92 protein-coding genes, 1 pseudogene and 1 riboswitch (1 of these 94 only partly in view) are annotated in these 115,343 nt (G+C 40.0%); of the genes and pseudogenes, 47 read left to right on the forward strand and 46 right to left on the reverse strand.

All coding sequences use genetic code 11. The features are described from left to right. Positions 1 to 367 precede the first annotated feature (367 nt). Both MTF66_RS26325 and MTF66_RS26330 read left to right on the forward strand, forming a co-directional pair. Positions 368 to 1,258: a TIGR01777 family oxidoreductase gene (locus tag MTF66_RS26325; protein ID WP_248529091.1), complete on the forward strand. Its 891-nt coding sequence runs from the start codon at positions 368 to 370 to the stop codon at positions 1,256 to 1,258. A 135-nt stretch (positions 1,259 to 1,393) separates the two neighbouring features. After that, positions 1,394 to 2,572: a GGDEF domain-containing protein gene (locus tag MTF66_RS26330; protein WP_248529093.1), complete on the forward strand. Its 1,179-nt coding sequence runs from the start codon at positions 1,394 to 1,396 to the stop codon at positions 2,570 to 2,572. A gap of 61 nt (positions 2,573 to 2,633) precedes the next feature. On the opposite strand, the gene MTF66_RS26335 is transcribed toward MTF66_RS26330, so the two are convergent. Next, positions 2,634 to 3,293 carry a DUF2987 domain-containing protein gene (locus tag MTF66_RS26335; RefSeq protein ID WP_010390261.1) on the reverse strand — a complete coding sequence of 220 codons (660 nt, stop codon included), beginning with the start codon at positions 3,291 to 3,293 and terminating at the stop codon, positions 2,634 to 2,636. Further along, entirely contained in the window at positions 3,286 to 4,095 is an 810-nt protein-coding gene (locus MTF66_RS26340) for a glucosaminidase domain-containing protein (protein WP_138595052.1), read from the reverse strand. Before MTF66_RS26340 ends, MTF66_RS26335 begins: the two co-directional genes overlap by 8 nt. A gap of 181 nt (positions 4,096 to 4,276) precedes the next feature. Between MTF66_RS26340 and MTF66_RS26345 the strand changes: the two genes are divergently transcribed. After that, positions 4,277 to 5,569 (forward strand): anti-phage deoxyguanosine triphosphatase, encoded by a 1,293-nt coding sequence (locus MTF66_RS26345; RefSeq protein WP_010390265.1) that lies wholly within the window; start codon positions 4,277 to 4,279, stop codon positions 5,567 to 5,569. A gap of 86 nt (positions 5,570 to 5,655) precedes the next feature. Here MTF66_RS26345 and MTF66_RS26350 read toward each other — a convergent pair whose 3' ends face one another. Further along, positions 5,656 to 7,812 (reverse strand): prolyl oligopeptidase family protein, encoded by a 2,157-nt coding sequence (locus MTF66_RS26350; protein WP_248529095.1) that lies wholly within the window; start codon positions 7,810 to 7,812, stop codon positions 5,656 to 5,658. Positions 7,813 to 7,964: 152 nt separating this feature from the next. Between MTF66_RS26350 and MTF66_RS26355 the strand changes: the two genes are divergently transcribed. Together MTF66_RS26355 and MTF66_RS26360 are read left to right on the forward strand one after the other, a co-directional pair. Next, complete coding sequence (locus tag MTF66_RS26355; protein WP_054201058.1) at positions 7,965 to 8,276, forward strand: DUF962 domain-containing protein; 312 nt, start codon at positions 7,965 to 7,967, stop codon at positions 8,274 to 8,276. Between the two features lie 191 nt (positions 8,277 to 8,467). Next, positions 8,468 to 11,023, forward strand: coding sequence for a TonB-dependent siderophore receptor (locus MTF66_RS26360; RefSeq protein ID WP_248529097.1), 2,556 nt, complete (start codon positions 8,468 to 8,470; stop codon positions 11,021 to 11,023). 62 nt (positions 11,024 to 11,085) lie between these two features. Here the strand turns inward: MTF66_RS26360 and MTF66_RS26365 are convergent, their stop codons facing one another. The 3 genes from MTF66_RS26365 to MTF66_RS26375 all read right to left on the reverse strand — a co-directional run bounded on the left by MTF66_RS26365 (position 11,086) and on the right by MTF66_RS26375 (position 14,405). Next, positions 11,086 to 12,087, reverse strand: coding sequence for a branched-chain amino acid aminotransferase (locus MTF66_RS26365; protein WP_304644689.1), 1,002 nt, complete (start codon positions 12,085 to 12,087; stop codon positions 11,086 to 11,088). A gap of 225 nt (positions 12,088 to 12,312) precedes the next feature. Further along, positions 12,313 to 13,365 carry an acyl-CoA desaturase gene (locus MTF66_RS26370; protein WP_248529099.1) on the reverse strand — a complete coding sequence of 351 codons (1,053 nt, stop codon included), beginning with the start codon at positions 13,363 to 13,365 and terminating at the stop codon, positions 12,313 to 12,315. After that, positions 13,362 to 14,405: a flavin reductase family protein gene (locus tag MTF66_RS26375; RefSeq protein WP_248529102.1), complete on the reverse strand. Its 1,044-nt coding sequence runs from the start codon at positions 14,403 to 14,405 to the stop codon at positions 13,362 to 13,364. Before MTF66_RS26375 ends, MTF66_RS26370 begins: the two co-directional genes overlap by 4 nt. Positions 14,406 to 14,699: 294 nt before the next feature. Here MTF66_RS26375 and MTF66_RS26380 point away from each other — a divergent pair, with 294 nt between their 5' ends. From MTF66_RS26380 to MTF66_RS26395, 4 genes are all read left to right on the forward strand, one after another. Further along, positions 14,700 to 15,860 (forward strand): PQQ-dependent sugar dehydrogenase, encoded by a 1,161-nt coding sequence (locus MTF66_RS26380; RefSeq protein ID WP_248529104.1) that lies wholly within the window; start codon positions 14,700 to 14,702, stop codon positions 15,858 to 15,860. A gap of 93 nt (positions 15,861 to 15,953) precedes the next feature. Then, a complete protein-coding gene (locus tag MTF66_RS26385; protein WP_248529106.1) occupies positions 15,954 to 16,133 on the forward strand; it encodes a DUF6435 family protein in 180 nt (59 codons plus the stop codon). A gap of 430 nt (positions 16,134 to 16,563) precedes the next feature. Then, positions 16,564 to 16,971, forward strand: a complete 408-nt coding sequence (locus tag MTF66_RS26390; protein ID WP_054201063.1) for a GFA family protein — start codon at positions 16,564 to 16,566, stop codon at positions 16,969 to 16,971. Between the two features lie 41 nt (positions 16,972 to 17,012). Beyond that, positions 17,013 to 17,393 carry a VOC family protein gene (locus tag MTF66_RS26395; protein ID WP_055012597.1) on the forward strand — a complete coding sequence of 127 codons (381 nt, stop codon included), beginning with the start codon at positions 17,013 to 17,015 and terminating at the stop codon, positions 17,391 to 17,393. A 63-nt stretch (positions 17,394 to 17,456) separates the two neighbouring features. On the opposite strand, the gene MTF66_RS26400 is transcribed toward MTF66_RS26395, so the two are convergent. The 4 genes from MTF66_RS26400 to MTF66_RS26415 all read right to left on the reverse strand — a co-directional run bounded on the left by MTF66_RS26400 (position 17,457) and on the right by MTF66_RS26415 (position 21,268). Then, positions 17,457 to 18,248 carry an SDR family oxidoreductase gene (locus MTF66_RS26400; protein WP_248529108.1) on the reverse strand — a complete coding sequence of 264 codons (792 nt, stop codon included), beginning with the start codon at positions 18,246 to 18,248 and terminating at the stop codon, positions 17,457 to 17,459. 25 nt (positions 18,249 to 18,273) lie between these two features. Then, a complete protein-coding gene (locus MTF66_RS26405) occupies positions 18,274 to 18,777 on the reverse strand; it encodes a DUF962 domain-containing protein (protein WP_248529110.1) in 504 nt (167 codons plus the stop codon). 1,028 nt (positions 18,778 to 19,805) lie between these two features. Beyond that, the gene (locus tag MTF66_RS26410; RefSeq protein ID WP_248529112.1) at positions 19,806 to 20,222 is read right to left on the reverse strand and encodes a hypothetical protein; all 417 of its coding nucleotides are present in this window, start codon (positions 20,220 to 20,222) and stop codon (positions 19,806 to 19,808) included. Positions 20,223 to 20,323: 101 nt separating this feature from the next. Further along, positions 20,324 to 21,268 (reverse strand): LysR family transcriptional regulator, encoded by a 945-nt coding sequence (locus tag MTF66_RS26415; RefSeq protein WP_248529114.1) that lies wholly within the window; start codon positions 21,266 to 21,268, stop codon positions 20,324 to 20,326. Between the two features lie 120 nt (positions 21,269 to 21,388). On the opposite strand from MTF66_RS26415, the gene MTF66_RS26420 reads away from it, so the two are divergent. After that, positions 21,389 to 22,336, forward strand: coding sequence for a sodium-dependent bicarbonate transport family permease (locus MTF66_RS26420; RefSeq protein ID WP_248529116.1), 948 nt, complete (start codon positions 21,389 to 21,391; stop codon positions 22,334 to 22,336). A gap of 314 nt (positions 22,337 to 22,650) precedes the next feature. Then, complete coding sequence (locus MTF66_RS26425; protein WP_248529118.1) at positions 22,651 to 23,820, forward strand: MFS transporter; 1,170 nt, start codon at positions 22,651 to 22,653, stop codon at positions 23,818 to 23,820. A gap of 44 nt (positions 23,821 to 23,864) precedes the next feature. On the opposite strand, the gene helD is transcribed toward MTF66_RS26425, so the two are convergent. Beyond that, positions 23,865 to 25,997 (reverse strand): DNA helicase IV, encoded by a 2,133-nt coding sequence (gene helD, locus MTF66_RS26430; RefSeq protein ID WP_248529120.1) that lies wholly within the window; start codon positions 25,995 to 25,997, stop codon positions 23,865 to 23,867. 217 nt (positions 25,998 to 26,214) lie between these two features. On the opposite strand from helD, the gene MTF66_RS26435 reads away from it, so the two are divergent. Continuing rightward, positions 26,215 to 28,257, forward strand: a complete 2,043-nt coding sequence (locus MTF66_RS26435) for a methyl-accepting chemotaxis protein (RefSeq protein WP_248529123.1) — start codon at positions 26,215 to 26,217, stop codon at positions 28,255 to 28,257. 40 nt (positions 28,258 to 28,297) lie between these two features. Here the strand turns inward: MTF66_RS26435 and MTF66_RS26440 are convergent, their stop codons facing one another. From MTF66_RS26440 to MTF66_RS26450, 3 genes are all read right to left on the reverse strand, one after another. After that, positions 28,298 to 29,005 (reverse strand): pirin-like bicupin family protein, encoded by a 708-nt coding sequence (locus MTF66_RS26440; protein ID WP_248529125.1) that lies wholly within the window; start codon positions 29,003 to 29,005, stop codon positions 28,298 to 28,300. Positions 29,006 to 29,035: 30 nt separating this feature from the next. Further along, positions 29,036 to 29,986, reverse strand: a complete 951-nt coding sequence (locus MTF66_RS26445) for a glutathione S-transferase family protein (protein ID WP_248529127.1) — start codon at positions 29,984 to 29,986, stop codon at positions 29,036 to 29,038. A gap of 78 nt (positions 29,987 to 30,064) precedes the next feature. Further along, positions 30,065 to 30,517 carry a DoxX family protein gene (locus tag MTF66_RS26450; RefSeq protein ID WP_010390297.1) on the reverse strand — a complete coding sequence of 151 codons (453 nt, stop codon included), beginning with the start codon at positions 30,515 to 30,517 and terminating at the stop codon, positions 30,065 to 30,067. Between the two features lie 124 nt (positions 30,518 to 30,641). Between MTF66_RS26450 and MTF66_RS26455 the strand changes: the two genes are divergently transcribed. Next, positions 30,642 to 31,532 carry a LysR substrate-binding domain-containing protein gene (locus MTF66_RS26455; RefSeq protein WP_248529129.1) on the forward strand — a complete coding sequence of 297 codons (891 nt, stop codon included), beginning with the start codon at positions 30,642 to 30,644 and terminating at the stop codon, positions 31,530 to 31,532. A 62-nt stretch (positions 31,533 to 31,594) separates the two neighbouring features. On the opposite strand, the gene MTF66_RS26460 is transcribed toward MTF66_RS26455, so the two are convergent. From MTF66_RS26460 to MTF66_RS26495, 8 genes and pseudogenes are all read right to left on the reverse strand, one after another. Further along, positions 31,595 to 32,005 (reverse strand): hypothetical protein, encoded by a 411-nt coding sequence (locus MTF66_RS26460; RefSeq protein ID WP_010390302.1) that lies wholly within the window; start codon positions 32,003 to 32,005, stop codon positions 31,595 to 31,597. A gap of 139 nt (positions 32,006 to 32,144) precedes the next feature. Then, entirely contained in the window at positions 32,145 to 32,987 is an 843-nt protein-coding gene (locus MTF66_RS26465) for an HDOD domain-containing protein (RefSeq protein ID WP_010390303.1), read from the reverse strand. 233 nt (positions 32,988 to 33,220) lie between these two features. After that, positions 33,221 to 33,571 carry a cupin domain-containing protein gene (locus MTF66_RS26470; protein WP_248529131.1) on the reverse strand — a complete coding sequence of 117 codons (351 nt, stop codon included), beginning with the start codon at positions 33,569 to 33,571 and terminating at the stop codon, positions 33,221 to 33,223. Continuing rightward, positions 33,568 to 34,884, reverse strand: a complete 1,317-nt coding sequence (locus MTF66_RS26475) for an FAD-binding oxidoreductase (RefSeq protein ID WP_248529133.1) — start codon at positions 34,882 to 34,884, stop codon at positions 33,568 to 33,570. The genes MTF66_RS26470 and MTF66_RS26475 overlap by 4 nt, the downstream gene beginning before the upstream one ends. A gap of 3 nt (positions 34,885 to 34,887) precedes the next feature. Next, entirely contained in the window at positions 34,888 to 36,144 is a 1,257-nt protein-coding gene (locus MTF66_RS26480; protein ID WP_248529162.1) for an NAD(P)/FAD-dependent oxidoreductase, read from the reverse strand. After that, positions 36,130 to 36,294 (reverse strand): annotated as a pseudogene (locus MTF66_RS26485) (rubredoxin); the annotation flags it as partial. The pseudogene MTF66_RS26485 and the gene MTF66_RS26480, both read right to left, overlap by 15 nt. 101 nt (positions 36,295 to 36,395) lie before the next feature. Next, entirely contained in the window at positions 36,396 to 37,814 is a 1,419-nt protein-coding gene (locus MTF66_RS26490) for an aldehyde dehydrogenase family protein (RefSeq protein WP_248529134.1), read from the reverse strand. A gap of 2 nt (positions 37,815 to 37,816) precedes the next feature. Continuing rightward, positions 37,817 to 39,004, reverse strand: a complete 1,188-nt coding sequence (locus MTF66_RS26495) for an aromatic ring-hydroxylating dioxygenase subunit alpha (protein WP_041708938.1) — start codon at positions 39,002 to 39,004, stop codon at positions 37,817 to 37,819. A gap of 363 nt (positions 39,005 to 39,367) precedes the next feature. Between MTF66_RS26495 and MTF66_RS26500 the strand changes: the two genes are divergently transcribed. Continuing rightward, entirely contained in the window at positions 39,368 to 41,032 is a 1,665-nt protein-coding gene (locus MTF66_RS26500) for a BCCT family transporter (protein WP_248529136.1), read from the forward strand. 68 nt (positions 41,033 to 41,100) lie between these two features. Here MTF66_RS26500 and MTF66_RS26505 read toward each other — a convergent pair whose 3' ends face one another. Together MTF66_RS26505 and MTF66_RS26510 are read right to left on the reverse strand one after the other, a co-directional pair. Next, positions 41,101 to 42,027 (reverse strand): LysR substrate-binding domain-containing protein, encoded by a 927-nt coding sequence (locus tag MTF66_RS26505; RefSeq protein WP_010390313.1) that lies wholly within the window; start codon positions 42,025 to 42,027, stop codon positions 41,101 to 41,103. Between the two features lie 194 nt (positions 42,028 to 42,221). After that, positions 42,222 to 43,520: a porin gene (locus MTF66_RS26510; protein ID WP_248529138.1), complete on the reverse strand. Its 1,299-nt coding sequence runs from the start codon at positions 43,518 to 43,520 to the stop codon at positions 42,222 to 42,224. 347 nt (positions 43,521 to 43,867) lie between these two features. Here MTF66_RS26510 and MTF66_RS26515 point away from each other — a divergent pair, with 347 nt between their 5' ends. Then, positions 43,868 to 44,113 carry a hypothetical protein gene (locus tag MTF66_RS26515; protein WP_054201077.1) on the forward strand — a complete coding sequence of 82 codons (246 nt, stop codon included), beginning with the start codon at positions 43,868 to 43,870 and terminating at the stop codon, positions 44,111 to 44,113. A gap of 76 nt (positions 44,114 to 44,189) precedes the next feature. Here the strand turns inward: MTF66_RS26515 and MTF66_RS26520 are convergent, their stop codons facing one another. Both MTF66_RS26520 and MTF66_RS26525 read right to left on the reverse strand, forming a co-directional pair. Beyond that, the gene (locus MTF66_RS26520) at positions 44,190 to 45,533 is read right to left on the reverse strand and encodes an SPFH domain-containing protein (protein WP_010390318.1); all 1,344 of its coding nucleotides are present in this window, start codon (positions 45,531 to 45,533) and stop codon (positions 44,190 to 44,192) included. Next, the gene (locus MTF66_RS26525) at positions 45,526 to 45,864 is read right to left on the reverse strand and encodes a hypothetical protein (protein WP_010390319.1); all 339 of its coding nucleotides are present in this window, start codon (positions 45,862 to 45,864) and stop codon (positions 45,526 to 45,528) included. Before MTF66_RS26525 ends, MTF66_RS26520 begins: the two co-directional genes overlap by 8 nt. 488 nt (positions 45,865 to 46,352) lie before the next feature. Between MTF66_RS26525 and MTF66_RS26530 the strand changes: the two genes are divergently transcribed. Next, positions 46,353 to 48,485, forward strand: a complete 2,133-nt coding sequence (locus MTF66_RS26530; protein WP_248529140.1) for a pre-peptidase C-terminal domain-containing protein — start codon at positions 46,353 to 46,355, stop codon at positions 48,483 to 48,485. Between the two features lie 171 nt (positions 48,486 to 48,656). Here the strand turns inward: MTF66_RS26530 and MTF66_RS26535 are convergent, their stop codons facing one another. Then, positions 48,657 to 49,469, reverse strand: a complete 813-nt coding sequence (locus tag MTF66_RS26535) for an alpha/beta fold hydrolase (protein ID WP_248529142.1) — start codon at positions 49,467 to 49,469, stop codon at positions 48,657 to 48,659. 249 nt (positions 49,470 to 49,718) lie between these two features. Here MTF66_RS26535 and sbcB point away from each other — a divergent pair, with 249 nt between their 5' ends. Continuing rightward, a complete protein-coding gene (sbcB, locus tag MTF66_RS26540; protein ID WP_076918564.1) occupies positions 49,719 to 51,164 on the forward strand; it encodes an exodeoxyribonuclease I in 1,446 nt (481 codons plus the stop codon). 212 nt (positions 51,165 to 51,376) lie between these two features. On the opposite strand, the gene MTF66_RS26545 is transcribed toward sbcB, so the two are convergent. Beyond that, a complete protein-coding gene (locus MTF66_RS26545) occupies positions 51,377 to 52,258 on the reverse strand; it encodes an NAD(P)-dependent oxidoreductase (RefSeq protein ID WP_248529144.1) in 882 nt (293 codons plus the stop codon). 120 nt (positions 52,259 to 52,378) lie between these two features. On the opposite strand from MTF66_RS26545, the gene MTF66_RS26550 reads away from it, so the two are divergent. Together MTF66_RS26550 and MTF66_RS26555 are read left to right on the forward strand one after the other, a co-directional pair. Further along, positions 52,379 to 52,918 (forward strand): glutathione peroxidase, encoded by a 540-nt coding sequence (locus MTF66_RS26550; protein WP_055012614.1) that lies wholly within the window; start codon positions 52,379 to 52,381, stop codon positions 52,916 to 52,918. A gap of 62 nt (positions 52,919 to 52,980) precedes the next feature. Next, positions 52,981 to 53,961: a 2-hydroxyacid dehydrogenase gene (locus tag MTF66_RS26555; RefSeq protein WP_248529146.1), complete on the forward strand. Its 981-nt coding sequence runs from the start codon at positions 52,981 to 52,983 to the stop codon at positions 53,959 to 53,961. A gap of 84 nt (positions 53,962 to 54,045) precedes the next feature. On the opposite strand, the gene MTF66_RS26560 is transcribed toward MTF66_RS26555, so the two are convergent. Next, complete coding sequence (locus tag MTF66_RS26560) at positions 54,046 to 55,368, reverse strand: sodium-dependent transporter (protein ID WP_248529148.1); 1,323 nt, start codon at positions 55,366 to 55,368, stop codon at positions 54,046 to 54,048. Positions 55,369 to 55,534: 166 nt separating this feature from the next. Here MTF66_RS26560 and MTF66_RS26565 point away from each other — a divergent pair, with 166 nt between their 5' ends. After that, positions 55,535 to 56,293 carry a 4'-phosphopantetheinyl transferase superfamily protein gene (locus MTF66_RS26565; RefSeq protein ID WP_248529149.1) on the forward strand — a complete coding sequence of 253 codons (759 nt, stop codon included), beginning with the start codon at positions 55,535 to 55,537 and terminating at the stop codon, positions 56,291 to 56,293. Here MTF66_RS26565 and lysC read toward each other — a convergent pair. Further along, positions 56,267 to 57,658, reverse strand: a complete 1,392-nt coding sequence (lysC, locus tag MTF66_RS26570) for a lysine-sensitive aspartokinase 3 (protein WP_171043245.1) — start codon at positions 57,656 to 57,658, stop codon at positions 56,267 to 56,269. The genes MTF66_RS26565 and lysC overlap by 27 nt on opposite strands. A 75-nt stretch (positions 57,659 to 57,733) precedes the next feature. Continuing rightward, positions 57,734 to 57,906, reverse strand: a riboswitch (Lysine riboswitch). A gap of 98 nt (positions 57,907 to 58,004) precedes the next feature. Continuing rightward, positions 58,005 to 59,252: a sodium:proton antiporter NhaD gene (gene nhaD / locus MTF66_RS26575; RefSeq protein ID WP_055012618.1), complete on the reverse strand. Its 1,248-nt coding sequence runs from the start codon at positions 59,250 to 59,252 to the stop codon at positions 58,005 to 58,007. A 196-nt stretch (positions 59,253 to 59,448) separates the two neighbouring features. Here nhaD and MTF66_RS26580 point away from each other — a divergent pair, with 196 nt between their 5' ends. From MTF66_RS26580 to MTF66_RS26600, 5 genes are all read left to right on the forward strand, one after another. Continuing rightward, entirely contained in the window at positions 59,449 to 60,720 is a 1,272-nt protein-coding gene (locus tag MTF66_RS26580) for a hypothetical protein (RefSeq protein ID WP_131691174.1), read from the forward strand. Between the two features lie 5 nt (positions 60,721 to 60,725). Beyond that, positions 60,726 to 61,274 carry a hypothetical protein gene (locus MTF66_RS26585; RefSeq protein WP_010388659.1) on the forward strand — a complete coding sequence of 183 codons (549 nt, stop codon included), beginning with the start codon at positions 60,726 to 60,728 and terminating at the stop codon, positions 61,272 to 61,274. Then, positions 61,271 to 64,063 (forward strand): ATPase, encoded by a 2,793-nt coding sequence (locus tag MTF66_RS26590; protein WP_138621249.1) that lies wholly within the window; start codon positions 61,271 to 61,273, stop codon positions 64,061 to 64,063. The genes MTF66_RS26585 and MTF66_RS26590 overlap by 4 nt, the downstream gene beginning before the upstream one ends. Before the next feature lie 105 nt (positions 64,064 to 64,168). After that, positions 64,169 to 64,720 carry a DUF4136 domain-containing protein gene (locus MTF66_RS26595; RefSeq protein WP_138621251.1) on the forward strand — a complete coding sequence of 184 codons (552 nt, stop codon included), beginning with the start codon at positions 64,169 to 64,171 and terminating at the stop codon, positions 64,718 to 64,720. Between the two features lie 200 nt (positions 64,721 to 64,920). Beyond that, a complete protein-coding gene (locus MTF66_RS26600) occupies positions 64,921 to 65,217 on the forward strand; it encodes a hypothetical protein (protein ID WP_248529151.1) in 297 nt (98 codons plus the stop codon). Positions 65,218 to 65,619: 402 nt separating this feature from the next. Here the strand turns inward: MTF66_RS26600 and MTF66_RS26605 are convergent, their stop codons facing one another. Further along, the gene (locus tag MTF66_RS26605; protein ID WP_138595112.1) at positions 65,620 to 66,123 is read right to left on the reverse strand and encodes a peptide-methionine (S)-S-oxide reductase; all 504 of its coding nucleotides are present in this window, start codon (positions 66,121 to 66,123) and stop codon (positions 65,620 to 65,622) included. Between the two features lie 202 nt (positions 66,124 to 66,325). On the opposite strand from MTF66_RS26605, the gene MTF66_RS26610 reads away from it, so the two are divergent. Then, a complete protein-coding gene (locus MTF66_RS26610; protein ID WP_138621255.1) occupies positions 66,326 to 68,179 on the forward strand; it encodes a TonB-dependent siderophore receptor in 1,854 nt (617 codons plus the stop codon). Positions 68,180 to 68,707: 528 nt separating this feature from the next. Here MTF66_RS26610 and MTF66_RS26615 read toward each other — a convergent pair. Continuing rightward, positions 68,708 to 68,971 carry a YkgJ family cysteine cluster protein gene (locus MTF66_RS26615; protein ID WP_041708812.1) on the reverse strand — a complete coding sequence of 88 codons (264 nt, stop codon included), beginning with the start codon at positions 68,969 to 68,971 and terminating at the stop codon, positions 68,708 to 68,710. 171 nt (positions 68,972 to 69,142) lie between these two features. Here MTF66_RS26615 and MTF66_RS26620 point away from each other — a divergent pair, with 171 nt between their 5' ends. The 3 genes from MTF66_RS26620 to MTF66_RS26630 all read left to right on the forward strand — a co-directional run bounded on the left by MTF66_RS26620 (position 69,143) and on the right by MTF66_RS26630 (position 75,125). Next, positions 69,143 to 70,315 carry an efflux RND transporter periplasmic adaptor subunit gene (locus MTF66_RS26620; RefSeq protein WP_138621257.1) on the forward strand — a complete coding sequence of 391 codons (1,173 nt, stop codon included), beginning with the start codon at positions 69,143 to 69,145 and terminating at the stop codon, positions 70,313 to 70,315. Positions 70,316 to 70,318: 3 nt separating this feature from the next. Continuing rightward, positions 70,319 to 73,495: an efflux RND transporter permease subunit gene (locus MTF66_RS26625; protein WP_138621259.1), complete on the forward strand. Its 3,177-nt coding sequence runs from the start codon at positions 70,319 to 70,321 to the stop codon at positions 73,493 to 73,495. Between the two features lie 175 nt (positions 73,496 to 73,670). Beyond that, positions 73,671 to 75,125: a serine hydrolase gene (locus tag MTF66_RS26630; RefSeq protein WP_138621261.1), complete on the forward strand. Its 1,455-nt coding sequence runs from the start codon at positions 73,671 to 73,673 to the stop codon at positions 75,123 to 75,125. A 27-nt stretch (positions 75,126 to 75,152) separates the two neighbouring features. On the opposite strand, the gene MTF66_RS26635 is transcribed toward MTF66_RS26630, so the two are convergent. Next, on the reverse strand, positions 75,153 to 76,088 hold the full coding sequence (locus MTF66_RS26635) for a LysR family transcriptional regulator (protein ID WP_248529164.1): 936 nt from the start codon (positions 76,086 to 76,088) through the stop codon (positions 75,153 to 75,155). 127 nt (positions 76,089 to 76,215) lie between these two features. On the opposite strand from MTF66_RS26635, the gene MTF66_RS26640 reads away from it, so the two are divergent. Next, positions 76,216 to 76,872 carry a nitroreductase family protein gene (locus tag MTF66_RS26640; protein WP_138621263.1) on the forward strand — a complete coding sequence of 219 codons (657 nt, stop codon included), beginning with the start codon at positions 76,216 to 76,218 and terminating at the stop codon, positions 76,870 to 76,872. Between the two features lie 45 nt (positions 76,873 to 76,917). On the opposite strand, the gene MTF66_RS26645 is transcribed toward MTF66_RS26640, so the two are convergent. From MTF66_RS26645 to dapB, 5 genes are all read right to left on the reverse strand, one after another. Continuing rightward, positions 76,918 to 77,976 (reverse strand): S66 peptidase family protein, encoded by a 1,059-nt coding sequence (locus MTF66_RS26645; protein ID WP_055012949.1) that lies wholly within the window; start codon positions 77,974 to 77,976, stop codon positions 76,918 to 76,920. A 169-nt stretch (positions 77,977 to 78,145) separates the two neighbouring features. Beyond that, positions 78,146 to 78,622 (reverse strand): transcription elongation factor GreA, encoded by a 477-nt coding sequence (greA, locus tag MTF66_RS26650; RefSeq protein ID WP_010388635.1) that lies wholly within the window; start codon positions 78,620 to 78,622, stop codon positions 78,146 to 78,148. A 50-nt stretch (positions 78,623 to 78,672) separates the two neighbouring features. Next, complete coding sequence (gene carB / locus MTF66_RS26655; protein WP_076922474.1) at positions 78,673 to 81,891, reverse strand: carbamoyl-phosphate synthase large subunit; 3,219 nt, start codon at positions 81,889 to 81,891, stop codon at positions 78,673 to 78,675. Positions 81,892 to 81,907: 16 nt separating this feature from the next. Beyond that, positions 81,908 to 83,044 (reverse strand): glutamine-hydrolyzing carbamoyl-phosphate synthase small subunit, encoded by a 1,137-nt coding sequence (gene carA, locus MTF66_RS26660; protein WP_008113125.1) that lies wholly within the window; start codon positions 83,042 to 83,044, stop codon positions 81,908 to 81,910. Between the two features lie 362 nt (positions 83,045 to 83,406). Beyond that, a complete protein-coding gene (gene dapB, locus MTF66_RS26665) occupies positions 83,407 to 84,204 on the reverse strand; it encodes a 4-hydroxy-tetrahydrodipicolinate reductase (protein ID WP_109874504.1) in 798 nt (265 codons plus the stop codon). A gap of 307 nt (positions 84,205 to 84,511) precedes the next feature. Here dapB and MTF66_RS26670 point away from each other — a divergent pair, with 307 nt between their 5' ends. Together MTF66_RS26670 and MTF66_RS26675 are read left to right on the forward strand one after the other, a co-directional pair. Next, positions 84,512 to 85,825 carry a Na+/H+ antiporter NhaC family protein gene (locus MTF66_RS26670; RefSeq protein WP_198523808.1) on the forward strand — a complete coding sequence of 438 codons (1,314 nt, stop codon included), beginning with the start codon at positions 84,512 to 84,514 and terminating at the stop codon, positions 85,823 to 85,825. A gap of 118 nt (positions 85,826 to 85,943) precedes the next feature. After that, complete coding sequence (locus tag MTF66_RS26675) at positions 85,944 to 86,732, forward strand: hypothetical protein (RefSeq protein WP_055012946.1); 789 nt, start codon at positions 85,944 to 85,946, stop codon at positions 86,730 to 86,732. A 78-nt stretch (positions 86,733 to 86,810) separates the two neighbouring features. Here the strand turns inward: MTF66_RS26675 and MTF66_RS26680 are convergent, their stop codons facing one another. After that, positions 86,811 to 88,715: a hypothetical protein gene (locus MTF66_RS26680; protein WP_138621268.1), complete on the reverse strand. Its 1,905-nt coding sequence runs from the start codon at positions 88,713 to 88,715 to the stop codon at positions 86,811 to 86,813. 103 nt (positions 88,716 to 88,818) lie between these two features. Beyond that, positions 88,819 to 89,616: a M48 family metallopeptidase gene (locus MTF66_RS26685; protein ID WP_138621270.1), complete on the reverse strand. Its 798-nt coding sequence runs from the start codon at positions 89,614 to 89,616 to the stop codon at positions 88,819 to 88,821. Between the two features lie 170 nt (positions 89,617 to 89,786). Here MTF66_RS26685 and MTF66_RS26690 point away from each other — a divergent pair, with 170 nt between their 5' ends. Next, positions 89,787 to 90,986, forward strand: a complete 1,200-nt coding sequence (locus MTF66_RS26690) for a Bcr/CflA family efflux MFS transporter (protein WP_138621272.1) — start codon at positions 89,787 to 89,789, stop codon at positions 90,984 to 90,986. A 27-nt stretch (positions 90,987 to 91,013) separates the two neighbouring features. Here MTF66_RS26690 and grpE read toward each other — a convergent pair whose 3' ends face one another. Then, positions 91,014 to 91,625: a nucleotide exchange factor GrpE gene (gene grpE, locus MTF66_RS26695; RefSeq protein ID WP_008113139.1), complete on the reverse strand. Its 612-nt coding sequence runs from the start codon at positions 91,623 to 91,625 to the stop codon at positions 91,014 to 91,016. A 58-nt stretch (positions 91,626 to 91,683) separates the two neighbouring features. Next, positions 91,684 to 92,649, reverse strand: a complete 966-nt coding sequence (locus MTF66_RS26700) for an HrcA family transcriptional regulator (RefSeq protein WP_054201107.1) — start codon at positions 92,647 to 92,649, stop codon at positions 91,684 to 91,686. 166 nt (positions 92,650 to 92,815) lie between these two features. Here MTF66_RS26700 and nadK point away from each other — a divergent pair, with 166 nt between their 5' ends. The 4 genes from nadK (at position 92,816) to MTF66_RS26720 (ending at position 96,447) form a co-directional block, all read left to right on the forward strand. After that, positions 92,816 to 93,700 carry an NAD(+) kinase gene (gene nadK, locus MTF66_RS26705; protein WP_008464501.1) on the forward strand — a complete coding sequence of 295 codons (885 nt, stop codon included), beginning with the start codon at positions 92,816 to 92,818 and terminating at the stop codon, positions 93,698 to 93,700. 75 nt (positions 93,701 to 93,775) lie between these two features. Then, positions 93,776 to 94,333, forward strand: coding sequence for a hypothetical protein (locus MTF66_RS26710; protein ID WP_138621274.1), 558 nt, complete (start codon positions 93,776 to 93,778; stop codon positions 94,331 to 94,333). 75 nt (positions 94,334 to 94,408) lie between these two features. Next, positions 94,409 to 96,082: a DNA repair protein RecN gene (recN, locus tag MTF66_RS26715; protein WP_138621276.1), complete on the forward strand. Its 1,674-nt coding sequence runs from the start codon at positions 94,409 to 94,411 to the stop codon at positions 96,080 to 96,082. A 47-nt stretch (positions 96,083 to 96,129) separates the two neighbouring features. Then, positions 96,130 to 96,447: a hypothetical protein gene (locus MTF66_RS26720; RefSeq protein ID WP_138571373.1), complete on the forward strand. Its 318-nt coding sequence runs from the start codon at positions 96,130 to 96,132 to the stop codon at positions 96,445 to 96,447. A 123-nt stretch (positions 96,448 to 96,570) separates the two neighbouring features. On the opposite strand, the gene MTF66_RS26725 is transcribed toward MTF66_RS26720, so the two are convergent. After that, a complete protein-coding gene (locus MTF66_RS26725; protein WP_013465171.1) occupies positions 96,571 to 97,986 on the reverse strand; it encodes an FAD-dependent oxidoreductase in 1,416 nt (471 codons plus the stop codon). A 9-nt stretch (positions 97,987 to 97,995) separates the two neighbouring features. After that, positions 97,996 to 102,453 carry a glutamate synthase large subunit gene (gene gltB, locus MTF66_RS26730; protein WP_138621278.1) on the reverse strand — a complete coding sequence of 1,486 codons (4,458 nt, stop codon included), beginning with the start codon at positions 102,451 to 102,453 and terminating at the stop codon, positions 97,996 to 97,998. A 722-nt stretch (positions 102,454 to 103,175) separates the two neighbouring features. Between gltB and MTF66_RS26735 the strand changes: the two genes are divergently transcribed. The 6 genes from MTF66_RS26735 (at position 103,176) to MTF66_RS26760 (ending at position 110,432) form a co-directional block, all read left to right on the forward strand. After that, positions 103,176 to 104,432 carry an efflux RND transporter periplasmic adaptor subunit gene (locus MTF66_RS26735; RefSeq protein WP_138621280.1) on the forward strand — a complete coding sequence of 419 codons (1,257 nt, stop codon included), beginning with the start codon at positions 103,176 to 103,178 and terminating at the stop codon, positions 104,430 to 104,432. Positions 104,433 to 104,467: 35 nt separating this feature from the next. Then, positions 104,468 to 105,178, forward strand: coding sequence for an ABC transporter ATP-binding protein (locus tag MTF66_RS26740; RefSeq protein WP_013465175.1), 711 nt, complete (start codon positions 104,468 to 104,470; stop codon positions 105,176 to 105,178). Between the two features lie 3 nt (positions 105,179 to 105,181). Further along, complete coding sequence (locus MTF66_RS26745) at positions 105,182 to 106,495, forward strand: ABC transporter permease (RefSeq protein WP_138621282.1); 1,314 nt, start codon at positions 105,182 to 105,184, stop codon at positions 106,493 to 106,495. Positions 106,496 to 106,505: 10 nt separating this feature from the next. After that, positions 106,506 to 107,714 (forward strand): ABC transporter permease, encoded by a 1,209-nt coding sequence (locus tag MTF66_RS26750; RefSeq protein WP_138621284.1) that lies wholly within the window; start codon positions 106,506 to 106,508, stop codon positions 107,712 to 107,714. 85 nt (positions 107,715 to 107,799) lie between these two features. Further along, positions 107,800 to 109,128 (forward strand): sigma-54 dependent transcriptional regulator, encoded by a 1,329-nt coding sequence (locus tag MTF66_RS26755; RefSeq protein WP_138621286.1) that lies wholly within the window; start codon positions 107,800 to 107,802, stop codon positions 109,126 to 109,128. Then, positions 109,128 to 110,432, forward strand: coding sequence for a PAS domain-containing sensor histidine kinase (locus tag MTF66_RS26760; RefSeq protein ID WP_109874498.1), 1,305 nt, complete (start codon positions 109,128 to 109,130; stop codon positions 110,430 to 110,432). The genes MTF66_RS26755 and MTF66_RS26760 overlap by 1 nt, the downstream gene beginning before the upstream one ends. Before the next feature lie 198 nt (positions 110,433 to 110,630). Here MTF66_RS26760 and MTF66_RS26765 read toward each other — a convergent pair whose 3' ends face one another. Then, positions 110,631 to 110,969, reverse strand: coding sequence for a Grx4 family monothiol glutaredoxin (locus MTF66_RS26765; protein ID WP_024602947.1), 339 nt, complete (start codon positions 110,967 to 110,969; stop codon positions 110,631 to 110,633). 264 nt (positions 110,970 to 111,233) lie between these two features. Here MTF66_RS26765 and MTF66_RS26770 point away from each other — a divergent pair, with 264 nt between their 5' ends. From MTF66_RS26770 to MTF66_RS26785, 4 genes are all read left to right on the forward strand, one after another. Beyond that, a complete protein-coding gene (locus tag MTF66_RS26770) occupies positions 111,234 to 111,815 on the forward strand; it encodes a superoxide dismutase (protein ID WP_010388603.1) in 582 nt (193 codons plus the stop codon). 208 nt (positions 111,816 to 112,023) lie between these two features. Then, positions 112,024 to 113,946: a PrkA family serine protein kinase gene (locus MTF66_RS26775; RefSeq protein ID WP_010388602.1), complete on the forward strand. Its 1,923-nt coding sequence runs from the start codon at positions 112,024 to 112,026 to the stop codon at positions 113,944 to 113,946. A gap of 31 nt (positions 113,947 to 113,977) precedes the next feature. Beyond that, positions 113,978 to 115,261 carry a YeaH/YhbH family protein gene (locus MTF66_RS26780; protein ID WP_010388601.1) on the forward strand — a complete coding sequence of 428 codons (1,284 nt, stop codon included), beginning with the start codon at positions 113,978 to 113,980 and terminating at the stop codon, positions 115,259 to 115,261. 18 nt (positions 115,262 to 115,279) lie between these two features. Then, positions 115,280 to 115,343 carry the 5' portion of a SpoVR family protein gene (locus MTF66_RS26785; RefSeq protein ID WP_138621288.1) on the forward strand. The gene runs 1,451 nt beyond the window's last position, so 64 of the gene's 1,515 nt are visible here — the first part of the coding sequence; the start codon lies at positions 115,280 to 115,282; its stop codon lies off the right edge, out of view.

The raw sequence follows: 115,343 nt of genomic DNA on the forward strand, positions 1-115,343 counted from the left end.
AGGGTCTGTTGGCCTTTCAAGATTAGATTTGCAGCCGTCTTTTTGGTATTAAAGCAAGGCAGAGCCTATGTGGTGTGGTTGTTCCCCATAAATAGGCGATAACGCAGCATTAATGCCAAACAGGCGCTGCCCTTCGGGTTCTGCCTAGGGGCAATTAACTCTTTGTTGCTCGGTTTTGACTTAGCCCACTAGGTTACAAACCTCGCGCCGCGATTAAATCGCCCCTAGTTTGAACAAATATTAATCCGCAAAGACCAACAGACCCTAGGTGATCATAAAAATTATTGGTACGTATAAATTTGCAAATCGTTGAGCTGGAGAGTATAAATTTTAAACATCCTGCTTTATTTATAATTTTGGAGTTGCAATGCATATATTTTTTACTGGCGCCACAGGCTTAATTGGTAGGCACCTTTGCCCTTTCTTGTTGCACCACCACGATGTTACTGTACTGAGCAGAAACCCAACCAAAGCAAAAGTATTGTTAGGGCACCAGATAAATGCAGTTGATAGCCTTGAAGATGTTGATTTTAATACCGTTGACGTTGTTATTAACTTAGCCGGTGAGCCTATTGTAAATAAACGTTGGAGCGACAAACAAAAAACAGTCATTCGCGATAGCCGAATCATTGTTACGCAAGCGATTAGTGATGCTATTAAGCAGTGCCATACCCCACCACATACCTTTATATCTGGCAGTGCAATTGGTTATTATGGTCGACAAGGCGACACTCTGGTTGATGAAAACAATACAGAACCTCATGATGAATTTAGCCACCAACTGTGCAAAGATTGGGAGCAAGCAGCTTTAAAGGCTGAGTCTGACGAAACTCGAGTGTGCTTATTACGTACCGGTATTGTATTGGCTAAAAAAGGCGGCGCGCTTGGTAAAATGTTACCAGCATTTAAGCTTTGCGTAGGTGGTCCAATTGGCAATGGTGAGCAAGGTATGTCGTGGATCCATATAGATGACATGGTTCAGCTCATTTTATTTTTAATTCGCAATAAAGAAATATCAGGAGCTGTTAATGCCACAGCTCCTGAGCCCCTAAGCAATAAGCAGTTTAGCCAATCACTCGCAAAAGCATTGTCACGCCCTGCGTTTATGCCTATGCCTGCTGGGGTGCTTAATATATTAATGGGTGAAATGGCCGACTTACTTACTACCGGCCAGTATGTGGTACCAAAAAAAGCATTAGACCATAACTATCGTTTTCACTTTACTAAAATTGACGCTGCATTAGAAAGTTTAGTCTAGCTACTGACCTTAACGGATTAAGTTTGTAGTAGGGGGTAAAAGTTAATACTTTTTACCCTCTTGCTATTTTTGTGTTACTACCTAATACTTATAGCTGTATAAACGCCTTCAATTAGCTAAAAGAGCCCCTTAAACATGCTTCATTTACCTACATTAATTAGCCTCTGTTTTATTCTTAACTTGTTTATTGCTGTGTTCTTTTTTTCTGTTTATAGATACAAAAAACAACCTTGCTATTTATTTTTTGCTACCGCCTGTTGCTCGTTTATTACCGCAATAGCACTAATTGGTTTAAGAGATTTTATTGAGTTTCCATTATTAACCCACTTTTTTGCTTACGTTTTTATTATTTTAAGTCCATTACTCGTTATTTTAGGGTTAATACCACAAAGCCAAGCACCCGCGATAAAATTAACACCTTTATACTATGCTTGTGCCATGTGCTGTACGCTTTTACTTGGAGTGTACCTTATAGATGCAGGGCAAATTATTACCAGCATTATTACTGCTGTATTATTTAGTTACGCTGCGTATTTAATGATTAAAACTCCAAGTGTTGCAGTAGTCCAACAACGCTTACTCGTTGCCTGTTTTACAATCCACAGTGTGGTGATGCTGTTGCAAGTTGTACTCCTTGTTTTGCTCTACTCAAGCCAAATCAGTCAAGCAAGCTTAGCTTTTGGATTACAGCTGTTATTGGTAACGCATTTATTTTTAACTACCGCTACTGCGCTAATTTTACCGTTTATTAAGTTTGCAAATGCTGAGTCTAGACTGATCAATCTAGCGAATCACGACCCGTTAACGCAACTTTTAAACAGGCGTGGATTTTTCCGTTTATGTAAAAAAATAACTAAAACCGCGCCTCTTAACAGCAGAGTGTCGTTGATCATGCTCGATATAGACCTATTTAAACAAGTGAACGACCAATACGGTCATGAAACCGGGGATGAAGCGATAAAGTGGATTGCACAACATATTAACGAATTGTTTTTTGAGCTTGGAGTTACTGCTCGGATTGGTGGAGAAGAGTTTGCTATTTTTCTTAATCAACAGAACTTAGCGCAAGCTAGGCTGTTAGCTCAAAAGCTTTGCAGTAGTATTAATGAATACCCGTTTTATTTTAATGGTAATAGCATTGCACTGTCTGTAAGTGCTGGAATAAGTAGCATGTTAGTGCGCGAGCTAAATATGCAAGCACTGTTGTTACAAGCCGACAAACGCCTTTATCTTGCCAAAGAAACAGGCCGAAATAAAGTGGTCACCCATGATGAAAAAAGCTTATTAACCAAAGCTCCCACTGCCATCATTTAATTTAGCCATAAAAAAACGGCATCATAGTTGATGCCGCTTGATACGTTTACAAATTATATAATTACTTACTTATCCAAGGCGTTACTTTAACAACCTCGTTAATATCAGCTAATACGGTTGTATTTTCTTCCCAGCTATCGGTTACTTCAAAATAACACACTGACTTTTCGCACGTTATGCGCTCATCATCAAATTGCTTAGGAGTTTTAAAGGTAACAACCACGCCTTTTTGTTCAGGTAATAAAAACCACATTAGTTTGCTAACAAAAAAGCCAGATAGGTCTGTTAATAGCTCTTCAAGCTCATTATTAATAACCAATAACGATTGCTTTGATAACGCCAGTCCATCTAGTTCCTTAGCTTCTATTTGTAGCTTTAACTGACAGTCGTGAACCGGGTTTTTTGGCTGAACTACAATCACCGCTTTGTCGGTATCTAGCTGTTTATCGAACGGTAATAACAATTGCGCTTTGTCGGTATAATTAAGCGGGTACTCATTTTTTTCAGTTAAAATAGTACCGTTTTTAATACTACAAACTTCGTTAGTACCAATATCGCTAATATAAAAGTTTACGCGGGCGTACTGAAAGTCCCCTTTGTTTACCACTTTTAAACGGTCGTAAAAACCGTCATACGACATCACAAATTCTTTAGCAACGGCACTACTAGCTGCTACTGCTAAAAAGCTGGCTGTAACTAATTTTAATAACGGCTTATTCATTAAAGTACGCTCGGTTTTGATTAATCATGGTATTAAGCTCTTCAATGTACGCTTCACCACGTTCAGAGTAAGACATTAAACCATACGTTAATTTAGTCGCTAAAATTGGTTTTTGTTGTGCGCGTAAGTCTTCGCGGATAGTACGTAGCTCTTTGTAAGCATTGTGGGTATTAATATTTTTAAAATAAGAGCTTACTGCTGCACGTACCGATTTGAATGCAGCCACTTCATGCTCGGCTTCACTATTACGTCTTCTTGGTACCATGCCACAGCCTTTTTTGTAGCACCATTGGCCAAAAAAGTTTAAGCCGATTCGTGCAAAACGTGAAGTGCCCCATGCAGACTCATTGGCTGCCTGCATTAAGGCCATCTCTTTAGGAATGATGTCTACTCGGCGCAGTGCTTGGCTTAAGGTGATGGTATCTAACGTTTCAGGTAATCCGTACGACTTAAGTATTTTTTTTATGTCGCCCGCTTGTTTTTTACTAAGCGGTTCACTGTGCTCTATCATCATGCGTGCAATTTCAAGGTTTGCACGTTGTTGTAAAATCTTTTTGTTTTCGGCTTCTACATGAGGCTTAATAAAGTTAAAAAACGCATGTTTTTTCTCTTTCACATCAGTGAATTCTGAGAACTTTGGCAACTTAACGTTGTGCAATGGTTTTTCTTTTTTCTTCTCTTTTTTTGTGTCGTTAGAGCTGGTTTGCTCGTCTGATACTAGTTCATCAGCATCAATAAACGGAAGGGTCAACGCCCAAATAACAACGGCGGCTAACAACAACTGAAAAATAGTTTTTAACATGTATTATCTCAATTTAACTCTAAGTTATGTATGGTGTAGTCACATACATACGAAACATCATTATACCTAAGCCACTTTATAAACGCGAATACTGAACAACCGAATAAAATTCATACACCTATTACTTACAATTTATAATATACTAAGTGCTAAAGCCGAAGACGAATTGATAGGTTGAGACATGGATAAACAGTGGCAAAATAGAATAATTGAACAATATAAGCACCGCCCTAACGATAACCGCTCTCCTTGGCAAATCGACCGCTCACGAATCATTCATGCTGCTGCATTTAGGCGCCTTCAAGCTAAAACCCAAATAATGGGTATTGGCTTAAACGACTTTTACCGTACACGCCTTACCCATTCATTAGAAGTCTCGCAAATAGGCACCGGCATATTACGCCATTTAAAGGTCCAACATCCAAGCTTTGAACATTTTCCATCTACTGGATTGCTCGAAACCTTATGTTTAGCCCACGATATAGGCCATCCACCGTTTGGGCATGGTGGCGAAATTGCACTTAACTATATGATGCGTGATCATGGTGGTTTTGAGGGTAACGCACAAACACTGCGCATTGTGGCAAAGCTAGAGCCCTATAGTAACGGCTACGGCATGAACTTAACTAGACGCACCTTGTTAGGATTTATTAAGTATCCAGCTTTTATTGATAACCTTTGGCATAACATCCCACAAGAAAATAAACAGCGTGCGTTTATAAAAGCCGATGACTGGCGACCAGCCAAAGGTATTTACAATGACGATGCCGCGATATTTAATTGGATTATTGAGCCTCTTAGCGCAAGTGATAAAGCGTTATTATCTAGCCAAGAACACGCAGATGCTTATCGCGCTAAAACCCTTTATAAATCACTCGACAGTGCCATTATGGAACTGGCTGATGACATTGCTTATGCCGTTCACGACCTTGAAGATGCCATAGCGACGGATGTGCTCAGTTTAGACGATTGGCTAACCCATGCATTGCCGCATTTACAAGCACTTGACTATGACTGGTTAAACACTTTGCTGGAGTCACTCTCCAAGCGGTTATTTTCAAAGTATGAACATGAGCGAAAAGACGCCATAGGCGAACTGGTGAATACCTTTATTATTCATATTCATTTAGATACCCAAAACGATGAATTTGAGTGCCCTATTTTAAAGCACACCGCAAAATTAGATCAGCAATACGAAAATGTGCTACAGATCCTCAAACACTTTGTATTTCAGCGTTTAATACGCGACCCACAAATGCAGCAAATAGAATTTAAAGGGCAAAACCTACTCATAGAATTATTTACTGCGTTTGCCAGCGATCCGCTGCGCTTATTACCCGAAACCACGCAGGCACTGTACCTTGAAGCTGAAAAACACAATCAAGGTATGCGTATTATTTGTGACTATTTAAGCGGTATGAGCGACGAATACGCTTATAAAACCTATCAACGGTTGTTCTCCCCCATACAATAAGTTAGCTAATCTGAACTCAGGTTAGTCAACATAAAAAAGCCGAGTCACTTACGTAACTCGGCTTTTCGTTAGTTTATAAAATCACACTACAGTGATTTAATGCCCATGTTGTAAAGCGTAAAACCGTACATATCGGCATAAAGGTCAATAATTTTACTGGTTGGTGTACCGGCACCATGGCCTGCATTGGTTTCAATACGAATAAGTGTAGGATTTGTACCCGCTTGATTCGCTTGAAGCTCAGCTGCAAATTTAAATGAATGCGACGGTACAACGCGGTCATCATGATCGCCTGTAGTGATCATAGTCGCCGGATATTCAACCCCTGCTTTTACATTATGAATTGGCGAGTAGCCTTTTAAATAATCAAACATTTCTTTACTTTGGTCGCTAGTACCGTAATCGTATGCCCAACCAGCGCCAGCTGTAAATGTATGATAACGAAGCATATCCAATACGCCTACCGCAGGTAACGCAACTTGAAACAAGTCAGGTCGCTGGGTCATTACAGCACCCACTAATAACCCACCGTTTGAACCACCACGCAGTGCTAAGCGCTTTTTAGAGGTGTATTTTTTATCTTGTAAGTATTCAGCTGCAGCAATAAAGTCGTCAAATACGTTTTGCTTTTGCAATTGTGTACCTGCTTTATGCCACTCTTTACCGTATTCACCACCACCACGAATATTAGCAACTGCGTATACGCCGCCTTGCTCAAGCCAAGCCGCTGTTGTAGAGCTAAAGCGAGGTGTTAAGCTTATATTAAAGCCACCATAGCCATATAAAATAGTTGGGTTGCTGCCATCTAATTTAATATCACTTTTATAAGTGATAATCATCGGTACTTTAGTGCCATCTTTAGAGGTATAAAATACTTGTTCAGAGGTATAGTTATCGCTATTAAAATCTATCCCTGACTTACGGTATACTTTTGACTCACCGCTTTGCACGTCAAAGCTGTAAGTTGTACCTGGCGTTTTGTAGTTAGTAAACGAGTAATAAAGCGTAGTTTGCTCTTTTTTACCGCCAAAGCCACTCGCCGTACCGACGCCTGGTAAACTAATTTCGCGGATCAATTCGCCTTGTTTGTTGTACTGTTTCACTTTTGAAATAGCATCAACCATGTAGTTCGCAAAAAACGTATTACCGCCAAGGGTTACATTAAGTACGTTTTCAGTTTCTGGGATAAAATCTTGCCAGTTTTCAGGCTGTGGATTGCTTGCATCAACCGTCACTACTTTTTTATTTGGTGCATTTAAGTTAGTAACCAAAAATAGCTTGCTGCCTTCGTTGTCAATTACGCTGGTATCAGAGTCGGTATTACCCACTACAGTCACAAATTCGCTATCTGGCTTGGTTAAATCTTTAATAAATAACTTATTACCAGAGGTTGATACGCTGGCACTAATAAACAAGAAACGACCATCTTTGGTTGCTCTAGCGCCCACATAGCGGTGCTTTTGTTCTGCTGTATCGCCAAATACTAAAGTATCTTCGCCTTGATCTTGACCTAACTTATGGTAATACACTTTATGTTGATCAGTTTTTGCAGAAAGCTCACTGCCCTCTGGCTTATCGTAGCTTGAATAGTAAAAACCGTCATTTGCTAGCCAGCTAACGCCACTAAATTTAACATCAACTAGTGCTTGTTCTACCTGCTCTTTGGTTTCAGTGTCTATAACAATGATTTTACGCCAATCACTACCACCTTCTGAAATTTGGTACGCTAACAATGAACCATCTTCTGAAAATGATAAACCCGACATTGAAGTGGTGCCATCTTCACTAAAAGTATTAGGATCTAAGAACACTTCAGCTTCACCGCCGTCTTTGCTGCGGTATAAAACGTACTGGTTTTGCAGGCCATCATTTTTATAAAAATAAGTGTAATCACCTTCAGTAAACGGCGCGCTGATTTTTTCGTAGTTCATGAGTTTTTCAAGGCGCTGTTTGAGTGTGTCTCTGTAAGGCACTTGCTCTAAATACGAAAAGGTAAGCTTGTTTTGAGTTTTAACCCATTGAGCCGTTTCATCACTCATATCATCTTCTAACCAGCGATACGGATCAGCCACGGTTTCACCAAAGTAAGTGTCAACCACAGTGCCTTTTTTAGTTTCAGGGTAATCTATTGAGTTAACTGCTTTCATAGCTGTTTTTACTTCATTTTGAGTAGTGTTTTCTGCAGGTTGTGAACAACCTGCAAGTGCGATTACAACCGCACAGGTCAGTGTTTTTTTAAGCATTGCTTTACCATTATTTTTTTATAGTCAGCCTAAGTTATTAACTTTCTGTTTGTTTGTCTATCAACTTGCGGTAAACGTCATTTATCGCTGTTAACCTGCGCTAAATTGCGCTTAAATAAATGAATAACTTTTAAACACTAACAGGTTGAGTAATGACAGAAACTGAATCTTTTACCAGCTTTAAACGCTTTTACCCTTACTATCTAAAAGAGCATCGTAATAAAACTTGTCGCAGGCTGCATTTTATTGGCAGTAGTTTAGTGTTGCTTTTGACCGGCTATGCGCTTATTAGCTCACAATTCGTATTGTTATGGTTATTACCGGTGATTGGTTATGGCTTTGCATGGGTTGGGCATTTCTTTTTTGAAAAAAACCGCCCCGCCACATTTAAGCACCCGTTATACAGTTTATGGGGTGATTGGGTCATGTTTAAAGATATACTGATTGGCAAAATTAAATGGTAAATGGCTACTTACGCTTCGGTATCACAAACACCTCATCTTACTCGCTGTAAATAAAATGTAGATTGAATGTAATTCAATTGACCTCGATTGTAGAAATGGTCTACCTTGACAACAGTAATTTCAATTAGTTCATTAATTTAAAAAGATTAAATTGAAACCACCTGTAGAGCATCGAATGAGGGAAATTAGTTATGCAACTTACACCGCTATTTACAGCAAAAAAAACCATCACTTTAAGTATCGCCGCTGCACTTGTTGGCTCATGGACGGTTAATGCCGCTGAGCAAGAGACTCAGGCGCAAGAAAACATTGAACAAATTAGTGTTATTGGCTCTCGCCGACTAGGCCGCACAGTTGAAGATAGCCCAGTGCCTATTGATATTATCAGTAATGATGCCTTAAAAAGTTCAGGGCAAACAGAAACCAATGCATTATTAAGTACGTTATTACCAAGTTTTAATTTCCCCCAACCATCAATTACCGATGGCAGCGACCACGTACGCCCAGCTCAACTGCGTGGCTTAGCCCCTGATCACACCTTGGTACTCGTAAATGGTAAACGTCGCCACAGTAACGCGCTACTAAATTTAAACGGCTCAACGGGTCGTGGCTCGTCATCAGTTGATTTAAACGCTATTCCTGCAAACGCGATTGAACGCATTGAAGTATTACGCGACGGTGCCGCAGCTCAATATGGCTCAGACGCTATTGCCGGGGTGATTAATATCGTCCTTAAAAGCAATAGCAGTGGCGGTAGTTTGGGTGCCGTATATGGTGCAAATATTACCGATATGGACGGTGTAGCGCAGTTACAATCGGTCTCTGAGGACGCCAATGGTGATTTAGCTTTTACTGAGGGCAGCGACCGCTCGCTTACCGACGGCCAAACCTTAACCCTGCAAGGTAATATGGGGTTTGAATTGGGCGATAATGGCTTTTTGAGTATTTCTAGTGAATATCGCGATCGCAGCTCAACCAACCGCTCTGATTACGACCAACGCGAAAACTATGCTCGTTTACCTGATGGCTCTCTCGACCCACGCGAATTCACATGGGATCGTTACAACCATAACTTTGGTAACGGCACTGTTGAAGACTTTGCGTTGTTTTACAACGCAGGTTATCAGCTAAATAACGATGCTGAGCTTTATTCTTTTGGCTCATACAGTAAACGTGAAGGTGAAGGCGGTGGCTTTTATCGTCGCGCCCAAGACAGCCGTAACGTTACAGAAATTTACCCTGATGGCTTTTTGCCGGTGATCACCTCAGACATTGATGACTTTTCACTGGCTTTAGGTGTGAAAGGCTTTGCTAATGAATGGAACTACGATGCCTCTGCGGTATATGGCCAAGATGCCTTTAACTTTGGTGTTATTAATAGCTTAAACACTTCATATGGGCCAAGTAGCCAAACTAGTTTTGATGCAGGCACGCTAACTTACGATCAGCTGACTATTAATCTTGATTTTAGCCGTGAGATTGATGCTGACTTTTTAGCCAGCGGAATTAACGTGGCAGTGGGCGCTGAGTATCGCCGCGAAGGCTATGAAATTCAAGCAGGTGAAGAAGCCTCTTATGCGCGTGGTAATTTTGGCCCAGGTGGTGCCGTGACCGATCCGGTTAATGGCCCATTCGGCTCTGCAGGTTCACAAGTGTTCCCGGGGTTCACACCTGAATCTGCGGGTGACAACAGCCGCCACAATGTTAGCCTTTACGTTGACTTAGAAGCCTTTATTACAGATAACTGGAATGTTGCCGTAGCCGCGCGTTACGAAGACTACTCTGATTTTGGCGACACGCTTAATGGTAAAATTGCCACCCGCTATACACTTACAGAAGACTTAGCACTACGCGGCTCTGTATCAACCGGCTTTAGAGCGCCCTCTTTACAACAGCAATACTTTACCTCGGTAGCGACTGTATTTGTAGATGGCGAACCTACACAAACAGGTACCTTTGCGCCAAGCAGCGATGTTGCCGTTGCATTGGGTTCACCAGGTTTAGACGCAGAAGAAGCTACTAACTACGGGGTAGGCTTTACGTGGTCAACCGACTTCAACTTCAGCTTATCGGTGGATTACTACCAAATATTAATTGATGACCGTATTGTGTTATCAAATAACTTATCGGGCGCAGGCGTTGCAAGCTTACTTGAGGGCACCGGCGCTAACCAAGGTCGATTTTTCTTAAACGCGATTGATAGCAAAACCCGTGGCGTTGACGTCGTCGCTTCTTATAATTTAATCACCGACAACTACGGTGATGTAGCTTTTAACTTAGGTTACAACTACGGTAAAAACCAAGTCACCGATATTATTGACCCACCAGCACAATTACAAAATGTTGGGGTTGAGCAAGATAATTTGTTCTCGGGTAACGAGCTACGTCGTTTTGAAGTGAGCACACCGCGCAATAAATACAACCTTAGCGCAACATGGACACTTAACGAATGGCGCACCACACTTCGCAGCACTCGCTACGGTGAAACACAAGACCCATCTGAAAACCCAGAGCGTAACGAAGTGTTAGAACCTAAATGGATCACCGATTTAGATGTGGCGTATGCACTTAATAATAACCTTACTCTGAGCTTAGGCGCTAATAATGTGTTTGATGTATACCCAGATCCAACTCGAGAGCTGGTGAGCGATGTAACCACTTTCTCTCGCTTGTTCTCGTACTCGGGCTTTTCACCATTTGGTTTTAATGGCCGTTATGTATACGGCAAAATTGAAATGAAGTTTTAAGCTGTAGCTTAAACCAAAAAGCCACACTAAATAGTGTGGCTTTTTAATAGATTAGAACCCGATTAGATTTTAGTTAACCAACCGTGTTTATCTTCGCTCTTACCCCATTGAATGTCGTTCAATGCTTGACGTAAGCGTGCCGTTGTTGGCCCTGGTTCACCGTTACCTACTTTGTATTCTTTATCGTTATGGATAAACGTACCTACTGGAGTCAATACTGCCGCAGTGCCTGAAAGTGCTGCCTCAGTACCTGGTTTTGCTGCACGCTCTAAAAGCTCAGTGACAGTAAAGTTGCGCTCGCTAACCGTCATACCTAAATCTTTAGCTATGGTTAAAATGCTATTACGGGTTACACCGTGTAAAAATGTGCTGTCGAGTGCTTTTGTAATGATTTCATTGCCATCAATTAAAATAAAGTTTGCGGCACCGGTTTCTTGTACATCCCCGCCTGGGCAAAATAAAATTTGGTCGGCTTTATATTTAGTGCGTGCTGCTGAAATTGGGCCAAGTGCGCTGGCATAGTTACCACCGCTTTTGATCATACCCATGTGTGGGGCACAGCGCATACCATCTTCTTCAAGTAAAACACGTAACGCAGTTGCACCACCTGAAAAATAATCACCCACTGGCGATAATAACGTGTAAAGCAACGAACTCATTGACGGTGCCGCCGCTTTACCAATGGCAGCTTCTGTACCAATGTGGGTTGGGCGAATATACATAGAACCAGGAGGAAGCGGCGTTTCATCGGCGTATTCACGAACAATATCGATGATCATTGTTTTTAGCATCTCGCCATCAACAGCAGGTAAACTCAACAATTCAGAACTTTGCTGCATGCGGGCAATATTAGCGTCCATTCTAAAAATATTAACCGAGCCATCTTCGTGACGAAAGGCTTTTAACCCTTCAAAACATGTACTTGAATAATGAAGAACGTGCGCACCTGCATGCAACTCAAGCTTATCGCAAGGAACAATTGAGCTTTCGCCCCACTGATTGTCAGAAAACTTAGCTTGAATCATCTGCGGCATAAACACAGTACCAAATGCTGCCATTTTTATTCTCTCTTGTGTGGTCTATTTTTCTCCATTGTATGACAACCAGCTACTATTTAACCATAGCAAAACGAGCTGTTTTTAAATTAATTAGAAGAATTTTTTGCATGTGCTGATGATTATTTAATCAACAAAGCACTTACCAACCTTTTAATGCAATAATCAGCTAACATTTTATAGTTAGCTGATTAATTAATGCGAACATTATGATGGCGGCTATTTTATTAGTCTCTATTTAAACGAATAACGCAATATACGCTTTAATACTGAGGTGTATTGCTGAAAAAATCCGCCAGTATTATAAGCAATGCCCTGCTTTTGTAATGCGGCTTGCACTTTAGGCGCAATTTCTTGATAACGGGACGATGGCATATCAGGAAATAAATGATGCTCTATTTGAAAGCTTAAATGCCCAGTTAAAATATGAAACCAACGCGCCCCTTTAATGTTTGACGAACCCAGCGCTTGGCGATAATACCACTGCCCTTGGCTTTCGTTTTTGCAGTCTTGCTCATAAAAGGTATGGGTTTGCTCGGTAAAATGACCACAAAAAATAATGGTTGAGGTCCATAGGTTACGAATTAAGTTTGCCAAAAAATTACCGCTTAATACCCATAAAAACAGTGGTCCCGCCAAAACTGGAAATAACACATAGTCTTTAATTAGTTGGCGCGCCCCTTTACTAAAAAAGCGCTTTTTTAAAGTGCCATGCGCCACAGCACCTTCACGGTTTGGTTTCTTTTTACCTATAAAGACTCGCTCGCCTGCGAGCTCGTGATACGACACGCCCCACTGAAACAGCACGCTCAGATTTAAATAGGTAATAAACTGCCATGTATTTTTTAGCCGCCATTTAAAGTCATTGCTCAATCTTAATAAGCCATAACCAAAGTCACGATCTTTTCCGATAATGTTGGTGTAAGTATGGTGTTCAAAGTTATGAACGCGGTTCCAGCTTTGGCCGTCGCAGGCTATATCCCACTCGTAAGTTTTAGAGTTTAGCTGTTTGTCGTTCATCCAATCGTATTGACCATGCATTACATTATGGCCAATTTCCATGTTGTCGAGAATTTTAGCCAAACCAAGTAATAAAACACCCGCTACCCACAATAATGGCTGTACAAAACCAAGCATCAATAAAATCCGTCCGCCTATTTCGCAAAACCGCTGCTTACGCACAATAGAACGAATATAGTTTGCATCCTTTTGCCCAACTGTAGCTAATGTCGACATTTTAATTTCATCTAAATCATCAGCTAACTGTTGATAATTTATAGTTGTCATAGCTGTAACTCCAAATCGCTAACGGCTTGGCTCACACACAGTTGAATTAACTGCTCGCCAGTATCTGATAATTGATTAGTTTTTAAATTACGCACCACTCCCGATTTTTTAATGCACTGGCATTGATGGCAAATACCAATGCCGCAACCACGCTGCACAGGGAGTTTTTTTGCTTCAAACTGGTTTAATAGCACCTCATTACTAGTCACTACATGCGTGTCTTTATTTATTATTACTGAAAAATGATTGTCGTCAGTCAATTTAGGCATGGATAGAGCAAACGATTCTTGGTAATAGGTTAAATTAAGTAGACGAGTAAAATCTGCAACTTCTTGCATAAAGCCAGCAGGACCACAGCAATATATATCAGGATTATCGTCCGTATTTATATGAGTAGTTAAATATGGGCTTCGATCCCGTGTAAGCAGTACGTAAGAAAAATGATTATATTGCTGTGTCAGCATTTTTAACTCATTAGTGCATTGATGCTCACCTGCTTTAGCAAAGTAAATTAATTTTATCTGATGCTCAGTATTACCTAGCTGCTGATCAAGCATAGCAAGCATAGGCGTAATTCCCGAACCACCAGCAATAAACGTGCTGGGTTTGTGCCAGCTTTTAAATACAAAGTCGCCACTTGGTGGAGAAATATTACACCATGGCTGCACCGCTAATGTATTTTGCAATTGGCTTGTAAAATGACCTTGCTGATCTGTTTTTACTAATAAACGAAGTAAACCTGTCGCCTTATATTGTGCGGGGCTGCATGCCAAAGTAAACACTCGAGTAAGCAAACGTCCATTAGCTTCCACCGTTAAGCTAATGTGTTGACCAGCAATATGTATAGGCCACTTTTTACTTGGTTTAAGTGAAATACTTAAAAATCGCCCGCTTAGCGCTTGGACATCAACAACCTTGGCTCGAAAAAGGTTAGCGCGCCACGCAGGTTTAAACTTTTGCATTATTGGCTCAATATAAGCTGCAAAGCTTTGATGGTGTAAAAACCATTTTGAAAATTGGTCTAATACCGGAGTTAACATGGTTATAAATTCTCTATTTAAATCGACTACCCATTAGTTTCTGCTGGGTTTTATATTTGAGCATACACGTGTAAGCCCAAGCTTCAGCGCACAAGTGTACGCTCGAATTTTTAAATTTCAACCCCATTAGAGTAATTATTCAATTTTTCTAGAGCGGTATTTAAAGGTTAACAACGCTTAAGTACCCAATGGAGAACGATTAAATTGCGTGCACTTGTACTTATCCCAAATACTTAACACCATGATAAATAGCGTGCTAAGGTAGTTAAAATTTAGTTAATTTTGGAAGCCATTATGAACAAAGTAACAACGCGTAAAAAATTTTCTACACTTGCCAAAATCAGTTGTGCATTTGCACTTTCGGGGCTCACCAGCCTCAGCGCTTATGCAGTTGATTTTAAAGAATTGGATAAATTAGCGCTTAATGTAAAACCGGTAACTGTTGCCCAAGGAATTTCAATTCCGTGGGCTATTGAGGCTCTGCCAAACGGTGACTTATTAATAACCGAGCGCAGCGGCATCCTTTATTTACTTCGTAATAACTCCACCAGCTTAACTAAAATCACTGGGCTACCAAAAATAGATGCCAACGGCCAAGGCGGGCTTCTTGATTTAGAGCTGCACCCTGATTTTGCTAATAATCAATGGCTATATATTACTTATTCAAGCAGTGAAGGCGATGGCGCAGGTAGTAACACCGCACTTATGCGTGCAAAGCTAAGTAACGATCACAGCCAACTACTTGAGTCACAACAATTATACAAAGGTGAGCATAACTCTAAAAAAGGTCAGCATTACGGCAGCCGTATTGTGTTTGATAACCAAAACTATGTGTATTTTTCGATTGGCGACCGCGGCTCGCGAGATATTAATCCACAAGATTTAGGCCGTGATGGCGGTAAAATTTATCGTTTACACGACGATGGTAAAATTCCATCCGACAACCCCTTCGTAAACCAAAAAGGTGCAAAACCAGCGGTTTGGTCTTATGGGCATCGTAACCCACAAGGTATGTGGTTCGATGGTGACAATAGTGTATTTTGGGCACACGAACACGGCCCCCGTGGTGGCGATGAGCTTAATATGATTAAACCTAAAACTAACTACGGCTGGCCCGTGGTGAGTTACGGTATTAACTACAGCGGCACCTCGTTTACCGATTTAACAGAAAAACCGGGCATGCAAGCGCCCATATTACAGTGGACACCGTCTATCGCTCCTTCAGATATGTTGCTAGTAAAAGGTGATAAATACCCTGAACTTAAAGGTAAATTTTTACTCGCTTCAATGAAATACGCCTTTGTTAGCGTATTAGAAATAGCAGATGGCAAGGTCGTTAAACAAAGTAAATTACTTGAAGGTATTGGCCGTATTCGCAGCCTAGCCCAAGGTGATAATGGTACTATTTACCTTGGATTAGATGGCCAGGGCATTGTGCGACTAGATCCTAAGTAGTCATTTAATACATCTAATTACAGTAACAGCAAACTTTTTGCAGCTTAACTGCGTACTGTTACTGTAATTAGCTAATAAACAACGAGGGTGTTGATGTTTTCATTTTTAAAGCCAGATTCAATCAAAAAATTGCGTAAAGAGTACGATGCAAAATTAGAGCAAGGCATGCAAGCACAAAGAAAAGGCGATATTAAAAGCTATGCGATGTTAACTGACGAGGCTGAAAAAATCTGGAATGAAATAGAAGCACTCGAAGCCAAAAAGGCCAAGTAAACATATATCCTACCAATTCAAACCAATCCCGCGTTAAAAACGCGGGGTTTTAATACTTACAAACATCCTTTTTTAAATTCACTTAAGCCCAACCAGATAATTCCCTAGCTTAACTTCCATCGTAACTAGTTTTTAATTGAGCACAGCTGATTATACTCATAGCATTATTGCCTTCTCTTACTTATGCTCATAACCCACCTAAAACCTCGCATAAACAATTATTTACATTAACGTTAATTAGTGGAATTATTAATCTAATCCAAAAGAGTTCATGCATTGTTTGAAGTAGCAGAATCTTAAAGCGCTGATGGTTTTGTGAGTGCGAGGAAAGCATTTTTAGTAAAGTGTGTAATTAAGCCATAAAACATCAAAAATTTACTGGAAAAAATGCAATATAATGAAAGAATTATAATTAAATCAAGGAATACAGATGTACACAGGTAGTTGTTTATGCGGCTCAATCAACTTTTCAATTAATGGTAAAGTTACTGATATTATTCATTGTCATTGTTCGCTTTGTCGTAAGGCCAGTGGCAGTGCTTTTGCTACTAATGGATTTATTAATGCCAGCGATCTGACATTAACTGACTACAACGGCACACTTACTTTTTACCAAAGTAGTGAAGGTAAACGTAAGTACTTTTGTAAAACCTGCGGCGCTCCAATTTATAGTGCTAACGCTCAATCTCCTCAAAGATATCGCCTTCGATTAGGCGCGTTGACCTGCGATATAACAGAACGACCCATATCGCATAATTTCATCACCTCAAAAGCTAATTGGGAAGACTTAGATGCTCAGCTTCCTCGTTATGAGGGACATGAGCCAGGGCGAGAGTAAATCCATATAAATTTATCTATTTTTTTGAAGTGGGAGTTTGAATGAAACTGAATCAAGTAACTTTGCCAGTCAAAGATATGAATGAAGCGGTGAGTTTTTATCGCACACTTGGCTTTACCCAAATCGTTGATACACCTCATTATGCACGTTTTAGTTGCCCTGAAGGTGACTCTACATTTTCATTGTCTTTAGAGAGTGAATTTTTTGAAAATCATTCTGTAATTTATTTTGAGAACGATAACCTTGAGCAATTGTGCCAGCAGTTAATCAAAAAAGGGATCGTATTCGAACAGCAACCCACAGAGCAAAGGTATCTATGGAAGGAAGCGGTTTTAAAAGACCCTTCAGGAAATAAAATTAAGCTCTATAAAGCTGGAGAAAATCGATTAAACCCACCTTGGAAGGTACAAAAACAGCCATAAAGCTGAACACGAACCAGCATTGCGCTAAGCAGCTAAATGCTGGCGTTTAAGTACTGTACTTAGTTATTTATATTCCACCTTAGCGGTTAAGCGATTAAATAACCCTGGGAAAAACCGTTTTATAAACGGTGCCCAACCACTTAACCCTTGGCCTATTACTACTTCATCCTTTTTATTGTAGATTGCAGTGAGCATTTTTGATGCGGCTACATTTACGTTCATACCATTTTCTATTGAAGGCTCAGGTTTGTTTTGCGCTTCCCCTTGTTCGTTCAATGAGTTATGGGCAATCGCCGTTTTAATTGAGCCTGGGCAAATAGTTAAGCAATGTATGTTGTGCTGCGCCACTTCGGCGCGTAAGCAATCCATAAAGCCTACTACAGCGTATTTACTGCCTGAATATCCGGTTCTAAACTTAGACCCTACTTTGCCTGCCACGCTACTAATAGCCACTACTGAACCGCTTTTACGTGCCACCATTGAAGGTAATACCGCTTTAGTGAGTGCAATTAAGCCAAAGTAATTTACTTCCATAAGTTGCCGGTACACTTTAAAGTCGTTTTCTAAAAATAAGCTACGCTGTGATACACCGCCGTTATTAATTAAAATATCAATGGGGCCTAAGCTATCTATTTGCGCTGATACATCGTGCAAAACGGTTTCAGGCATTGATAAATCGAGCGGGATAATACGATGCCCCTCGCCTTTTAACTCGTCTTTTACTTGGTTGAGTTTATCGATATTCCGCGCTGATAAAATAACCTTTGCACCTTGCTCTGCAAATTGTTTTGCAAGTTCTTCACCAATACCTGATGATGCGCCGGTGATCCACACTGTTTTATTATTATAATCCATGGTTTACCTTATATTCTTTGACTGGTTATGCTTTAGTTGGACCCGCTATTTCATTCACTTGCTGTTCTAATTTTTTGTAAAAGCCCATTAAAAATAGTAGCTCAACAGTGACATACAAAGGGCCAATAATTAAGCCTACTAAATCATCAACAAAAGCGGGCTTTTTACCTTCAAAATAATGACCAATAAACTGTAATATCCAGCCAAACACGAACACCCCAACTCCAATTACCAACCAAGGTATTAATGCCATTGCGGCAATTGGCTGGGCAGCTACCAGTAATAAAGTGAAAATAATTCCCATGATTAAACCAAGCGAAAAACTCAACATAAAATAGTAAACCACAGAGGCTAATACAAAAATTTGCGCGCCATCAATGCTAAAATTAGCAATAGGAATTTCAATTCGGGCGAGTAAGCATAAAGCGGCAAACACAATAAGTGGAATACCAAAAAAATGGGTTAATACATTTCGTTTAGAGCGATGGTACAAACCATACTGGCCGAGCTGTTGTTCAAGGGTTTTCATGACGGCGTTCCTATTGTTATTTTTATAAGCAAAGTTCACCTTATAAAAAATGACACATAATAACAACTGATAACGATAGTTAATCTGTAAAAATGGTGAACAGCACCTTATGCGTTATAGCTATAAATTAGGTAAGGTCATCGTTAATAATTAACATGATCAGCACCAGGAGGTTTACATGCTTTTAAAAACACTCGCCGTTGGCCTATTGCTCGCTTTAGCTGAGATAATTAATGGCAATATTAGAGTAAGGGTTTTACGCTCTAAAACGCGCTAAAACACTCAGCTTACTTTTGGGCACTGCGATTATTTATGCCATTACTTGGCTGACCTTGCCATGGGTTAACCCTATTTCGTACTTAGATTGTTTAAATGTGGGTTTTGTTTGGCTAACAATAATGCTTAGTTTAGATATTGTTGTGGGCAGATATTTATTTAAGTATAAGTGGCAGAAAATACTTGATGATTTTAACCTTTTTAGAGGTAACTTACTGAGTGTGGGCATGCTATTACTTTTTATAAGCCCCTGCTTGGTTTTTTGGTTACAGATGAAAGTTATGGTTTAGAGCACTCCTCTAATAGCGAAGCGTCTCTTCGCCCTCTTTGTGCATAATTGACTAAACCCTATTTGAACACAGAGAAGCGAATGAGGAGTAAATGAGAAGCCATAAAAAGTTATCGTGTAGTACACTCCTCTATAAGCGCAGCGTCTCTTCCCCCTCTTTGTGCATAATTCACTAAACCCTATTTGAACACAGAGAAGCGAATGAGGAGTAAATGAGAAGCCACAAAAAGTTATCGTGTAGTACACTCCTCTAAAAGCGCAGCGCCTCTTTGCCCTCTTTGTGCATAATTCACTAAACCCTATTTGAACACAGAGAAGCGAATGAGGAGTAAATGAGAAGCCACAAAAAGTTATGGTGTAGTTCACTTCTCTAAAAGCGCAGCGCCTCTTCACCCTCTTTGTGCGTTAATCACTTAAAACCTATTTAAAGTCAGGAGTCAATAACCTTTCAACATGCCGTTATCTAAGCTAATGCGGTTACTAGCTTGCCTTTTTCATGTGTTGGTTGCATTGCCATTCGCTCCGTGCCTTTTTCGAATTCTTGCTCTAACATTTTTTGTAATTCAGCAATCTGCTCTTTTATGGCATCTACATCAACCCCTTCCTCTCCTAGTTCTTCTGCCAAGGCTTCTATTGCTGCTTTTAACTCAGCTATAGTTTCTTTATCGACACCTAAACGTTGATAAATTAATGCCTCTTGGGCATTTTCTAAAAAGCTTTTGTCTTCTGGTTTAGCGATAAAATTAGGGGTTGCTTGGTTTTCAGCGGTACTGGTTGTTGCCGCAGCGGCAGATGTTGGCAGAACGTCACTCGATTTTGCCACTTTGTTAACGAGAGTATTATAACTACTATATTGATTTTTAAAGGTTATTGAAGTCATTGGCTCAAATCCATTTTTACTTTAATCGTTATATTCTTTAACTGAAATAACTTAAGCAACTTTGATACCAGTTAATATTTGATTGTCTCTAAGGCTTATTTTTATTTCAAATTAAGCCCGCTTAACTCATTTCGCACCCACTTCTCATCTAAATACAGCTCTAAGTGTTGCTCAGCAAACTTTAAAAAGCTGCGTGCAGCGTGTGATATATGTCGGTCTGTACGCACCACAAAATACCAATGGCTAGCTAAAGTGGTGTCGGTAACATTAAGCACTTTAAAACTATTATCACCTTTAGGCAGCACATGCTGAGAAAGCACCGCAATCCCCATACCTGAAGCTACCGCCACTCTAATGGCTTCATTACTGGCCATTTGCACACTGTCACTTAATACCAACCCTCTACTTTGCAGCTCGCTTTCAAATAACATGCGAGTGGCGGAGCCTGTTTCACGCAATAAAAAACGATACGGAACTAAATCAGCCAGTTTAAGTGCGGTTTTATCGGCTAATGGATGATTTAGTGGCACTATAAACACTAAAGGGTTATGTAGAAACCTAGCAGCTTGGGCATGCTCTAAAGATGGCGGGTGACTAAATACATAAATATCGTCTTCTCCGCGTTCAAAGCGTGCTAAAACGGCTGAACGATTACCTATTTCAAGTGGTAGCTCTACATGCGGATGTTCATTACTGTATGGGCCTAACAATTTAGGTAAAATATATTGGGCAGTATTAACCATAGCAATTTTACATCGTCCACGTTCACCCCCTTTTAGCTCCGCTAAGTAATCTTGGTAATCTTCAAAATGACCAAAAACCTGTTGGCAAGTCCTAAATAAGGCCATACCAGCTTCGGTTATTTGCAACTTTTGTTGCTGCATAATTATTAACGGTTCACCTACCGCTTCTTGTAAGCGTTTAATTTGTAAAGAAACCGTAGGCTGAGTCAAATGAAGTCCACGAGCGGTTTCGCTTATAGAGCCGGTTTTTACTACACTCATAAATACTTCAAGAAGTCGGAAGGAAAGTTGTCTTATATTCATACGCACCTCATAAGTTTTTATCTATAGGATGTTAGCATTCATTTTATTATTTACTATATAAAGATTTGCCTATAATAGCGCCGCTTAACAAATTAAATTAGTAATAAAGAGGAGAACAGCGTGCCTGATATTGTAGTAATGTTTTTTATTTTAGGATTAGCAGCGGGTATCCTTCGCTCTGATTTAGCTATCCCCAAAGCGACGTATGACACTCTCAGTTTACTACTCATGCTTACCATAGGTCTAAAAGGTGGCATGGTGCTGCATGGCAATTTAAGTTGGCAATTACTCCCAGAAATGGCCTCGGTTATGTTACTTGGTGGGCTTATTCCGCTCACTTTATACCCTATTTTAAAATACGTTGTTAAGCTAAGCGTAGCGAATAGCGCCAGCATTGCTGCCCACTATGGTTCGGTTAGTGCTGGTACATTTGCGGTAGCATTAGCGTATGCCGAATCGGCTAAATTAAAAGTGGGCGCAGAAGTTACCTTGTACCTAGTTATGCTTGAGTTACCAGCCATTATTGTAGGTTTACTGTTGTATCGTAAGCTCGACAAAGCACACAGCGAAAACACCAACTTATCGTTAAAAGCACTGTGGCACGAAACGCTTACCAATAAGAGTGTGATTTTGCTCGTTGGCGGTGTAATTATCGGTATGATGTATGGCACCCAACAGGGTAGCCAAGTTACGAGTTTACTTACCAGTAGCTTTAAAGTAGTGCTGGCGCTATTTTTACTCGAAATGGGCTTGGTAGCTGCACAAACGCTTCGCCCTTTTCCTTGGCAGCAATGGAAACTGGCTGCCTTCGCCATTATTACGCCGTTATTTTTAGGCACCATTGGCGTTATGGTTGGCACCTTGCTAAATTTAGAATTAGGTTCAGTGGTTATTCTGGGCAGCTTAGTGGCGAGTGCTTCTTACATTGCCGCACCTGCTGCTGTAAAAGCCGCTATTCCCAAAGCAGATATTGGCCTAGCCATGCTTAGCTCGTTAGGTGTCACCTTTCCATTTAATGTTATTGTTGGGATTGGTTTGTATCATCAACTTGCCGTTGTCATAAGTTGAATATAACGCACTAAAAAAGCCCAAAGTGGGCTTTTTTGGTTTTATAAGCAGTATTATTTTATTTAAAACAACGCTTAAAAATACAACAATTTTAAAACAATAAAGCTAACTTACTTATACAAAAAAATAGCATGTAAGCGTTTAATTTACGTAAAAAAACATTTTGAATACTATTTTCATTTAGCAATTAAAAAACTCTTTACTTCGTTGTCAAATCAGCCTAAATTCGCCGCAAAATTAACCTGCTTAAAATAATTGCTTTATCTACCTCCCCTAAAACCAGCAATTATTTAACCTCTTTTCGGAACAATCTAATGGTGGAACTTACCACTGATAGTAAATCAAATAACCCGCTAGCGCCGGTTATTGGCTTATCGTTTTTTGCTATTGCATCAGGCTTTTTAATGAGCTTGATCCCGTTATCGCTCAATGCTTTTAACATCAATCTTGATTTAGCTCCATGGCTTGCCAGTGTCTTTTATTTAGGCTTATTGATTGGTGCTTTATGTATAGAGCGCGTAGTGGTAAAAATCGGTCATAGGTTGGCTTTCATCGGGTTTTTAGCTTTATTAATTATTAGTGTTATCGCCCAGCTGATCAGCCCAACGGCCACTATGTGGTTAATAGCACGCTTTGTGGCTGGTATGGCAGTTGCTGGCGTATTTGTAGTGGTAGAATCATGGTTATTAATGGCTAACACCGCAAAAGCGCGAGCTAAGCGCTTAGGGTTATATATGACTTCCTTATACGGTGGCAGCGCAGTAGGTCAACTTGCCATTAAACCATTAGGAACGACAGATGCTGTGCCCTATTTATTTGTTATTGCTTTATTAGCTGTTGCGATTTTAGCGCCACTCTTAATTACCCGAGGACAACCTGATACGCAAAACTTACAAAAGCTAGCCCTTAAAGAGCTAAAAACCCTCAGCCGCCCTGCTATTTTAGGCTGTTTAGTGTCGGGGTTATTACTAGGCCCTATTTATGGATTATTACCGGTTTATATAGCCGCACAAACTGATCAAGCTCAATATACCGGCTTACTTATGGCGGTGATTATTTTAGGTGGCATGTTAGTTCAGCCTTTAGTGAGCTATTTATCAACCCGCATTATTAAAAGCTTATTAATGGCTATTTTTTGCTTTATTGGTACCGCCAGTGTGGTGGGTATTTTACATGCTAATAACTTTGCGGCCCTAGTAAGTAGTTATTTTATATTAGGTGCATGCAGTTTAGCGCTTTACCCGATTGCCATTACTCTGGCGTGTGACTCATTGCCTATGGCAAAAATAGTCTCAGCTACCGAAATAATGCTATTAAGTTACAGTGTGGGCTCGGTTCTTGGGCCGCTAATGGCTACCTATTTTTCAGATGAAAGCCATGGTGTGCTTATTTACTTAGGTGGCTGCTTAATTACTACCTGTATTTACATGCTTATAAAAAGTATGAAAAAAATCCCCACAGGTAACACCCCCGTTGCCGGCTAGCTAATGCAAAAAGCCGCTTAATGCTGGTTACGGTATTAAGCGGTTTACGCTTGAGTAACCTCTTTAGCAACCGCTTTATTTTTTAACTCAAATACTTCAATTTTATGCTCGTTTATGAGTTCATCAACAAAGCAGCTGCGATTATTATCATCAGTTATTATGTACACTTTATGTTTAGCGCGAGTGAGCGCCACATAAAATAAGCGACGCTCTTCACTGTATGCGTAATTATCTTTTGCGGGTAATAATGCCTCTAAAATTTGAGGCGTTGGCTTAGTGCTTGGAAATCCAAACGCTCCGCCATTCATTGCTAATATAATGACATAATCGGCTTCTTTGCCTTTTGAGCCATGAAACGTATCACACTCAATATGCAATGCTGAAAACTCTTGCTGTAAAGCACTTATATCGGCCTGTGAAGGTAACTGAAATCGAAATCGTGCAAGTAAATATACCGTGGCAGACTTGCCAGAATGTCCCTTAATCCCCTTTAGTAAATGCTTAATTGCGCCATTGTTTAGCTCCGCTATTTTGCTGTTTATAGCTGAGCCACTATTTAGCGTTTTTAGCACGCTAACAGCGGGCTTACTCACCTTTGCAACTGAGTGAATGTCTTTAGGTAACTGCGCTGGGTTTTTCATAATAAAACCTGCGGCAACCACTCCAATTTTATTATTAAAGCGAAAGGTCCTATCTAATAGAGTTTGTGTTGTAAAACCAAAATGTGCGGCAAACTCGGTAGTAAGTCGCATATCTGCACCACTAAAACGGTAAATAGCTTGCCAATCGTCTCCTACTGCAAACAGTGAACTATTAGATTTACTATCGCGCAGTGCTTTTACAAGTGTAGCTCGCAGCGGTGATATATCTTGAAATTCATCCACCATGATATAACGCCAAGGCGATGTAAACTTTTTAGTGTTTACATAATCGAGGGCTTTAATAATCATATCGTCGAAATCTATTTCGCCCTGCGTGAGTAAATAATGGTTATAGTTGACTAACAAAGGCTTTAATAATTTCCAGGCTTGCTGTATCTGCTTTAAATCGCTCTCAAGTGTTATATTTGCGGTTTTATACACGCTGATTAATTGGCTAAATAAGGTAGCTAACTTGGTTAAATGACCGCCAGATTTTATCTCTTTTAAAAGCGCTATATGATTAGGCTTTGCAGGACTAAATTTAAACTCGCCTTTAACGTCATTAAGAGTGTTATTTATATAATTTACCAGCGCTTTAGCATATTGTGGTTTAGCATTGGCAAGCGATTCAAAACATCCTTCAACCCATTTTATTTTAGCTTTTTCGTTTTCAGCGAGTTTAGATATTTTAGGTGGCTTGCCCTCAACCTCGCTAATAATGGTTAAGCCGACGCTGTGAAATGTGGCCGATTTAATGGACTCAGTGCCCAGCTTTTGTTTAATTCTCTCATCCATTTCGCAAGCGGCTTGCTTACCATAGGCGAGTAATAAAATATCGTTGTAATTAGCCTGCCCACTATTAACCAAATAGCCCGCTCTGGCCACCAACACACTGGTTTTTCCTGTACCAGCACCTGCTAGCACTAAATTGTTATCGTCATCTATGATGCAAGCTCGGCGTTGTTGCTCAGTGAGTGGATTTGTTTCAACACAACTAAAAAAATCGTTATAGCGCTTTAATTGTGATTGAGTGTATTTATGTTGAAAAAAACGCGTGAGTGAATCGCTCCACTGGCTGTATTGCTCAAGCAATTTTATTTGTGTGCTGACTGTTGCTAAAACATCGCTACTTTTTATCCAAGGTAGCCAGCGTTTATATTGTTCATCTACTCGTTTTTTTATATCAGCCACATATGATTGGCGCAAAAACTGAGTGTGAGCAAATTGGTTTATTTCACTCAACACCTCATTAAGCACAGCAATATTGCTTTTAACCCATAACATATCAGTATGCGCTTTAAATGCCCTATTGCTGCCATATGCCCTCATCCAAATACGATACTGTTTAGAGTCGGTATTAAAGCGCAGTGTTTGCCCAAGCACACCATACTCATAGCGAATGGGCGACGTTAAATCACACCAACTCAATGTGGTTGTTTGTGTTTTATTGCTGAATACTAAACCTTGTGGGTTTATGTCGACAAAGCGATGCGGGGTAAAGATACGGCCAAATACACTAGCCTGAATAGAATTCATTAACAGCAGAATTCCTTTATAAAAATAAACCAATTAGCGGTATTTTAAGGGAATACGCCTTGCAAGGATAATAAAACCAATAAAAAATAGCAGTTATGTTTGTACGGATTTTATGGCGTATAAAAAACACCCAATTAATTTACCCACCTGCTTGGCATAAACACCACTATGTGACTAATATCTACTCTAGATACAGTAAGATAACAAGGATTGAAACATGCGAATAAATTCAATTAGAACCAAAGTCATTTTGCCAATTGCTTTTTTAGCATTGATCCTTGCAGGCTTGCTAGTTGCCATAGCTTCAATTACTTACATACAAGACAGCGCTATGAAAAGGCAAACCGAAACCTTTTTTGAAGCTGTTACTGTTATTCTCAATGCCGACAGAGACATATATCAAGCACGTATTGCACTTGAAAATTTACTCAGCGCCACTGGTGATAGTGAGACGAATAAAGCAGAGTTTTTAGAAAACGCAGAGCAAGTAAAAGATCGCTTTAAAAAATACTTAATTTATTTAAAAGATGAAGAGGCATTACTAGCAAAGCATGATTCATTTTCCAACTTTATGCCTTTGTATAATGAATGGGTAAATCATAGTAAAACACTCATTGATACCAACCACTCACAAGGTAAAATGCAAAGTGATTTAAATAAATCTGAACCTGAATTTATAAAAATACGCGAAATGATGGATCAGGCAGGTGAAGAGCTTCGCGCTTATACTAATAAACAACAGCAAGATAAAGTGGGGGCTGAGCGTTTAGGGCGTTATGTAGAAGCCATTTCAGAGATACTAAATGCCGATAGAGATATATACCAAGCCCGGCTTGCAAAACAAAAAATAGTAAACCAACACGGTGATTTAGCACAAAATCAAAAAATATTTGAAGAAAACGCAGCCCAAGTTATTCGTCGTTTTCATAGTTACCGTAGTTATTTAATTGATGAGCCGCAGCTAACACAAAAATATGCCAACTTCGATCAGCTTTACCAGCAATGGTATGAGCAAAGCAAAGCCTTGATTTACTCAACTCCTGCAAAGCAAGTCGCTTTAATTGATAATAATTTAGCAAAAGCTGATAAAAGCTTTAACGAATTAAGAAATATACTTGATATTGCAGGAGAAGAAGCACGCACGCATGCCAGAGCTGTAAAACAAGACGTACAACAAAGCATTCAACTTTTTGAAAAAATTGTTTTTATTGTGATTATTATTGCCTTTATTGTCGCTTTAGGTGTGGGCTATTACATTCCGAAAAAGCTAACCGATAATATCAATAATATTACCCTTCGTATTAAAGAAATAGCCGCTGGCGATGGCGATTTAACCCAACGTATTAACACTACATCACACGACGAATTAGCTGATTTAAGTAATGAATTTGATAACTTCTTGAGCCATTTACAAACAATAATAAAAAATATTCAGCAGCAATCAAGCCAACTTGGTGCAGTAACGGGTGATTTAAATGATGTATCTGATACCGCGATGGAAGTAACCCAAAAACTTGCTAATGCCTCTGAGTCAATAGTCAGTGCGGGTCATGAAATGGACATGGCCAATCAACAAATGGCAGAGCTTGCAAAAAATACCGCACAGGAAGCCGATATATCTAGCGAGCAGGTAAAGCAAGGTGTTCAAGCTATTGATGTGTCTAGCAAAGCGATTGAAGATTTAGCTAACGATATTAAGTCTGCATTAGCGAATTCGGTTGAACTAGAAAGTAGCTCTACCGATATAACCTCCGTTCTTGAGGTAATACGTAATATTGCAGAGCAAACAAACTTATTAGCTTTAAATGCAGCGATTGAAGCCGCTAGAGCCGGCGAGCAAGGCCGTGGATTTGCAGTGGTAGCTGATGAGGTAAGAACGCTTGCCACACGAACTCAACAAAGCACAGACGAAATTGATACCATGATCCAACGCTTAAATGACAATGTTAAAGCGTCGTCTGATTCAATCAAAAATAGCCAAAATAATGCCAATACCACCTTAACCAACTTTGACTCAGTAATTACCATTTTTAATAGCCTGACTCACGCTTTTGAAAAAGTGCAGCAAATGTCGGCTGAAACCGCACAAGCTACACAAGAGCAGTCACATGTGGCTAACGAAATAAATCGAAATTTAGTATCATTAAAAGAGCAATCTGCACAAATGAAACAAATTTCATCGCAAACCACGCAACAATCTAAAAATGTATCGGCTTTATATAAGCAAATGAAATCGCAAGTAGAAAGCTTTAAAGTATGAACAAGTAACAATTACAAAGTTAAGCGCACGTAAATTGCGCTTAACTTTTGCTATCGATAATAATCAATTCACACTCAGTGGTTGCCGTTAAAGTGATGGTTTTAGTCTGTGTAACTTCTGCGCCATCACCTTTACTCATTTTAACTGAGGCTGACTCATCGTTAATAATAAACTCCCCTGCCGATGCTAATACATAGGCTTGATGATCAATCGGCTGTGTTATTAACGTGCCTTTTGCCAGCTTGCCACCATAAATACGCGCCTGCTGATTAATAAACAGTGCACTATCGGCATCTTTTGGATAACCCGAAACCAGTAAGCTAAGGCTGCTTGTAGCTTGTGTAGGAAACTTTTTACTTTCCCAGCGCGGCTCAACATTATGTTGATTACTCTGAATCCAAATTTGATAAAACGTTAGTGGTTCATTTGTTAGGTTATACTCTGAGTGGGTAATGCCGGTGCCTGCACTCATTACCTGCACCTCACCTTGCTCGGTGATCCCTTTGTTGCCCATACTATCTTGATGAGTAATGGCACCACTACGGATAAAACTAATAATTTCCATATTTCTATGCGGGTGCGCACCAAACCCCATACCTGGGGCTACCCAGTCATCATTAACTACACGCAAAGTGCCAAATCCCATACGCGCAGGATTATAGTAATTCGCAAAACTAAAATGGTGCTTTGACTTAAGCCAACCATGATCAGCATTGCCTAAGCTATTTTTTGGGTAATGAGTAAGCATATTTTTTCCTATACGTTATCTCTGCGTCATTTAGTATTGACGGTCTCGATCATGGGCAGCATCAAACGTGTGTTTAGCACCTAAAGGCACAATTTGCGTTGGGTTAATGGTTACGTGACTAACGTAGTAATGCACCTTTGTGTATTCTAAATCGACCGTTTCCTTTATCCCAGGTACTTGGTAAAGCTCATTAATGTAGTTACTAAGATGATGAAACTCACTTAACTTTTCTCGATTACACTTAAAGTGCCCGTGATACACAGCATCAAAGCGAATAAGTGTGGTAAATAATCGCCAATCGGCTTCAGTGAGTGTATCGCCCACCAAATAACGCTGTTTAGCTAATCGAGCTTCTAACCAATCTAAGCTATCAAACAAGGCGGTGTAAGCTTCGTTATAAGCCTCTTGAGTTGTAGCAAAACCCGCTTTATACACCCCATTATTAATGGTGTCATATACACGAGCATTCACGTCTTCGATTTCTTCACGTAGCGCATCTGGATAATAATCGTCGGTGTTACCAGTAAGCTCATTAAACGCGCTATTAAACATGCGAATTATTTCTATTGATTCGTTGTTTACAATAGTCTGCGTTTTTTTATCCCATAAAATAGGTACGGTAACACGCCCTTCATAGCTAGGGTCGGCTTTTAAATACAATTGATAAGCGTAATCTAAGTTATAAAGTGGATCGCCCTGCTCGCCAAATTCCCAGCCGTTTTCCATCATCGGAGCTTCAACAATACTCATAGAAATGATGTCTTCGAGCTGCTTTAATTTACGAAATATAATGGTGCGGTGCGCCCAAGGGCAAGCCAACGACACATACAAATGATAACGACCCGCTTCTGGTTTAAATTTACTGTTTTGCGCTGATGAAATCGTATCTCTAAAGCGGCTATCTTGGCGTACAAATTTACCGTCGCTTTTTTCAGTGTCATACCATTTATCGACCCATTCACCGTTAACAAGTAATCCCATGTCCGTCTCCTTAGTTTGTAGAGTGTGCCAACCTTACGCAGATTGGCAGCTGAAAGTTCAATCACTTATGTGATCAGCTTATTGATTTAATTTGTTATGAATTTTTCCATCAAGGGATAGCTTTCCAGCTCCTTGGATCAGTAAAGCTAGGGTAATGGCTAACAGCGATAACGCAAATTCATAACCGTTATTGCTCATAAATAAACCGTTATCTATGTGTGTGGTAAAAATAGCAACTACCATAGTGATAGCCAGTACAAAACTCGCAGGACGCACCAGTAAACCAACGATGAGTAGTAACCCACCAAAAAATTCAGCGCCACCGGCCATTAATGCCATTAAATAGCCCGGTGCTAAGCCAATCGACTCCATCCATTGCCCTGTGCCTTCCAAGCCATAGCCACCAAACCACGCAAACAGTTTTTGTGCCCCATGAGCGCTAAACACTAATCCTGCAATAAGCCTTAATGGTAGTGTTGCAAAAGACTGTTCAGTTTTTGTGATGGCAGCTGTAATATTTTTAATCGTCATAGTTTTAACCTGTATATTTCCAATTGAGTATGCAGCTATTGTATAAGTTGAATTAAAATTAAATAACTCCTATTATTTGCTCTATATGTTCAAATATTTTGAACAGTTAATATTGGGTATCATTATGAATACACCCCCTATAAGCATAGAAGCTTTACTGGTACTGGACGCCATTGAGCATCGTGGCAGTTACGCAGCCGCTGCAGAGCAACTTAATAAAGTACCCTCAGCCTTGTCGTATATTGTTAATAAACTTGAAGAGCAATTAAATGTAACCTTGTTTCAACGCCAAGGTCGACGTGCTGTTTTAACTCCTGCAGGTAAACATTTACTGACCGAGGGGCGTAAAGTACTCAATGCTATAAATAATTTATCGGAGCAAACACAAACCATAGCTAATGGCTGGGAGCCACGGATACGTATTGCCTATGACTCTATTTTTGACATAAGTGACGTATTCAAAAATCTACAGCTATTTTTAAATGAGCATAAAAATATCGAGATAGACATTAAAGAAGAAGTACTTAATGGCACTTGGGAGGCTTTAATTGAGGATGACGTTGACTTAGTGATTGGCGCACCGGCCCCTGTACCTAATCAAAAGGGGATCAGAGCGGTAAAAATAGCTGATATTCAAAATGTTCTGGTGGTTCACCCTAGCCACCCGTTAGCGCTACTAAAAACCCCCATTGAGCCCAGCGAACTCGGTCAATACACCACGGTTATAGTGCATGACTCAGCAAAGCAAGGTATTCCGTGGTCAGCTAACTTAATCGAAGGTAATCAACGTTTTTATGTAAGTTCTGTAAGCCAAAAAATAACCGCTATTTTATCCGATATTGGCATTGGTTATTTACCTGTAAACCTTATTGCTGAGCATATAAAAGCTAACAAACTGCATGTTGTGGAACTTACCGAACCACGCCCAATTCAAGACTTATACCTTGCATGGAAAATAACTAACAAAGGTAAAGGGCTGAAACAGCTGACCCAAATTATTCTAAATAGAGTTTAACCCTAATAAACGCAAAAAGCCCATGCTAAAACAGCATGGGCTTTTTGAATCGGTAATAAATATTACAGCGCGAGATCTTGCTTAGCGCGCGTTAAATTGTGCGACACTAACTCGTTACCTGACATTTGTTGTGCTTCGTAAAAGTCTGATAATGCGGCTGTTTCGTTTTTAGCCATTAAACGTCCTACACCACGGTTACTTAAAGCAAATGAAGTCAGCTCACGTACTTTAAAACGTGGGCCAGTGCTTTGTTGTAATAAAGTAATTGCTTTTGAGCAGATTTCTTCAGCTTGGCTATAATTTTTTGATTTTACATTTAATGCACAATCGTTAAATGCAACTTCGAATTCTTGAGGGGCTGTTTTAGCCTCTTCAATAACCATTAACTTGTAATCACTTTGATCAGCCATTACAGCAGCTGAGCAAGTTAATAAAGAGCCAAGAGCGATGGTTTTGATAAGTGAGCGTTTCATGATTAATTTCCTATTTGGTTAGTCGTGCTTGTTGCCGACAACTAAACTTTAGAGTGTTTACTTAATCTCGACAAACGATTAAAAACAAACCAATAAGTGAAAAAAACTAACCTATAGGTTTTAAACTGCTAAAAAGCGATTAGCAGTTCAAAAAGTCAATCACCTCTTCTTGTAGATCAATATAGTCGTCTTCTGACATATTTAATGTTGCTAAAACGTGTTTTTCTATATCATCCCAATCTTTAGTGGTGTCACCGCGTAAAACACAATTAACCAGATTCTCAGACATTTTTAAAACGCTGTAACACAATTGTTGGTTACTTCCAGTTATGTTACTTAGCATGCTCAAATCGTGATGACGTAAAATAAGCTGACAAATATCTACGGGTAAATGCCAGCTGGTAGCTAAGTAATAACCCACAGTGGCATGATTAGTTCCATATAAACGCTCTTCTATATCTATCAAGCTTTCTTTATGGGTATTATTTGAAGTATGCAAAGCACTCACGTAATTATCAAATTTGATTGCCATTGGCACAATACCACAATCATGAAACAAACCAAGCGTATACAAGTACTCAACGGGGACATTATTTAGACGTTGTCCAATAATCATGTTTACATCAGCAATTTCTGAGGCGGTATCCCAAAAACGTTCAAGGCTAATACAGCACTCATTTTGGGCGAACATTTGCTTTAGCTTTAGGCTAGGAACTAAAGCTTCAATGCCATTCCAACCTAAAAACATAATGGCTTGTTTAATATTTGACACACTACGAACTAAGCCATAAGCGGGTGAATTAACTATCTTTAAAATAGCGGATGCAATAGCAACATCTTTAGCGATGATTTCTGCGGCGTCTGAAAGCGAGGGCTCTTGTGCAGATGCTAATAATTCAAGATCATTTAAGATTTGCGGTCTTGGTGGAATAATAAAGTTTTTATTTACATCTGATAATACCTGCTCATTAACTACAATCATCGATGTCTAGCCTCCAGCTAAGCTATATGGATTATTTATTTTATTCCATTTGAACTTTTATACTAGAAGTTGATTACTCAATATTCAATATTTTACCTATTTTTAAAATTCACTATTTGTGGCTTAAGCTTTTATTTTTCATTACTAGTGCAACCTAAAAAAACGGCCAATAAAAAAGCCCTCAAATGGTTGGTTAGAGGGCTTAGGAACTAATTTGAACACTTAAAAGGCAGTTAGGCTATACCATGTATCTCTTTCCAATTACCTGGATGAACAACATAACCAAACAATGCATGTCCGCCATATACCAGCTCTGTTCCTTCTGGTATCCAGAGCATTTGCCCTGGTTTAACATGATGGGTTTCGCCATTTGCGGTTAACTCGAAGCAGCCTTCTATAACAAATACAACTTCATCATAAAGTACTGTCCATGCTACTTTTGCACCTTCCCATTTCGCAAAACCAACGCCAATATTTGGTGATATTTCAGGGCTAAGTGCACGAGCCACGTAGGCCATCCCAGGCATATCTCCACGTACATTAAAGTCGAGTAATTTACTGTCTACTAATTTAACCTGTTTCATATTTCACTCCTACTTTGCCATTTGGCAAGTTTAATTCGGCTTTTTACTCCTAAACCAAGCAATGGCTCTGGTGGATTTAAACTTGGCATACCCGTTACCTGCTGAATATCATCAAGCGACTGCGATGTTGCCCCCATAACATAATCAGCAAGCAAAGTACCCGACACAGTTCCCCAAGCAACCCCCACACCGTTATCACAGGCGCTGGCAAACACTCCATCATCGAGTTGGCCAAAGAAATTAGTGAAATTTCGCGAAATAGCATAGGTGCCTCCCCACGAATGTGTAAAAGGCACATCGACTAGTTGTGGATAGCGAGCTAAAAATACTTTGCGATGATCGTTTTGAATTTCCTGACGCAACTTATCACTAATGCTGTTGCCATATTTAGCTACATGTTGATAGGTATTACGAATAATAATACGACGATCAGCGGTCATCCTAAGCGTTGTGCCAGCGTGATCAGCGGGTGTAAGTCCCCAATCAAGTAAACCTGAATACTGCTGCATTTCTTTATCGTTTAGCGGTCGGGTCCAACTAGCAAAAGTCATTACAGGAAGTAATCGATTTTTTAAAAAACCAAACTCACGAGTAAAAATACTTGTACCCAGTAATAACTGAGGTGTTTTAATGCTGCCGTGCTCTCCTTGCAACAGCCACCCGCCTTGCTCTTTCTCCAAGCGCACAATAGGCGAATGCTCAAATACATCAATGTTTTTTGGTAAGTTAGCACCTAAACCACAGGCTAGTGCCGCGGGTTGAACCAAGTACCCCCCCGGGGTGTAAATAGCACGGCTGTAGTAATTAGTGCCTAATACTTTTGCCAAATCAGTGCCAGTAACATGCTCAAATGGTTCGCCTAAATCGGTCATAAGATGTTCGAAGTGATCAAGGTAAGCTTCACCCCTAGCGCCTACTGCACCTTGGTATTTACCCGCAGCCGACCACTGGCAATCAATGTTGTATTTAGCAACTAAAGAAGCAAGCTGATCAATCGCGAAACGGTTAAGTGACAATAATCTTTGCTTATGTGCAGGATCTGGGTGCTCAAGAGAGAATTTATGCGGTAAGTCAATCACAAACCCTGAATTACGCCCTGATGCACCTTCGCCTATTCGCTGTGCATCAATTAGGGCAATTCGTGCATTTGGCGCGTGCTCAGCTAAACGGCGTGCCATAGCTAAACCAGCAAAACCAGCGCCTAAAACCACGTAGTCAGCCTTTTGTGCCCCCGTTAAAAGCGCTTGTTTAGGCTGCTTTGGTAAATCGTTATACCAGCCACAGGTATTATCATCATGCGGTAAATGAATCATATTTTACTCCGTTGCTGCTAGGTTATTTAAACTTATTTGCTCTAACCAATAACTGCGGTTAGCCTGTACTTGTTTACCTAACAGAGCAAAACCAAGTACTTGCTCATTAGCATCATTAAATACAGCCACTAACTCTTCACCTTGTTGTTTTATATGCCACTGACCTTGCGCCATAGGTGGTACAGGGAAAATAGTTAACGGCATTATAGGGGTTTTAACAATAACGGGACTCGGCAAAAATTTGGCGTTAGTTACATTGCCCAACAGGCTATTGACTAAAGCAGGTAGAATTTGATTTATGGGTGCAATATATGGCTGCCATCCTTGTGATGTTTGCGCACAGTCACCTAATGCAAATATAGCAGGGCGACTGGTTTGGCCATCGTCATTTACTTTAATACCACGCTCAACTTCTAATCCAGCTTCCTCAGCAAGCGTTACATTTGGCACTAATCCTACCGCAGATAGCACCACGTCAACTTCAATCACTTGACCACTATTTAAGTGTAATAATGAACCAGAGTCGTTGACTTCAATACGGTTGATACTATCTTCTAAATACCATGATACCCCCAAGTCTGCTAACTTTTGCTGTAAGGCTTCGCCGACTACTTGTGGGATCAGTCGATACATTGGCCACTGCCCTAAACCGATGACACTCACTTCATAGCCTTTGGCGCTCAAGTCATTTGCAAATTCACAGCCAATTAACCCATCGCCTAAAATAGCAACTCGCTTTTTACTATCAAGTTTTGCTCTCAATTGTGCATAATCGTGCAAATCATTCACACTTAGTACTTCTGAGGCGTCTCCAGCAATTGGAATTTTAATTGCTGACGCACCTGTCGCTAGTACTAAACGCCCATACTTATAACGCCCTATGCTGGTGATGAGAGAGTGATTATCTGCATCTATTCGTTCAACACGTGTATGCGGATAAACACGAATATTAAGACGCTGCTCCCACTCAAGTGCGGCTTCGTTTTGTAAATCAGCTGCGCTTTTTCCCATTGCAAAAGCATTCGAAAGTGCAGGCTTGCTGTAAAGTGCGCCGTCATCAGCGGTGAATACGGTAATAGCTACGGTTGATGATTGTTTACGTAATGCAGCCGCTACTTGATAACCACTGTGGCCACTACCAATGATAACAATTGGGCCTTGCGGTTCATCAACAATGGTCTCAGAAACACGAGTGTGTTGAACAGCAGCTGGTTCAGTTACTTCATCTTCAGTTACTTCACCTTCACTTATTTCGATCATTTCAAAATCGGCTTTGCCCACTAAACAATCTGGACATACCCAATCCTGTGGTACATCCTCCCAAAGGGTGCCTGGAGGAATACCATCAGCAGGCCAACCTTGGGCCTCATCGTAAATGAGGCCACAAATAATACAGAGCCATTTTTTCATTTCTCTATCCTAATAATTTGGATTTAACCCTGTGGGTTATCTACTGCAGAAAGTACAAATAGATAAACCGTAAGTTTTATAAACTGAGTCGTTGCCACTCGTTATAAACGTATAGCAATATTGCGTGTTTGCATGTAGCTGTAGATGGCTTCTTGACCTTTTTCTCGTCCAAAGCCAGACAATCCAACTCCGCCAAATGGCGTTTCTATGCCACCGGCAAACCATTCATTTATAAAAACTTGTCCACCACGAAGTTGCTGAGCCACTTGTAATGTTTGGTTAAGTGCTTCACCAAATACGCCTGCTACTAAACCAAATTCAGTGCCATTAGCTATTTTTACAGCCTGTTGCTCATCTTCAAATGGCATAATAACCAATACAGGACCAAATACTTCTTGTTGAGATATGGACATATCAGGGGTTGCTTCGATCACAGTTGGAGCAACATAGTAACCTGCCAAATCAGGAGCATAGCCACCACATAAAATAGTTGCCCCCTCTTTTTTAGCTTGTTCAATCATTGCCAATACACTGATTTGTTGCGCTTGAGAAACCACGGGCGTTAAATCAGCCTGCTCTTCACCAGAGCCGATTACTAAATTTTCAGCCATAGTAACCACTGCCGATTTAATCTCTTCGTAACGAGCTTTATCTACCAGTAAACGCGACATTGCAGAGCACACTTGTCCAGCATTAAAGAAAATACCTGTTTGCACACTGCTGATAACTTTCTCAGTAGCCGCATCTTTAAGAACAATAGCTGCAGATTTACCACCCAATTCCATTACAGAAGGTGTTGCACGCTCAGCTGCACCTTTTAGAATACGTTGCCCAGTGGGCACTGAACCGGTAAAAACAATTTGATTAACATCATTATGCTCAACTAGGTAGCTCCCCACTACTGAACCCTTACCACACAACAGGTTAATAGCGCCTCTTGGAAAGCCAACACTTTCGAGTGCTCTGACTAAATACACCATACCAACAGGCGAAATTTCGGGTGACTTAATGACTACTGCATTACCCGCCGCCAGCGCTGGAGCTAAAGAGCGAGCACAGATTGAAACTGGGAAATTCCAAGGTACAATTTGTACTGATACACCCATAGGGATATATTGCGTAAAATCAATATAGTTTTTACCTAAAGGAATCGACGTACCTTCGAGTTTGTCAGCCATGCCGCCATAGTATTCAAAATAACGAGCAGCCTCTAAGAATTCATCTTTTGCATCCGCTAAGGTTTTACCGTTTTCTCTGCACAGAGCTAAAGCACCTTCATCAGCTATCTCTTTGATAGCTTTTGCTGCATCAAGCATCCACGTTGTGCGCACAGCTGGGCGTACATCGCTCAATAGTCCACGGCTTATACATTGTCTGGCGGCTAGCATCGCATTGTTTGCATCATCAACACTGGCACTTGCAATCGTGCTATATTCCTGAGCTGTCGCAGGGTTTATTACCGAAATATGAGTGTGAGAATCACACCACTGGCCATTAATGAAGTTAAGATAATGAGTCATAATTAAGCCTCCGTCACAGATTTCACTTGTTTGGCAAGCCAAATTTGGAAGAAGTGTGTTGGTGTATCCATTTCAGGTGAAAAAGCCCCACCACCAAAACCAGGTGAGTACCGTCCTTGCTGCATTCCTTCAACTGCGCCAATATCTTCACCAAACACCACACGCCATGATTCAAGTGTTGCAGTACGACACGCCGCATACTCATCTTTAGTTGCCTCATCACTAATATAGAAAATACGTAAACGTTCAATAGTTTTATCTGTACTAATTGGGTCGATCATCATTGCAAAAGCGTGATCAGCTTGAATACCAATAAGTACATTTGGAAATAAAGCAACATATTCAGCATGGCGTAGCTTTTCCTCAGGCCAGCTTGGGAATTTTGGTAAATGTGTACCAGCAGTATCAGAAAGGTTATATTTATAGCTACCTTGACCAGAAAAACGCTCATCGAACATGATATTGTAGTGATCTTCTAATTTAGAATAAGTATTTAACGCTGGATGTACCCAAGGTAAATGATAGGCTTCACAGAAGTTTTCTATGGTTAACTTCCAGTTACTTTTTACTTCAATTTCTAAGTGTCCGCCCATATTTGCACGACGTAATAAACTCAAACCATCGTCACCTAAAAACTCTTGCCAACGCTGTGTTAAAGGAGCTATATGTTCATCGAAAGAACTCGCCTCGCCAGATAGATTAATGAATACCATATCCATCCAAATAGCTGAGCGGATTGCTTTTAGCCCATGCTTTTCACATGCAAAACGTTCATCGTTATGCTTACCGATGCCACCTAAATGTGGAGTGCCTTTTAAGCTTCCATTTAAATCATAGGTCCATGAATGATAAGGGCAGCGGATCATGCCTTGCACTTCTCCTGCTTCATGTACTAACTTCATCCCTCGATGGCTACACACATTATGAAATACCTGCACTTCGCCTTGGCGACTCTTCATCATTAATAAAGGTAAGTCCATAAAATCAATTGGCATAACATAACCGTTTTTGATTAAATCTGATGCAAAACCAACGCACACCCATGTGTTACTAAAAACATGATCACGTTCAAAATTAAAGTACTCAGGATTGGTATACGCCTCGTTAGGCATACCTGTCGCTTCATGTATCGGGTTTAGTACACGATCAATTTGCTTAATAGGAATTATTGTTTGTTTTACAGTGCCCATGCTCATTCTCCGAACGGTGTGTGTTTTAAAAAAATTTAAAGAGCAAAGTTCAATAATTAAAACCCATAGTTTTAACATTAACCTCACGCCCCAAACCCGTAACAACATTCTGTTATCAGATGCGTTGATTTTGATTAACAACAAAGCACTAAACAAACGATAATTTAGCATCTCACTCATGAGTTTTTGTAATGATTAAGAGTGCAAGAATATAAATATTGCTTACTGGTTATAAATAAGCGGTAACATCGCATAAGCAAAGCTCATGGATTGATGAGGATTAATCATTTGTAAATTGCCGGTTAATTTTTTAGTTTCTTACCACTTATTTAACAACAACAAAAAAGACAACGGAGCACACACATGAAAAAATCCGTAATTTTGGCTAAGTCTGGTTTTTTAAAGGGATTAAATCCGACGGTGACAATCGCATCGAAGGTAATTCTAATCGCCTTTATTTTATTCATAGTCATACTTGCAAATAAAGCAGGGCAGTATTTTGAAAGCCTTTCGACTTTTTTACTCTACAATATGAAATGGTTTTCTATTGGCTTAGTAACTTTAGTCGTTGGTTTTTTACTTTATTTGATGGTAAGTCGATACGGCCATATTCGACTGAGCGAAAATGACGACGATCAGCCTGAATTTAGTTTTTGGGCATGGATAGCCATGTTATTTTCTGGGGGGATGGGTATTGGACTGGTTTTTTGGTCTGTAGCAGAACCCATGTGGCACTATGCTGCAAACCCATTCACCGAGGGGTTAACCAATGAAGCAGCGTCAATGTCAATGCAGCTTACTTTTTACCATTGGGGACTCCATCCGTGGTCGCTTTTTGTAATTGTTGCCTTAGCCTTGTCTTATTTTTCTTACCGTAAAGGCCTTCCTTTTACCTTTCGCTCTATTTTACACCCACTAGTGGGCGATAGAATTTATGGCCCTATAGGACATGTTGCCGATATTATCACGGTAGCCGTTACAGCCTTCGGCATCGCGCAAACCCTGAGCCTTGGAGTTATTCAAATTAACTCTGGATTACAACAAACATTTGGGATAGAGGTTAGCCTTGTTACTCAAACTGTGCTTATTATTGTGCTATGTACCATTGCTGTAGGCTCGGTTTTATCGGGCGTTGGTAGAGGAATACGGCTACTCTCACAATGGAATATGTTGCTGTCGTTACTATTAGTATTGATAGTACTTGCAGTGGGTCCGACCCGTTATATTTTAAATGTATTTATGGAAACATCAGGGAATTATGTACAAAATTTAATTTCGATGGGGCTATGGACTGATTCGCAAAATGACTCAGGATGGCAAAGCTCTTGGACCGCTTTTTATTGGCCATGGTGGTTAACTTGGGCACCGTTTGTAGGTATGTTTATTGCGCGAATTTCAAAGGGACGTACCATTCGCGAACTTATTGGTGGTGCTTTGGTGGCCCCAACTGTTATTGCCTTTATTTGGCTTTCCGTATTTGGTGGTAGCGCCTTAAAAATGGAGCAAAACGAACGTATTGCTGCACAACAACAAACCGTTGTAACACAAAACAAAGTTACAGAAACAAACGCAGAACCCTTTAGTGGTGGTGTTGTGTTACAAGCAACCAAAGCAGATAGTACACGTGCCCTCTTTACCTTATTTGATAATTTAGACAGTAACTTATTAGGTAAATTACTGAGTGTATTAGCCTGTATCTTACTTGCTACTTATTTTATAACCTCAGCCGACTCGGGCACCTTAATATTGTGTATTTTAGATGCTGCAGGTGATACTGAACCACCAACCTCTATTCGTATTTTATGGGGTATAGTTATTGCACTTATTGCATGGGTACTTATTTATGCAGGAGGCCTGCAAGCAATAAAGTATGCGTCAATCATCATTGGCTTTCCTATTGCTATATTTATTTTAATGATGGGTGTTACCTTGTTTTATAGCATTCGCCGTGAACCAAAACCGTGGGCAATGTTGCCGCAGCACGTACATCCATGTAAAGAAAAACTCGATGGCCCTGTTGAGCACTAAATCAATATAATGAGACTAATAAACAAAAAAACCCTGCTAGTTAGCAGGGTTTTTTATTGCGGCGTAATTTATACTAAACCTGTATCACCTACTTCTTCAGGAAGTTGTGTTAATAACCATTCTCTAAAATACTTTACACTCGCAGGTATGCGGCCACCGTTATCTGGCTCTAGTAAAGAAAACTTAGATTCAGTGGCTAATACATGCTCGGTTGGACGCACTAATGCACCACTTTGTAAATATTCATCAGCCAGAGAACCCCACGCTAAAGCAATGCCTTGGCCATTAATTGAGGCTTGCAACAACATAGGGTAATTATTTATGTTGATACGGCTTTTAGGAGCTATCTGCTCAAGTCCAACTCCTGCAAACCACTCATCCCAATTAACCCACCCCATTTGTGTTTCGTCTAAAAATAAAATTGTTTTATTAAAAATATCTTTCGGATCGTTCGGATTACCAATTTTTTCAAGATAGCCAGGACTACAAACTGGAAACACTTCTTCGCAAAACAAAGTGGTCACCTTCATATTAGCTGGAGGCGTGCGACAAAAAAACAATGCTAAATCGCATTCTAAACGGTTTAAATCAACTACATTATCAGATGCTAATATTCTTAAATCAATGTCATCATATTGATTTTGAAACTCAGCAACTTTTGGCAATAACCACAAGGATGCCATTGCATTAGTTGTCGCTACGGTTACTTTTTTATCCCCTTGCCATTTTTTTACCTCTCCTGTTATATCTGCAATATCTAATAAGGAGCGACTTATAGACTGATAATACTGCAGACCAGCTGAGGTTAAATGAATACTGCGGCTTGCACGAGTAAATAAGGCTTTACCTAAATACTCTTCTAACTGTCGTATTTGACGACTTATCGCACCTTGAGTAACGTTAAGCTCATTTGCTGCAAGAGTAAAACTTAGGTGTCGAGCGGATGCTTCAAATGCGACTAGACTGTTGAGCGGTGGCAATGGACTAATTTTCATATAATTTCCTACTGCGTTTCTATCAAAGAAACTAATAACCAATCCATTGAAGGTAAAAGTAAGTACTGAATATATTTTTAAACATTGAGTTAATCAATTACAAATTTGGTAAGGTTTTAGTGTGGGTAATTAATTAGTTTGTGAAGACATATAAGCACACGCCCAATATGTAGACGTGTGCTTTGAATATTGGTTTAGAAGTAATAGCCAATATTAATGTTAAAGCGACGCTCAGTTTCGCTGCTATCGCCCGCTAATGAACCACCAACAAATGGCATATTTTTACCATGAACTAAGTCAAAGTAAGTAAATAAACCACCAGCAGCTACCGAGAAACCGGTTACGTTCATCCACGTATCTCTGCTGTTGTCTGATTTGTCGTAAATAGCACTATAGTCGTTGTAAAACTGTAAGTTTGTTACCGCGCCCCATTGTACCGGTACGCTGTATGCTACGTTTGCACTCGACATTGTTGCCTCTGCCGCCATGCTGTCGTAAAACGAGTAAGCGCCCACAGCAATACGGTTTACGTTATCAATATCGTAGTTATATTCACCGTGTTGAAGTTGTAAGTTCCAAGGGCCCATATTACTGTTTAAATGTAATGCCCACGCGTTGTAGTCACCTGCGCGGTCAACACCATCATGCAAGCCACCAGCGAGTGCCGACACACCTATTTCAGTTTTACCACCTTCATGTTCTAGGTGGTAGCCGTAACGACCTGAGAACGTATTGTACTCGCCTATAGCATTAGTTGGCTCAGCATAAACACCATCTCCAGCTTCTCTAAAGCCAACAATGTCGTAAGAATAGCGATCGCTGCGGTTATCTACATAACCATCAACACCACCTAATTCATCATTTTTGAAAAAGCCCAAATCAAGCTGCCAGTTATCAGCAATCTTACGCTTAAATAACACCCCTAAATCGTGGTCGTCTTCAAGGCCAACATAATAGTTAGTGCTGAAAAAGTAGTTATGTGAATTGTATGGCCAGTTACCAAAAGGAACCTTGGTAATACCTGCTTGAACTTGCCAATCATCAGCAAAATCGTAAGCTGCATAAGCGTATTTAACAGCGGTCATATAATCAAAAAAGCGAATTTCAGCGTTTAATTTTACATCACCAACGTTGCCTGAGAAATTTAAGCGAAAAATATCAAAGTCAAAATCGCCGCCGCGATTTTTATTATCGTCATCATACGAAGTATGGCTGTAGTTGGTTCGAACAGCACCACCAACCTTAATTCCCTGAGGCTTGTGTTCATGTTTAGCTACTTTAACTTCAGCTGTATCTTCTTTCACTTCAATGGTGCGTTCGATTGATTTTTCACTTTTTTGCTCTGCTTTCGCAAGTTGCTTTTGCAGCATTTCCACTTGTTTTTGTAAGCTGCTTAATTGCTGCTTTACTTTATCAAGATCTGTATCTGCATGTGCCTGATGTGAAAAAACAACCATAGCCACTGCTAGTGCTAAAGGTTTCATAGGTGTCATAATTTGTCCTTGCTTGCCTTGTTGATATTATTAACTCGAACTTGGTCAGCGTGAGCTAAGTACCTGCTTGATTTTACATGTTGTTTTACAATGATAACGTATTTTTACAACTCTTCAATTACACTTTATGATTTTGCGCAACACAACAGCAACACACAAACTACTTTTTAGCAGGGTAAGCATGACAATTAATCATCATTTTAATAAATAAAAGCAGTAGCTTGCAAAATTAAAGCTTGAAATATAGCTGGATGATCATGTACCTGTTTTAATGTGTTATTATTTGAGAAATCATATTTAAAACAGCCAGTTTGCTGCTACATATATAAATTGAGGACGCTCAAAAAATGAAAAATAACGATACATTTAACACGATTGCCACGTTAATTTTTAAACATCTTTATAATAACTTTCCAACTCCAAGTCAGTTAGATCCTGAACAATTAATTAGCGATGCCTCAGATCATCAAGGTGAGCAAATAAAAGGAACAATCGCCTTTCTTCTTCATGAAGAATATATATTTTCGACGCCAAGCGCCGCTTTTTTGCTAACCGAAAAAGGCTTTAGCCACGCTTTGTGCCCTAAATTTTAATCTCACCGTTTAAAAAGCGATACCACAAAAAAAGCCCTAGCAATTAAAGCTAGGGCTTTTTAATGATTTTTAACGTTTATTTTTTCTCTTTTTCTAAACGCTTTTTAAGACTCAAAGCCGCATCTGCGGCCAACAAACGCATAAATTCAGAGCCATTGTTTTGTTCGCCTTGACCCGCACCTATAACAATTTCAGGCACTAAGCGGCTGTTACCTAAGCTATTAAATAAAGCCGTTTGAATTTTAACTTCTGCTTTAAGTGTTTCATCAAACACATATTTAGGATCAAGTGCTGCTGACTTTGCTCGTAAACGTGCTTCAGCTAATACATCCATGCCTAAAGCTTCTAAGCGTTGCTGTTTTAAAATTTCTTCTTGCTCTTTTGCAAGCTCAGCCTTCACTGCAACACGCTGTTGTGCAGAAATAATCGCATTGGCTTTTATTCGCTCTGCATCAATTTGCTCTTTAATTTTTAGCTTTTCAGACTCAGCTCTTTGCTTTGCAATCGCTTGTTCACCTAATGCAACTTCTGTACGTGCTTGTTGCTCTGCCTTTTTAAGGTTTTGTCTTGCAAGCGCTTCATCTGCTGCAGCTTGCTTTTGCGCCTCTAAGCGCGCATTTACCTTATTTTCGTAATCAATATCAATAATACTCGCATCAACCACCGTGATGCCGTAAGAGCCTAAAATAGGTGCATTACGCAGCGGCTTACCTTCAGCATCTTTCTTTATATTAATGGTAACGCGTTGTTGCTTACTTAAATTGCTTAAATCGTCAGACTTGTCACGCTCGCCAGTACTAATAATTTGCTCAGTAACAAAAATGCCATTAGTCAGTTGATCAGAAAAATCTTGGCTTAATTGACCATTACCACCTGAGTAATGTTGCTCAACCGACATCATACGTGCCGACGCTTTTACATTTTCTGTAGTGGCACGCATTAAAAGATTAGATATCAGGGTTTCTTGAGAGCCAAATTCTTCATGAATTTTTAATAATCCACGTAAAGCGCCCGACTCACTTGCCGGTACATTACCTGGTAATCTAAAACGTGATACTCCTCTGGCGCCACCTGTCGTGGTATCTAAGAATCGAATAGGAATGAGTGGTACAATGGCACTCGCTGTTGCACTGCTATCGCCGGTAAAGTTAATTGAAATAACTTTTTTATAGGCCGATGTGGTACCAAATGCTTTTAAGTAAGGGCCCGCTTGATTTATTACCGTTAAATTACCAGTAAAAGCTGACTGATGAACTAACCGTTCATCGGCTTCATTCCATGAAATAACCTGCGAAGTTAATGTTGCAATAACTGCTAACACCACAACAACGGATGTTAGTAAAATCACATTACGACGACCAAAACGCGCCATAAATGAAGTGTTTTTTGCCTCAGCGACTGTTTGTTGCTCGCTATCCATTTTTAGTACTCTCCATGTTTAGTTTCTTTTTAACAAAATACGTAATTTCTTGTTCGCTTAAATGCGCACAAAAACTACCCGATCGATGCAAATCTATAAATGTTGCAAGGATCTCTTGTTTGCCTTTAATTGTTTTTTCCTGGTTTTCTTGGGTTTGGTTTTTCTCGCTAAGTTGAGCAATAAGATCATCAATGATGGTGTCTTTATCAAATAACACATTATATTCTTTTGACTTTCTTACTCGGCTCTTACGTACATTGCTGTAAATCACATAAAGCGCCACACACAAAATAATAACAAGCGTACTTAACCCAATAATATAAAAAATCATAACGTCTGCTTATATTAATTGAATAATTAACCCTAACAACAAATGTAACGGTTAAATCACAAATGTTAAGCCGATAATTTTACAGAATAACGACCCAAATAACAGAATTAATACTTGGCTCTTGTATATTTTTGTAAAAATTAAAATAGAAAAGTTTAATATCTGAAGTCTCAACATCAACAATGTTACTTTTAGTGAGTGTGGGTGACAGCCGCTTAGAGTCAACGGTAAACATCTTCTGTTCAAACTTTCATATTGAATATTAAGCCATTTATCCTTTTTAAAATAAGCTGATTTCAAAGTGAAAAATGCAATAGTTTCCGAGTAAAGTTAAAAATATTTAAATTTTTTCTGGCGAAGATCAAAATGCGGCCTACCCTTAGTATGTAAATTAGGTACTGATTATTTGCTCAAAATTAAATCATATGGGCATGCAGTTGATCATTTACGTTACATCAAACCACTTATTAGTGAAAAAGGATATAAAGATGAAAAAATGTAAATACGCAGCATTGCTCGCTACAGCTATCTATGCACAATACAGTTTTGCTGCAATCGATGAGCTCACTATTTTACAACACACTCAAGAAGCAAAAAAAACCACAATTGCTAAACACGCTAATACCCATGTAAATCTTTCTAGGCAATTTACAATCGAAACAACACAAGGTCCTGTAATTACTCAAACTGTATCGCACCCTAATGCTGATTACATAAAGCTACATTTTAGCCAAGTAGATCTAAATGGTGACGCAAAGTTAGTCGTTAGAAGCGAAGACAACTCAGAGCGATATGAATATAGTAGTAATAATATGGACGCTGCAACAATCGATAGCTTAAACGGAGATGATGGTGTGCATTCATTTTCTTCTATGTCGGTTTCAAATGACAGCGTTATCATTGAATATTATCCTGATCCAAAAAACAGTAAGCAGCAACACCAGTTTGGTGTTATTGATAGCTATTTTTACGGCACTGAAAGTGCCAATATAAATATCAACCAACAAAATAAACCAGCCCCTTTGTCTACCTGCGGTATTAATGAGCGCAAAGACGTGCAGTGTTGGGCTAATTCCAACCCAACAGAGTTTGACCGCAGTCGCCCGGTAGCACGCTTGGTAATAGGTGGGCGCAGCTTATGTACCGGTTGGCGCGTTGGCAGCGATAATAAGTTATTTACCAATAACCACTGTATAGAGACTGCATCTGAGCTTGCCTCTACAGAAGTGTGGTTTAACTACCAAAATAAAAGTTGTAATGGGACAACCAGAGAAACTATTGTAAAAGTAACAGGTAAAGAGTTTTTTAAAACTGATTACACGTTAGATTACACCCTATTTAGTGTTAATGACTTTGCCAATATTGAACAGTTTGGCTACTTAGGGCTTGATGTGCGAAACGCACAGCAAAGTGAACGTATTTATATTCCGCAACATGGTTCAGGTAATCCTAAGGAGCTGTCTATAGAATCGGATCAAGACACCAATGGTTTGTGCCAAGTTAATGCCCCCTCAACGAATGGGCGTGGAAGTAATACTGATATTGGATACTATTGTGACACTATAGGCGGCTCTTCTGGTTCTCCTGTTGTTGCAGCATCAAGTAATCGTGTTATTGCACTTCACCATTTAGGCGGATGCTACAATAAAGGCGCCAAAATAAGTAAGATTTGGCCCCAAGTCGCAACTTACTTTAATAACACAGTGCCTGTTGGCGATAACGACGGTACTACACCACTGCCACCTACCGCACGTTTTGAATACAGCTGTGAGCAATTACAATGTAATTTTGATGCAACAAGCTCCAGCTCAGCAGGTACTATCAATAGCTATAGTTGGAACTTTGGCGATAATCAAACCGATACAGGTGCAACTGTAGTGCATAATTTTGTATCTGAGGGTGATTACGATGTATCTGTTACTGTGCAAGATAGTAACAATAATACAAATACACTAACCCAAACAATTAATGTTTCCAATGGTTCATCAACAGAAATTGAATTAACTAAAGGGCAAGCATTAACAGGCCAAAGTGCAGCATTAAATCAAGAGACTATTTACTATATTGATGTACCTGCAAATAGCACTAACATCTCTATCGACATAACGGGTGGTTCAGGTGATGCAGACCTCTATGTTAAAAAGAGTACAGTGCCAAGCACAAATAATTACGACTGCCGCCCATTTAGAAATGGTAACACTGAAAGCTGTAATATAAGCCAAGGAGAAGGTCGTTTTTACATTATGCTTAAAGCGTATAACAGCTATCAAAACGTAACAATCCTGGCTAATTATGAAAATAGCGCACCACCTACAGATAATGATACTCGCGTATTAACGTCTCGTGCTTATGGATTTCCAGATTTTTGGCAGCGCTATAGTTATGTAGTACCTACAGGCGCAACCACTGTAAACATAAAAACATTGGGTGGCGAGGGAAATACTAACCTCTATGTTCGAGCGGATGCAGCAGTAACAAAAACACAATATGATTGCTTATCGAACAATAAAGACAGCAATGAAAGTTGTATCTTAGAGGTGAGTTCTGGCCAAACATTACAAATCGGACTGTTAGGTGTCACTAATTACGATTGGGTTAAGCTTGTTGCAACTGCTAAATAATTAATATCATTCCCCCAAAAAAAGCACTGCAGTGAGCCTGCAGTGCTTTTTATTTGGGTTTAATTTACTCTTTTAATGCTGGCGTAATAAACATCACAATAAATAAAAAATACCACCTATTACAAAAAGAACTCATAGTTAGCCGTTATTAAAAAACATAATCCGAACTCGCTATTGAGTGCGTGATAATAGCTTCAAAACTTGTTTAACTACCATTTCTGGCTCATCATTTTGTGGATAGTGATAACTTTTACGCGTTAGCTTTATCTCACCTTGAGGAAAATCATTAGCCCAGTTTGAATGCAGTTTCCCCCACATTTCACGCCCTTTTTCAGTAAAAAATAACACCGATGGATTTTCATATTTTTTAACTGAGGCAACAACCGTCACGGGAATATCTGCTATTTGTGGATAATCGGGCAAAGGTCGCTTCGACCAAAAGTCTAAATACTGATTCGACATGCCGTTTTTCATATCATCACGTTTTATAACGGCAATCTCTTTTTCAGCGCGCGGTAAATCAATCTTACGCATAATATCAACATCATGCTCTGAGGCGGGTTCAATTAACATTAATGCTTTAATGTTATCGGGGTAACTTGCTGCAAATACCCTTGCGATATAAGCACCATAAGAATGCGCCACATAAACTACTGGTTCATCAATTTTTAGCGCTTTAAGTAATAGTAAAGCCTCAGTAGCATACTGCTCTGAGCTATAGTTTTTCTTTATTTGCGCTGAGCCGCCATTGCCAATTCGAGAATAGCGAATTACTTTTGCATACTTAGTAAGCGAGTTATAAATGGGATCCCAATCACTCAGCCCTGCTGAGCCACCCGCCTCCAGTAAAACAGTGTGTTTGCCACTACCCACCATTTCATATTCAATATCAAAGCCATTTACTTTAACTTTAGCAAGCTCAGCAAACACAGCGGTAGAGGTGATTAATACCCAAAATAGAATCGTTTTTATTATTAGTTTCATATTGTTGAAAGAATATGGAGTGTTGGCTTAAGTTATAACATTAAGCACTATGTTTATAAATAAATTCTCTATCACAGAACCTCAGAAATAAATAATCACGTCAATCACCCTTAAATCATGTTTTGACTAATAGATTTCCCTATTCAAACCTATAAACCTCTGTGACCCTATGCCATAATCTAAATAATTCATAAATTTAGTAACTTGGCGGTATATAAACCGTTTCAAGCTAACTTATAGGGTTTTTTAATGGCTTATCAAGAGCAAAATCAAGCAACAATCTATTGGCACGACTACGAAACTTGGGGGGCAAGCCCGCAAAAGGATAAGCCGAGTCAGTTTGCCGGTGTACGCACCGATCTTGATTTAAATATTATTGGCGAGCCGCTTATTGAGTACTGTAAGCCACAAGCGGATTATTTACCCCATCCTGAAGCGTGTTTAATTACCGGTATTACCCCACAAGTGGCGATGCAAAAAGGCTTAGTTGAGGCTGAATTTATTGCTAAAATTCATGCAGAATTTAGCGTACCCAATACCTGTGTGGCTGGTTATAACAGTATTCGCTTTGATGATGAAGTAAGCCGATATAGCTTTTATCGTAACTTTTACGACCCGTACGAACGTGAATATAAAAACAATAACAGTCGTTGGGATATTATAGATTTAGTGCGTGCCTGCTATGCACTGCGCCCAGAGGGCATTGAGTGGCCACTAAAAGAAGATGGCAGCCCTAGCTTTAAGCTTGAGCATTTAACTGTTGCTAATGGTATTGAACATGCCGCTGCGCACGACGCACTAAGTGATGTAACGGCCACCATTGCCTTGGCCAAACTAATTAAAGAGAAGCAGCCTAAGCTGTATCAGTTCTTTTTTAGTCTTCGCGGTAAAAAAGCACTCGCTGAAATGGTTGATGTGTTTAATATGACCCCATTAGTGCACACCTCGTCACGCATTCCTGCTACCCAAGGCTGTACTACTTGGGTTGCACCAATGAGTTTTCACCCGGTAAATAAAAACGCAGTTATTTGTTTTGATTTAACCCAAAACCCGCAGGTGTTACTTGATTTAAATGTAGAAGAATTACGCAAGCGTTTATACACCAAACGTATAGATTTAGCGGAGGGTGATTTACCGGTAGGTTTAAAATTAGTGCATTTAAATAAGTGCCCTATTTTAGCACCAGCTAAAACGCTACTGCCTGAAAACGCTGCCCGCTTGGGTATTGACCGTGAACAATGCTTAGCTAATTTAGCCATTTTAAAAGCCAATACCGAGCTACGTGATAAAGTCACTGAGGTATTTAATGAGCAAGGCGATTACAGCGCGACCACGAACGTAGATTACTTATTATATGATGGCTTTACTAGCCATGCTGATAAAGCTAAATTTGCGATTATTCGTGATGCAAAGCCTGAAGACTTAGCAAGCTTAAAACTTGAATTTGAAGATCCTAAATTTAATACTTTGCTGTTTAGATACCGCGCCCGTAACTGGCCACAAACGCTAAACCAGCAAGAGCTTGATCAATGGCGTCAATATTGCCAAAGCAAGTTAATGCATGGAGAAGATCAGCCTTCAATCAGCGCACAAGATTTTATGATCACCCTTGAAAACTTAGCGCATGAACATGATGACAGCGAAAAAAATCTTACAATTTTAAAAGCCTTATATAACTACGCGCAAAGCATGTAATTTACTGTAGTTTATATAATGCATAAAAACGCGACCCTTTAGCAAAAAAGTGTCGCGTTTTTTGTTACTAGGTAAAAAACCAAAAAACTATCTCAACAAGAGAGGTAAATGAGAAAACATAAAACCAACATTCCTTTTTTATGTTTATCACTTCCTCTAAAAGCGCAGCGCTTCTTATCCTCTTTGTGAATAATTTACTTTTACCAATTACATTACTTTTTATGCATTGCTTCGATACGTGCTAATAAGCTTGAAGTATCGTATCGACCGCCGCCCAGAGCTTGTACATCAGCGTAATATTGATCAACCGTGGCGGTCATTGGCAGTGTTGCACCGTTATTTTTAGCTTCATCAAGGGCAATGCCTAAATCTTTGCGCATCCAATCTACAGCAAAACCAAATTCGTACTCACCTGCCCACATTGTTTTGTAGCGGTTTTCCATTTGCCACGAACCAGCAGCGCCTTTAGAAATGGTTTCTATTACTTTTTCGCCATCAAGCCCCGCTTGTTTAGCAAAATGTAAGCCCTCAGCTAACCCTTGCACTACACCAGCAATACAAATTTGGTTGACCATTTTACATAATTGCCCTGAGCCCGCTTCCCCTAATAACTGGCTAAAACGGCTAAATGCCGCCATGATAGGTTGTGCTTTAGCAAATACCGCTTCGTTACCACCCGCCATTACGGTTAACACCCCATTTTCAGCGCCAGCTTGACCGCCCGATACCGGCGCATCAATAAAGTCGATATGCTGTAAAGCCGCTTTTGTCGCAACTTCACGTGCCACTTCTGCTGAGGTAGTTGTGTGGTCGATTAAAATTGTGTTTTCGTGCATGCCTGCTAGCACACCGTCATTACCGTATACTACTGAACGTAAATCGTCGTCATTACCTACACACATAAATACCATATCGGCACCGCTTGCTGCCTCACGCGGAGTAGGTGCAAAGCTGCCGTTAAAATCTTCAACCCATTTTTGTGCTTTAGCTGCTGTGCGGTTATAAACACATACGCTGTGCCCCGCTTTTGCTAGATGCCCTGCCATTGGGTAACCCATTACGCCTAAACCTATAAATGCAATTTTAACTGACATAAAAATGACCTATTTAACTGATAACTTAGAAACATAAGCTCGATTATGTCAATCGGCCGCTAAAAAAGCGAATGAAAGTCTTTTAAAATTTCCCGCATAAGGAAATTAGGTAGGTAATCTATGGATAGCATTTATCAATTTAACGCACCACTTTGTAATAACAGTGATTTTCCTTTGAGCCAGTTAAAAGGAAAAACGGTTCTTATTGTAAATACAGCAAGCAAATGTCATTTTTCGGCGCAATTATGTGCGCTTGAAAAGCTATACCAACAATACAAAAGCGATGGATTTACTATTCTGGCTTTTCCATGTAATCAGTTTGATAAAAACGAACCATTAGAGGGTATGGCAATAAAAGACTACTATCAAAAACACTTTGCAATTAATTTTGAAGTATTTGATAAGGTTATGGTGAATGGCCCCGATACGCACCCCTTGTTTAGTTATTTAAAATCACATACGCGTGGAATTGCACAAAACCGTGCAATAAAGTGGAACTTTACTAAGTTTTTAGTTAATGCCCAAGGACAACTAATTGCACGTTATGCGCCGCGCACTAAACCGGAGTCACTTCATAGTGTAATTAGAAGTAGTTTAGAGGCAACACCGATTATAAAAACAGCAAATAGTCGCTTTAATACCACAGCAATATTAAAGTGATAAGGCATGTATAATAAAAATGGTTTATGGTTGATGTAACTAGATTAGTTGGATTGTAATAAATGAAGATTGCTTTTTTTAGTGCTCAAAAATACGAGCGCCCTTTTTTCGAACAAAGCTTAACTGGCTTTTCTAACATCGCTATTACCTATTTTGAGCAAAGTTTATCGATGCACACTGCGGTTTTAGCTAAAGAATTTGATGCGGTATGCGTATTTGTAAACGATTCGGTAGATAAAGCGGTTATTGAGCAACTGGCTATATTTGGGGTTAACACCATTTTACTGCGCTGTGCGGGTTTTAATAATGTAGATTTAGCCGCTGCTAAACAGCATGGCATGCGTGTTCTGCGCGTTCCGGCTTACAGCCCTGAGGCAGTCGCAGAGCATTGTATTGCACTTATGCTTACGCTTAGCCGTAAAACCCATAAAGCTTATAACCGCGTACGTGAAGACAATTTTGACTTGAACGGCTTACTTGGCTTTAACTTGCATAATAAAACGGTGGGTATTATTGGCTGCGGTAAAATTGGCCAAGCATTGTGTAATATATTAACCGGTTTTGGCGCTCACATTTTAGTATGCGATCCTAATGCACAAGCTGGTAATTATACAATTACCAATTTAAATACCCTGCTTACACAAAGCGATATCATTTCTTTGCATTGCCCGTTAAACGAGCACACCCATCATTTAATAGACGATGACGCATTTGCAGCGATGAAAACAGGAGTTATGCTAATAAACACCTCGCGCGGTGCATTGGTTAATAGTAAAGCTTGTATTAAGGCACTTAAATCACAAAAACTAGGTTATTTAGGGCTTGATGTGTACGAGCAAGAATCAGAGCTGTTTTTTAAAAACCACAGTGACGATATAAACCAAGACGATATTTTCTCTCGCTTGGTGAGCTTTAAAAATGTATTGATCACCGGCCATCAAGGCTTTTTTACTCAAGAAGCACTTACAGAAATTGCCAATATCACCTTACAAAATGCATTTGAGGTTACTCAAGGAAATAGCTTAACAAACGAAGTGCTATAGCGCGGCTAAACAAAAAGCAAAAAAGCGAACAAAATATAGTGTTCGCTTTTTTGTTATCAATAACACATGAGTTGTTGTTGTATTCTAGCCAAACGCAACGTTTGCAAATACTAAGGTCATTAGCACTGGGCAGACAAAACGAATGTACTGAGCAAACCAATAATGTGCACCAGAACTTGCTTGATGAAGCTTATTACCACGCTGCCATAACCAGCCCACTGTAATAAAATAAAACAGTCCCATCAACGGGAGTTGGTATTGGGTAAATACCATAATAACCAAACCAAATAGCCAATCAAAATTAACAATAATAGTACTGGCACAAACAAATACAATGGCGCTAACGGCCCATGTAGCTTTGGTTCTATCAACACTGTGGTTTTCTACTAAAAAAGCCACAGGAATTTCAGTCGATGAAATGGTTGATGTAACTGAAGCTATCGACATCAATACAAAAAATAGTAAGCCAACCAATAAACCAATTTCACCCATGGTGCCAAATAACTCAGGTAATATGGCAAAAATAAGCTGCCCTTCACCAATTAGCTTGCCGTTGCTAAATACTTCAACGCCATTGAACTGCGCCACATATATAGCCGGTATAATTAATAGTCCAGCTAAAAATGCCACGCTGGTGTCGAGTAACGCAACACTTGCAGTCAATTTTGGTAAGTTAGCACCGGGCTTTAAATAAGAGCCATAAATCATCATACAGCCCACACCCAGTGATAATGAGAAAAACGCTTGTCCCATTGCAGCAATAATTAAATCGGGGTCGAGTATTTTACTAAAGTCAGGCACTAAATAGGCCGCAAACCCTTGGCTGGCACCCTCTAAGGTAGCAATGTAAGCAATTAGGCCAACGAGTAAAACAAGTAATAATGGCATTAAACGGCGCGACCAGGTTTCAATTCCTGATTTAACCCCCTTTAAAATAATACTGGCGGTTAAAATAAGCATCAGTGGCGTAAATATAAAATTACGTAGCATAGAGTCGCTATGTAAAAACTCACTTAAGCTCTGCAAGCCTAAAAAGGTGGTTATAGGCTCTATGGCGTAAGAAAGCATCCAACCTGCCACTATTGAATAAAAGCTTAACATGACAATTGCGCCAGCTAAGCCTATATAACCTGCAGCAGCGCCTACTTTAGGCGCATGGTCTTGCCATGCTTGGCCTAAGGCTTTAACCGGATTAGCTTGGGCTTTGTAGCCTAAATACAGCTCGGTGTATAACGCGGGAAGCGCTAGCAAAAAAATAACAATAAAGTACACCAATAAAAATGCGCCGCCACCATGGTTAGCAGCCTGTGTAGGAAAACCCCATATATTGCCTAAACCTACCGCAGCACCGGCTGCTGCCAATACAAAACCAAGTCGACTTTGAAAACCATCACGCACTTGTGTCATACACCTACAAATCTGTTATTATTTTATCGAATGTGAATTAAACCATATTTAAGGGCGACTGAGTAATAAAAATGTACTTAGCGCGCATAACAGCAAACAACCGCTCACAAACTATCCAGCTTATGACGATAACTATGTAATCGGTATTCACTTTTAACGAGCAATAATGAGTTCAGCTTACTTCGAAAATCAGTTATTACAAACACCGCTTGCTGAGAATAATAACCACACCATTTTATTATTTGATGCCAGCCAATTGCAGGTTGATGAGCTAACACTTACACAGTTTTTAAGCCCGTTTGAATTAAGTGTCATCGCGCGTCGTAAAACGCCCCAAGCAAAGCAAGAATATGTAGCAACGCGGCTGTTACTAAAATATTTAGTCAAAAGTGTATTACCTAGCAGCAGTAATATAACGCTTGATAAAATCAGCTCTGAATTTAATCAACAAACCAGTAAGCTTGAGCTAAATATAAATAACAACCAGGTTTATAGTTGCTGTGTGTCACACTCTCATGGTTTGGTAGGCGTGGCCCTAAATATTAATAATTCGCTATTTGGTTTTGATATTGAAAAAATCAGTTTAAAACGACCATTTGAAAAACTCGCAAAGCACTTTTATGATGCTGCAGAAGTGGCACTTATAACTAAGCAACCGTGCACAGCTGCTAAAGCGGCGACATTTTTCAGACTTTGGACATTAAAAGAGGCATTAGCAAAAGCAACCAGCCGCCCTATTGCCCAGCTATTAAGCCCTAATGTATTTTGTGAGCTTGGCAACAGGCAACTAAGTGCAACCAGCACCACATTAACAAATGATGTAAACGAGCAGTTTGATATAAGCGTTGTGGCAAAAAAAAGCACCGACTGGCGGTGCTTATTTATCTCATTGAAAGCGTTAAGCAGCAAGCTCGCCTTCAAGTAGTCGGCTATGAATAGCTTGAACCACAGCATCAGACTCACTTTGCTCAACTAAAAAGCACAGGTTGTGTTTACTCGCACCATGACAAATAAGACGAATGTTAAATTCGCTCAACACCTGCATTAAATTCATTTCGTGCTGACGCAATACAATTTCAGACCCAATAAGTGCTACTAGGGTTAAATTGTTCTCAACCGATACATGGCAAAACTCAGCAAGTTTATCTAAGCACTCTTGATCTAGCTCTGGGCGTGATGCATTAGGCGCATCATCAAGGGTAATAGCTACACTAATTTCAGAGGTAGTAACCAGGTCTACCGAAATATTACATTCACTTAAAATAGTAAAAATACGAGCTAAAAAACCACTCGCTAACAGCATTTCTGGGCTTTTAAGGGTTAATAATATTTGGTTTTTACGTTGCGTGACCGCACGAATACCAGGTAGCTGCGATTTTTCACGTTCAATCCAGGTGCCACCACGCTCTGGCTCTGTGCTTGAGCCAACAAACACATTTATATGGCTACGACTGGCTGGCAAAATTGTAGCCGGATGCAGCACTTTAGCGCCAAAAGTGGCCATTTCTGCCGCTTCATCAAAGCTTAAACGCGCAATAGGTGTGGCTTTAGCACACAAACGAGGATCGGTGCTAAAAATACCCACTACGTCGGTCCAAATATGCACACTCTTAGCGTTAATTGCTTCAGCTAACAAGGCGGCACTGTAATCAGAGCCACCGCGACCTAGTGTGGTGGTTACATTGTTTTCATCGCTGCCAATAAAGCCCTGAGTAACAATTACATTGTTCTCTAGTAAAGGAATTAAATGCTCTTTAGCTGCAAGCGCTGTGGCGGCTACATTAGGCGTGGCTTTACCAAATTGGCTATCGGTTTTAAGCACCTGGCGAACATCAAAACGCTGCGAATTTAAGCCCTTTAAGCGCAATACTTGAGTAAATAAATACGACGATAAACGCTCGCCAAAGCTAAGTAGCTCATCGTGTTGTTGCTCTGTTGTCAGTATTTGATGTGCTAGTGTTTGAAATTCATCGAGAGTGTTATTAAAACCAAGCGCTAAATCATCATCTAGGGTCAGATCAGTTAAAATTGCCTGCTGAATAGCAAGTACACCGTCAACATGCTGTTGACGTTCAGCGGCATCAATATCGGCTTTACAAAGTGCCACCAAGTGATTAGTTACACCGGCGCTGGCGCTCACTGCAACAATTCGAACGCTGTTATCGTTTACAATGATTTCGCTACAACGGCTCATCGCCTCAAAGTTAGCAACGCTAGTGCCGCCAAATTTGGCAACAATGTAATCTGATTTTGTGCACTGTGAACTTTGTGGCACTGATTGGGTAGTCATTTCGTCTCCTTTCGCGGCATCCAAACCGCAATAAAACAAGAAGAACTTGGCAGGAAATAAAGATAAGAAAAATCTACTGCCAGAAGCTCTCCACCTAAATTGGTGACAGTTTTGAGGATTCAGCCCCATAAACCGAAAAACAATGGTAACGACCCATTATTTTCCTCGGCGAGTACTTCCCTCCTTAATGGTCGCAGGCTGTCGTTGCCTCACATTAAGTACCTAAGTATCGCACCTCTTCTGAATGTATTATTAACCTGTGGCTAATAAAACAAAACCGCACTAAGAGTGCGGCTTTGAAAGTTATCGTTTAGACGTGTAGCTGTCAAGTCGTTTTATTATAAAATCAAATAAAACTACCCATAAAGTAAGAGCCAGCATAACCAAAGGTGTAACACACTAACAAATACAACGACAAACGAAGGTAACTTGCAAAAGTAAGTTCTTTAACCTTACTCATAGCAATAATACCAGCCGCCGAACCAATGATCAGCATTGAACCACCCACACCGGTTGCATACGTAAACGACAACCAATGCTGTTGACTCATTACAATGTCGGCTTTTAGTAACGCAGCCGTTAGTGGCACGTTATCAACACCGGCCGATAAAATACCCATTAAGTAGTTAGCGTACTCTGGCGCCATCACTGTATACAGGTTTGTAAATTGGCTTAGCACGCCCACTTCTTTTAATGCGCCAACAAGTAATAACACACCTACGAAAAACAGTAAGGTGTCGTACTCTATGTCACGTATAAAGTCGATCATATCTTTATTGATATCTTTTTTGCGCATTAAAAATTGTGCGACTAAAAACATAATAGACAGGCCGAGTAAAAAGGTAAGTAACGGCGGCACACTATATAAAACACTTAAAGTAAGGGTAGAAATAACGGTAGTGAAGAAAATAACAGCGATAGTAATGTCGGTTTTTTCAATGCGTTTAAATTTAGTCTTTTTAAACTCTAACTGCTTGTTCATACCAATTGATAATAAAGTAGCCAGTAATAATACGCTTAATAATGCAGGCACAATTAACAGTAATAAATTGCTAATTGTTACTTTACCATCAAGGAAAATCATAAGTGTGGTTACATCACCTGTGATAAGTGATACACCCCCTGAGTTCACTGCAAATACAATTAAGGTGGCGTACTTAACTAGTTTTTTGGCTTCAAGCTTTAATGACATTATAACAGCCAAGGAGATCAGTGTAGCTGTTACGTTGTCGGAGATAGATGAAAATACAAATGCAAAACACCCTACCAAAAACATTAGCTTTCGTTCACTAATGCTGGTTGGCATTATCCGGTTCACAACATTTTCGATGAGTCCTTTGGAGTTTAAATAGGCAACAAAGGTCATTGCGGCCATTAAAAACAGCCATAAGGAAGCAATTTCTAAAATATTGTGGTCAAGGAGGGTTTGAATCGTTTCAGGGCTTTGCCCATTAAGAGGAAAAATAAAGGAGATAATCCAACAAAGTGTACCAAAAAATAATGTCGTTTTGGCTTTGTTTACGTGAATCACATCCTCAATAACGATAAGCAAGAATGCAATCGCTATCAGCGTCAGGATAATCGAGGAAACCATGATATTAAACAACCTTCGGGTTTAAGTAAAAATTGAAACCATGTAAAAAATAGAGGTACACACTCTATGTGCCTATATTCGGCGCGGATACTATCACTAAGCGAGTGTAAAAACTATTATTAAATCGTCGCAAAAACGAATACCATATAAGTTCAAGAAATATAAAATAACGAATACTAGGATGTTGTAACGCCTTATGATCCCAGCTAAAAAGCTACTTAATACCCTCACTGAGCATTGGGGTGTATTAGAGCTATTATTTAAACGCTTTAAAATGGCCGACTTTAGTATTAAAGATTTACAAAATGCCATAAAACAAAAGCAACCGACGTGGAATAATGAGCGTATTTATAAAGAAACCAATCGGTTATTAAATCAAGAAATCATTATTCCATTGGCTAAATCGTCACAACTAGAAATTAACCGTGCCATTGCGGACTTTGCTACCTTTTTACTTCAAGAAGAACATTTAGGCTTAGCACAAGAAATTAGTGTATTGGTTGATGATTTAGCTCGCTTAGGTAACCGGCTATCTAATGCCGGTGAAATGGAAGATTTTGATGATTTACGTCGCTTTAGCCGCATTATGGATGATCGGGTTCGTAAAATAATTAAGCTGTTTTTACATAACGAAAACGCCATTTTAAATATTGTTGAGCAAGCCAAATCAAATAACGCGGTGCAATCGCTGCAAAAGCGCTACAAAGCCGTCATAGAAGCGTTTGATGAATATATAGAACCCATGCTAGAAATGGTGGATATTAGAGGCGACTTTCATGCCTGTTTTACTCTAATTGAGCAACAAATTAGCACCCAAATAGAACATATTGAACGCTCAGGCAAGGCGTACAGTGATAAACGTATGCTTGAGCAATTACGTACTCGTATTCTCGAAATGCATCTAGTTGGCCGGACAAGCTTACGTAAAAGTGCCGACATGCTAATGCCACTGCGTGAAGAGTTGCGCCGTAATAACCTTATTACCCGCCAAGCGGCAAAAGTATTAGGGCTAATTCGTAAAAACGGGGTGGATAATATGCTCAGCGCCGTGCAACCCCATTTTGTAAGCGATGCGCAAAAGTATTCATTGGGTCAACAGCGTCATATTGTTGCCTATATGGCAAGCTTAGCTGAGTTTGAACACCACGAATATCAGCTACCAGAACAAAATGATGTGCCCGCGTTTGTCACGCCAAACATTCCTGACTATCACGATGTAAAAGCGCAATTTACCAAACGCTTTAAAAAGCAGCGTAAAAAACCACAGCCTTTGCTGCAATTTTTAGACGAAAGCTACCCTGAACTTGAAGCCGATGAAATGTTGTTTTTGTATCAAAAGTTGGTAAGCGATAACACCCTAGAAATTAGCCAAAGCGATAAAAAAGCTCGCGTTAACATTGCAGGCCAGCACTTTAATTTATATCCCTTTAATTCAGAGCCTCAGGCTGATAAAGCCGAGCACGAGTAATCACCATGACCCATATAAACTTAGATGAGCTTTCTCACTTACAAGCCATTAATAAAAAATTAGTCGCCGGTTACCACATTTGCGAACAAGACACCGTAATGTGGCAAGAGCTTGACCAACAAATAGACGCTTATACTGCCTTATTTACAGCACTAGGCCACGAGTTAAAACACGATAGCCGTGGTTTTTATTATTTTGCCAGCGATGAAAGCACCCCAAACATGGGTAAGATTTCCCGCGCTGTAGCGCTCACTATTTACATTTTAATAGAGCATTTTGCCAATACAGGTAAAGACCCAATGCGCGCATTATTTGACGAGCCAAACGATTTAGAGCTCATGCAAACCTTGGTGCAACTTAATAAACATTTATTTGATCAGCTTGAGATATTCTCGGGTTCTGACTTACGCAAAGATGTGTATTTACGCATGGTACGTTTAGGCCTTGCCCGCGAGGTAGAAGGTGGCTTTATGTTGCAAGCCCCTATTCACCGCTATATTGATGCCTTAATGGAAGTAAACGAAGAGACCTTTATTAGTGAGGACGAGCAATGAAAAATTTATACGGACTGAGTAAACTCGCCCTACTAAATACCGCAGGCTATGCAAAATGTGTGATCCCACTGGATAAAAGTAGCTCGATTTGTGCCCCTAACAACACAGGTAAAAGCTCAGTAATTAATGCACTGCAATTTCCGCTAATTAACGATTTACGCCTAACCGAGTGGGATGGCCACGATTTAGATGAAACCCGTAAGTTTTATTTTTCATCAGATCAATCGTACATTTTATTGCAAGCCGATTTGCCCCATGGCTCAGTCGTCATTGGCGTAGCCGGCTTAGGTAAAATTGCCGGTTATGCACACCAATACTTTTGCTATCAAGGTAAGCTTGATTTAGCCCAGTACACCCAAGGCAATACCATTATTAAGTTTACCAAGCTGTTTAATCACTTAAAGCAGCAAGGTTACAACCCAATAGAGCTTAAAGCACAAGAGTTAAACGCCCTACTGACAGGCGGAGCGACGCAATTTGACGGTGAGATCAATTTAAAAATGATCCCCCTCAACAACGTTCAAGACTCTGCAATATACAAAGAAATATTTCGTCGTATTCTTAATTTACATAAATTAGGCGCAAACGACGTTAAGCGTTTTATGTTGCGTGTGTTTGAACGACATATGTCAAATTCTAAGGTCGACTTTTACGAGGTTTGGCGCCGTTCGTTTGATAAAGTAAACCGCGCAAAACGTGAATTAAAAGCGCTAGAATCAATGCAAGAGCCCATAGCCGCCCTTGAATCTATGCTCGAAAACCAAACCGTTCTTAAAGGTAAACTGGCCGCTTATGCACCAAAAATTGACCAAGCACTGATTGATTTTGATGCTTACCAAGAAGAGCAACTAAGCGAGCTCAACATCGCTCTTGAAGATATTGAGCACGAAAAACACGAGTTTGAACAAAAGCAAGGGCTATACGTGCAACAATCGCGCGATATAGAGCGCAAGCAAACTCAAATTGAACAATGGTTTTTAGATTTCAACGCCCTTAAAAGTGAATTTGAGCTGGTTAATAAAGCCACTCTCAAAACCAATCTAACGCAGTTAAAAAATGACTACGAGTCGTTGTCACACTCTATTACGAGTGCTCAAGGGCAAAGCCTACACACCCTTGATTACCGTATTGGTGAAACACAAAAACAAATTAAGAGCTTAAAGTTACAACTTAAAAACTTAGAATTTAATTTATTCACTCGTATGCGTGAAGACTTATCACTGAAAGAGGTAGAAGAAATATCGCGGCTATTAAACCCCGATCTTCTCTCCTTTGCCACCACCAGTAATGGCGATATAACCATTGATGACGAAGACGCCTTTGGTGAATTTTTAGCACAGCTGAGCGAAAATGTTAAAGGCGGTGTACTCACCCTACCCGGTGCCAGTATTAAACTTAAAAAGCTCTCACCAGTACAAATGCAAAGCGGCGAAAACAAAGAGCAACTGAGCGCTCAGTTAACCGCGCTTGAGCAATCATTAAAAGAGTTTAAACAACAACGCGAAGTGGCCGCCAATGTTGCAGATAAGCAAAAAGAAAAAGACGCGCTATACGATGAGCTTATGAGTGCAGAAAGCGCACTTAAACGCTTAGAGCAATTTGAAGTGATGCAACAGTCGGTTGACGCCCAAGCAATGCTAAAAGAGCAGCTTTTAGCCGAGCGCGAACAAGTTGACGATTACCTACAAGATATTCAAAAAAACAGTGGCTCAATTGCTGATAGACGCTCACTAATTAAATCTAAGCAGGCACAAATTAATCGTCAAACAGAGCGCTTACGCCAAGTTAAAACCGAGCGTATTGACCACACATTAGATTTATACAGTGGTAAAGTAACGCCTTATATGATTGATATAAAAATCGATTTTGATAATTTAAGCGATTTAATTCACCACTTTAATAAGGACTGCCAAGAGCTACGGAACTTCGATATAAATGTACGTAATACTTATATGCATATTTATAATGCCGGTATCACTAAGTTTGATAACGAAAACGATGAGTTTAGTAAATATCAAAAGCTTATTAGCGCGTTTCATAACATTGATAACGAGCGCGATGCAGTTGAGCGACAAGGTCGCGTTGCCCTCACTGAAGTGGCCGCTACAATTAAAGGCCTGCGCGAAGATTTAGACCGCTTACGCCGTGAAATGAATAGCTTTAATAAAGGCATTAGCCAGCACCGCATCTCAAACCTGCAAGCGTTTAAAATTAATATTATCCCGCGCAAAATGTTGGTAGATAGTATTGATACTATTATCAGTACCTCTAACCAATTTGAACAAGGCGATACCCTAGATTTACTCAGCCAAGAACCTTACAGCGAGAGCGCGGTAAACGAGGCAAAAGATCATTTAATTAAACTCGCCTCAGACAAAGCAGGTCTGACCCTCACCGATTTGTTTGATATTCGTTTTGAAGTGGTTAACCGTGCAGGTGAAACCGAGCACTTTGAAAAGATAGACTCGGCTGGCTCAAATGGTACGCGTATCACCATTAAACTATTATGTGGCATGTTGTTTATTCGTTATTTATTAAGCGATCAGGAACAAAACTTATACCGTATACCTATTTATATAGATGAAGCGGCTGATATCGACCCGCAAAACCAAAAGGCAATTATAGAAACTGCCCTGAGCTTTGGCTTTGTGCCAATATTTGCCTCGGTTAAACCGCAAATAAGTTGTGATTATATTGTGCCAATTCGTTCAGTAAAAGACGGTGCACAAAACTGGGTAGATGAAAAAGATTGGATTGAGGTTGAACATAAAGCTCCTCAGCTAGACTAAGAATTAATTGGCTATTCATCTTAGCCAGTTACACTTATTTTAAAGATTTTAAATTAACCTCGCCCATGGTAGTTTAAACAATCGCACTTTATTGGAGCAAACGGAATGAAACACATATTTATTGTCGCAGCACTGGCATTACTAACCGCCTGTACACAAACGCCCGATTGGGATTACGATAAATCAGCAAACTTTAGTAACTACAAAACGTTTGCTTGGGTAGAAAACGCGAGTCTAACCAAAGACACGAATAACTACCAAATCAGTGGGCTTATGGAAAAACGCGTTCGCAATGCGGTAAACAACCAACTAAGCCAACAATTAGGTATGCAATTGGTTGACGTAGCGCAAGCTGATGTACTTGTTAACTACCATGCAAGTGTAGATAAAGAGCTTGAAGTTGATAGCTTTAACGTTGGCTACGGTGCACGTTGGGGTTACTGGGGCACTGGCTTTAACCACGATATAAGCGCACGCGAATATGAAGTAGGCACATTAGTTATCGATATTATTGATCGTGAGTCAAACCAATTAATTTGGCGTGGTGCTAAAGATGGTCGTTTAAAGAAAAAACAAACCCCATCACAACGTGAAGCCGCTATTAAGGAAACGGTTGCCAATATTTTAAGTAACTTTCCGCCTAAAGCGCAGCAATAAACTTTAATTGATATTTAAAAGCCCGCATGTTTGCGGGCTTTTTTATGGCTTAAAGACTGTTTACCTATAAAGTAATAAGTTACACATTAACAAGGTGATAGCTCAATGCTATAGTAATCATGTTACAAGGATAAAGCTTAATCAATAAGACGTTTAGTAAACGTTGTGTTTAAAGTTGTGAGATAAATTAAAGGATTAAAATGAAAGAAACGTGCCCAAATTGTAAAAGTAATTTTGCAGCTAAAGATATAAAAAATATTAACAAAAATAGTATTTTTATTGAAAAACAATGCCCTTCTTGTCAAACATGGTTTTGTTTGAATAAAACACTCACGATTATAAAAATTATTGGCATTTTTTTATTGTTAATAACCAGCCTATTAAATATCTTCAATATTAAGAGTGAATACAGTCTGGTTTTTTCAAGCATTGGCTTGGTAGGTATACTAATGGCAATCATTATTACTTTTTTTGGTCAGCATGAAACGGTCAAATAATCAAAAAACAAAAAAGAAGCAAAAAATAAAACACGCTAATATTAGTAATATTAGAATGCTGTTGAACCAAATCGCATTCTCTTTAGTCTTTTGGGCTTTAGGCCTTTTATCTATTTTATTTGCGATAAAATTTATACACGATGGCTATATTCTGACCCCAACAGATTACCGGGTCGAATCTGACGTTTATTTCTTTTCAGCGTCGCCATTTACTTATCTATTTTACCTTTTTCTTTACTTAGGAACTGGGATCTACTTTTTTAGCTGTGCCCTATCTTTTTAGAGATATGTTCCCGCGAAAAAAGAAAAAGCCTGATAAAAATAAAAAAAAGTACAAACGAGGCAAAAATTAGTTTCATTAGTTACCAGCACTTTTTATTTAAATACGCCCCAATGAAGTTGTTATTTATACTTGTGCAATAAATCAATTGGGATATGGCAATAATCATTAGGGTGATTGGTTAAACGGTCTTGATGGTCGGGATCGCTAGGGACATAATTAGTCAGTGGCGCTACTTGTACCGCTATTTTTTCAGCATCATCACGCTGGCTAATATAGTCTCTGGCGATGTTTAAATGATCACTTTCTTGGCTAAAAATGGCGGTACGGTATTTTTCGCCTACATCGTCACCTTGTTTATTGATACTGTATGGGTCAATAATCTCAAAAAAATAGCCAATTAATTCATTTAATGTTACATCTTGGGCATCAAAGGTTACTTTAACGCATTCGGCATAGCCATCGTATTCACCTTGTGTTGTGTTACTCGTGCCGTTGGCACGCCCCGCCTCAGTAGTCACTACTCCAGGTAAATACCTCATAAACTCTTGCACGCCCCATAAACAACCACCAGCAAAATAAAGTGTGTGCTGATTTAATGAATGACTCGATTGTTGTGTTTGCATAATAAAGTGACCAATGTAAATAATTTATGGGATGCAGAGTTACTATTTTGTAACGCTAGGTTTGATTATCAAATGCAGTTTTTTATCATTAATGTACAATAGCGCCCAAAATCACCCTAGCTTAGTGAGCTTACCTTATCATGTGATAAAAAGTGATAGGTATTTAATTGTTAGCGCCATTGCATAAAATGAGAATAATGATATGAATCGTGCCCCGCACCTTATTATACCGGCTGTACTAGCCAGTATTTCGACTGTTGCTTATGCAGAACAGAGTAAAGAAACAGCAACCATAGAACAAATAACAATTGAGGCGTCACCCACTGCCAATACCTTACCCGTTGGTACATTTGATTCACCTATTTCAAATTTAGAGTACGACCCGCGTGTTGACTTGCAATCACGCAATATGGCTGAAGCACAAGCTGATGTAACGATACGCGGTGGTATTTTTGAAAATACCGGCTTTAGAGTCGGCAGTGCAACTCTACTCGACCCGCAGTCTGGTCACTACTTTGCAGAAATTCCTATTGCACCACAAATGCTAACGGGTGCCAGCGTATTAACCGGAGCCGATAATGCACTTTATGGCATGAATAGCTCCGTAGGTACTGTGTCGTTTGCTTGGAAACCAATAACAACCGGTGGCAGTGTCTCTTTGGGCGCAGGCTCAAATGACTTTAACTTACAAACAATTCATGCAGGTGTCAGTACTCCACTTGAAGCAAACGCTAATTGGCGTATTGGTTTTGAAGGTGAATATTCGCACTCACAAAGTGATGGTTCAATTGATTTTGGCGATCATGACTTTACCCGTACTTCTGGCAGAGTGCAGTTAACTGGGAGCGATTCACAAACTGATTTATTTTACGGCTTACAAGAAAAGTTTTTTGGTTGGCCAAACCTTTATACCCCATTTGGTGTCAATGAAACCGAAGACTTAGAAACTCAATTATGGATGCTTAACCATAAACAAGCCTATGCTACCAACAGTGAATTTGAAGTATCGGCTTATTACCGCAAGCATAACGACCATTATGTTTATTCAAGAGAAAACCCAAGCGCGTTCCAAGCATTTCATGAAACACAAGTAAAATCATTGGCTGTTTCGGGTCGTCATGAGCAAACAAAGTCAGTTGCGGTTAATTACTCGGCGCAATATATAGAAGACAGTATTGACTCCACCACCCTTGAAAATAACTTTACTTCACGTAACTACTTTAAGCTTAGTGTATTGCCTGAATACACAACAACACTAGCAAGCAACCAGCAACTAACCGTGCGTTTAGGGGCTGCGTTTGATAACACTAGTCGTGATGACTCTGAGCTATCATTGATTGGTGATGTTAGTTTCAATACCCAAAATAACGATGGCACTGAGCGTACGCTGTACTTGTCGTATGCCGAAGCAAGCCAAGTAGCAGGCTACACCGCCATTGGTGGCAGTGAGTCAGGTGGTTTGTTTAGAAGTAACGCTAACCTTGAGCGTGAAACCACCAAAAGTTTAGAGCTGGGCTTATTGCTTGAGCAACAAAGCTGGCAACTTAATTCAGCGCTTTTTTATCGTAAAGATAACAACCTAACCGATTGGACATTTAACTTTGATTCAAGCTCAGCACGATTTGCACAGCCGGTTGATATTGATACCACAGGCCTTGAATTTTTAGCCACTAAGCAATTTGATAACGCAGAAATTATTGCCAGCTATGCGTACTTACATAAAACAGAAACCTACGGCGCTGAAAATATTGATGCTAGCTTTTATGCCTTAAACTTTCCTGATCATCGTGTAACACTCGGTGCGATTTGGAACCCGACGAATGTATTAGAATTTCGAGTAGATAATGAATGGCGTAAACAGCATAGAAATGCGCTACGCCGTTCAGGTGACGAGGCGTTATTTACTCAGCTGACGTTAAAAATAACTCCACCAGCTGTGCCTAACTTCTTTATTAGTCTTGCGGCTGATAACTTATGGGATGAGTCGTTTGAAGAAATTCCAGGTACGCCAGGTCGTGGCGAGCAATATACACTAAGTGCCACGTATAGCTGGTAACTTTATCGCTCAGCGAGGGCTTACTCCACGCTGAGCTTGTTTTTTTAATTAAAATAAGAAACAGACTAGTAGAAAGCTGAATCAGAAACCTCATTTCTCAGCCCTCCCTAACTATTCTAAAAGCGCAGAATCCCCTCCTCTGTGTACATGCATAATTGAAATAGTATGAGCAAAGAGAAGTGAATGAGAAGTAAATGAGGTAACACTAGCGACAATGCTTAGTAGATACTTAATTGCACTCTCTCAGTACTACTTTTAGAAACACAAAGTAAGTATCTAACCTGAACTCTGGTTAAGAGATTTACTAACATATTGAATCAAAATGATATTTATGTTTATTTTCTCAAGCTAGAGATTTTTAGTGAAAACAAGGCGAAATTACGCGTCAATAGCTAGCCTATTGCAAGTAAATTCAACGCAGTTAGCGCTGAAAATAGCTGCTTGAGATGGATTTATTATCCGGAGTTCAGGTTATCAACACTTTTCAAGCGTATTAATTGTAAATATATGTGTATTTAATACAATAAATTAGGTTAATTGCTCTAATTCAGTAATTAATGTTAATGCTTGTTCATTAGTCGTCCCGCATACATCTAACGTGGCACTAAAGTCACTGCACACTTTTGGGCGCGACTCATCACCAAATAGCTTACATAAATTTCGTTCATCCAGCTGAATGCAACGTTCTCCGGCCTTTTTACCGTTTGGCATACCTGGAATTGGCGAGCTAATACTCGGCGCAATACAACATGCTCCACAGCCTAAACGGCACGCCATTGATTGTGTTTTCATTCTAACCTCAGTAATAAATTTCAATTTTTTTGTTGCTGCTTTGTACATAAATAGCGTATTTCGTTCTATTTGTAACCGCCTTGTGCAATGACTTGTTACATCTTCAAATACACTGTAAACATTTTATTGCGTATCATTAGTCCATCAGCACAATTTATGAAGGAATGCCCTGTGGCGACTAAAAAACAAATAATACTTCCGATCGCGGTCCTTGTTGGTGGCATTGGCCTCGCAGCAGGCTTTTCTGCAATGAAAAAGCCACCTGAAGAAAAGCCCCCCCAAGACATGCGTCCTTTGGTTGCAGCAAAACCAATTCACCTTGATGCAATTACCCTCGATGTAAAGTCGTACGGTATTGTACAACCAAAAGACCGCACCGAATTGATTGCTCAGGTGAGTGGCCAAGTTATTTCAGTTGCAGGACAATTTGTTGAAGGTGCCTTTGTAAAGCAAGGCGACATTTTAGCACGAATTGATCCAAATGATTACGAAGCTGATTTAATTGAAGCAGAAGCAGGCCTTGCTCAAGCAAGTTCAGCGCTTGAGATTGAACGCGCACAAGCGCATGTTGCTAAAGCCGAATGGGAACGCATTAAGGCAGACTCAAGTGATATCACCGCATCAGCACTGTATTTACGTAAACCGCAATTAGCTGAAAAAATGGCGCGATATCGCTCAGCACAAGCAAGTGTAAAACGTGCTAAACGTAATTTAGAACGCACATATATTAAAGCTCCCTACGATGCGATTATAAACGAGCGCAGCATTAGTTTAGGCTCGGTAGTTAATCCTGGTAATAGCTTTGGCTCTCTTAGTTCAACTGAGGTCGCCGAGGTGCGTTTACCTGTTGCCGATAAAGAGCTGCAATACCTTAATAATAGTGGCATAGGTGCAACAGTTGAATTTAATGCGCAATATGCAGGGAAAGAAACCACATGGCAGGCTAAAGTGGTACGAAGTGAAGGTGTGATTGATCAGAAAAGCCGTATGAGCTATTTGGTTGCTCAGCTTCAAACCCCGTATGAAGGGGTTCAGCCACTTCGTTTTGGCTCATACATTAACGCTACAATTGAAGGCCGCGCCGTTAATGGCGCTATTGTTGTTCCTCATCATCTGGTTAAAAATAATAAAATTGCAGTATTAAACGATGATTTAACTCTATCATTTAAAACACTCAATATTATTCGCGAACAAGATGGCATGGTCATCGCAAATCAAGGCTTAGCAGAGGGAGAGCAACTGATAACTTCTGCTCTAGAATACCCTACCGAAGGAATGGCAGTAAAAATTGAAGACACTGTGACCAAACCAGACGTTACTCAACTTGCATTAAAGGGAGAGTAAACGATGACCACAACTGATGAAAAAGGGTTAATTGCGTGGTTTGCGCGTAACCCCGTTGCAGCTAACCTAATCATGATTTTTGTCTTGATTGGTGGGTTATTAACCGCGCTGACAATTCGTAAGCAAGCATTCCCTCAATTTGAGAGTAACTGGGTAAGTATACAAGCTATTTATCCTGGTGCCGCACCACAAGAAGTGGAAGAAGGCATTACTATAAAAATTGAAGAAAACCTTGAAGGTACCGAAGGTATTAAACGTCTAATCACTTACTCTAATCGAGGCTATGCACAAGCCTGGGTTGAGATTGAAGAAAAATATGACGCCAAAGAAGCGCTAGATGAAATAAAAGCGCAAGTAGATTCAATTAATACGTTTCCTGCAGGTATGGAACGCCCTGTTGTTCAGCGTGAAAAATTTCAACAAGAAGTAATGATACTCGCGCTTTATGGTGATATGAGTTATTACCAGTTAAAAGAACTTGGCAATGATATTAAAGATGAATTGCAAAACCTTCCTCATGTAAACCTAGTTGATTTTTACAGTGGCTTAGACTACGAAATTGGTATTGAAATTAGCCCTGATAAACTTCGCGAATACGGACTCACGTTTAGAGATGTATCTAATGCGGTACAAAGCTTTTCTACTAATATGTCGGCGGGGCAAATTCGCTCTGATACTGGCTACATTTCGATGCGTGTCGAAAAGCAAGCCTATCGTGGCGGTGAATTTGAAAAGTTACCGCTAATTACATTACCAGACGGTGCTCAAATTAAATTAGGCGATGTAGCCACCATTAATGATGGCTTTGAAGAAGGCTTGCTATATTCTAAATACAATGGCAAAAATTCACTGTCGTTTGAAATTGATGCCTCAAAAGATCAAGACATTACCGTTGTTGCTAAAGTCCTTAAAAAGTACCTAGCAGACAAAGCCGATCAACTTCCTGCAGGCGTTAAGTTATCACCCATCGTTGATTTAACCTACTACCTTGAAGGTCGCCTCGACATGATGGTCGACAATATGGTGTGGGGCGGTATTTTAGTTATGCTGGTATTAGCGCTGTTTTTACCACTTAGGTTAGCGTTTTGGGTAATGATGGGCCTCCCAGTGTCTTTCTTAGGGGCATTCTTATTTATGCCTATCGGCTTTTTGGACATTACTATTAATATGGTGTCTTTGTTTGCCTTTATTATTGTTTTGGGGATTGTGGTTGATGATGCCATTGTTGTAGGTGAGTCGGCCAGTGCTGAAATTGAAAAACATGGGCACTCACTTAACAACGTTATTCGTGGTGTAAAACGTGTTGCCATGCCAGCGACCTTTGGTGTACTTACCACTATTGCTGCATTTTTACCTCAAGCAATGGCTTCAGGGCCGAGCGCTGCGTTTTCGAAAGCAATTGGTGTAGTGATTATTTTATGCTTAATTTTTTCACTGATTGAATCAAAACTAATTTTACCTGCACACATCGCAGCAATGAACCCGCGTAAGCCTAATCCTAAAAACCCATTACATAAATTACGTAATGCAGTTGATAGTGGCTTAAAGCATTTTGTTGAACATTATTACACTCCATTTATCGGTCGTTGTATCCATTATCGCTATACCGTGATTATTGGCTTTTTATGTATTTTAATTATCAGTGCAGGACTCTTTGCCGGTGGAATGGTTAAATTTGTACCAAACCCTAAAATTCCGCATGATTTTCCGCGTATATCGCTAGAAATGAACCTTGCCTCTTCTGAGCAAGCCACGCTTGAAACAGCGCGTAAAATAGAAAATGTATTACTGAGCGTCGACAAAGAACTAGAGCAGCAGTATGGCCAATCTATGATCCGTGACTTGTCTGTTAGTCTGCGTGGTCGTACTAATGCGAGTATTATGGCCATTTTAGTAGAGCCTCACTTACGCCCAATCGATACCTTTGAGCTAAGCACTATGTGGCGTGAAAAAATGCCACCGCTACCGGGGCTTAAAACACTCACTATTCAAGATAGTATTTTTGGTGGTGGTCGTGATGATGGCGACGTTAGCTTTAGACTCGAAGGAAAAAATGCCGACGAGTTAAAAGAAGTATCTAGCAAACTAAAAGCTAAGTTACAAAGTATGGAAGGCGTGGGTGATGTAAATGACTCACTGCAAAGTGCCACCGACGAAGTACAACTTGATTTAAAACCACTTGCTTACAGTATGGGCTTAACCCTTGCTGATGTGGCTTCTCAAGTTAGTTTTAGTTATTACGGCCTTGAAGCACAGCGTATTTTACGTGAAGGTGAAGAAATCAAAGTAATGATTCGCTACCCGCAAAGCGAGCGCAACTCTATTAGCAACATTCAAGATACGCGTATTATCACTCCTGCGGGCGCTGAAGTTTCTTTGAGTGAAATAGCTATAGTCAAGCTAGTTGACGGCGTAAGCAGTATCAGACGTGAAAACTCAAATCGTACTGTTAATGTATGGGCTGCGGTCAATAGCGACGAAGTAGAGCCATTTGCCATTGCACAAGAAATTCGTGATGTTTACTTACCTGCACTTCTTAAAAACTACCCTGGTGTAAAAAGTAATGTGGCTGGGCGTATTCAAGAAGAGATGGAAAGTGCGAATGAACAACTACGTGATTTTGCAATCTCATTAATGATTATTTTTGCGCTACTGGCCATCCCGCTTCGCTCATATTCTCAGCCACTGATTATTATGTCGGTGATCCCATTTGGTGTTGTGGGTGCTATGTTCGGTCATATGGCTTTAGGTATGACCATGAGCGGATTATCAATGTTCGGCATTATCGCTGTAGCCGGTATAGTGGTTAATGATTCACTTGTTATGGTGGATTTTGTAAACAAAGCCCGTGCAGAAGGTGTGGCAATAAAAGAAGCGGTAATGCAAGCCGGAGCGCGTCGCTTTAGAGCGATATTACTAACCTCTGTTACTACTTTTATTGGCGTAATGCCCATTATTATGGAAACCAGTTTACAAGCAAAAATTGTAATACCTATGGCCGTATCACTCGCCTTTGGTGTGCTGTTTGCCACAGTAATTACGCTTATTCTTATACCGTGTCAGTACGTTGCGCTTGAAGATTTGAAACGAGTGATACGTAAATTCCGAGGTAAAGAGTCGACTTCGGATACGAAACTGAGTAATACCATAATGGAAGATAAAACCACCCCTTCTCACTAATAAATTTGTTATCCCAACCAACAAGCCCGAGCTATTTACAACTCGGGCTTTTTATTGCAAAAAATAAAAAAATAAACAAGCTGAACACAAAAGTGCAACACGAAATAAGTTTACTTTTCATACTAACCACGCTAAAAATTGATTTTAAAACAAACAATAATAATTAAGGAAAATTATGAGTCACAAGACTAGAGTTTGGCTAACTCAATTATTAGCTATGAGTGTACTTTTTATATCTACAATAAGCTTAGCCGCTAATAAAGCCACAGAAATTGACTCTTTCATACAAGGCTTTCATGAGTTAAAACAATTTAATGGTAACGTGTTAGTTGCCAAACACGGCGAAGTTATTTTTGAAAAAAGCTATGGTTACGCAAACTTTGAATGGGATATTAAAAACACATCACAGACCAAGTTTCGAATAGGCTCTATTACAAAGCAATTTACAGCCCTACTCATTCTACAATTGGTTCAACAAAACAAAATACAGCTCGATGCCCCTTTAAGCACTTACCTACCCGGCTATCGTAAAGATATTGGCGATAAAATTACCATTCGCCAAATCCTTAACCATACTTCAGGCCTAAGTAATTATACTCATGCAAAAGCATTTAGAGATGATTACAGCCGCAACCCTTACAGCGTTGATGAGTTTATAACGCTGTTATGTAGTGATGATTTATTATTTGAGCCCGGTACACAATTTCGCTACAGCAATTCAGGCTACTTTATTTTAGGTGCCGTGATTGAAAAGGTCACTCAACAAACATACCAAGACGTACTGCAGCAGAACATTTTTACCCCGCTGAATATGCACAACAGCGGTTATGACTCTCATGAAAAGCTGCTCAAGCAACGTGCATCTGGTTATAACAATAACTTAGACGGTTACACTAAAGCCGATTATCTAGATATGTCTATTCCCTATGCCGCGGGGTCTCTCTATTCAACCGCCCGCGATCTCGTAAAATGGGACCAAGCACTTTATACAAATAAGCTAATAAATGAAGAGCTAAAAAAGCAAATGTATACCGTAACGCAGCAGCGTAATTACGCATTTGGCTGGGAAGTTAATCAATTAAGTGGTTATAAATATGGCAAACCACTAACACAAGTACAACATGGTGGAGGTATAGATGGATTTAATGCATTTATTAGTCGTATATTGGAAGATCAGCTACTTATCGTGATTTTAAATAACACTGGCGGAGCTCCGCTCACACCTATGACGAAAGGCTTAACCAATATTGTTTATGGTAAATCTTACGAGGTAGCAACCGAAAATGTTGATAGCATGTTGTTTCAGGCAATAAAAAGTGGTGGCATTAGTGAGTTAAATAAGAAATACGCAGAATTGGTCTCTAGTGGCGATACTCCTCGCGAGCGCTCAATTAATTATTTTGGCTATGAACTACTCGAAATGAAGATGATAAAAGAAGCCATTGCTGTATTTAAACTCAATGTGCAAACAAATCCAGACTCTGCGAATGCCCACGACAGTTTAGCGGAAGCATATTTAGCTGATGGTAACATTGCAAAGTCACTTGAGTTTTATCGACAAACTTTAGAGCTCGACCCTACGAGTGAAAATGCATCCCAGGCAATTAAAACACTCAGCAGCAAACTTTAAATCAACATGCACTTGGCTGGAAAAACATCATTCAAGTGCACTTTTTGCTAAAACACCTTTATCAACTAACTGTTGTAACAAACGAGTAGCTTTTTCTCTGCACACATCTCTTAGCAATCTCACTGCTGGCGTAATGGATTGGCGGCTTGGGCATATTAACCAAAGTTCACCACAGGTGTGTTGATAACTAGGCATCAGCGTGATCACGTGATCATTTAGCAAATCATCTGCAATATCTAACGCTGATTTAACCGCTAAACCTTTACCTGCAACACACCAACGCCTGACTAAATCGCCATCATTTGAGGCACGTCTGCCCTGCATTTTTACTTTGTATTTTTTTTGGCCATCGGTAAACTCCCACACATTATTTATAATATCTTGCAGCTGGTAAAATAATCCGTGATGCTGCGCTAAATCATCAGGGTGCTGTGGGCTGCCAAATTGTTGTACATAGTCTTTTGTAGCGCACAGTAAACGAGGCACATTACAAATTTTAAACCCATACACATTAGCGTCACTCGGTGAGCCATAACGTAGTGCTATATCAACCGAGTCACGAAAAAAATCGATATTGCTATCGCTAATGTGCGTACGCAAGCTCACACTTGGGTACTTATCCATGATTTCATCAATCCAAGGGATCACTAAGTTGCGACCTAAGTCAGACGATAACGCGACTCTCAGTTCACCTTCGATTTCATCATGCTCCCCTTTTAAGTTTTGCCGAGCGTTTTCAAGCACAGCTAAAGCTTGCTCGCATTGTGGTATATATCGCTCTCCAGCAACTGAAAGCCTTAGATGGCGTGTTGTACGTACAAATAGGTCAACGCCTAAGGCGGCTTCAACACGTTTGATAGCAGCACTTGCCGTTGCTGTACGCATATCAAGTTTGGCAGCAGCTAAAGTAATACTTTTAAATTCAGCGACTTTTAATATCAGCTTTAAATCATCAATCTGCATATTATCTAAATTTATTTGATAATGATTCAATAATTATGCTGTTTATTTTAAATAAAGCAAATTGTATTATGCTGTTCATACACTCAATGAACACTATTTATCAGCCCTTTTTTATTATGGAGAGACTATGACTCACCCTATTATTCGCGATCTTGAAAGCCGCCACACCGCTAAACGTTATGATGCTACAAAGCGCATTTCTCAAGACGATTTAGTGGTATTGTATAGTGCTATGCGTCTTTCTCCTTCGTCAATTAATTCACAGCCTTGGAAATTTATTGTGATTGAATCTGATGCCGCAAAAGAGCGTATGCACAGTACCTTTGCTAATAAGTTTCAATTTAATCAGCCACACATTAAAGCGGCATCACACATTATTTTATTCGCTCATAATCCGCAATATACCCGTGAAAACTATGGCCAAGTAATTGATGCTGATGTAAAAAATGGCCGAACTCAAACAGAAAACCGCGAGCAAGCTTTTGGCGCCTTTGCGTTTGTGGATTTAAATACCGATGAGCAGGGTAATAATGCCGCCTGGACTAAAGCACAAACCTACATTGCTTTAGGCAATACTATGCATGCAGCAGCACGCTTAGGAATTGATACCACCCCGATGGAAGGCGTTGATGCACAACTGATTGGTGAGGAGTTCGCAAGCGAATTAGACGGCTACATCTGTGATGTCGCACTTGCGCTGGGCTACCATGACGCTGAAGAAGACTACAATGCTAAGCTGCCAAAATCACGTTTAAGCAAAGAACAAATTATTCAGGTTTTATAAGTCATAACTGCTCACTTTAAATAGTAAGTGAGCAGTTTATTATTACTAGGCTAGTTTTGTGACCACAGATGCACTGAGCACTTTGCCTTGTTCAACATCTGCGGTAACAGTGCATAATGCACCATTAACTAAGTTTAAATTAGGAGGAATGTGGCCAATATCGGCATCTATGATCACCGGAAATAAACACCCACCAAAAGCGGCATTTAAGCCTTGGCGATAATCAAACCCTGGATCTTGCCCTTGTAAGGTCACATGACGACCAATAATCACCCCGTTTATATCATCAAACATGCCCGCTAATTTAAGTGACAATAAAAACCTTGCAACGGTCGCTGGCGTGAGCTCTGCGCTTTCTAAATAAAGCACAATACCTTGCGAGGCATTATGCTTTTTAAACTCATGCAGTGCTAAAAAAGGCGAATCAAGCAACAGCCCAACCGTATCAAGACACCCACCAAACAACCGCCCTGACATTTCAATACTGCGCTTATCGGTGTAATTTAAACATTGCCATTGTGTGGGAACGCTGTGATCAAATAATGCATTCGGGTTTTGTGCGTAATCAGGCTTGCTATGTTGATGGTTAGTCGAGGGGGCTTGCTCAAACTCACTGCTAGCCTCATAGCTTAGGCTTTCAAAAATTTGTAAACAATACGGGTCTTTTTCATCAGGGTGTAATTGAATTAAATTAGCACTATGCAGTGTTGCCCAATTACATTTTGCTGTCAGTGCACAAGCAATCGTACTGACATCTGAATAGCCCACTAACCATTTAGGTTTAGCGTTTTTAATTGCGCTAAAATCAAGTAACGGCAATATTTCCATTGCCAGCTCTCCGCCCATTGGCGGCATGATCGCATCTATTTCATCATCTAATAAAAAGTCCATTAATTGCTTGGCATGCTGCTTAGCTGTAAGTTGAGTTCGCGGCTCGTTTTGACGTAAAAACTCCCCCTCAACAATCTGATAACCTCGATGTTTTAAGCCATTAATGACAATATCTAACCGTGGATGGTATTTTGATTTGATCCCCGCTGATAAAGAACACACGGCGATTTTAGATCCCACTGTTAAAGGTGCCGGATACAGTATATTTGCCATATTATTTCCTTATTGAAGAATAGGTTACTACCATAACAACATAGCCTACATTTACAAACAATGAATAATATTCAACCGATTCTAAACCAAATATAAAAATCAAGCATAAAAAAACCAGTGCTTATTACTAAGCACTGGTTTTTATAAAACGTTAAAGTGAGTTAACTAATTAAATATACTCAACCTCAATGATTTCGTACTCTACATCACCTTTTGGCGTTTTGATAATCACAGCGTCATCCGCTTGTTTACCAATTAAGCCGCGAGCAATTGGTGAATTAACAGAAATTAAATTACTTTTAATATCTGCTTCATCATCGCCAACAATCTGATATTTAACTTCAGCGTCGGTTTCAACATTAACGATGGTTACTGTAGTACCAAAAATCACTTTACCTGTATTAGGCATCTTTGTTACGTCAATCATCTGCATGTTTGAAAGTTTTGCTTCAATTTCTTGAATACGGCCTTCACAAAAACCCTGTTGCTCACGCGCAGCGTGATACTCAGCATTTTCTTTTAAGTCACCGTGTTCACGTGCATCAGCAATATCAGATACAATTTTTGGACGGGTAACAGTTTTTAATTCGTTAAGCTCATCGCGCAATAATTTTGCGCCACGAACTGTCATTGGAATTGATTGCATACTTTTCTCACTTAATCCCAAGGCCATGGTTATGGCCTTGGCACATTTCCTTAGTTCAATCGCAGGTGTAGTTCTTGAACAGACGTCACTTTACTGCGGTCATCTGCTTGGTTAGCAGTACAGTTAGCAAATGCCGCATTCAATGTCGTAGTATAATTGGTTTTGTGCTGCAATGCACCACGACGTAACACCTTCGAATCTTCAATCGCTTGGCGACCTTCGGTGGTATTAACGATATAGCTATACTCGCCATTTTTGATTCTATCAAGAATGTGCGGACGACCTTCGTATACTTTATTTACACGGCGAACCGTAATTCCAGCATCTTCAAGTGCAGCAGCTGTCCCACCTGTTGCGTCTAGCTCAAAACCAAGGTCTGTCATAGTTTTTGCTAGTTCTACAATACGTGGCTTATCGCTATTACGTACAGATAGTAACGCGCGACCACCACGTGGTAAAGTGTTGCTTGCACCTAATTGTGCTTTTGCAAACGCTTCGGCGAAAGTATCACCAACACCCATTACTTCACCCGTTGAGCGCATTTCAGGTCCACGGATAGGATCCACACCTTGGAACTTAGCAAATGGCAATACCACTTCTTTTACGCTGTAGTAAGGTGGAATCACTTCTTTAGTAATGCCTTGGCTTGCTAAAGATTGACCCGCCATACAACGCGCCGCTACTTTTGCAAGTGCTACACCCGTTGCTTTAGATACAAATGGAACTGTACGTGCTGCACGTGGGTTTACTTCGATTAGATACACTTTGCCATCTTTAACCGCAAACTGCGTATTCATCAAACCAACTACGCCAAGTTCAAGTGCCATATCAGTTACTTGCTTACGCATCACATCTTGCACTTCTTGCGTTAGCGAGTGAGCTGGTAATGAACATGCTGAGTCACCAGAGTGAACGCCTGCTTGTTCAATATGCTCCATGATGCCGCCAATAATCACTTGCTCGCCGTCGCAAATTGCGTCAACGTCAACTTCTATCGCGTTATCTAAGAAACGGTCTAGTAATACTGGTGCTTCATTTGATGCAGATACGGCTTCGGTCATGTAACGACGTAAGTCTTGCTCATCGTATACAATTTCCATCGCACGACCACCTAATACGTACGAAGGACGTACTACCAGTGGGAAACCAATTTCAACTGATTTAAGTAGTGCTTCTTCAGTAGAGGTAACCGTCGCATTTTCTGGCTGCAGTAAGTCTAAACGCTCAACAAGTTGTTGGAAACGCTCACGGTCTTCTGCACGGTCAATTGCATCAGGTGAAGTACCAATTACAGGCACGCCGTTAGCTTCAAGCTCGCGCGCTAGTTTAAGTGGTGTTTGACCACCGTACTGCACGATAACGCCTTTTGGCTTTTCAACACGTACAATTTCAAGCACGTCTTCTAGGGTAATTGGTTCGAAGTATAAACGGTCTGACGTATCGTAATCGGTAGATACCGTTTCAGGGTTACAGTTAACCATAATAGTTTCGTAACCGTCTTCACGAAGCGCAAGCGCAGCATGAACACAACAGTAGTCAAATTCAATACCTTGGCCGATACGGTTAGGACCGCCACCAATCACCATGATTTTATCACGGTCAGATGCATTCGCTTCACATTCTTCATCGTAAGATGAGTACATGTAAGCTGTATCTGAGCTAAATTCGGCAGCGCACGTATCAACGCGTTTGTACACAGGTACAATATTGAGTTGATGACGCTTTTTACGGATTTCAGCTTCTGACACACCGGCAATTTCTGCAATACGCGGATCTGCAAAGCCTTTGCGTTTAAGTTTACGCAAGAAGTCTGCATTTAAGCCGGCCATACCGACTTCTGAAATTTTAGCTTCATCTTTTAGGATGTCTTCAATTTGTACTAAGTACCAAGGGTCAATCTTAGTCAGTTCGAACACATCTTCAACGCTCATTCCATGGCGCATCGCATCGGCAATGTACCAAATACGCTCTGCACCAGGCTCACGTAATTCACGAATGATTTTTTCTTTTGCTTTCGGGTCGTCAAGCGCCACAATTGGGTTAAAGCCCGTTGCGCCTACTTCTAAACCACGTAATGCTTTTTGCAATGACTCTTGTTGGTTACGACCAATCGCCATTACTTCGCCCACTGATTTCATTTGCGTTGTTAAACGGTCGTTTGCACCGGCAAATTTTTCAAAGTTAAAGCGAGGAATTTTTGTTACAACGTAATCGATTGAAGGCTCAAACGATGCTGGTGTTTTACCGCCAGTAATATCATTCTGTAACTCGTCTAACGTGTAACCTACAGCAAGCTTAGCTGCGATTTTAGCAATCGGGAAGCCTGTTGCTTTAGATGCAAGCGCTGATGAACGTGATACACGCGGGTTCATCTCGATGATAACCATACGGCCATCAACTGGATTTACACCAAATTGTACGTTTGAACCGCCGGTTTCAACACCAATTTCACGCAATACGGCCATAGAGGCATTACGCATAATTTGGTATTCTTTGTCGGTTAATGTTTGTGCTGGTGCAACCGTGATTGAGTCACCTGTGTGCACACCCATTGGGTCAAAGTTTTCAATAGAACAAACGATGATGCAGTTGTCTTTTTTGTCACGAACAACTTCCATTTCGTATTCTTTCCAACCAATTAACGATTCATCAATTAATAACTCGCTGGTTGGAGAAAGGTCTAAACCGCGCTCACAAATTTCTTCAAACTCTTCCATGTTGTAAGCCACACCGCCACCGGTGCCGCCCATTGTGAAAGAAGGGCGAATAATACACGGTAAGCCGATTCGGCTCATAGTATCGCGAGCTTCATCCATTGAATGGGCAATTTCAGCACGTGGACATTCAAGGCCGATGTTACGCATAGCAACATCAAAACGCTCACGGTTTTCTGCTTTATCGATTGCATCGGCTGTTGCGCCAATAAGCTCAACACCATGCTTTGCCAATACACCGTGCTTATCTAAATCAAGCGCACAGTTTAATGCCGTTTGACCACCCATTGTAGGCAGTACAGCATCTGGCTTTTCTTTTTCAATAATTTTTTCTACCACTTCCCAGTGAATTGGTTCGATGTATGTTGCATCGGCCATTTCTGGATCAGTCATGATAGTGGCTGGGTTTGAGTTAACTAATATAACTCTATAGCCTTCTTCTCTTAGTGCTTTACACGCTTGAGCACCAGAGTAGTCAAATTCACAAGCTTGACCAATTACAATTGGGCCTGCGCCTAAGATAAGAATGCTTTTTATATCGGTACGTTTTGGCATTATTACTCCGGTTAAATTAGTGGTTACGCGCTTGCATCAAGTCGATGAAGTGGTCAAATAATGGGGCTGCATCGTGCGGACCAGGACTTGCTTCAGGATGACCTTGGAAGCTAAACGCTGGTTTATCTGTACGGTGAATACCTTGTAATGTACCGTCAAATAACGATTTGTGCGTAGCACGTAAGTTATCTGGTAATGTGGCTTCATCTGCAGCAAAACCGTGGTTTTGTGCAGTGATCATTACAACATCGCGGTCAAGATCTTTAACTGGGTGGTTACCACCATGGTGGCCAAACTTCATTTTTACTGTTTTAGCACCTGAGGCAAGTGCTAGTAGTTGATGCCCTAAACAAATACCAAAAATTGGCGTGTCGGTTTCTAAAAAGGTTTTAATTGCATCAATGGCATAAGTACATGGCTCAGGATCGCCAGGGCCGTTTGATAAGAAAATACCATCTGGGTTTAAGGCTAGTACGTCAGCGGCAGAGGTTTGTGCTGGGACAACGGTCAGTTTACAACCACGATCAACAAGCATACGTAAAATGTTACGTTTAACACCGAAGTCGTAGGCAACAACATGAAACTTTTCATCATCAGCGTGTAAGGTTTTAAACCCCTCGCCTAATGTCCAGCTTGATTCGCGCCACTCAAAATTTTCCTTGGTTGAGACAACTTTTGCTAAATCCATACCTTTTAAGCCTGGGAAGGCTTGCGCGGCTTCGAGCGCTTTTTTCTCGTCTAGTTCGTCACCAGCAACAATACAGCCATTTTGTGCGCCTTTGTCACGCAAAATACGGGTTAGTTTTCTGGTGTCGATGTCCGCAATACCTAAAATATTACGTTCTTTTAAGTAATCATCTAACGATTGCTCGTTACGAAAATTACTTGCTAGCAGTGGCAAATCACGGATCACTAGGCCTTTCGCCCAAATGTGACTCGCTTCTTCGTCTTCGCTGTTGGTACCCGTATTACCGATATGTGGGTACGTCAAAGTTACGATTTGTTCCGCGTACGATGGATCAGTCAAAATTTCTTGATAACCAGTCATAGACGTATTGAATACTACTTCACCGACTGACATGCCGTCAGCGCCGATTGCAGTACCGCGAAACACTGTGCCGTCTTCTAGGACTAACAGAGCGGATTTAGTCAAGTTAAACCTCCTAACAGTAAAAAACGGGAGTAAGCAAATTGCTTAACACCCCGCCAATACCCAAATAATTGGTCAAAACCTGATTCCTGTGAGCTTAAATTGTTTTACGCAGTCTTAAATGATGCCGATGTAAACCACTAAACCTTCATTCATTTTTCTTGCCTAAAACTCTTTTTATTCCCACACAAACCCCGGTTTTGCTAACCATATGAGTATAATTGGAAACACGCATTTAGTAATTTTTGGCAAATTGGCTGTATTCTACATGAAGTTGGCTTTTAGGTCTAACGCTAATTAGTAAATTGCAATAAATAAGTGGTTATACCAAAAAACCACCTCAAAGCGTTAAAAAAGGAACTTAACTACTTTAAATCTAGCACATCTTGCATATCATAAAGTCCTGCAGGTTTATTTTTCAACCACTGCGCAGCTCTTATAGCACCTAGCGCGAAGGTCATTCGCGAACTTGCTTTATGGGTTAATTCAAGTCTTTCGCCCATTGTAGCGAAGTAGGCCGTGTGTTCACCTACTATATCGCCGCCTCTTAGCACCGAATAGCCAATTTCATTTTGTGATTTGGCCTGCTCTATGTTGTTACGATCATAAACAGCAACCTCATCATGATCCCACCCTTTAGCCTGTGCAATCGACTCGCCAATAGCTAATGCTGTACCCGATGGCGCATCGATTTTATGACGATGATGCGCTTCAAAAATTTCAATATCTAAATCATCGCCTAATTTTGTCGCTGCTGTTTGCACTAAGTTAAGCAGTAAATTTACGCCCACGCTATAATTACGCGCAAATACGATCGGGATATGTTTAGCGGCATCTGTTAATAGAGCCATATCATCATGAGTTAAGCCAGTGGTGCCAATTACCATAGGTGTTTTTTTCTCAACAGCTGTTTTTAAGTGATTTCTCATGCCTTGCGGAAGAGTAAAGTCTATTAGCACATCTACATTTTCAACCTGTTGCTCACTGCTAAAGTGAATGTCTTTAGCTGCTGCACTATTAAGTTGATTAACCGATAGACCCACTAACTCAGACTCACTGCGTACATAGGCCGCCGCTAATTGTGAATTTTTATTGATTGTTGCTGCTTCTAAAAGTGCCAGCCCCATACGGCCATTCGCACCAAACACACCTACTCGATTCATCTTTTACAACCTATGTATTTTTTAGTTAGCTAGATTTTATCTAAAACTCATGTAATAGTCAGGAAAGCTTATAAAAAAGCTTCGATTATTTTAATAATAATAATAACAGATAGTCTTTGCATTTAGCCATCTATACATTTAAACTTCTTTTTTTGCGCCGATTTGGTCTTTGGCTTGCGGGCGCTGTTGAGTTACTTATCTGGTTAGATAGTAAAACAAACAACTAAATTCAGCTAAAAGAGGGATGCTTTGGCTGTTAAGTATATCAATCGGTTTCGATTGCTATGAATAATTAATGAGGATTATGATGCAGCCATCATTTGATAAAAATAAAGCAAGATTTTCTTTGCTACCCCTACTCACCTTTGTTGCTATTTTTTTAGGCTCAGGCTTATATTTGCAATCTCAAGGGGTTGATTATGCATTTTATCAACTCCCAGCACCGGTCGCTATTTTACCTGCGATTGTTTTAGCCTTTATCTTAAACAAAGCCAGTATTAATCAGAGTGTAGAAACCTTTATTAAAGGCGTGGGTAATAACAATATTATTACCATGTGCCTTATCTATTTATTAGCAGGTGCTTTTTCTGCGGTTGCAGGGGCAACCGGTGGCGTTGACGCGGTTGTTAATGCTGGTCTCTCTCTTATTCCCCCTTCATTACTTCTGCCTGGTTTGTTTTTAATTGCAGCGGTTATCTCTACTGCGATGGGCACGTCAATGGGAACTATCGGTGCTATTGGCCCAATTGCTTATGCAGTATCAATGAAAACAGGGATTGATCCCGCATTAATGGCCGGTACCATTGTATCTGGCGCCATGTTTGGTGATAACCTATCAATAATTTCCGACACTACGATTGCAGCTACCCGCACGCAAGGCTGTGAAATGAAAGATAAGTTTAAAGAAAATCTTAAAATTGCTGTTCCGGCCGCTATCCTTACTATTGCATTACTATTGTTTTTAACGCCTGCAGCACAAGTAGTTGATACCAAAGACTACGATATTTTATTAGTACTTCCTTATGCCTTTATTTTAGTACTGGCAGTAATGGGCTTTAATGTATTTGTAGTACTGTTAAGCGGTATTGTTTTCGCCGCATTGATGGGCTTTACTGGAAGCTATGAAGGCGCCAGCTTTGTAAAAGATATTTACCAAGGTTTTAGCGACATGCAGGAAATATTTTTGCTCTCTATGTTTATTGGTGGCCTCTCTGAGTTTATTCGTATTAATGGCGGCCTCGACTACATCGCGCAAAAAATTCAAGCAATCACTAAGGTCATTGCAAAATGGCATCGCAAGGTAGCGGATCAGTTAGGGATAGCTGCATTAGTGCTAACCAGCAATATGTGTATTGCTAACAACACAGTGTCTATTATTGTGACTGGCCCTATTGCTAAAAAGCTAGCTGACGATGGCGAAATTAGTGGTAAACGTTCTGCCAGTTTATTAGATATTTTTGCCTGTGTTACCCAAGGGTCTTTACCTTACGGCGCACAAGCACTTCTGCTTGGTGCTACATTTAAAATTAGCCCGTGGGAAGTATCAACCTCATCTTACTACTGCTTTATTTTAGCTTTTACCGCTATTGCGGTTATTTGTTTACGTCGTAATAAAGCTTAAATCTTCTTTAAACAGTGTATTAGCCACATGCTAGTACGCTGTTTATCACAATAAATAATTAACAAATTAACCGTCTTTGCTATAATGTGGTATTCAGCGTGTCACATAAAATATGGTTATGAAAATTAAAAACTTACTTCCTCTCGTTGCACTTAGTGCGTGTGCCTTAAGTTCAACAGCTACTGCTGCTAATTGGAGCAGTACTGCGCTTCATATTAACAACGGTAATCATAAAAACCCGTTCACTGAACAAAAATCAAGCACCACGGTTTATTCATTGCAACATGCTTCAGGCCATGACTATGGGGATAACTTTTTCTTTATTGATTACAGCACTGATGGCAATGACGATAACTACCAAGATCAAGACTTTTACTTTGAAGGTTATTCTACGCTTAGCTTATCGGCCGTTATGGACGAAAAAGTAGCGTCAGGTGCGCTCGTTGATGTTGGCCTAACCATGGGTATTAATGCCGCAGGCGATGCTAAAGTTGTTAAATACTTACCGGGTGTAAAATTAAGCTGGGATGTACCTGGTTTTAATTTCTTCTCAACCCTTGTGACTGCCTACATTGATGATAGTGAAGGTGTTGCGAAAGGCGGTGCGCCAATTGAAACCAACAGCTGGATGTTTGACGTTGCTTTTGAATATCCATTTATGATTGGCTCACAAAAATTTAGTGTTAAGGGTCATGCGGAATATATTGCTGAGCGTGAAGATGAGTTTGGTAATGACGTACGCGCTTGGTTTTTAGCTCAACCTATTATTGTATGGGATATGGGGCATGCGCTAGAAATGAAAGAAAACACCTTACTGTTAGGTATGGAGTGGCAGTACTGGCATAACAAACTTGGTACAGATGTTACAGAGTCAGTTCCACAAGTACACATAGAGTGGACTTTTTAATAACAAAGTAAATTAAAAAGTGCGAACCATTTCGCACTTTTTTAAGTTCAAAAATATATGTTTTATCTAATTGTTAACCTATCGGCAATTAACTGAGAAGTAGTCGTCCCCGCTCTTTACTTCTAACTCAGGAAAATGTGTTATCAGACGGTTATAGCCTTCTTTAGATCGGATTTTGAGAGCAAATGAAGCTCGAAGATGTTGCGATTCAATGTGAGCTCCATTGCGAGTAAAAAAGTTTATAAATGCTTTATTTTTCTTATTTTCATAGGTCATTGGATCACCGGAATGAATAGAAAGTTCTGAATAATTTTGGATAAAGAAATAAAGAGGATCCAATTCATTTTTATTATCATAAGCAACGCCACCCAGCCTAGTGTTTAATATAGCGAAGGGTTCAAAAACGCCTTCAGCTGCAAAACTATTCAATAAAATCTGCGCATCCTTTAACTGCTCGAAATTTAATGAATTAAGCCACAAAGTTAATCCTTTTAATCCTGCGAATCCTCCTAACAATTCCGAATGACTACTTAACGGTTTCAAACCAACATTACTTAATCTAGCTATAATTTCTTGCTCATTTAAGCTAGTTGCTTGGAGGTAATCTCGAGCAATAATAACTGCTAATATAGATTTTGTTTCAGGTAACAAAGCAGGTAAATCTAAGGTTTCTAAATCGAGTTCTTGCAATGAGGTGTTTTGATTACCAATTGCTTGATTAATTATCTTACTCGCTGCAGTAAATTGACTTTTTATTAACGGTAGGTTTTGTAAAGCTTGTTTATTTTTGCAGTGCTTAAACTCAGGTGAAGATTTGATCTTTGCAATAAAAGGCTGATCTTTAAATGTTTCAATTTCATTGGGTGTTAATTCACGGCTTGTAAGCCAATCCGTCGTTGATTGACACTTTTTGAGGTCCAGTTGTTGTTCGTCAGTTAATACGGATTCTTTTATATTCAGTTGCAATATAGGGTTCGGTTTCTCTATATCATCGATTAAAACGATTTTAATAACGATCCCTTCGTTATTTAATTTCTCAACCCCCTTATTGACCTTTTCGTTACTAAACCAAGGGTGTGTGATTTTTTGATAAAAAACCTGCTTCTCTAATAACCCTAAAAGAGTTAAGAACAATTTATGCTCTGTTGGATTAGTAATTTCATAATCTTCACCACCTATAATAGTGAGAAAATTCAATGCTAATTTATTATCGAAGCTTACATCTGATAACTTTAAATCAGGGTAACGCTGCAAAAGCATAATAGCGGATTGTAGCTGCTGTTTAGTCAACAACAGATTTAAAATTGAATTTAAAGGAGAAAGTTGATTATTGTTAAGTACATCATATGGAATTTCTGAAAAAGTCCGTTCAATTTCGTTAAAAATTTCAACGGCAGAGGTATTTGTTGAGCTGACCTTTTTGTAAATCGTATCTGTGGGCAAGTTTTTCCAAAGTATATCCAAAAGGTCAGTGTAATCAACAACAGTTGTTATATTTAAGTCCGGTGCGTTAACGTAATCGTATTGAGCGATTAATCTTTCACTATTCGGTATTGATTGTAAAATCGGAAGCAACTTTTCAACTGACTTTGCTAATGCCGCTTTATCGTACCAAGTTTTAGCCACTGACCAGTAACTCGAAAACCATATTGCCTCGGCGACCTGCTTTGCTGTATACCCGTTTTTAAATGCTTGTGAAGCTTTTAGCTCAATATCACGTTCATTATTATCTCGTAACTGATACTGCTTATAATTTAGCTCTTTGCATTGCTCCTCATTCGGGGTATCAGTAGGAAATGGCTGTTTAACATAAATATTTTTGGCGTTTGTGTTATTCCCGAAATTAACTTTTGGCTTTTTAATATCAACATTGGCTTCTGTTGGTGTAAGCAGGGTTGAATTATGACGCTTACTGGATAATATACTGAAAACTGTAACTAAGCTGATCAAAACAACGCTAATGATTACAACTATTTTTTTCATCCTTGAATTTTCCTATTTAGCCTATTACAAACTACATGTTCTCATTTTCAAGTTAGTTTGATTAAGCTCGCAAACTAATGTTAAACGAGCTTATAAGGTTTTGTTAAAACTTACACTGCGGATTTTTACCTTGTGCTTTAGCTGCTTTTTGCTCACTAAGCGCTTTACCCATTTGCGATTGTAAATTTGCAATACGGCTCGTTGGTGCTGGGTGAGTTGATAAAAACTCTGGCGTTGCCCCACTGCCCGCTTGACTCATATTTTGCCAAAGCGTAACAGACTCTTTAGGGTTGAAACCTGCTTGCGCCATTAAATCTAAACCAATAACGTCAGCTTCTGTCTCATGTGAACGACTAAACGGTAAAACCACACCATATTGAGCGCCAAGACCAAGCCCTTGCATAATTTCATTGCGATATTGCACGTTACCCATTTCAAGCGCCGCACTGCCGACTTTCATTCCGGTTTGTAAAATAGAGCTTTGTGAAACACGTTCATTTGAGTGCTCTGCAATCACATGACCGACTTCATGACCTAAAACAGTTGCAAGCTGATCTTGATTTGTAGCAATTTTTAATAATCCAGTGTGCACGCCAATATAACCACCTGGCAATGCAAAAGCGTTTGCAGATTCATCTTCAAAGACCACCACTTCCCAATTTTGAGATGCATAATCTGTAGGAAGCACGGCTACTACTTTGTCAGCAATACAATTGACGTAACTGTTAACTTTTGGGTCTTTATTTACCGGCTGCGTTTTTTTCATTTGGGCAAAACTCGCAGTGCCCATTTGACTCATTTGTTGATCTGAGTAAAGCGCAATCTGTGTGCGTCCAGTTGGTGATGTTTTACAACCTACTAATACTGCACTGGCAAGTACTGCCAAAACCAATTTCTTCATTATAATGCCCTAAAAAAGTTTGTTACTGAGTATAGAATACCAAACGCAGTGTTAGTTTAAAATCTTTGCTTTTTGCGATTAAACAATTAAGTTAGCAGGCAAACTAAGTTTATCCAACGCCATTGCCCTGCTATACTGCCCAACCTATATTCGTTGTTTTGAGTTTTTAAATGAGCGCTTCGGCTTCTTCTTTTAATACCCGTATTTTATTGCCTTTATTAGCCAGTATTGTAGCAATCACGCCTTTAGCCATCGATATGTACTTACCGGCTATGCTGGTAATTGCCAACGATCTCAATACTAGCATGCCAAATGTTCAAATCTCGTTGAGTATCTATTTAGCAGGTTATGCATTGGGCATGTTATTTTTTGGCCCCATAGCCGATCAAATTGGCAGGCGTAAACTGGCACGAATAGGGCTCAGTTTATTTGGCTTGAGTTCACTCGCTTTAGCATTTACCACTGAAGTGCATACTTTTTGGCTGTTAAGAGCAGTACAGGCATTTACAGGGGCGGCAGCTACGGTTGTCGTTCCAGGGATTATTAGACACATATATCAAAAAAATACTGCTAAGGGTATGTCGTACGTGTCTATGATTATGATGATAGCGCCTTTACTTGCCCCCTCTATCGGCTCAGTTATTTTAGGCTTTTCGCTTTGGTCGACTATTTTTATTGTTTTAGCGGCTTATAGCTTTGTAATTTTACTTTTTGTGCAGCGTTATTTAATCGATATCCCGATATTTAAAAATGATCGAAAAGGGTTATCGCTATTCTTTTCGAGTTACAAAGTGGTATTAAGCAACCCGCACGCCCGCGCTGATATTTTAAGCTCGATGTTTGTGTCGTTTGGCTTTTTTTGCTTTTTAACCTCGGTTCCATATATTTACCTCGACTTATTTAAAGTATCGGAACAATTGTTTGGTCTGCTATTCGCTTTTAATGTAATGGCGCTGATGTTTGGTAACCTTTTAAATACTCGCGTAGTGCCACGTATTGGCTCACGAAAAATGCTTTATTACGGGCTAATGTGTGGTTTTATCTCTGGCACAGCATTACTCAGCTTTAGTGTGTTGCATTTATCGCTTTACTTTATTGTTGCGGCTATTGCCCCGTTAATGATGAGCTTAGGCATAATAGCAAGTAATGCAGATTCATTAATTTTGATGAAGTTTGAACAAAATACCGGAACTGCTACGGCGGTTATCGGCACCTTGCGTTTTGGTAGTGGCGCATTAGTAGGCCCTATATTAGCGGTAATGCATGCACAAAGTGCGGTTCCATTTTCTAGTTTAATGTTTAGTGCGGTGGTACTGACAATACTGGTGCAGTTAATACATTATTTTAAAGACAAAAAAAATGCCTCATAATGAGGCATTTTTAAATTGTATACTTAATTAAGCGTCAGCGGCTTTAGATACCATAACCATTGCAGGGCGTAATAAACGACCGTTTAATGTGTAGCCTTTTTGCATTACTGCTAAAACAGTATTTGGTGTTACATCGTTGCTTGGTTGGATTGACATTGCTTGATGAAAGTCTGGGTTAAACTGCTCACCTTGAGGGTTTACAATTTCAACACCAAATTTAGCTACCGCGTCGTTAAAGCTTTTCACTGTCATATCAATGCCTTCAAGTAAAGGCTTAAGCGTTTCATTTTCTTTATCAGAAAACTCAATAGCACGCTCTAAGTTATCTATAACAGGGAGTAATTCATTAGCAAACTTTTCTAGTGCAAATTTGTGTGCTTTTTCTACATCTTGTGCAGCGCGACGACGCATATTGTCCACATCTGCAGCAGCGCGAACTACGCTATCTTTTTGATCTGCAATAGTTTGCTTTGCAGTTTCAAGCTCGGCATATAACATAGCAATTTCTGCTTCAGGGCTTTGCTCTTGCTCAGCATGTTGTTCTGCTGCTTCAACTGCCGCCTCAACGTCAGCTTCCATTTGCGTCACTTCTTCGTTCAGTTCTACTTCTTGCTCTGGGTTTTGTGTCTGCTCAGACATAAAATATACGCTCCAATTCTTTACAACTGCGGTAATTATGGGGATTGAATAAAAAGATTCAAGAGCTCAATGGCTCTAATAATTTAAATTCTTGGATTATTTTCTCTAATTGCGCTGATTTTGGACAAATAACACAAAAGCGACTCTGATATTCTTGATTTTGAAAATACGGCACACTAATCACAATGAGTTCATCGCAGCTACTGAACGGTAAGTTTTCAGTATTGAGAATAGAGACCCCATTTTTAAAAGCGAGTTTATCTTCAACAAAATTTAAAAATGATACACCAATATTAAGGCTTTGCTCACAATCTATTTTTTTATAAAGGTAGTTTTCGCCAACAACGATACTGTTATCTGAGCCTAATTTTTGGCTTAGCTCACGGGTCCATTGAGTTAAAGAGTCATGACAATTACGCGGAGCCGTATTGGCCATTGCCTGCATTCGGTAGAGGCCTTCAATTAAAGATTGTTGACTAAAAACCGTATTGAGCCAAGTAGCAAATTCATAGCGTTGGCTATCGCTAGGGTCATTAGGCTTATTAATACAAATATTGTGGCTCTGCCCTGCTCTATCTAAGAGTAAAATAAGCCAGTTGTTTGCATCAAAGTCGAGCACTTCTACCCTAAATACCTGCTGTGTTCTAACCTGCGGTAGCCCCACACAACAGCATACTTGGTAACGTTGACTCAAGCCATGCGCTAGCTCAACCAATTGTGCCTGCTCAGGTTGCCAATAATTAGCAATATCATTGAGCGTAAAAAACTCATCAAACCAATAGTCAAACCCATCATTGGTTGGCACTCGGCCAGCCGATGTATGTGGTGAATACAACAAGCCTATTTTTTCGAGGCGCGCCATCGCGTTACGCACAGTGGCAGAGCATACCGCCATACCTTTTTGCTTTGCAATTTTTGTTGACGGCACAGGTAAGCCATCGCCATTACAGTACATACTCATAACAGCGGCAAATATTTGCTGATCTCGTGGGTTTAGTTTCATGTTATCTACATCTTTATGCATAGCTGTTATATCGGGGCTAAGTATTATTATTTCAAGTATAAAAATACAATAAATCTAAATTTTACAGTGAATTAATTAAATCCGCTGTTTATTACTAAGATCTGTGTTTTCAAACACTTCTGTTTTAGGTTACTCTACAAATATTAGAACTCTCAGTGTATTTATTATGGACTCTCCCTTTAACACTATCGGCTTGATTGGTAAGCCAAATCACCCTAATGCTGCCGCTACTTTACAACGATTACATACGTTTTTATTAGCTTTAGGCTTTGAGGTGATTGTTGAAAAACGTACAGGGAGTCAACTTAGTGATGTACCGAGCGACAAACTCGTAAAGCTCGTTGATTTAGGAGAGCGTGCCGACTTGGCGATTGTGGTTGGAGGCGATGGCAACATGCTGGGTGCTGCACGGGTGCTTGCTCGCTTTGATATAGCCGTAATTGGTGTAAATAGAGGTAATTTAGGCTTTTTAACTGATTTGAATCCAGAAGGGTTTGAGGGTAGTTTAGAACAGGTACTCAGCGGCGATTACATTGAAGAAAAACGTTTTTTATTAGAAGTTGAAGTGTATCGTCATAACGAACTTAAAAGCGCTAATTCTGCAGTAAACGAAGCAGTGCTTCATGCTGATAAAGTAGCACATATGATTGAGTTTGAAGCCTTTATAAACGATGACTTTGTATTTTCTCAACGCTCCGATGGTTTGATTGTGTCGACTCCAACAGGCTCAACGGCATATTCTTTATCGGGCGGTGGGCCTATTTTAACACCAGAGCTTAATGCAATGTCACTGGTTCCGATGTTTCCACATACTTTATCAAGTCGCCCTTTAGTGGTGGATGCTGATAATGAAGTGCGTTTAAAGCTTAGTTTAGAAAATACTGATAGCTTACAAGTAAGCTGTGACAGCCATGTTGTACTCGCCGTATTACCGGGTGATGAGGTAGTTATACGTAAAGCTGACAAAAAATTACGCTTAATCCACCCAAAAAATTATTCTTATTATAATGTGCTACGTAAAAAGCTAAATTGGGGTAGCCGGTTATACTAATTTTATTGCCAAACATGCAACTTTAGCGCAAAATATCGGGCTAGAATTTTTAAATATCATCAGGAAAAAGTAGTAATGACTTATGTAGTGTTTCTTGCTTTATTATTATTAATTACTTTACTTGGCAGTTACTTGCTAATTGAGAGTAATCGAAAAAAAACCATTGAAGCAAAGAAAAAACTGTTTAACGAGCGCGTAGCAAGTACTCAATCACGTTTAAAAATAAAACTAAACGAGTTACTAGATGCAAATGTCATCAGTGCTAAACACCTTCCTCGAATTCAAGCAGTTGTAAGTAACTTTTTCGTGGTACAGCCTCACACCGATGAAAATTTAGTTAAGTTGGAATCGTTATGTGACCAACTTATTAACATACTTAACGAAGAGCTTATAAAAACCTATAAAAGTAATAATAGCCAAGCATTTGCCGACAGCACTCAATATTTTATAGCAGAGTTGCCAGCTCAAGGTATTTTATACAATAAAAATTTTTACCAAGAAGTCCTTCCTACGTTAATCTTAAAGTTGAAAACTGAAGACAACATACAACCAGTTGATAATATTGATCTTAACGATGAAACCCTCCCTATTGATGAAGAAAAAAAAACACTAATTGAGCCCAGCCTTGTTTAAAATATAGAAATTTAATTTGCAATAAACCAAAACACTGTATAAATTAACAGTTAATTCACTGGATGGATGAACAGTATGTTAATTGGTTTAGAAATTAAAAATTTTGCAATTGTAAGTAATTTAAGCACTGAATGGCATTCGGGCATGACCGCTATTACCGGTGAAACGGGGGCGGGTAAATCAATCGCTATTGATGCGTTATCATTGTGCCTTGGAGAACGAGCAGAGGCATCAGCTGTGCGCCCAGGCACTGATAAAGCCGAGGTAAGTGCGCAATTTGATTTAAGCAATTTGCCACACGCTCATGCATTTCTAGAAGAGAACATGCTTAATAATGACGATAACGAATGTCTACTTCGTCGAGTTGTTTGCAAGAATGGCCGCAGCAAAAGCTACATTAATGGTAGCCCTGTCACCGCTGCACAGCTAAAAGAGCTAGGCCAATATTTAATTTCTATACACGGTCAACATGCACACCAGCATCTATTAAAAGCAGAGCATCAATTACAGCTACTGGATGCTTACGCCGGGCACCAAAATCTAGTTAATGCTGTAAGCCAGCGTTATAAACGTTATGCTGATTTACAAAAAGAATTTAAACAACTAGAACACCAACAACAACAACAAGCTGCGCAAAAACAATTATTAGAATATCAAGTGGCTGAGCTTGATGAATTTGCGTTGCAAGCTGGTGAGTTTGAACAAATAGAAGCAGAGCATTATAAGCTCAGTAACAGCCAAACTATTTTGCAATCTTGTCAGCGCGAGCTACAACATTTATACGAAAGTGATGAGCAAAATGCGTGCTCTCTTTTACAACACAGCGCACAACAATTTAATGAACTTGCACATTATGATGAAACCCTGGCCAATGTAGCAGCATTACTGACAGAAGCAGCGGTTCAAGTTGAAGAAGCAAGCAGAGAAATACGCAATTATACTGAACAAGCTGACTTAGATCCTACTCGCTTAACGGAAGTAGAAAACAGACTCAGCGGCGCTATGGATTTAGCAAGAAAACACCATATAAAGCCACAAGAGCTCGTTGAGTTTCATCAAAATGTAACACAAGAACTAGACTCTATAAGCAGTAATAGTTCGCGCCTCGAACAGCTTGAAAGTGAAATTGCAGCAGCCCTTGAAGATTATCAAACGGCTAGTGAGGAATTAAGTGCTAGTCGTCATCAATACGCCAACACGCTAAATGGCTTGATCAGCGAAAGTATGGCTAACTTATCTATGGAAAATGGCGTATTTGAAATAGCTCTTACAGCACATACCGATCGCTCTCCTAATAGTTTAGGTTTTGATAATGTATCGTTTTTAGTATCAACAAACCCAGGGCAACCATTACAACCTCTAGCAAAAATAGCCTCTGGTGGTGAATTATCACGCATTAGTTTGGCTATTCAAGTTATTATTGCCCAAAAAGTAACGACTCCAACACTTATATTTGATGAAGTAGATGTCGGTATTTCTGGCCCTACAGCTGCTGCCGTTGGTAAACTGCTGCGCCAATTAGGTAAATCGACACAAGTAATTTGTGTAACCCATTTACCGCAAGTGGCCAGTAGCGCTCATCAGCAATTTTTTGTTGCCAAAGAAATTGCAGACGGTGAAACGTTTACTCATATGCTGGCATTAAATAAAGATGGCAGGGTTAATGAAATTGCGCGTTTGCTGGGTGGTGACAACATTAGCAAAACAGCTAAAGCAAATGCGAAAGAGCTTATAAAAGCGCACGGATAAAATTATACATTTATAGTGCGTTACCTTGATACGGTGAGGATACCTTGATGCAAACAACGGTCATTTATTTTGGCTTAGCAATTAACTGGCTACTATTGATAGTTAGTGTACTTTTAGCAATGTTTAGCAAGTTTAAACACACACAATTTAAACAAGGATTATATCGTTTTTTAAATGTGGCATTAATTGTACATATTGTTATTGCTGTTATGTTAGTTTTTAGCAGCACAGCTATTAGTGGCTTAATAACACTTAGTTTGTTGGTTATTGGCCTACAGCTTGTTTGTAACGTTATCTGCTATAAAAGTGTGAAACGTCGACAAGCCAGAGTGAAACCGAGCCTTGATCACTTCTCGATGGATTAACTAACATAGCGTTTAAAAATGCCTGCAACCTGTGTATTGTGGGCATTTTTATTTGTAAAACTGAGGGAATAAAAAAGCAAACCCGAAGGTTTGCTTTTGACTCCATTCTAACAAAAGAATTATTTAAACTTTTAAATAATCCATAATGCCTTCTGCAGCATTACGCCCCTCAAATATAGCAGTAACCACTAAGTCTGAGCCACGAACAATATCGCCTCCAGCAAATATTTTAGGATTAGTGGTTTGATGTGTAAATTCACCTTGCTCAGGTGCATTAATACCGCCCCAGTGGTTAATTTCTACATCGTACTGTTCCAACCAGTCCATTTTATGAGGCTTAAAGCCAAATGCCATAATCACTTGTGTAGCTTCAATAATGTGCTCTGATCCGGGGACTTCTTCAGCACGACGACGGCCATTTTCATCTGCCTCACCAAGCTGAGTTTTTACCATTTTAACGCCTGCAACTGCGCCTTTATCATCAAGGACAATACCTTTAGGCTGAACGTTATAAGTAAAAATTACGCCCTCTTCTTTGGCATTCTTTACTTCGCGTTTTGAACCAGGCATGTTCTCTTCATCACGACGATAAGCACACGTTACTTTTAACGCGTTATGGCGAATGGAGGTACGCACACAGTCCATTGCTGTATCACCACCACCTAGTACCACTACTTTTTGGTTTGCCATATCAATGCAAGCTTGTTTAGACTCATCGTAACCCATAACACGATTAGTGTTACCAATTAAGAATGGCAGGGCATCATGCACCCCCGGTGCATCTTCGTTCTCAAGCCCTGCACGCATACTTTGATAAGTCCCCACTCCCAAAAATACAGCGTCATACTCATTAAGAATTTCATCCATGCTAATGTCTTTACCTACTTCGACATTAAGTTTAAATTCAACACCCATTTCGGTAAATATTTCGCGACGTTTTTGCATGACTTCTTTTTCTAATTTAAAAGAAGGAATACCAAAGGTTAACAGCCCACCAATTTCAGGGTGACGGTCAAATACCACAGGCTTTACGCCATTACGTACTAGAATATCAGCACAGCCTAACCCTGCTGGCCCAGCACCAATAATAGCCACTTTTTTATCAGTCCATGTCACATAAGACATGTCTGGCTTCCAGCCCATTTTGAACGCGGTATCGGTGATGTATTTTTCAATATTACCGATTGTTACCGCTCCAAATTCTTCATCTAATGTACATGAGCCTTCGCATAAGCGGTCTTGTGGGCATACTCTTCCACACACCTCTGGCAAACTGTTAGTACGGTGCGAAAGCTCAGCGGCCTCTAAAATGCGCCCTGTACGGATCAGTTTTAACCATTGTGGAATATAGTTATGTACTGGACATTTCCACTCACAATAAGGGTTACCGCAATCAAGGCAGCGATCTGCCTGTGAATTAACTTGGTTTTCTGAAAAGGGTTCATAAATTTCTACGAACGATTTTTTACGCGACGAGATTGGTTTCTTGCGTGGGTCTACACGCTGCACGTCTATAAATTGATATACATTTTCGCTCATACTGCCCCCTTATTGCGCTTGAACACGTAGTTCGGCGCTACTGCGAGCGCGATGCCCGAGTAAACTTTTTACGTCACTTGATTTAGGTTTTACTAATTTGAACATCGGTAAATAAAGTTCAAAGTTAGCTAAAATAGTTTCTGCTCTGCATGAGCCTGTTAGCTCTAAATGGTCAGCAATTAAGCCGCGTAAATGCTCTTGATGTGAACTCAAATCATCTAAAGTAACCACTTCAACCAACTCTGGGTTAATGCGTTTCTCAAAATCACCTCGTTCATCTAAAATATAAGCAAAACCACCGGTCATACCTGCACCAAAGTTAACTCCTACATTACCAAGTACACATACCACGCCACCGGTCATATATTCACAACCATTATCACCAACACCTTCAACAACAGCTTGCACACCCGAATTACGCACAGCAAAACGCTCACCAGCACATCCGGCTGCAAACAATTTACCGCCAGTGGCACCATATAAACAGGTATTACCTACGATGGTTGCTTTGTGACTTTCAAATGACGACCCCAGTGGTGGGCGAACGACTAGCTTACCGCCCGCCATCCCTTTACCAACGTAATCGTTAGCATCACCAACTAGAGTCATTTCAAGGCCGCCAGCATTCCATACCCCGAATGACTGGCCCGCTGTACCATGAAGTTCAATCACCACTGGATCTGCTGCCATACCTTGATTACCGTGCTTATCAGCAATATAACCAGAAAGCATTGCGCCAACCGATCTATCGGTATTACATATACGACTCACTAATGAAATGCCGCTTGAATTATCAATTGCCTCTTTTGCCTTGCCTAGCAAGCTCTCATTTAATTCACCTAAATAGTGCGAGCTATTTGGTGCACTGCAAAACAGTGTTTCACCCGTTGGGTTGTTCGGCTGAGCGATAACCGCTGATAAATCTATTTTTTGCTGTTTGGCTGTTTTGCCTTCAATGGCTTCGAGTAAATCTAAGCGACCAATCAAATCGGTTAGGTTTGCAACACCTAAACTTGCCATAATTTCACGCGCTTCTTGAGCTATAAACTTAAAGTAGTTCATCGCCATTTCTGGTAAGCCGTGATAATGCTTTTGGCGCAGTGTATCGTCTTGGGTTGCCACACCAGTAGCACAGTTATTTAAGTGACAAATTCGTAAGTATTTACAGCCTAACGCCACCATGGGTCCGGTACCAAAGCCAAAACTTTCAGCGCCTAAAATGGCTGCTTTGATGATATCAAGCCCGGTTTTTAACCCCCCATCTGTTTGCAGGCGAATACGATGACGAAGGCCATTTTCGACAAGTGCTTGTTGCGTTTCTGCAAGGCCAAGCTCCCATGGGCTGCCAGCATATTTAACCGAGGTTAAGGGACTTGCACCTGTGCCACCATCGTAGCCTGAGATAGTAATTAGATCGGCATACGCTTTTGCAACACCGGTTGCAATTGTTCCTACGCCCGGTTCAGATACCAGTTTTACTGAAATCAGTGCATTCGGGTTTACTTGCTTTAAATCAAAAATAAGCTGGGCTAAATCTTCAATAGAGTAAATATCATGATGCGGTGGCGGTGAAATTAGTGTCACGCCTGGTACCGAGTAACGAAGCTTGGCAATATAGGGCGTTACTTTTTCACCTGGTAACTGCCCGCCTTCGCCCGGCTTAGCGCCTTGAGCCACTTTTATTTGAATGACATCCGCACTGCGTAAATAATGAGGTGTTACACCAAATCGACCTGAGGCCACTTGTTTAATCCGTGAATTTTTTTCTGTACCGTAACGAAGTTTATCTTCGCCACCTTCGCCAGAATTTGAGCAACCACCTAAACGGTTCATAGCAATGGCTAGTGCTTCATGCGCCTCTGGTGATAATGCACCAATACTCATCGCTGCAGAATCAAAACGTTTATAAAGCTCAGCGGCAGGCTCTACCTCATCAATGCTTATACCCTTTTCTGGCAGTTTTAAAGCCAACATATCGCGCAAAGTCGCGACTGGACGGTGATTAACTAGCTTTGCGTATTCGCTGTAATCACTGTACTGACCGCTTCGTACTGCTTTTTGTAACGTTTGAATCACATCAGGGTTGTAAGCATGATACTCGCCGCCGTGAACGTATTTGAATAAACCGCCATGGCTTAATAATTTACGTTTACTAAGCGCCAGTTTATGCAAGCTTTGCTGATCGTCATCGAAGTCGCTAAAACACGCCCCTTTTATGCGACTTGCAACGCCCTTAAAACACATCTCAACAATCGCGTCAGATAGACCAACCGCTTCAAACAACATCGAACAACGATATGAAGCCACGGTGCTAATACCCATTTTCGACATGATTTTGTACAAGCCTTTATTGATTGCTTGACGATAAGCCAGTGTCACTTCGCAGTATGACTTATTAATTACCTTGCTATCGCTCATGGCCACAAGTGACTCATACGCTAAATACGGGTAGATTGCGGTTGCACCAAAGCCAAGTAGAACCGCAAATTGATGCGCGTCACGAACGCTGCCGGTTTCAATAATGATGTTAGACTCACAGCGTAAGTTATTATCTACCAAGCGTTTTTGTACCGCACCCACCGCCATAGCAGCAGGAATAGGTAATTGATTGTCATCAAAGTTACGATCCGTTAATACCAGCATAATGCAGCCTGATGCTGCTTTTTCTTGCGCTTCATCACAAACACGCTTAACGGCGTTTTCAAGTCCTTCTTCTACGGTGTAAGTAATGTCAATTTTACAGTAACTGTAGTGTGCTTCATCGGCATTGAGTAGCTGCTGCATGTCAGCATACATTAAAATAGGTGTATCAAATTGCAGGCGTTTAGCATGCCCTGTCGTTTCATTAAATACGTTTTGTTCACTGCCAATACACGTTGCCAACGACATTACATGGTTTTCACGTAACGGATCAATTGGCGGATTAGTCACTTGGGCAAACTTCTGGCGGAAATAATCGTAAAGTGAACGATGCCCTTCGCTTAGGACGGCAAACGGCGTATCGTCACCCATTGAACCGGTAGCTTCTTGACCATTTTCACCCATAACACGAATAACACTGTCTAGCTCTTCATTAGTATAGCCAAACATCTTTTGGTATTTGGCTAGAGTTGCATCATCGAATGAGCGATTACCTGCATCTTGCTCAGTCAGTGCTTCAAAAGGTGTTAAGCGCTTAACGTTTTCTTCTAACCACGATTTATAAGGGTGGCGTGATTTTAAATCTTGGTCAATTTCATCTGAATGCCAAATTTTTCCGAGTTTGGTATCAATAACGAGTAGCTCGCCTGGGCCAACACGTCCTTTTTCTACCACCTCATCAGCGGTGTAATCCCAAATCCCCACCTCAGAAGCTAAAGTAATAAAGCCATCTTGAGTAATAATATAACGCGCAGGGCGCAGACCATTACGGTCTAGGTTACAGGCTGCAAAGCGCCCATCAGACATAACGATGCCTGCAGGGCCATCCCACGGTTCCATATGCATAGAGTTAAAATCATAGAACGCACGTAAGTCGTCATCCATAGCTCGATTTTTTTGCCATGCTGGCGGCACTAGCATGCGCATCGCACGGAATAAATCCATACCACCAGCTAAAAATAGCTCCAACATATTATCGAGGCTAGATGAGTCAGACCCTGTCTCATTAACAAAAGGCGCTGCGCTTTGTAAATCAGGAATAAGTGGCGAAGCAAATTTATAAGAACGGGCACGTGCCCATTGGCGGTTACCTTCAATAGTATTAATTTCACCATTGTGCGCTAAATAACGAAATGGTTGCGCTAAAGGCCAGCGAGGCTGTGTGTTTGTAGAGAAGCGTTGATGAAAAACACAAATAGCACTAGTCATGCGAATATCCGCAAGATCAAGATAAAAATTAGGCAAGTCAGCAGGCATCATTAAGCCTTTATATATTGTGACTAGCCCAGATAAGCTCGCAATATAAAATGATTCATCGTCCATTAGACGCTTTTCTGCACGACGACGTGCAACATACAAGCGGCGTTCTAAATCTTTAGAACGCCAACCTTCTGGCGCACTAATAAAAATTTGTTCAAAACCTGGCAATTGTTTTAGAGCAATAGGTCCTAACATTGATGGATCAGTTGGAACCACACGCCAGCCCAAAATATTTAGCGTTTCTTTTTCTAGTTCTTCGCTTAAAACATCTTTGGCTGCTTGTGCTAGTACCGGATCAGCATTGAGGAAGATCATCCCAACGGCGTAATTTTTACCTAAATGCCAATTATTCTCGGCAGCAATAGCCCGAAAGAAGCTGTCTGGTTTTTGTAATAACAAGCCACAACCATCACCCGTTTTACCATCAGCAGAAATACCACCGCGGTGCTGCATGCGATCTAAACCGGTGATCGCCGTACGAATGAGTCGGTGACTCGCTTGGTTATTAACTTGGGCTATTAAGCCAAAGCCACAATTATCTTTTTCTAGTTTTGAGTCATATAACATGGACCCCTCCCCTTGCTGCGCTGTTAACGTGGATGAACGGCTCGACGATTTGCTAACAGACGAACAAAATTAGCGTTATTCCACCCTTGAGTCAATATTTTTATGAATACATATTCATTATATTGAATATATTTCAACTTAATTAAAAATCATAAAATAATGCCACCCATTAACATTTGCATAGATATCGGATCGAAAAATAGATTGAAACCGGTGTTATTTTTAAAAACTTGTAAACAAAAAGCATATGCGACTAGCAGTTTACGTAAACGTAAGGCGAGCCAAAAATGAATAACTATTCATTAGGGGCTATTTCCTCTTTTGTGCTGTATTAGTAATTCATCTGAACACGACATTTAATTACAGCGGCTTCTATTAGCGCATAGTTTATTCAATAGATTTAAACGCTCCCCTCATGTTATGCATTAATTAACAACTTGCTTTGCTTTACCTTGAGGTAACCTCATCCAATAGACAAATCAAAAAAGTGCCCGCAGCGGACACTTTTTATGTCCGCGGACATGTAAAACAAAAAGGGTAAAGTTAAAAACCGAATAAATTCAATAAGATAAAAAATGGCATGCTATTCGAATACAGCATAACTATATAAATTTTGAGGATGTTCGAATGTTTACTATTGGCTTATTTTTAATTTCACCAATTATTCTGTTTATTGCCTCGCTAATGATTACTGTGTTTGAAAAACACTAAGAGAATGAATAATGATTAAAGACACTAGCGGGCAAGACACGCAAATCTCACGACCTATAAATTTTAAAAAATACATCAGGCTGTTTATATTTATTGTGGGCCTAGTTGCTCTATGTGTATATGCACTATTAAATGCTGATCAAGAAGGTACTATCTCGGTTGATAGAGTAAGCCTACAAATAGCCACGGTGGTGCGCCAATCGCTAATACGCGATGTTGCAGCCAGCGGTAAAATTGTCGCCGCCAGAGCACCAAAAGTTTACAGCCCTGAACGAGGCTTTGTTTCATTGAAGGTTAATGCTGGTGACTCAGTAAAACTGCATGATGTAATAGCCATGGTTGATAGTCCTGAGCTCACAAACGAATTAAAGCAGCAACAGTCTGTTTTAGCTCGTCTTGAGGGCGAGCTACAACGTAAACACCTTGAGGCACGCCGCCAATCATTAAGCTTAAATAAATCACTTGATCTAGCACAAGTAGAGTTAAACGCTGCCGATAGAGAGAATCGCAGAGCGGCCTTATCAATGCAAAAAAATGTGATCAGTCAAATTGATCACGAAAAAGCCATTGATGAGCTTGCCCGTGCAAAACTCTCTTATAAACATGCAGAGCAAGAAGTTGAATTGTCCAAAGATACACTTGCTTTTGAACTACAGGCCGCTAAACGAGATGTCACTCGTCAACAACTGATTGTCGATGATCTACTTCGTAAAGTTAATAACTTAACAATTAAAGCCACTGTGTCAGGGATTGTAGGTAACTTACTAGTTCAACAAAGAGAAGCGGTAACACAAAGCCAACCATTAATGACTTTAGTTGATTTGAGTAATTTTGAAGCAGAGCTACAAGTCCCTGAAAGTTATGCAAATGAGCTTGGTTTAGGTATGGACGTAGAGATAACAATGGGCGCTAGCAAAGTGATGGGCGCCCTCTCTGCCATTTCACCAGAAGTAAATAATAGAGAAGTCACAACGCGTGTACGTTTTGACAAAGACATGACGGGTATCAGACAAAACCAACGATTAACAGCACGTATTTTATTAGAAAATCGTGACGATGTTTTACAAGTTAAGCGTGGGGCATTTTTACAACAAGGCGGTACACAGGTTTATAAAATTACCGGTGATACAGCTCAGCTCATTGATATTTCAATTGGTGCAACCAGCATTAATGCGGTTGAGTTAATCTCAGGGGTTCAAGCTGGCGATGAATTGATTATCTCAAGCTATAACAGTTTCAAACACACACACACATTATTACTTCGCTAACAATCGCGTAGAACCAAAGAACAAAAGGAAAAAGCATGTTAAAGATGAATAATATAAGTAAAGTATATCAAACAGAAATGGTTCAAACCCATGCATTACGTGATTTTAATCTACACGTTGATGAAGGCGAATTTATTGCTGTTACAGGCCCTAGCGGATCAGGAAAAACGACCTTTTTAAATATAGCTGGAATGTTAGAACCCTTCTCTGCAGGTGAATATTTACTTGATGGAATTGATGTAGGTAAGTTAAACGATAACCAGCGCGCAGATTGTCGAAATCAAAAAATAGGCTTTATCTTCCAAGGGTTCAATTTAATACCTGACTTAAACTTATATGAAAATATTGAAGTACCGCTACGTTATAGAGGTATTAAAGCCGCAGAGCGTAAACGTCGCATTGAAAAATGTTTAGAACAAGTTGGTCTTGCCTCTCGGGCAAAACATTTGCCACAGCAACTCTCTGGCGGACAGCAACAACGAGTAGCCATAGCACGCGCGCTTGCTGGCGAGCCACGATTTTTACTTGCCGATGAACCAACCGGTAATCTCGACAGCCTTATGGCTCGTCAAGTAATGGAGCTGCTTGAACAAATCAATCGCGATGGCGCAACCATTGTCATGGTCACCCATGATGCAGAACTTGCTCGGCGTGCCCCTCGAAACATTCAAGTTGTCGACGGTCAACTTGCCGATTTCACCCTATACCAAGGTGCACAAAACCTTAAAAATGTTGCTGGAGCCTAAGTCATGCTACTACATTACCTCGACTTAAGTTGGCGTAGCTTCAAGCGCACACCTTTAGTAAGCTTTTTAATGGTACTGGCGATTGCCATTGGTATTGGCATCACTATGACGAGTTTAAGCGTTTATCACATGATGTCGGCAGACCCTATCCCACATAAGAGCAGCCAATTGTTTAATGTACAGCTGCAAACCATGGATGAAGGCCATACTTGGTGGACGGGTGACGATATTCCTATGCAACTGACCTATCAAGATGCAGTTAGTTTGCACAATGCTCCAATCCCAGATAAAAAAGTAGCCATGATGCGCACTGGCTTCTCGGTGTATTTAGACTCAGATAAAGTTAAGCCGTTTACTGGTGAAGCACGCATGACCACACCCGATTTTTTTAGCATGTTTGATGTGCCATTTATTTATGGCGGTGTGTGGAGTGTACAACAAGAGCAATCTGCAGCCCCTGTTTTGGTGATTTCAAAAGAGCTGAACGATAAGTTGTTTGCGGGTGAAAACTCCATCGGAAAACTAGTCTATTTGGATGACGATAGCTACCAAATTGTCGGTGTTATTGATGACTGGCCCCTCAACCTTAAATATTACGATTTAAATAACGGCGCTTTTGATAAAATAGCAGACCTATTTTTACCCTTTAGTTTAATTAAAGCAAAAGAGCTCACCAGCTGGGGCAATAGCAATGGCTGGAAACATGAAAATATAAATACCTATGCCGATAGATTGCAATCGGAAATAGTGTGGATCCAATTTTGGGCTCAGCTTGATACACCAGAGCAAAAAACCGCTTACGGTGATTACCTCACCTCTTACATTGAAGAGCAAAAAAAACGTGGCCGCTTCACGCGAGAGAAACCTGAATATAGCCTACGTGATGTAAACCAATGGATGGAATACAACAATGTCGTTAGTGAAGATAACAAAATACTGGTTAGTTTAAGCTTTATGTTTTTAGCGGTGTGTTTAGCTAATATTTTAGGATTATTACTAGCAAAGTTTTTACGCCGTGCTCCAGAAGTCGGCGTGCGTCGAGCACTCGGGGCAAGTAAGCGACAAGTCTTTCTACAGCATTTAGTAGAAGTAGCCATGCTTGGTTTTATCGGCGGGTTGCTCGGTATTGTACTTGCACAAATTGGCCTTCTCGGGGTAAGGCAAAGTTACGAATATTACAAAAACATAGCCACGATGGATTTAGCCATGTTATTAAGTGCCCCAGTTATCGCAATAACTACTTGCATTATTGCTGGGCTTTACCCTGCTTGGCTAGTGTGTAAAACCAACCCTGCCATTTACTTAAAGAGCCAATAAGGAGCTAATCATGTTAGAAATAAAACCAATATTTCATGCCCTTTGCCGCTCAAAGGTAGGCGCAATATTACTTTTAATTCAAATTGCAATTACGACAGCCATTGTCAGCAATGCGGCGTTTATCATTCAAGATAGAATCGCTTTTTTAAACCAAGAAACCGGCTATCCAGAGCAAGACTTGTTTAAGTTCAATGTGATGACCTTTGGGAAAGACGTTGATGCTAGCCAGCAGTTTGAACTAGATGAAGCCATGTTAAGAGCCCTACCAGGGGTTGAGAGTGCAGCGCAAAGTAGCAGTATTCCGTTATCTGGTAGTGGCAGCGCTTCCGGCTTTAATTTAAAACCTGCACCACAAGAAAGCAAAAATGTGCGCACTGCTTACTTTTTTATTGATGAGCACGGCCTAGACACATATGGCGTAAAATTAATTGCTGGGCGTAATTTTACTGAGGCTGAAGTACTCATTACAAATTCACCAACAGATAGAACAACCAATGTCACAGTCGTTACCGGGGCGTTAGCCAATGAGCTTTTCCCTAAGGGAGATGGCCTAGGAAAAACCATTTATTTTGGTGACTTACCCCTACAAATTATTGGGATCACAGCGCCAATGAAAGGCCCTTGGCTAAAAGATAGTCACCCCAATAATGTCGCGCTGATTCCGTATATTCAAGGCAAAACTTACGCACAATTTGCTGTAAGAACAAAGCCAGGACAACGCGCAGCTGTAATGAAACAAATCGAAAATGCGATGCTAAATAATTATAGCAAGCGGGTGATCAACAATATTAAAGGTCTTGATGAACTTAAAGATCAATATATGGCTGCAGATAAACTTATGATGCGTATGTTAATTGTCCTCATAACCATACTGGTATTAGTAACCGCACTGGGCATTTTTGGTTTGACGCTATTTAATATAAACAAACGTACCAAGCAAATTGGAACCCGTCGTGCTTTAGGCGCTCGTAAATCTGCAATTGTTAATTATTTTTTAGTTGAAAATGCGCTGATTTGCATTGCTGGCTTATTTTTAGGTGCTATTTCAGCACTTTTACTCGGTCAGTTATTAATGCAACATTTTTCAATAGCGGCATTACCATCAAGTTATATTGCTGTCACGGCAGTCATGGTGTTTACAATGAGTCTTTTGGCTGTATTTGGCCCAGCTAAACGCGCGGCAAATATTTCGCCGAGTATAGCAACCCGAACCATATAGCACAGCTCCCAACCTATGCTACACTGGCTAAACGCGGTGTAGCATTTTCAATATTTAAATAATAATAAACAGCGATTAAATTAACATGGAAAAAATACTTATCGTTGATGATAATCCTGCAATTTTAGATGCTTTGTCATTATTGCTAGAGATTCACGACTATAAAGTGGTTACTGCAAATAGCCCATTTGAAGCTATTCAAATTGTGCAATACCAGCGTATTGCACTTGTACTTCAAGATATGAACTTTAGTAACGACACAACTTCAGGAGAAGAGGGAAAGTTACTCTTTTATCAACTCAGAGAGCTAAATCCCTATCTGCCCATTATTCTGATCACTGCATGGACCGAGCTTGAAACAGCCGTTGAACTTGTCAAAGCCGGTGCGGCTGATTATTTACCAAAACCATGGGATGATGCCAAACTTCTTACCTGTGTTAATAACCTAATTGAACTAGGAAAGACCAAAAAACAAAATCAAACCTTATTGCGCCACCAGCAAGAGCGGGATGCATCTATAGAAAATGCTAATTTAGTAGGTTTAATTTATCGCAGTACGGCCATGGAGCAATTAGTTAAAATGGCATTACAAGTCGCCAAATCTGATGTCTCTGTATTAATAACAGGCCCAAATGGCAGTGGTAAAGAGCGCATAGCACAAATTATTCAAGCAAACTCACCTCGCCAAAATGCTGCGTTTATTACGGTCAATGCAGGTGCCCTTCCCCATCAACTAATAGAAGCAGAATTATTTGGTGCAGAAGCAGGTGCTTTTACAGGGATCACAAAACAAAGGATTGGTCGATTTGAAGCGGCTGATGGTGGCACATTATTTTTAGATGAAATAGGTAATCTCCCTTTATCAGGACAAATGAAGCTCCTACGGATTTTACAAACGGGAGAATTCGAGCGCTTAGGTTCAACCCAGACCCGAAAAGTTAATGTCCGTGTAATATCAGCGACCAATGAAAACCTAACAGATGCAATCAGCAAAGGGCTGTTTAGAGAAGACTTATACTACCGCTTAAATGTAATTGAACTTAACCTGCCAAGTCTTAATCAGCGACCGGATGACATACTTCCTCTTATTCATCATTTTTTAGTAGAACGTGAGCTGGACTTACAATGCGAAAACCTACTTTTAGCCCATTCATGGCCCGGTAATGTTCGTGAACTTGAAAATGCATGTAAACGTGTCAGTGTGCTCAAACCCAGCGGTGAGATAAGCATCGACGACTTTGGTTTAACTCCTATTACGCCTCAAACACACACTCAAAAAGTAGAGCCTAACAAACAACAAATTGAGGATGCCATGCGTTTACATAAAGGGGTGATTGCCAAAGTAGCACGTGAGTTTGGACTCAGCCGACAAGCACTCTACCGTCGTCTTGATAAGTTTGAGATTGCCTACTGATGAAAAAATCAAGATACCGCTTCTCTTTAACTTCTAAAGTGATTTTAGTATGTGTATTTTCCTCTGTGATCCCTGTTTTTATCTGTTGTTGGCTGCTGGGTGTTGACGCTATAAAAACAACAGTAAGTGTTATTTTCACAGCCACTCTAAGTAGCTTATTGGCTCATCGACTCAGCGGTAAACTGGTCCAAGGTATTACTTCATTAGAAACTGGCTTATTAAATTTTAAAGATGGGGAACTATCGACTTTACTGGCCTATAACCATAATGATGAATTAGGTCATTTGTGTCAGCTTTACAATCAAACTGCAAAGCAATTAAGACAAGAAAAGCAATGGGTTTACCAACGAGAGTTGATGCTTGATAAGGTATTACAAAACGCTCCTCAAGCTGTATTATTGGTAAATGACAATGATTTTATTGTTTATAGTAACCATAGTGCGAGAGATTTTTTTAATGCAAGTACAGCCCTTGAAGGCGAGAAAATCTCACCATTATTGTCTAAAGCCCCACAGCAAATAATTAATGCCGTTAATAAAGGCGTAGATGGTTTATTTATTCTCGATAAAGCAGAACAAGAACCGCAAACATGGCACCTTTCAATGGGTCGCTTATTGCTTAACAACCAACACCACAGGTTGTTTGTATTTAAACAATTGACCCGCGAATTGAGCCGCCAAGAAGTTGAAGTTTGGAAAAAGGTTATTAGGATCATTAGCCATGAACTCAATAACTCACTAGGTCCTATGTCATCCATGTTACATAGTGCACAGCTGTTAACGCAAAAAGTGGATGAACCTCGTTTACAACGCGTTTTCACTACCATTGAAGAGCGAATAAAGCATTTAAACGAGTTCGTTCAAGGCTATGGAAAGTTTGCTAAACTACCACCACCTAAAATAACAACGGTTGATTGGCATTCATTACTCGATCAATTACAAAGCCAATGGCAATTTAATTTCGACCTTCAAAAAGATATCATCACACGAGCCGACCAAACCCAAATAGAACAATTGCTCATTAACCTGTTGAAAAACGCACATGAATCAGAGTCGCTAGCAGAGCATATTAGTTTAAAAATAACACAAGATAACCTCGGCACTCATATTAATGTGAGCGATCAAGGAAAAGGCATGAGTGAAACGGTTATGGCCAGTGCTCTCATCCCTTTTTATTCTACCAAGGCAGCTGGAAGTGGATTAGGGTTGGCACTGTGTCGAGAAATTGTTGAAGCCCATCATGGGCAAATTAGCCTGCATAATCGTGAAATCGGCGGGATCAGTGTTTTTGTAAGTTTACCCTGAGAACTGCTTATTTAAGAATGAAAACTTGCCCAATTTAGGGGCGATTAAATCGAGCTCTGAAGTTTGCGGCTTTGTAAGCTACGAAAAAACGAGTAAAGCAGCCGACTTATTCTTTACTTTCATCGTATAAACAATAAAGAGTAACTTGTTTATAGATATAAAAAAAGCTGCAAATTGCAGCTTTTTTTACCTAAACGCTTATTCAGCGTCTGCAGGTTTATGCTTTGCAGCTGTTTCTGCGATCAGTGGTTGTAATTCACCACGTTGAAACATTTCAATGATAATGTCACAGCCACCAATTAACTCACCTTCAACCCAAAGTTGTGGGAAAGTAGGCCAGTTAGCATACGCAGGAAGCTCTGCACGAATGTCTGGATTAAGTAAAATATCTACATAAGCAAACGGTTCACCACACGACATTAACGCTTGTGATGCTTGTGAAGAAAAACCACAATTAGGCAGTTTTGGTGATCCTTTCATGTATAAGATGATTGGGTTTTCAGCAATTTGCTGTTTAATTTTATCGATGGTTTCCATTTACAACCTCAAAATGACGATAGCGAACACATTAGGCCTTGAAAAAGTTTCACTGTGGCCTCAGATATATAGATTAAAATAGGCAATTAAAGCCTCAATCTTAAATAGCTTTAGCAAGAGCATTGCTGTTTGCTAAAACTTGAGTAAAATACTCAACAATTATAGTAACACTATATTCCTGTTTGGTATAGATAAGTGCCCTGTTTGCGCAGGCATTACGTATTACTAAATAGACTATCAACCAAAAGAAGATGGAGATAAAAAATGGCATTTGAACTACCGTCACTACCGTATGCAATTGATGCACTTGAGCCACATATTTCACAAGAAACGCTAGAGTTTCACCATGGTAAACACCACAACACTTATGTGACTAAACTTAACGGTTTAATCCCAGGCACTGAGTTTGAAGGTAAGTCACTTGAAGAAATCGTATGTTCTTCAGAAGGCGGTGTATTTAATAACGCTGCTCAAATCTGGAACCACACTTTCTACTGGAACAGCCTATCTCCAAATGGCGGTGGCGCTCCAACAGGTGCAATTGCTGATGCAATTAACGCCAAATGGGGCTCATTTGACGCATTTAAAGACGCGTTAAATGATAAAGCAGTAAATAACTTTGGTTCAAGCTGGACTTGGTTAGTTAAACTGGCTGATGGTTCACTAGACATCGTTAATACATCTAACGCTGCTACACCACTAACAGATGCAGGTGTTACTCCAATCCTAACAGTGGATTTATGGGAACACGCATACTACATTGATTACCGTAACGTGCGTCCAGATTACCTTAAAGGTTTCTGGTCACTAGTTAACTGGGAATTCGCGAACGCTAACTTCGCATAATTAGTTTAATACTAGTTTTAAAAAGACGCTTAGGCGTCTTTTTTTATGCCTACAATTTGCATTAATTGCGTTTATACGTAGGTTGTTTTATAAAAGCGCATCTTGATCATTTTTCATATAAATTTTTAATTTTATTGCACAAAAAATGAAATTCGTGACTAGACTTTAGATAGTGAATACATCTTCAAAGTAGGTTTCGGAGGTCATTATGACTATTTTTGATCACTACCAAGCACGTTATGAATCAACACAAGAAGAAGAGTACAGTGTTGCTGAATTCCTCGAAATTTGTAAAACCGATAAGTCTGCTTATGCCAGTGCACCTGAAAGGTTACTGATGGCCATTGGCGAGCCTAAAATGGTAGATACTGCTACCGATACTCGTTTAAGTCGCTTATTTTCAAATCGTGTTGTTGCACGTTATCCAGCATTTGCTGACTTTTATGGCATGGAAGACGCTATTGAACAAATTGTGTCTTATCTAAAACATGCAGCACAAGGCTTAGAGGAGTGTAAACAAGTACTTTATTTACTCGGCCCTGTGGGTGGTGGTAAGTCATCAATTGCCGAAAAATTAAAGTATTTAATGCAACAAGTGCCTATCTACTCCATTAAAGGCTCACCAGTTAATGACCATCCGCTGGCATTATTTGACCCCATTGAAGATGCAAACCTGCTCGAAAAAGAATATGGAATCAAGTCTCGCTACCTTAAAACAGTGATGTCTCCATGGGCCGCAAAACGCTTACAAGAATTTAATGGTGATATTAGCCAATTTAGAGTGGTTAAACGCTTCCCATCAATTTTAAATCAAGTAGCGATTGCTAAAACAGAGCCCGGCGATGAAAACAACCAAGATATTTCGGCTCTTGTAGGTAAAGTAGATATCCGCCAGCTTGAACACTTTGCGCAAAATGATCCTGATGCGTACGCTTATTCAGGCGCATTATGTTTAGCTAACCAAGGCTTAATGGAGTTTGTGGAAATGTTCAAAGCACCGATAAAAGTGCTACACCCGCTTTTAACAGCCACACAAGAAGGTAACTATAACGGCACAGAAGGCATAAGCGCCCTGCCATTTAACGGCATGATACTCGCCCACTCCAACGAGTCAGAATGGCAAACCTTTAAAAACAATAAAAACAACGAAGCTTTTTTAGACCGTGTTTATATTGTTAAAGTCCCATATTGCTTAAGAGTGACCGAGGAGATTAAAATTTACGATAAGCTGATTGAACACAGTGAGCTTTATAATGCTCCATGTGCGCCAGGAACACTTAAAATTTTAGCTCAATTTACCACTCTCTCGCGCTTAAAAGAGCCAGAAAACTCTAGCATTTACTCTAAAATGCGGGTCTACGATGGTGAAACACTCAAAGATACCGATCCAAAAGCTAAGTCATACCAAGAATATCGTGATTACGCTGGTGTCGATGAGGGCATGAACGGTCTTTCAACTCGTTTTGCGTTTAAAATTTTATCTCGCGTATTCAACTTTGATACCACCGAAGTGGCCGCCAACCCAGTACATTTGTTTTATGTACTTGAGCAACAAATTGAACGAGAACAATTTAGTGCCGAGGTTGAAGAGCGTTATTTAAGTTTTTTAAAAGGCTATTTAATTCCACAATATGTTGAGTTTATAGGTAAAGAGCTACAAACCGCCTATCTAGAATCGTACTCGGAATACGGACAAAATATTTTTGACCGCTACGTTATTTATGCTGATTTTTGGATTCAAGATCAAGAATATCGCGACCCTGATACAGGGCAATTGTTTGACCGTGATGCGCTTAATGCTGAGCTCGAAAAAATTGAGAAACCGGCAGGTATTTCAAATCCTAAAGATTTCAGAAATGAAATTGTTAACTTTGTACTACGTGCTCGCGCTCACAATAATGGTAAGAATCCGCTATGGACGAGTTATGAGAAACTACGCACTGTTATTGAGAAAAAAATGTTCTCAAACACCGAAGACTTACTCCCTGTCATTTCATTCAATGCTAAAACATCGGCTGAGGATCAGCAAAAGCATGAGGACTTTGTTAACCGTATGGTTGAAAAAGGCTACACGCAAAAACAAGTGCGCTTGCTATCTGAGTGGTATTTACGGGTTAGAAAATCGCAATAACCTTCATAATTGCAGTTTTTAGGAGGTCATTATGGCGCATTTTATCGACAGGCGTTTAAATGGCAAAAACAAAAGCACAGTTAACCGCCAGCGTTTTATTAGGCGTTATAAAAAGCAGATAAAAGAAGCGGTGTCTGATGCGATAAATAAACGCAGCGTCACCGACTCTAGCTCTGGGGAGAGTATATCTATTCCACAGCGTGATATTAGTGAACCTACTTTTCATCAAGGTAGAGGCGGTAATAGAGAGCAAATACATCCAGGGAACGATCAGTTCTCTACTGGTGATAAAATTGAGCGACCTAAAGGTGGACAAGGCGGTGGCGCGGGCGAAGGTGAAGCGAGTGATTCTGGTGAAGGCCAAGATGATTTTGTTTTCTCAATTTCTAAAGACGAATATCTTGATTTGTTATTTGAAGATTTAGAACTCCCTAATTTACAAGAAAATCAGCTCGATAAGCTCGTACAAATGAAAACCCATCGCGCTGGGTTTTGCAGCGACGGTATGCCCAGTAATATTGACGTAGTGCGTTCATTACAAGGCTCTTTAGCTCGTAGAATTGCAATGACCGCAGGAAAAAAGCGCCGCCTTAGTGAACTTGAGGGGCAATTAGCACTACTGCTTGAACAACCACACTGCGACAAAGCCGCTGTGACATTGTTGCAACAAGAAATCGACATTCTAAAGCAGCAAATTAAATCGGTACCCTTTATTGATAACTACGATTTGCGTTTTCGTAACTATAATAAACAACCACACCCAACCAGCAAAGCAGTAATGTTTTGTATTATGGATGTATCCGGTTCAATGGATCAAGCCACCAAAGACATGGCAAAACGCTTTTATATTTTGCTTTATCAGTTTTTAACTCGCAGCTATAAAGACATTGAGGTTGTGTATATTCGTCATCATACTCAAGCTAAAGAAGTTGATGAACAAGAGTTTTTTTACTCCCAAGAAACGGGCGGTACTATCGTTTCAAGTGCGCTTAAGCTGATGAATGAAATAATAGCAGAGCGCTATAATGCTGATGAATGGAATATATACGCAGCACAAGCCTCTGATGGTGATAACTGGGCAGATGATACCCCGCAATGTGGGCATATTTTACGTAACAAACTGTTAAGCGCAGTGCGATATTTTGCCTATATAGAAATTACTACCCGCGCCCACCAAAGTTTATGGCGCGAGTACCAAAGCATAAGCCAAACTCACAGTAATTTTGCCATCCAACATATTCAAGGTGTTGAAGACATTTACCCTATATTTAGGGAGCTATTTAAAAAAGGCCGTCAACAGCAAGGGGCTGCATAGCCAAAGCGAGGTAGCAATATGAATAACGAGCGAATCAGTGATGGGCCCGATTGGACCTTTGAGTTACTTCAGCAATATCAAG

It is taken from the genome of Pseudoalteromonas sp. 2CM39R (assembly GCF_023161845.1).

What these genes read in the sequence shown, in the direction of transcription:
- MTF66_RS26380 (WP_248529104.1), top strand. Translation starts at nt 14,700, where the DNA reads ATGAACAAAGTAACAACGCGTAAAAAATTTTCTACACTTGCCAAAATC.
- gltB (WP_138621278.1), bottom strand. Translation starts at nt 102,453, where the DNA reads ATGTTATATGACTCAAAACTAGAAAAAGATAATTGTGGCTTTGGCTTA.
- MTF66_RS26475 (WP_248529133.1), bottom strand. Translation starts at nt 34,884, where the DNA reads ATGATTCATTTACCGCATGATGATAATACCTGTGGCTGGTATAACGAT.
- MTF66_RS26550 (WP_055012614.1), top strand. Translation starts at nt 52,379, where the DNA reads ATGGATAGCATTTATCAATTTAACGCACCACTTTGTAATAACAGTGAT.
- MTF66_RS26415 (WP_248529114.1), bottom strand. Translation starts at nt 21,268, where the DNA reads ATGAATATAAGACAACTTTCCTTCCGACTTCTTGAAGTATTTATGAGT.
- MTF66_RS26530 (WP_248529140.1), top strand. Translation starts at nt 46,353, where the DNA reads ATGAAAAAATGTAAATACGCAGCATTGCTCGCTACAGCTATCTATGCA.
- MTF66_RS26680 (WP_138621268.1), bottom strand. Translation starts at nt 88,715, where the DNA reads ATGAAAAAAATAGTTGTAATCATTAGCGTTGTTTTGATCAGCTTAGTT.
- MTF66_RS26675 (WP_055012946.1), top strand. Translation starts at nt 85,944, where the DNA reads ATGAAAATTAAAAACTTACTTCCTCTCGTTGCACTTAGTGCGTGTGCC.
- nhaD (WP_055012618.1), bottom strand. Translation starts at nt 59,252, where the DNA reads ATGGTTTCCTCGATTATCCTGACGCTGATAGCGATTGCATTCTTGCTT.
- MTF66_RS26345 (WP_010390265.1), top strand. Translation starts at nt 4,277, where the DNA reads ATGGATAAACAGTGGCAAAATAGAATAATTGAACAATATAAGCACCGC.
- MTF66_RS26515 (WP_054201077.1), top strand. Translation starts at nt 43,868, where the DNA reads ATGAAAAATAACGATACATTTAACACGATTGCCACGTTAATTTTTAAA.
- MTF66_RS26445 (WP_248529127.1), bottom strand. Translation starts at nt 29,986, where the DNA reads ATGGGATTACTTGTTAACGGTGAATGGGTCGATAAATGGTATGACACT.
- sbcB (WP_076918564.1), top strand. Translation starts at nt 49,719, where the DNA reads ATGGCTTATCAAGAGCAAAATCAAGCAACAATCTATTGGCACGACTAC.
- MTF66_RS26745 (WP_138621282.1), top strand. Translation starts at nt 105,182, where the DNA reads ATGCTACTACATTACCTCGACTTAAGTTGGCGTAGCTTCAAGCGCACA.
- MTF66_RS26770 (WP_010388603.1), top strand. Translation starts at nt 111,234, where the DNA reads ATGGCATTTGAACTACCGTCACTACCGTATGCAATTGATGCACTTGAG.
- MTF66_RS26780 (WP_010388601.1), top strand. Translation starts at nt 113,978, where the DNA reads ATGGCGCATTTTATCGACAGGCGTTTAAATGGCAAAAACAAAAGCACA.
- MTF66_RS26350 (WP_248529095.1), bottom strand. Translation starts at nt 7,812, where the DNA reads ATGCTTAAAAAAACACTGACCTGTGCGGTTGTAATCGCACTTGCAGGT.
- MTF66_RS26335 (WP_010390261.1), bottom strand. Translation starts at nt 3,293, where the DNA reads ATGAATAAGCCGTTATTAAAATTAGTTACAGCCAGCTTTTTAGCAGTA.
- MTF66_RS26560 (WP_248529148.1), bottom strand. Translation starts at nt 55,368, where the DNA reads ATGACACAAGTGCGTGATGGTTTTCAAAGTCGACTTGGTTTTGTATTG.
- greA (WP_010388635.1), bottom strand. Translation starts at nt 78,622, where the DNA reads ATGCAATCAATTCCAATGACAGTTCGTGGCGCAAAATTATTGCGCGAT.
- MTF66_RS26525 (WP_010390319.1), bottom strand. Translation starts at nt 45,864, where the DNA reads ATGATTTTTTATATTATTGGGTTAAGTACGCTTGTTATTATTTTGTGT.
- MTF66_RS26535 (WP_248529142.1), bottom strand. Translation starts at nt 49,469, where the DNA reads ATGAAACTAATAATAAAAACGATTCTATTTTGGGTATTAATCACCTCT.
- MTF66_RS26460 (WP_010390302.1), bottom strand. Translation starts at nt 32,005, where the DNA reads ATGAAACGCTCACTTATCAAAACCATCGCTCTTGGCTCTTTATTAACT.
- MTF66_RS26625 (WP_138621259.1), top strand. Translation starts at nt 70,319, where the DNA reads ATGACCACAACTGATGAAAAAGGGTTAATTGCGTGGTTTGCGCGTAAC.
- MTF66_RS26615 (WP_041708812.1), bottom strand. Translation starts at nt 68,971, where the DNA reads ATGAAAACACAATCAATGGCGTGCCGTTTAGGCTGTGGAGCATGTTGT.
- MTF66_RS26340 (WP_138595052.1), bottom strand. Translation starts at nt 4,095, where the DNA reads ATGTTAAAAACTATTTTTCAGTTGTTGTTAGCCGCCGTTGTTATTTGG.
- MTF66_RS26490 (WP_248529134.1), bottom strand. Translation starts at nt 37,814, where the DNA reads ATGACTCATTATCTTAACTTCATTAATGGCCAGTGGTGTGATTCTCAC.
- MTF66_RS26775 (WP_010388602.1), top strand. Translation starts at nt 112,024, where the DNA reads ATGACTATTTTTGATCACTACCAAGCACGTTATGAATCAACACAAGAA.
- MTF66_RS26630 (WP_138621261.1), top strand. Translation starts at nt 73,671, where the DNA reads ATGAGTCACAAGACTAGAGTTTGGCTAACTCAATTATTAGCTATGAGT.
- MTF66_RS26735 (WP_138621280.1), top strand. Translation starts at nt 103,176, where the DNA reads ATGATTAAAGACACTAGCGGGCAAGACACGCAAATCTCACGACCTATA.
- MTF66_RS26720 (WP_138571373.1), top strand. Translation starts at nt 96,130, where the DNA reads ATGCAAACAACGGTCATTTATTTTGGCTTAGCAATTAACTGGCTACTA.
- MTF66_RS26685 (WP_138621270.1), bottom strand. Translation starts at nt 89,616, where the DNA reads ATGAAGAAATTGGTTTTGGCAGTACTTGCCAGTGCAGTATTAGTAGGT.
- MTF66_RS26610 (WP_138621255.1), top strand. Translation starts at nt 66,326, where the DNA reads ATGAATCGTGCCCCGCACCTTATTATACCGGCTGTACTAGCCAGTATT.
- MTF66_RS26405 (WP_248529110.1), bottom strand. Translation starts at nt 18,777, where the DNA reads ATGAAAACCCTTGAACAACAGCTCGGCCAGTATGGTTTGTACCATCGC.
- MTF66_RS26750 (WP_138621284.1), top strand. Translation starts at nt 106,506, where the DNA reads ATGTTAGAAATAAAACCAATATTTCATGCCCTTTGCCGCTCAAAGGTA.
- MTF66_RS26635 (WP_248529164.1), bottom strand. Translation starts at nt 76,088, where the DNA reads ATGCAGATTGATGATTTAAAGCTGATATTAAAAGTCGCTGAATTTAAA.
- recN (WP_138621276.1), top strand. Translation starts at nt 94,409, where the DNA reads ATGTTAATTGGTTTAGAAATTAAAAATTTTGCAATTGTAAGTAATTTA.
- MTF66_RS26545 (WP_248529144.1), bottom strand. Translation starts at nt 52,258, where the DNA reads ATGTCAGTTAAAATTGCATTTATAGGTTTAGGCGTAATGGGTTACCCA.
- MTF66_RS26395 (WP_055012597.1), top strand. Translation starts at nt 17,013, where the DNA reads ATGAAACTGAATCAAGTAACTTTGCCAGTCAAAGATATGAATGAAGCG.
- grpE (WP_008113139.1), bottom strand. Translation starts at nt 91,625, where the DNA reads ATGTCTGAGCAGACACAAAACCCAGAGCAAGAAGTAGAACTGAACGAA.
- MTF66_RS26370 (WP_248529099.1), bottom strand. Translation starts at nt 13,365, where the DNA reads ATGACAACTATAAATTATCAACAGTTAGCTGATGATTTAGATGAAATT.
- MTF66_RS26590 (WP_138621249.1), top strand. Translation starts at nt 61,271, where the DNA reads ATGAAAAATTTATACGGACTGAGTAAACTCGCCCTACTAAATACCGCA.
- MTF66_RS26670 (WP_198523808.1), top strand. Translation starts at nt 84,512, where the DNA reads ATGCAGCCATCATTTGATAAAAATAAAGCAAGATTTTCTTTGCTACCC.
- MTF66_RS26700 (WP_054201107.1), bottom strand. Translation starts at nt 92,649, where the DNA reads ATGCATAAAGATGTAGATAACATGAAACTAAACCCACGAGATCAGCAA.
- MTF66_RS26470 (WP_248529131.1), bottom strand. Translation starts at nt 33,571, where the DNA reads ATGAAACAGGTTAAATTAGTAGACAGTAAATTACTCGACTTTAATGTA.
- MTF66_RS26455 (WP_248529129.1), top strand. Translation starts at nt 30,642, where the DNA reads ATGAATACACCCCCTATAAGCATAGAAGCTTTACTGGTACTGGACGCC.
- MTF66_RS26355 (WP_054201058.1), top strand. Translation starts at nt 7,965, where the DNA reads ATGACAGAAACTGAATCTTTTACCAGCTTTAAACGCTTTTACCCTTAC.
- MTF66_RS26765 (WP_024602947.1), bottom strand. Translation starts at nt 110,969, where the DNA reads ATGGAAACCATCGATAAAATTAAACAGCAAATTGCTGAAAACCCAATC.
- helD (WP_248529120.1), bottom strand. Translation starts at nt 25,997, where the DNA reads ATGAATTCTATTCAGGCTAGTGTATTTGGCCGTATCTTTACCCCGCAT.
- MTF66_RS26595 (WP_138621251.1), top strand. Translation starts at nt 64,169, where the DNA reads ATGAAACACATATTTATTGTCGCAGCACTGGCATTACTAACCGCCTGT.
- MTF66_RS26600 (WP_248529151.1), top strand. Translation starts at nt 64,921, where the DNA reads ATGAAAGAAACGTGCCCAAATTGTAAAAGTAATTTTGCAGCTAAAGAT.
- dapB (WP_109874504.1), bottom strand. Translation starts at nt 84,204, where the DNA reads ATGAATCGAGTAGGTGTGTTTGGTGCGAATGGCCGTATGGGGCTGGCA.
- MTF66_RS26375 (WP_248529102.1), bottom strand. Translation starts at nt 14,405, where the DNA reads ATGTTAACTCCGGTATTAGACCAATTTTCAAAATGGTTTTTACACCAT.
- MTF66_RS26510 (WP_248529138.1), bottom strand. Translation starts at nt 43,520, where the DNA reads ATGACACCTATGAAACCTTTAGCACTAGCAGTGGCTATGGTTGTTTTT.
- MTF66_RS26520 (WP_010390318.1), bottom strand. Translation starts at nt 45,533, where the DNA reads ATGGATAGCGAGCAACAAACAGTCGCTGAGGCAAAAAACACTTCATTT.
- MTF66_RS26435 (WP_248529123.1), top strand. Translation starts at nt 26,215, where the DNA reads ATGCGAATAAATTCAATTAGAACCAAAGTCATTTTGCCAATTGCTTTT.
- MTF66_RS26725 (WP_013465171.1), bottom strand. Translation starts at nt 97,986, where the DNA reads ATGAGCGAAAATGTATATCAATTTATAGACGTGCAGCGTGTAGACCCA.
- MTF66_RS26480 (WP_248529162.1), bottom strand. Translation starts at nt 36,144, where the DNA reads ATGATCGAAATAAGTGAAGGTGAAGTAACTGAAGATGAAGTAACTGAA.
- MTF66_RS26495 (WP_041708938.1), bottom strand. Translation starts at nt 39,004, where the DNA reads ATGGGCACTGTAAAACAAACAATAATTCCTATTAAGCAAATTGATCGT.
- MTF66_RS26325 (WP_248529091.1), top strand. Translation starts at nt 368, where the DNA reads ATGCATATATTTTTTACTGGCGCCACAGGCTTAATTGGTAGGCACCTT.
- MTF66_RS26360 (WP_248529097.1), top strand. Translation starts at nt 8,468, where the DNA reads ATGCAACTTACACCGCTATTTACAGCAAAAAAAACCATCACTTTAAGT.
- MTF66_RS26645 (WP_055012949.1), bottom strand. Translation starts at nt 77,976, where the DNA reads ATGGCAAATATACTGTATCCGGCACCTTTAACAGTGGGATCTAAAATC.
- MTF66_RS26710 (WP_138621274.1), top strand. Translation starts at nt 93,776, where the DNA reads ATGACTTATGTAGTGTTTCTTGCTTTATTATTATTAATTACTTTACTT.
- MTF66_RS26580 (WP_131691174.1), top strand. Translation starts at nt 59,449, where the DNA reads ATGATCCCAGCTAAAAAGCTACTTAATACCCTCACTGAGCATTGGGGT.
- MTF66_RS26565 (WP_248529149.1), top strand. Translation starts at nt 55,535, where the DNA reads ATGAGTTCAGCTTACTTCGAAAATCAGTTATTACAAACACCGCTTGCT.
- carB (WP_076922474.1), bottom strand. Translation starts at nt 81,891, where the DNA reads ATGCCAAAACGTACCGATATAAAAAGCATTCTTATCTTAGGCGCAGGC.
- MTF66_RS26500 (WP_248529136.1), top strand. Translation starts at nt 39,368, where the DNA reads ATGAAAAAATCCGTAATTTTGGCTAAGTCTGGTTTTTTAAAGGGATTA.
- MTF66_RS26450 (WP_010390297.1), bottom strand. Translation starts at nt 30,517, where the DNA reads ATGACGATTAAAAATATTACAGCTGCCATCACAAAAACTGAACAGTCT.
- nadK (WP_008464501.1), top strand. Translation starts at nt 92,816, where the DNA reads ATGGACTCTCCCTTTAACACTATCGGCTTGATTGGTAAGCCAAATCAC.
- MTF66_RS26385 (WP_248529106.1), top strand. Translation starts at nt 15,954, where the DNA reads ATGTTTTCATTTTTAAAGCCAGATTCAATCAAAAAATTGCGTAAAGAG.
- MTF66_RS26425 (WP_248529118.1), top strand. Translation starts at nt 22,651, where the DNA reads ATGGTGGAACTTACCACTGATAGTAAATCAAATAACCCGCTAGCGCCG.
- MTF66_RS26390 (WP_054201063.1), top strand. Translation starts at nt 16,564, where the DNA reads ATGTACACAGGTAGTTGTTTATGCGGCTCAATCAACTTTTCAATTAAT.
- MTF66_RS26555 (WP_248529146.1), top strand. Translation starts at nt 52,981, where the DNA reads ATGAAGATTGCTTTTTTTAGTGCTCAAAAATACGAGCGCCCTTTTTTC.
- MTF66_RS26330 (WP_248529093.1), top strand. Translation starts at nt 1,394, where the DNA reads ATGCTTCATTTACCTACATTAATTAGCCTCTGTTTTATTCTTAACTTG.
- MTF66_RS26585 (WP_010388659.1), top strand. Translation starts at nt 60,726, where the DNA reads ATGACCCATATAAACTTAGATGAGCTTTCTCACTTACAAGCCATTAAT.
- MTF66_RS26760 (WP_109874498.1), top strand. Translation starts at nt 109,128, where the DNA reads ATGAAAAAATCAAGATACCGCTTCTCTTTAACTTCTAAAGTGATTTTA.
- MTF66_RS26755 (WP_138621286.1), top strand. Translation starts at nt 107,800, where the DNA reads ATGGAAAAAATACTTATCGTTGATGATAATCCTGCAATTTTAGATGCT.
- MTF66_RS26740 (WP_013465175.1), top strand. Translation starts at nt 104,468, where the DNA reads ATGTTAAAGATGAATAATATAAGTAAAGTATATCAAACAGAAATGGTT.
- MTF66_RS26690 (WP_138621272.1), top strand. Translation starts at nt 89,787, where the DNA reads ATGAGCGCTTCGGCTTCTTCTTTTAATACCCGTATTTTATTGCCTTTA.
- MTF66_RS26400 (WP_248529108.1), bottom strand. Translation starts at nt 18,248, where the DNA reads ATGGATTATAATAATAAAACAGTGTGGATCACCGGCGCATCATCAGGT.
- MTF66_RS26505 (WP_010390313.1), bottom strand. Translation starts at nt 42,027, where the DNA reads ATGAAAATTAGTCCATTGCCACCGCTCAACAGTCTAGTCGCATTTGAA.
- MTF66_RS26640 (WP_138621263.1), top strand. Translation starts at nt 76,216, where the DNA reads ATGACTCACCCTATTATTCGCGATCTTGAAAGCCGCCACACCGCTAAA.
- MTF66_RS26440 (WP_248529125.1), bottom strand. Translation starts at nt 29,005, where the DNA reads ATGCTTACTCATTACCCAAAAAATAGCTTAGGCAATGCTGATCATGGT.
- MTF66_RS26410 (WP_248529112.1), bottom strand. Translation starts at nt 20,222, where the DNA reads ATGACTTCAATAACCTTTAAAAATCAATATAGTAGTTATAATACTCTC.
- MTF66_RS26605 (WP_138595112.1), bottom strand. Translation starts at nt 66,123, where the DNA reads ATGCAAACACAACAATCGAGTCATTCATTAAATCAGCACACACTTTAT.
- MTF66_RS26465 (WP_010390303.1), bottom strand. Translation starts at nt 32,987, where the DNA reads ATGATTGTAGTTAATGAGCAGGTATTATCAGATGTAAATAAAAACTTT.
- lysC (WP_171043245.1), bottom strand. Translation starts at nt 57,658, where the DNA reads ATGACTACCCAATCAGTGCCACAAAGTTCACAGTGCACAAAATCAGAT.